At 72.1% G+C, this 115,343-nt stretch carries 95 protein-coding genes and 3 tRNA genes (2 of these 98 cut by a window edge); 70 read left to right on the forward strand and 28 right to left on the reverse strand.

The genetic code is table 11. The annotated features are described in order from the left end of the window. Positions 1–450, forward strand: the end of a protein-coding gene (ccsB, locus tag ACULK4_RS01645; RefSeq protein WP_445966884.1) for a c-type cytochrome biogenesis protein CcsB. Its footprint begins 582 nt before the window's first position; only the last 450 of its 1,032 coding nucleotides appear in the window; its start codon lies off the left edge, out of view; it ends in the stop codon at positions 448–450. A gap of 369 nt (positions 451–819) precedes the next feature. Then, positions 820–7,002 carry a pullulanase-type alpha-1,6-glucosidase gene (gene pulA, locus ACULK4_RS01650; protein ID WP_445966885.1) on the forward strand — a complete coding sequence of 2,061 codons (6,183 nt, stop codon included), beginning with the start codon at positions 820–822 and terminating at the stop codon, positions 7,000–7,002. A gap of 152 nt (positions 7,003–7,154) precedes the next feature. On the opposite strand, the gene ACULK4_RS01655 is transcribed toward pulA, so the two are convergent. Both ACULK4_RS01655 and ACULK4_RS01660 read right to left on the reverse strand, forming a co-directional pair. Next, the gene (locus ACULK4_RS01655) at positions 7,155–7,571 is read right to left on the reverse strand and encodes a hypothetical protein (protein ID WP_445966886.1); all 417 of its coding nucleotides are present in this window, start codon (positions 7,569–7,571) and stop codon (positions 7,155–7,157) included. Between the two features lie 101 nt (positions 7,572–7,672). After that, entirely contained in the window at positions 7,673–8,704 is a 1,032-nt protein-coding gene (locus tag ACULK4_RS01660; protein ID WP_445966887.1) for an o-succinylbenzoate synthase, read from the reverse strand. A gap of 156 nt (positions 8,705–8,860) precedes the next feature. On the opposite strand from ACULK4_RS01660, the gene ACULK4_RS01665 reads away from it, so the two are divergent. From ACULK4_RS01665 to ACULK4_RS01680, 4 genes are all read left to right on the forward strand, one after another. After that, positions 8,861–9,118, forward strand: a complete 258-nt coding sequence (locus ACULK4_RS01665) for a hypothetical protein (RefSeq protein WP_445966888.1) — start codon at positions 8,861–8,863, stop codon at positions 9,116–9,118. A gap of 16 nt (positions 9,119–9,134) precedes the next feature. Next, the gene (locus tag ACULK4_RS01670) at positions 9,135–10,133 is read left to right on the forward strand and encodes a 1,4-dihydroxy-2-naphthoyl-CoA synthase (RefSeq protein WP_445966889.1); all 999 of its coding nucleotides are present in this window, start codon (positions 9,135–9,137) and stop codon (positions 10,131–10,133) included. 19 nt (positions 10,134–10,152) lie between these two features. Continuing rightward, entirely contained in the window at positions 10,153–11,463 is a 1,311-nt protein-coding gene (locus ACULK4_RS01675; protein WP_445966890.1) for an AMP-binding protein, read from the forward strand. Between the two features lie 809 nt (positions 11,464–12,272). Further along, positions 12,273–13,304 (forward strand): 1,4-dihydroxy-2-naphthoate polyprenyltransferase, encoded by a 1,032-nt coding sequence (locus tag ACULK4_RS01680; RefSeq protein ID WP_445965187.1) that lies wholly within the window; start codon positions 12,273–12,275, stop codon positions 13,302–13,304. A gap of 388 nt (positions 13,305–13,692) precedes the next feature. Here ACULK4_RS01680 and ACULK4_RS01685 read toward each other — a convergent pair whose 3' ends face one another. Then, positions 13,693–14,052 (reverse strand): DUF4229 domain-containing protein, encoded by a 360-nt coding sequence (locus ACULK4_RS01685; protein WP_445964726.1) that lies wholly within the window; start codon positions 14,050–14,052, stop codon positions 13,693–13,695. A 74-nt stretch (positions 14,053–14,126) separates the two neighbouring features. On the opposite strand from ACULK4_RS01685, the gene ACULK4_RS01690 reads away from it, so the two are divergent. The 3 genes from ACULK4_RS01690 (at position 14,127) to ACULK4_RS01700 (ending at position 17,421) form a co-directional block, all read left to right on the forward strand. Further along, on the forward strand, positions 14,127–14,576 hold the full coding sequence (locus tag ACULK4_RS01690) for a PLDc N-terminal domain-containing protein (protein ID WP_445964727.1): 450 nt from the start codon (positions 14,127–14,129) through the stop codon (positions 14,574–14,576). After that, positions 14,569–16,341, forward strand: a complete 1,773-nt coding sequence (menD, locus tag ACULK4_RS01695; RefSeq protein WP_445964728.1) for a 2-succinyl-5-enolpyruvyl-6-hydroxy-3-cyclohexene-1-carboxylic-acid synthase — start codon at positions 14,569–14,571, stop codon at positions 16,339–16,341. The genes ACULK4_RS01690 and menD overlap by 8 nt, the downstream gene beginning before the upstream one ends. Positions 16,342–16,548: 207 nt before the next feature. Continuing rightward, positions 16,549–17,421: a PPK2 family polyphosphate kinase gene (locus tag ACULK4_RS01700; RefSeq protein ID WP_445964729.1), complete on the forward strand. Its 873-nt coding sequence runs from the start codon at positions 16,549–16,551 to the stop codon at positions 17,419–17,421. Positions 17,422–17,487: 66 nt separating this feature from the next. Here ACULK4_RS01700 and ACULK4_RS01705 read toward each other — a convergent pair whose 3' ends face one another. After that, a complete protein-coding gene (locus tag ACULK4_RS01705; protein WP_445964730.1) occupies positions 17,488–18,795 on the reverse strand; it encodes an isochorismate synthase in 1,308 nt (435 codons plus the stop codon). A 31-nt stretch (positions 18,796–18,826) separates the two neighbouring features. Beyond that, complete coding sequence (locus ACULK4_RS01710) at positions 18,827–19,111, reverse strand: DUF427 domain-containing protein (protein ID WP_445964731.1); 285 nt, start codon at positions 19,109–19,111, stop codon at positions 18,827–18,829. 267 nt (positions 19,112–19,378) lie between these two features. On the opposite strand from ACULK4_RS01710, the gene ACULK4_RS01715 reads away from it, so the two are divergent. The 3 genes from ACULK4_RS01715 to ACULK4_RS01725 all read left to right on the forward strand — a co-directional run bounded on the left by ACULK4_RS01715 (position 19,379) and on the right by ACULK4_RS01725 (position 22,695). Further along, on the forward strand, positions 19,379–20,098 hold the full coding sequence (locus tag ACULK4_RS01715) for a demethylmenaquinone methyltransferase (RefSeq protein ID WP_445964732.1): 720 nt from the start codon (positions 19,379–19,381) through the stop codon (positions 20,096–20,098). 61 nt (positions 20,099–20,159) lie between these two features. Beyond that, the gene (locus ACULK4_RS01720) at positions 20,160–21,284 is read left to right on the forward strand and encodes a polyprenyl synthetase family protein (RefSeq protein WP_445964733.1); all 1,125 of its coding nucleotides are present in this window, start codon (positions 20,160–20,162) and stop codon (positions 21,282–21,284) included. Between the two features lie 31 nt (positions 21,285–21,315). After that, complete coding sequence (locus tag ACULK4_RS01725; RefSeq protein WP_445964734.1) at positions 21,316–22,695, forward strand: FAD-dependent oxidoreductase; 1,380 nt, start codon at positions 21,316–21,318, stop codon at positions 22,693–22,695. A 10-nt stretch (positions 22,696–22,705) separates the two neighbouring features. On the opposite strand, the gene ACULK4_RS01730 is transcribed toward ACULK4_RS01725, so the two are convergent. Next, positions 22,706–23,026, reverse strand: a complete 321-nt coding sequence (locus ACULK4_RS01730) for a hypothetical protein (protein ID WP_445964735.1) — start codon at positions 23,024–23,026, stop codon at positions 22,706–22,708. Between the two features lie 126 nt (positions 23,027–23,152). Here ACULK4_RS01730 and ACULK4_RS01735 point away from each other — a divergent pair, with 126 nt between their 5' ends. The 9 genes from ACULK4_RS01735 to ACULK4_RS01775 all read left to right on the forward strand — a co-directional run bounded on the left by ACULK4_RS01735 (position 23,153) and on the right by ACULK4_RS01775 (position 31,171). Further along, entirely contained in the window at positions 23,153–23,818 is a 666-nt protein-coding gene (locus tag ACULK4_RS01735; RefSeq protein WP_445964736.1) for a prepilin peptidase, read from the forward strand. Positions 23,819–24,033: 215 nt separating this feature from the next. Beyond that, positions 24,034–24,216: a Flp family type IVb pilin gene (locus tag ACULK4_RS01740; RefSeq protein ID WP_445964737.1), complete on the forward strand. Its 183-nt coding sequence runs from the start codon at positions 24,034–24,036 to the stop codon at positions 24,214–24,216. A gap of 97 nt (positions 24,217–24,313) precedes the next feature. After that, positions 24,314–24,724: a TadE/TadG family type IV pilus assembly protein gene (locus ACULK4_RS01745; RefSeq protein WP_445964738.1), complete on the forward strand. Its 411-nt coding sequence runs from the start codon at positions 24,314–24,316 to the stop codon at positions 24,722–24,724. Then, positions 24,712–25,704, forward strand: a complete 993-nt coding sequence (locus ACULK4_RS01750; RefSeq protein WP_445964739.1) for a Tad domain-containing protein — start codon at positions 24,712–24,714, stop codon at positions 25,702–25,704. Before ACULK4_RS01745 ends, ACULK4_RS01750 begins: the two co-directional genes overlap by 13 nt. Before the next feature lie 43 nt (positions 25,705–25,747). Further along, positions 25,748–26,512 carry a Flp pilus assembly protein CpaB gene (gene cpaB / locus ACULK4_RS01755; RefSeq protein ID WP_445964740.1) on the forward strand — a complete coding sequence of 255 codons (765 nt, stop codon included), beginning with the start codon at positions 25,748–25,750 and terminating at the stop codon, positions 26,510–26,512. Continuing rightward, positions 26,509–27,897, forward strand: a complete 1,389-nt coding sequence (locus ACULK4_RS01760; protein WP_445964741.1) for a CpaE/TadZ family protein — start codon at positions 26,509–26,511, stop codon at positions 27,895–27,897. Before cpaB ends, ACULK4_RS01760 begins: the two co-directional genes overlap by 4 nt. After that, positions 27,894–29,354 carry a TadA family conjugal transfer-associated ATPase gene (locus tag ACULK4_RS01765; RefSeq protein ID WP_445964742.1) on the forward strand — a complete coding sequence of 487 codons (1,461 nt, stop codon included), beginning with the start codon at positions 27,894–27,896 and terminating at the stop codon, positions 29,352–29,354. The genes ACULK4_RS01760 and ACULK4_RS01765 overlap by 4 nt, the downstream gene beginning before the upstream one ends. Beyond that, positions 29,354–30,307 carry a type II secretion system F family protein gene (locus tag ACULK4_RS01770; protein ID WP_445964743.1) on the forward strand — a complete coding sequence of 318 codons (954 nt, stop codon included), beginning with the start codon at positions 29,354–29,356 and terminating at the stop codon, positions 30,305–30,307. Before ACULK4_RS01765 ends, ACULK4_RS01770 begins: the two co-directional genes overlap by 1 nt. Before the next feature lie 9 nt (positions 30,308–30,316). Next, on the forward strand, positions 30,317–31,171 hold the full coding sequence (locus ACULK4_RS01775) for a type II secretion system F family protein (protein WP_445964744.1): 855 nt from the start codon (positions 30,317–30,319) through the stop codon (positions 31,169–31,171). Positions 31,172–31,254: 83 nt separating this feature from the next. Here the strand turns inward: ACULK4_RS01775 and ACULK4_RS01780 are convergent, their stop codons facing one another. Beyond that, entirely contained in the window at positions 31,255–31,917 is a 663-nt protein-coding gene (locus ACULK4_RS01780) for a methyltransferase family protein (RefSeq protein ID WP_445964745.1), read from the reverse strand. Positions 31,918–32,084: 167 nt separating this feature from the next. Between ACULK4_RS01780 and ACULK4_RS01785 the strand changes: the two genes are divergently transcribed. Continuing rightward, on the forward strand, positions 32,085–33,155 hold the full coding sequence (locus tag ACULK4_RS01785; protein ID WP_445964746.1) for an alpha/beta hydrolase: 1,071 nt from the start codon (positions 32,085–32,087) through the stop codon (positions 33,153–33,155). 54 nt (positions 33,156–33,209) lie between these two features. On the opposite strand, the gene ACULK4_RS01790 is transcribed toward ACULK4_RS01785, so the two are convergent. Then, on the reverse strand, positions 33,210–33,698 hold the full coding sequence (locus ACULK4_RS01790) for a YajQ family cyclic di-GMP-binding protein (protein WP_445964747.1): 489 nt from the start codon (positions 33,696–33,698) through the stop codon (positions 33,210–33,212). 106 nt (positions 33,699–33,804) lie between these two features. Then, on the reverse strand, positions 33,805–34,827 hold the full coding sequence (locus ACULK4_RS01795) for a LacI family DNA-binding transcriptional regulator (RefSeq protein ID WP_445964748.1): 1,023 nt from the start codon (positions 34,825–34,827) through the stop codon (positions 33,805–33,807). 175 nt (positions 34,828–35,002) lie between these two features. Here ACULK4_RS01795 and ACULK4_RS01800 point away from each other — a divergent pair, with 175 nt between their 5' ends. From ACULK4_RS01800 to ACULK4_RS01815, 4 genes are all read left to right on the forward strand, one after another. After that, positions 35,003–35,170: a hypothetical protein gene (locus ACULK4_RS01800; protein WP_445964749.1), complete on the forward strand. Its 168-nt coding sequence runs from the start codon at positions 35,003–35,005 to the stop codon at positions 35,168–35,170. Positions 35,171–35,180: 10 nt separating this feature from the next. Then, the gene (locus tag ACULK4_RS01805; RefSeq protein ID WP_445964750.1) at positions 35,181–35,849 is read left to right on the forward strand and encodes a PH domain-containing protein; all 669 of its coding nucleotides are present in this window, start codon (positions 35,181–35,183) and stop codon (positions 35,847–35,849) included. 149 nt (positions 35,850–35,998) lie between these two features. Beyond that, positions 35,999–36,080, forward strand: a tRNA-Tyr gene (locus ACULK4_RS01810). 114 nt (positions 36,081–36,194) lie between these two features. Beyond that, on the forward strand, positions 36,195–37,025 hold the full coding sequence (locus ACULK4_RS01815; protein WP_445964751.1) for an inositol monophosphatase family protein: 831 nt from the start codon (positions 36,195–36,197) through the stop codon (positions 37,023–37,025). A 94-nt stretch (positions 37,026–37,119) separates the two neighbouring features. On the opposite strand, the gene ACULK4_RS01820 is transcribed toward ACULK4_RS01815, so the two are convergent. Further along, a complete protein-coding gene (locus ACULK4_RS01820; RefSeq protein WP_501043350.1) occupies positions 37,120–38,547 on the reverse strand; it encodes a hypothetical protein in 1,428 nt (475 codons plus the stop codon). Between the two features lie 57 nt (positions 38,548–38,604). On the opposite strand from ACULK4_RS01820, the gene ACULK4_RS01825 reads away from it, so the two are divergent. Both ACULK4_RS01825 and ACULK4_RS01830 read left to right on the forward strand, forming a co-directional pair. Further along, positions 38,605–39,696, forward strand: a complete 1,092-nt coding sequence (locus ACULK4_RS01825) for a M23 family metallopeptidase (RefSeq protein ID WP_445964752.1) — start codon at positions 38,605–38,607, stop codon at positions 39,694–39,696. A gap of 647 nt (positions 39,697–40,343) precedes the next feature. Further along, the gene (locus tag ACULK4_RS01830) at positions 40,344–41,309 is read left to right on the forward strand and encodes an endonuclease domain-containing protein (protein WP_445964753.1); all 966 of its coding nucleotides are present in this window, start codon (positions 40,344–40,346) and stop codon (positions 41,307–41,309) included. A gap of 575 nt (positions 41,310–41,884) precedes the next feature. Here ACULK4_RS01830 and ACULK4_RS01835 read toward each other — a convergent pair. Next, the gene (locus ACULK4_RS01835; protein ID WP_445964754.1) at positions 41,885–43,567 is read right to left on the reverse strand and encodes a glycoside hydrolase family 13 protein; all 1,683 of its coding nucleotides are present in this window, start codon (positions 43,565–43,567) and stop codon (positions 41,885–41,887) included. 241 nt (positions 43,568–43,808) lie between these two features. On the opposite strand from ACULK4_RS01835, the gene ACULK4_RS01840 reads away from it, so the two are divergent. The 3 genes from ACULK4_RS01840 to ACULK4_RS01850 all read left to right on the forward strand — a co-directional run bounded on the left by ACULK4_RS01840 (position 43,809) and on the right by ACULK4_RS01850 (position 47,736). Further along, complete coding sequence (locus tag ACULK4_RS01840) at positions 43,809–45,047, forward strand: sugar ABC transporter substrate-binding protein (RefSeq protein ID WP_445964755.1); 1,239 nt, start codon at positions 43,809–43,811, stop codon at positions 45,045–45,047. Positions 45,048–45,133: 86 nt separating this feature from the next. Continuing rightward, entirely contained in the window at positions 45,134–46,753 is a 1,620-nt protein-coding gene (locus tag ACULK4_RS01845) for an ABC transporter permease subunit (RefSeq protein WP_445964756.1), read from the forward strand. Further along, complete coding sequence (locus tag ACULK4_RS01850) at positions 46,753–47,736, forward strand: sugar ABC transporter permease (protein WP_445964757.1); 984 nt, start codon at positions 46,753–46,755, stop codon at positions 47,734–47,736. Before ACULK4_RS01845 ends, ACULK4_RS01850 begins: the two co-directional genes overlap by 1 nt. 63 nt (positions 47,737–47,799) lie before the next feature. On the opposite strand, the gene ACULK4_RS01855 is transcribed toward ACULK4_RS01850, so the two are convergent. Next, on the reverse strand, positions 47,800–50,067 hold the full coding sequence (locus ACULK4_RS01855; RefSeq protein ID WP_501043351.1) for a COG1470 family protein: 2,268 nt from the start codon (positions 50,065–50,067) through the stop codon (positions 47,800–47,802). A 91-nt stretch (positions 50,068–50,158) separates the two neighbouring features. On the opposite strand from ACULK4_RS01855, the gene ACULK4_RS01860 reads away from it, so the two are divergent. After that, entirely contained in the window at positions 50,159–52,189 is a 2,031-nt protein-coding gene (locus ACULK4_RS01860) for a COG1470 family protein (RefSeq protein WP_445964759.1), read from the forward strand. Positions 52,190–52,195: 6 nt separating this feature from the next. On the opposite strand, the gene ACULK4_RS01865 is transcribed toward ACULK4_RS01860, so the two are convergent. Next, positions 52,196–52,507, reverse strand: coding sequence for a PAAR domain-containing protein (locus tag ACULK4_RS01865; RefSeq protein ID WP_445964760.1), 312 nt, complete (start codon positions 52,505–52,507; stop codon positions 52,196–52,198). A gap of 220 nt (positions 52,508–52,727) precedes the next feature. On the opposite strand from ACULK4_RS01865, the gene ACULK4_RS01870 reads away from it, so the two are divergent. The 16 genes from ACULK4_RS01870 (at position 52,728) to ACULK4_RS01945 (ending at position 72,183) form a co-directional block, all read left to right on the forward strand. After that, on the forward strand, positions 52,728–53,351 hold the full coding sequence (locus ACULK4_RS01870; RefSeq protein ID WP_445964761.1) for a helix-turn-helix transcriptional regulator: 624 nt from the start codon (positions 52,728–52,730) through the stop codon (positions 53,349–53,351). Between the two features lie 177 nt (positions 53,352–53,528). Then, positions 53,529–54,149: a Pvc16 family protein gene (locus tag ACULK4_RS01875; RefSeq protein ID WP_445964762.1), complete on the forward strand. Its 621-nt coding sequence runs from the start codon at positions 53,529–53,531 to the stop codon at positions 54,147–54,149. A gap of 1 nt (position 54,150) precedes the next feature. Further along, on the forward strand, positions 54,151–56,202 hold the full coding sequence (locus ACULK4_RS01880; protein ID WP_445964763.1) for an ATP-binding protein: 2,052 nt from the start codon (positions 54,151–54,153) through the stop codon (positions 56,200–56,202). A gap of 178 nt (positions 56,203–56,380) precedes the next feature. Next, entirely contained in the window at positions 56,381–57,052 is a 672-nt protein-coding gene (locus tag ACULK4_RS01885; protein WP_445964764.1) for an eCIS core domain-containing protein, read from the forward strand. Between the two features lie 63 nt (positions 57,053–57,115). After that, positions 57,116–60,997: a phage tail protein gene (locus ACULK4_RS01890; RefSeq protein ID WP_445964765.1), complete on the forward strand. Its 3,882-nt coding sequence runs from the start codon at positions 57,116–57,118 to the stop codon at positions 60,995–60,997. A gap of 142 nt (positions 60,998–61,139) precedes the next feature. Next, positions 61,140–62,717, forward strand: coding sequence for a phage tail sheath family protein (locus tag ACULK4_RS01895; RefSeq protein ID WP_445964766.1), 1,578 nt, complete (start codon positions 61,140–61,142; stop codon positions 62,715–62,717). A gap of 26 nt (positions 62,718–62,743) precedes the next feature. After that, positions 62,744–63,190, forward strand: coding sequence for a phage tail protein (locus ACULK4_RS01900; protein WP_445964767.1), 447 nt, complete (start codon positions 62,744–62,746; stop codon positions 63,188–63,190). After that, a complete protein-coding gene (locus tag ACULK4_RS01905) occupies positions 63,190–63,627 on the forward strand; it encodes a hypothetical protein (RefSeq protein WP_445964768.1) in 438 nt (145 codons plus the stop codon). Before ACULK4_RS01900 ends, ACULK4_RS01905 begins: the two co-directional genes overlap by 1 nt. After that, the gene (locus ACULK4_RS01910) at positions 63,624–63,782 is read left to right on the forward strand and encodes a DUF6760 family protein (protein WP_445964769.1); all 159 of its coding nucleotides are present in this window, start codon (positions 63,624–63,626) and stop codon (positions 63,780–63,782) included. Before ACULK4_RS01905 ends, ACULK4_RS01910 begins: the two co-directional genes overlap by 4 nt. Continuing rightward, entirely contained in the window at positions 63,782–66,214 is a 2,433-nt protein-coding gene (locus ACULK4_RS01915) for a hypothetical protein (protein WP_445964770.1), read from the forward strand. The genes ACULK4_RS01910 and ACULK4_RS01915 overlap by 1 nt, the downstream gene beginning before the upstream one ends. A gap of 13 nt (positions 66,215–66,227) precedes the next feature. Next, positions 66,228–66,656, forward strand: coding sequence for a phage tail protein (locus ACULK4_RS01920; protein ID WP_445964771.1), 429 nt, complete (start codon positions 66,228–66,230; stop codon positions 66,654–66,656). 13 nt (positions 66,657–66,669) lie between these two features. Next, the gene (locus ACULK4_RS01925) at positions 66,670–67,434 is read left to right on the forward strand and encodes a CIS tube protein (protein WP_445964772.1); all 765 of its coding nucleotides are present in this window, start codon (positions 66,670–66,672) and stop codon (positions 67,432–67,434) included. Continuing rightward, entirely contained in the window at positions 67,421–69,256 is a 1,836-nt protein-coding gene (locus ACULK4_RS01930) for a VgrG-related protein (protein WP_445964773.1), read from the forward strand. Before ACULK4_RS01925 ends, ACULK4_RS01930 begins: the two co-directional genes overlap by 14 nt. Positions 69,257–69,267: 11 nt before the next feature. Then, the gene (locus ACULK4_RS01935; protein WP_445964774.1) at positions 69,268–69,678 is read left to right on the forward strand and encodes a GPW/gp25 family protein; all 411 of its coding nucleotides are present in this window, start codon (positions 69,268–69,270) and stop codon (positions 69,676–69,678) included. Continuing rightward, positions 69,675–71,627, forward strand: coding sequence for a putative baseplate assembly protein (locus ACULK4_RS01940; RefSeq protein WP_445964775.1), 1,953 nt, complete (start codon positions 69,675–69,677; stop codon positions 71,625–71,627). Before ACULK4_RS01935 ends, ACULK4_RS01940 begins: the two co-directional genes overlap by 4 nt. 1 nt (position 71,628) lies before the next feature. Beyond that, the gene (locus ACULK4_RS01945) at positions 71,629–72,183 is read left to right on the forward strand and encodes a phage tail protein (RefSeq protein ID WP_445964776.1); all 555 of its coding nucleotides are present in this window, start codon (positions 71,629–71,631) and stop codon (positions 72,181–72,183) included. Between the two features lie 55 nt (positions 72,184–72,238). Here the strand turns inward: ACULK4_RS01945 and ACULK4_RS01950 are convergent, their stop codons facing one another. Beyond that, positions 72,239–74,821, reverse strand: coding sequence for a BTAD domain-containing putative transcriptional regulator (locus ACULK4_RS01950; protein ID WP_445964777.1), 2,583 nt, complete (start codon positions 74,819–74,821; stop codon positions 72,239–72,241). 228 nt (positions 74,822–75,049) lie between these two features. On the opposite strand from ACULK4_RS01950, the gene ACULK4_RS01955 reads away from it, so the two are divergent. The 4 genes from ACULK4_RS01955 to ACULK4_RS01970 all read left to right on the forward strand — a co-directional run bounded on the left by ACULK4_RS01955 (position 75,050) and on the right by ACULK4_RS01970 (position 77,439). After that, positions 75,050–75,121, forward strand: a tRNA-Thr gene (locus ACULK4_RS01955). Between the two features lie 33 nt (positions 75,122–75,154). Then, positions 75,155–75,228, forward strand: a tRNA-Met gene (locus ACULK4_RS01960). Positions 75,229–75,379: 151 nt separating this feature from the next. Then, on the forward strand, positions 75,380–76,207 hold the full coding sequence (locus tag ACULK4_RS01965; RefSeq protein WP_445964778.1) for a hypothetical protein: 828 nt from the start codon (positions 75,380–75,382) through the stop codon (positions 76,205–76,207). Beyond that, on the forward strand, positions 76,192–77,439 hold the full coding sequence (locus tag ACULK4_RS01970; protein WP_445964779.1) for a cation:proton antiporter: 1,248 nt from the start codon (positions 76,192–76,194) through the stop codon (positions 77,437–77,439). Before ACULK4_RS01965 ends, ACULK4_RS01970 begins: the two co-directional genes overlap by 16 nt. An 82-nt stretch (positions 77,440–77,521) precedes the next feature. Here ACULK4_RS01970 and ACULK4_RS01975 read toward each other — a convergent pair whose 3' ends face one another. The 4 genes from ACULK4_RS01975 to ACULK4_RS01990 form a co-directional block, all read right to left on the reverse strand. After that, on the reverse strand, positions 77,522–79,318 hold the full coding sequence (locus tag ACULK4_RS01975; protein ID WP_445964780.1) for an acyl-CoA dehydrogenase family protein: 1,797 nt from the start codon (positions 79,316–79,318) through the stop codon (positions 77,522–77,524). 143 nt (positions 79,319–79,461) lie between these two features. After that, positions 79,462–80,238 carry a PspA/IM30 family protein gene (locus ACULK4_RS01980; RefSeq protein WP_445964781.1) on the reverse strand — a complete coding sequence of 259 codons (777 nt, stop codon included), beginning with the start codon at positions 80,236–80,238 and terminating at the stop codon, positions 79,462–79,464. Positions 80,239–80,250: 12 nt separating this feature from the next. Continuing rightward, positions 80,251–80,859 (reverse strand): hypothetical protein, encoded by a 609-nt coding sequence (locus tag ACULK4_RS01985; RefSeq protein ID WP_445964782.1) that lies wholly within the window; start codon positions 80,857–80,859, stop codon positions 80,251–80,253. 228 nt (positions 80,860–81,087) lie between these two features. Next, complete coding sequence (locus ACULK4_RS01990; protein ID WP_445964783.1) at positions 81,088–81,792, reverse strand: TetR/AcrR family transcriptional regulator; 705 nt, start codon at positions 81,790–81,792, stop codon at positions 81,088–81,090. Positions 81,793–81,987: 195 nt separating this feature from the next. Here ACULK4_RS01990 and ACULK4_RS01995 point away from each other — a divergent pair, with 195 nt between their 5' ends. Genes ACULK4_RS01995 through ACULK4_RS02020 form a run of 6 tightly spaced genes read left to right on the forward strand, consistent with a single transcriptional unit; the run spans position 81,988 to position 89,803 of the window. Then, a complete protein-coding gene (locus tag ACULK4_RS01995; RefSeq protein ID WP_445964784.1) occupies positions 81,988–83,664 on the forward strand; it encodes an amidohydrolase in 1,677 nt (558 codons plus the stop codon). Then, complete coding sequence (locus tag ACULK4_RS02000; protein ID WP_445964785.1) at positions 83,661–85,304, forward strand: ABC transporter substrate-binding protein; 1,644 nt, start codon at positions 83,661–83,663, stop codon at positions 85,302–85,304. The genes ACULK4_RS01995 and ACULK4_RS02000 overlap by 4 nt, the downstream gene beginning before the upstream one ends. A 49-nt stretch (positions 85,305–85,353) precedes the next feature. After that, the gene (locus ACULK4_RS02005; protein ID WP_445964786.1) at positions 85,354–86,310 is read left to right on the forward strand and encodes an ABC transporter permease; all 957 of its coding nucleotides are present in this window, start codon (positions 85,354–85,356) and stop codon (positions 86,308–86,310) included. Then, entirely contained in the window at positions 86,307–87,167 is an 861-nt protein-coding gene (locus ACULK4_RS02010; RefSeq protein WP_445964787.1) for an ABC transporter permease, read from the forward strand. Before ACULK4_RS02005 ends, ACULK4_RS02010 begins: the two co-directional genes overlap by 4 nt. Beyond that, positions 87,164–88,831, forward strand: a complete 1,668-nt coding sequence (locus tag ACULK4_RS02015) for a dipeptide ABC transporter ATP-binding protein (protein WP_445964788.1) — start codon at positions 87,164–87,166, stop codon at positions 88,829–88,831. The genes ACULK4_RS02010 and ACULK4_RS02015 overlap by 4 nt, the downstream gene beginning before the upstream one ends. Positions 88,832–88,858: 27 nt before the next feature. Then, on the forward strand, positions 88,859–89,803 hold the full coding sequence (locus ACULK4_RS02020; protein ID WP_445964789.1) for an aldo/keto reductase: 945 nt from the start codon (positions 88,859–88,861) through the stop codon (positions 89,801–89,803). Between the two features lie 146 nt (positions 89,804–89,949). Here the strand turns inward: ACULK4_RS02020 and ACULK4_RS02025 are convergent, their stop codons facing one another. After that, on the reverse strand, positions 89,950–90,237 hold the full coding sequence (locus ACULK4_RS02025; protein WP_445964790.1) for an iron-sulfur cluster assembly accessory protein: 288 nt from the start codon (positions 90,235–90,237) through the stop codon (positions 89,950–89,952). Positions 90,238–90,446: 209 nt separating this feature from the next. Here ACULK4_RS02025 and ACULK4_RS02030 point away from each other — a divergent pair, with 209 nt between their 5' ends. Next, positions 90,447–92,282 carry a DEAD/DEAH box helicase gene (locus ACULK4_RS02030; protein WP_445964791.1) on the forward strand — a complete coding sequence of 612 codons (1,836 nt, stop codon included), beginning with the start codon at positions 90,447–90,449 and terminating at the stop codon, positions 92,280–92,282. A 50-nt stretch (positions 92,283–92,332) separates the two neighbouring features. Here ACULK4_RS02030 and ACULK4_RS02035 read toward each other — a convergent pair whose 3' ends face one another. The 3 genes from ACULK4_RS02035 to ACULK4_RS02045 are packed head-to-tail and all read right to left on the reverse strand — an operon-like array spanning position 92,333 to position 95,264. Beyond that, positions 92,333–92,902: a GIY-YIG nuclease family protein gene (locus ACULK4_RS02035; RefSeq protein WP_445964792.1), complete on the reverse strand. Its 570-nt coding sequence runs from the start codon at positions 92,900–92,902 to the stop codon at positions 92,333–92,335. 35 nt (positions 92,903–92,937) lie between these two features. Beyond that, positions 92,938–93,576 (reverse strand): response regulator, encoded by a 639-nt coding sequence (locus ACULK4_RS02040; protein ID WP_445964793.1) that lies wholly within the window; start codon positions 93,574–93,576, stop codon positions 92,938–92,940. Between the two features lie 14 nt (positions 93,577–93,590). Continuing rightward, positions 93,591–95,264: a sensor histidine kinase gene (locus tag ACULK4_RS02045; RefSeq protein WP_445964794.1), complete on the reverse strand. Its 1,674-nt coding sequence runs from the start codon at positions 95,262–95,264 to the stop codon at positions 93,591–93,593. 158 nt (positions 95,265–95,422) lie between these two features. Here ACULK4_RS02045 and ACULK4_RS02050 point away from each other — a divergent pair, with 158 nt between their 5' ends. Further along, on the forward strand, positions 95,423–96,256 hold the full coding sequence (locus tag ACULK4_RS02050) for a universal stress protein (protein WP_445964795.1): 834 nt from the start codon (positions 95,423–95,425) through the stop codon (positions 96,254–96,256). A 35-nt stretch (positions 96,257–96,291) separates the two neighbouring features. Here the strand turns inward: ACULK4_RS02050 and ACULK4_RS02055 are convergent, their stop codons facing one another. Next, positions 96,292–97,989: an ABC transporter permease gene (locus tag ACULK4_RS02055; protein ID WP_445964796.1), complete on the reverse strand. Its 1,698-nt coding sequence runs from the start codon at positions 97,987–97,989 to the stop codon at positions 96,292–96,294. Next, positions 97,986–98,963, reverse strand: coding sequence for an ABC transporter ATP-binding protein (locus tag ACULK4_RS02060; protein ID WP_445964797.1), 978 nt, complete (start codon positions 98,961–98,963; stop codon positions 97,986–97,988). Before ACULK4_RS02060 ends, ACULK4_RS02055 begins: the two co-directional genes overlap by 4 nt. A 176-nt stretch (positions 98,964–99,139) precedes the next feature. Here ACULK4_RS02060 and ACULK4_RS02065 point away from each other — a divergent pair, with 176 nt between their 5' ends. Further along, positions 99,140–99,754: a hypothetical protein gene (locus ACULK4_RS02065; protein ID WP_445964798.1), complete on the forward strand. Its 615-nt coding sequence runs from the start codon at positions 99,140–99,142 to the stop codon at positions 99,752–99,754. Between the two features lie 270 nt (positions 99,755–100,024). Next, positions 100,025–100,969, forward strand: coding sequence for a phosphodiesterase (locus tag ACULK4_RS02070; RefSeq protein WP_445964799.1), 945 nt, complete (start codon positions 100,025–100,027; stop codon positions 100,967–100,969). A gap of 7 nt (positions 100,970–100,976) precedes the next feature. On the opposite strand, the gene ACULK4_RS02075 is transcribed toward ACULK4_RS02070, so the two are convergent. Next, the gene (locus tag ACULK4_RS02075; RefSeq protein ID WP_445965188.1) at positions 100,977–102,668 is read right to left on the reverse strand and encodes a stealth family protein; all 1,692 of its coding nucleotides are present in this window, start codon (positions 102,666–102,668) and stop codon (positions 100,977–100,979) included. 265 nt (positions 102,669–102,933) lie between these two features. Between ACULK4_RS02075 and ACULK4_RS02080 the strand changes: the two genes are divergently transcribed. After that, positions 102,934–104,229: an aminotransferase class V-fold PLP-dependent enzyme gene (locus ACULK4_RS02080; protein WP_445964800.1), complete on the forward strand. Its 1,296-nt coding sequence runs from the start codon at positions 102,934–102,936 to the stop codon at positions 104,227–104,229. Positions 104,230–104,308: 79 nt separating this feature from the next. Further along, positions 104,309–104,803, forward strand: a complete 495-nt coding sequence (locus ACULK4_RS02085; protein ID WP_445964801.1) for an FBP domain-containing protein — start codon at positions 104,309–104,311, stop codon at positions 104,801–104,803. 108 nt (positions 104,804–104,911) lie between these two features. Here the strand turns inward: ACULK4_RS02085 and ACULK4_RS02090 are convergent, their stop codons facing one another. The 3 genes from ACULK4_RS02090 to ACULK4_RS02100 form a co-directional block, all read right to left on the reverse strand. Then, positions 104,912–105,682, reverse strand: coding sequence for an SGNH/GDSL hydrolase family protein (locus tag ACULK4_RS02090; protein WP_445964802.1), 771 nt, complete (start codon positions 105,680–105,682; stop codon positions 104,912–104,914). Between the two features lie 92 nt (positions 105,683–105,774). Next, positions 105,775–105,975, reverse strand: a complete 201-nt coding sequence (locus ACULK4_RS02095) for a DUF1918 domain-containing protein (protein ID WP_445964803.1) — start codon at positions 105,973–105,975, stop codon at positions 105,775–105,777. 79 nt (positions 105,976–106,054) lie between these two features. Then, on the reverse strand, positions 106,055–107,608 hold the full coding sequence (locus ACULK4_RS02100) for a helix-turn-helix domain-containing protein (protein WP_445964804.1): 1,554 nt from the start codon (positions 107,606–107,608) through the stop codon (positions 106,055–106,057). Between the two features lie 130 nt (positions 107,609–107,738). On the opposite strand from ACULK4_RS02100, the gene gabT reads away from it, so the two are divergent. The 6 genes from gabT to ACULK4_RS02130 form a co-directional block, all read left to right on the forward strand. Next, a complete protein-coding gene (gabT, locus tag ACULK4_RS02105; protein WP_445964805.1) occupies positions 107,739–109,097 on the forward strand; it encodes a 4-aminobutyrate--2-oxoglutarate transaminase in 1,359 nt (452 codons plus the stop codon). After that, positions 109,094–110,383 carry a Glu/Leu/Phe/Val family dehydrogenase gene (locus ACULK4_RS02110; RefSeq protein ID WP_445964806.1) on the forward strand — a complete coding sequence of 430 codons (1,290 nt, stop codon included), beginning with the start codon at positions 109,094–109,096 and terminating at the stop codon, positions 110,381–110,383. The genes gabT and ACULK4_RS02110 overlap by 4 nt, the downstream gene beginning before the upstream one ends. Positions 110,384–110,423: 40 nt before the next feature. Beyond that, positions 110,424–111,893 carry an NAD-dependent succinate-semialdehyde dehydrogenase gene (locus ACULK4_RS02115; protein ID WP_445964807.1) on the forward strand — a complete coding sequence of 490 codons (1,470 nt, stop codon included), beginning with the start codon at positions 110,424–110,426 and terminating at the stop codon, positions 111,891–111,893. A gap of 254 nt (positions 111,894–112,147) precedes the next feature. Then, positions 112,148–113,521, forward strand: a complete 1,374-nt coding sequence (locus ACULK4_RS02120; protein WP_445964808.1) for a flavin monoamine oxidase family protein — start codon at positions 112,148–112,150, stop codon at positions 113,519–113,521. After that, complete coding sequence (locus ACULK4_RS02125; RefSeq protein WP_445964809.1) at positions 113,518–114,408, forward strand: universal stress protein; 891 nt, start codon at positions 113,518–113,520, stop codon at positions 114,406–114,408. Before ACULK4_RS02120 ends, ACULK4_RS02125 begins: the two co-directional genes overlap by 4 nt. Beyond that, a protein-coding gene (locus tag ACULK4_RS02130) for an APC family permease (protein WP_445964810.1) crosses the window boundary here: on the forward strand, positions 114,405–115,343 show its 5' portion. It continues 612 nt past the right edge of the window; the window shows 939 of its 1,551 coding nt (coding positions 1–939); the start codon lies at positions 114,405–114,407; its stop codon lies off the right edge, out of view. Before ACULK4_RS02125 ends, ACULK4_RS02130 begins: the two co-directional genes overlap by 4 nt.

Below are 115,343 nucleotides of genomic sequence, written 5' to 3' on the forward strand. Positions count from 1 at the left end.
GTGTTCGTGGCGACCACGGCGGTGGGCTTCTTCGCGCTCGGGTTCGCCCTCTCGGTCGTGCAGCTCATGCAGGCCCGTCGCGAGGCGATCGCCGCGACGGCGGATGCCGCGAAGAAGTCGTTCCTCGCGACGCTGCCGAGCGCCGCGTCGCTCGAGAACCTCGCGTACCGCATCAACATCATCGGCTTCATCCTCTGGACGTTCACGCTCATGGCCGGTGCGATCTGGGCCGAGAAGGCGTGGGGCCGCTACTGGGGCTGGGACACCAAGGAGGTGTGGACCTTCATCATCTGGGTGGTCTACGCCGGGTACATCCACGCCCGGGCGACGCGCGGCTGGCGCGGCACCCGCTCGGCGTGGCTCTCGATCATCGGCTTCTCGGCGGTGCTGTTCAACTTCACCGTGGTGAACCTGTTCTTCAAGGGGCTGCACGCCTACTCCGGGCTCTGATCGGCTGCGCGCCTCGGCGCGCGATCGCCCGGTCGACGATGCAGCTGCTCTCGAGTGATACCGCTTGCGTCGAGTGTTACCGATCGAGCAGCAACACTGGGCGCGAACAGCGACATTCGACGGGTGCTCGATCGCGAGTCGAAGACGGTGCGCCGCGTGCGCGAGCACGCCCCGCGGATGAGGGTCACGAATTGAGAACGTTTCCACGTTCGCAGCGGGCCGAACTGCCCGAAACGGCCGATTCCCGACGGGCGGCGACCCGTCCGGCCCTCCAATGTTGCAAACGCTTGCATTAACCGCATCCGGCGCGCTAACGTCGCACCCAATGTCGGTGGGCACGTCGTCGTGCTCGAGGATCGGGAGTCAAGGATGACGAATCGAGCGCGCGCTCGCAGCTGGTTTGCATCGGGGGTGACGGGCGCCGTCGTGGCATCCGTTCTCGCCGTCGTACCCCTCGGGGCGGCAGCCGAGGAGGGCGACACGTTCGCGCTCGTCGGCTCGCTGCAGAACGAGCTGGGCTGCTCGGAGGACTGGCAGCCGAGCTGCGACGCCACCGAGCTCCTGCCGACCGACACGGCCGGTGTCTACGCCGCCGAGTTCACGGTGCCGGCCGGTTCCTACGAGTACAAGGTCGCGGCGAACGACACGTGGGACGCGAGCTGGGGCCTGGACGGCGGCGGCGACAACATCCCGCTGACCGTCGCCGGCGACACTGACGTGCGCGTGGTCTTCGACGACACCCAGAAGCGCGTCGGCCTCGAGCTGCTGAGCGCCCGCGGCGCCTACGACGAGACGACGGATGCCGCGCTCGTCGCGCCGCCCGTGCGCCAGCCGGGCAGCGCCGAGAACTTCTACTTCGTCATGACCGACCGGTTCGCCAACGGCGACGAGTCGAACGACACCGCCGGCATCGCGGGCGACCGCCTCGACCACGGCTTCGACCCCACCGACAAGGGCTTCTACCACGGCGGCGACATCCAGGGCATCCGCGACAACCTCGACTACATCGCGGGCCTCGGCACGAGCGCGATCTGGTTCACGCCGAGCTTCAAGAACAAGCCCGTGCAGGGCGAGGGCGCGAACGCCAGCGCCGGCTACCACGGGTACTGGATCACCGACTTCACCCAGATCGACCCGCACCTCGGCACGAACGCCGAGCTCGAGGCCCTCATCGCCGAGGCGCACGACCGCGGTATCAAGGTCTACTTCGACATCATCACGAACCACACGGCCGACGTGATCTCGTACGAGGAGGGCCAGTACTCGTACATCGACAAGGCCACGAGCCCGTACACGGATGCGGCGGGCAACGAGTTCGACCCGAGCGCGATCGCCGGCAGCCCGGACTTCCCCGACCTCGACCCGGCGACGAGCTTCCCGTACACGCCGACCATCGCGCCCGAGGAGGCCGACGTCAAGGTGCCGGCGTGGCTCAACGACCCGACGGTCTACCACAACCGCGGCGACTCGACCTGGTCGGGCGAGTCGGTCACGTTCGGCGACTTCGTGGGCCTCGACGACCTCATGACCGAGGACCCGACCGTCGTCGACGGCTTCGTGCAGGTGTACCAGGACTGGGTCGACCTCGGCATCGACGGCTTCCGCATCGACACCGCCAAGCACGTCAACTTCGAGTTCTGGGAGACCTGGTCGACCGAAGTGCTCGACTACGCCCACGCCGCCGGCAAGCCCGACTTCTTCATGTTCGGCGAGGTCTACGACGCCGACCCGGTGAAGCTCTCGCCGTACGTGCGCAACTCCGACATGAACTCGGTGCTCGACTTCACCTTCCAGTCGCAGGCCGTGTCGTTCGCCGCCGGCAACTCGGCGAAGAACCTGCAGTCGCTGTTCGCGGGCGACGACTACTACACGACGCCCGACTCGTCGTCGACGGCGCTGCCGACCTTCCTCGGCAACCACGACATGGGCCGCATCGGTTACTTCCTCGCCAACTCGGGCGACACCGCGGTGCAGCGCAACGAGCTCGCGCACGAGCTCATGTACCTCACGCGCGGCCAGCCCGTCGTCTACTACGGCGACGAGCAGGGCTTCGCGGGCACCGGCGGCGACAAGGACGCCCGCCAGACGCTCTTCGCGAGCCAGGTCGACGAGTACGTGAACCAGCCGCTCGTCACGGGCGAGAACGCCGGCAGCGTCGACCGCTACGACACCGCCGCGCCGCTCTACACGCACATCGCCGCGCTCGCCGAGCTTCGCGAGGCGCACCCGGCCCTCGAGCAGGGCGCGCAGGTCGAGCGGTTCGTCGCCGACGGCGCGGGCGTGTACGCGTTCAGCCGCGTCGATCGCGACGAGAAGGTCGAGTACCTGGTCGCCGTCAACAACGCGACCTCGGAGCAGACGGTCGACGTGCCGACGCTGACGGCGGACGGCGCGTTCACGGTGCTCCACGGCGACGGCTCGGCGGTCACCGCGAACGCCGACGGCGTGGCATCCGTCACCGTGCCGGCGCTCGGCGCCGTCGTGTGGAAGGCCGACCGCCAGGTGACCGCCCCCGAGGCGGCATCCGCCATCGCCGTCGACGTGCCCGTCGCGGGCGCCGGCGTCACCGGCGTGACGCCCGTCTCGGCCGACGTCGCCGACTCGACCTGGCAGGAGACGAGCTTCGCGTGGCGCGTCGCCGGCTCCGCCGAGTGGACGCCGCTCGGCACCGCCGAGGACACCACGCCGCGGGTCTACCATGACACCGCTGGCCTGGCGAACGGCACCCTGGTCGAGTACCGGGCCGTGTCGACGGATGCCGCGGGCAACCGCGCCGCCGCCTCGACCTACGCCTCGGTCGGCAACGCCGTGAACCTCGTCGTCGAGGAGGAGCCCGAGACCGACATCGAGCTCGTGACCGTGCCCGGCAGCCACAATTCCGAGATGGGGTGCCCCGGCGACTGGCAGCCGGGTTGCGAGGCCGCGAAGCTGACCGAGCGCGCCGACGGCATCTACGCCGGCACGTTCGAGATCCCGGCCGGCACCTACGAGTACAAGGTCGCGATCAACGGCAGCTGGGCGCTGAACTACGGCGCGAACGGCGTGCAGGACGGCCCGAACGTCACGTACACGACCGAGGGCGGCCCCGTCACCTTCTACTGGGATCCGCGCACGAACATCGTGTCGTCCACCGCCGAGGGCCCGATCGTGACGCTGCCCGGCAGCCTGCAGTCGGAGCTCGGCTGCCCCGGCGACTGGCAGCCCGACTGCATGGTCACGTTCGCGCAGGACGGCGACAAGGACGGCGTGTACGAGTTCTCGACCGACGGCCTGCCCGCCGGTTCGTACGAGCTGAAGGTCGCGCACGGCCTGTCGTGGGATGAGAACTACGGCGCCGACGGCGTTCGCGACGGCGCGAACATCTCGTTCGTGGTCGGCGAGGACGGCGAGTTCGTCACCTTCCGCTACACGCTCGAGACCCACGTGCTCGAGGTCGTCGTGGCCGACCCGCCGCTCGCCGGCACCGGCCAGCAGCGCGCGTACTGGCTCGACGCCGAGACGCTCGCCTGGCCGGCGTCGCTGCTCGGCGGGGCGGACGCGGCCGACCTCGGGTACACGCTCGAGTACGCGGCCGAGGGCGGGATCGGCACCGCCGACGGCGTCGTGACCGGCGCCGACCAGTCGGTCGAGCTCGCGTTCGAGCCCGCCGGCATCGGCGAGGAGCTCACCGCGACGTTCCCGCACCTCGCGAGCTACGTGGCGCTGCGCCCGGTCGGCCTCGACCGCGACGCGATCGCCGAGCTCGTCACGGGTGAGTTGCAGGTCGCGCAGCGCCAGGGCGACGCCCTCACCGCGATGACAGGCGTGCAGCTGCCGGGCGTGCTCGACGACCTGTACGCCGAGGGCGTGGCATCCGCTGCGCTGGGCGCCTCGTTCGACGGCGGCGACCTGACCCTGTCGGTGTGGGCGCCCACGGCGCGCTCGGTCTCGGCGCAGGTGTGGCCGGCCGGTTCGACCGGCGACCCGCAGGTGCTGCCCGCGACGTTCGACGCGGGATCCGGTGCCTGGTCGGTGACCGACGGCGTCGACGCCGGCGACGAGTACCGCTGGCTCGTCGAGGTCTTCGCGCCCTCTACCGGGGAGGTCGAGCAGAACTCGGTGACCGACCCCTACTCGGTCGCGCTCACCGTCAACTCGGCCCGCACCGTCGTCGTCGACCTCGACGACCCGGCTTTCGCGCCCGAGCTGTGGGCCGAGACGCCCGCGCCGCTCGTCGAGCGTCAGGTCGACCGGTCGATCTACGAGCTGCACGTGCGCGACTTCTCGATCACCGACGAGACGGTGCCCGAGGACGAGCGCGGCACCTACCGCGCGTTCACGCGCAACAGCGCGGGCACCGAGCAGCTCCGCGAGCTCGCCGCAGCCGGCGTGAACACCGTGCACCTGCTGCCCACGTTCGACATCGCGACCATCGAGGAGCGCCGCGACCAGCAGGCGACCCCCGACTGCGACCTCGAGTCGTTCGGCCCGGCGTCGGAGGAGCAGCAGGCCTGCATCGAGGCGATCCGCGACCTCGACGGCTTCAACTGGGGCTACGACCCGTACCACTTCCAGACCCCGGAGGGCTCCTACGCGGTCGACCCCGAGGGCGGCGCTCGCGTCGCGGAGTTCCGCGAGATGGTCGGCGCCCTGCACGCCACGGGCCTGCAGGTCGTGCTCGACAAGGTGTACAACCACACCGCGCAGTCGGGTCAGGGCGAGAAGTCGGTGCTCGACAAGGTCGTGCCCGGCTACTACCACCGCCTCAACGCGACCGGCGGCGTCGAGACCTCGACGTGCTGCCAGAACGTCGCGACCGAGCACGAGGTCGCCGAGAAGCTGATGGTCGACTCCAGCGTCCTCTGGGCGAAGGAGTACAAGGTCGACGGGTTCCGCTTCGACCTGATGGGCCACCACTCGAAGGAGAACATGCTCGCCATCCGGGCCGCACTCGACGAGCTCACGCTCGAGGAGGACGGCGTCGACGGGTCGAAGGTGCTGCTCTACGGCGAGGGCTGGAACTTCGGCGAGGTCGCGAACAACGCCCGGTTCGAGCAGGCCACGCAGGGCCAGCTCGGCGGCACCGGCATCGCCACGTTCAACGACCGTCTCCGTGACGGCGTGCACGGCGGCAGCCCGGTCGCGGGCGACTCGAAGTACGAGCAGGGCTTCGGCACCGGCCTCGCGGGCGAGCCGAACGGCAAGCCCGTGCGCGACGGCATCCGCAACCTCGGCCAGCAGACCGACCTCGTGAAGATCGGCCTCGCAGGCAACCTGCGCGACTTCCAGTTCACCGGGCACGACGGCGTGCTGAAGTCCGGCGCCGAGGTCGACTACAACGGGTCGCCGGCGGGCTACGCCGACCACCCCGAGGAGGTCGTCAACTACGTCGACGCGCACGACAACGAGACGCTGTTCGACCTGGGCGTGCTGAAGCTCCCGCAGGAGACGTCGATGGCCGACCGCATCCGCATGAACACGCTGTCGCTCGCGACCGTGACGTTCTCGCAGAGCCCGTCGTTCTGGCACGCCGGCACCGAGCTGCTCCGTTCGAAGTCGCTCGATCGCAACAGCTACAACTCGGGCGACTGGTTCAACCGGATCGACTGGACGGGCCGGGAGTCGACCTTCGGGTCGGGCCTGCCGATGAAGTCGGACAACGAGGACCACTGGCCGACGATGGCGACGCTGCTGGCCGACCCGGCGCTGAAGCCGGCCGCCGAGGACATCGCCGCCGCCGAGGGCGCCGCGCTCGACCTGCTGCGCACGCGCTCCAGCGTCGACCTGCTGAAGCTGGGCTCGGCAGAGCTCATCGAGCAGAAGGTGTCGTTCCCGAACAGCGGGGCGGATGCCACGGACGGGCTCATCGTGATGCTCATCGACGACCTCGTGGGCGAGGACGTCGACCCCGAGCTCGAGGGCGCCCTGGTGGTGTTCAACGCCTCGCCCGAGGCGATCACCGAGGACATCGACGGGCTCACGGGCCGCGACTTCAAGCTCGCCAAGCCGTTGCGGACCGGTGTCGACGAGGTCGTCAAGGAGACGAAGTGGAAGGCGAAGACCGGGACGCTCACCATCCCGGCCCGCACGGCCGCGGTGCTCGTCGACGACCAGAAGGTCACCGGTCCCGCAGCCGGTGCCGGCAAGTCCACCGCGCCGTCGGCGACGGGTGAGGCGACGACGGATGCCGCGGCACCGCTGGTCCGCCTCGACGCGGCGGCCGTGCAGGCCGGCTCCACGCTCGCGGTCGCCGGCACCGGATTCGAGGCCGGCGAGCTCGTGCAGGTGTGGCTCGAGTCGACGCCGACCCTCATGGAGGCGCAGCCGGCCGGCGCGGACGGCACCGTCGAGTTCGAGATCGGCATCCCGGAGGGCACCGAGCTGGGCGACCACCACATTCGCCTGATCGGCGTCGCCTCGGGCAGCGAGGCGGTCGCGGAGCTCACTGCGGTGAACGCCCTCGGGCTCACGGGCCTGCAGGCCGGCCTCGCCGGGTTCCTCGCGGTCGCGTTGCTGGCGGCGTGCCTGATCCTCGCCGCCCCGCGCCTCCGGCGCGTGCGAAGCACGGCCTGACGCGGCCGGGCGGGCGGGTGTGCGCCGCTCCGCCCGGACCGCATGGTTCGGCGCCCGGGTCCCCCCGCCCGGGCGCCGAACCGTGCACGAGGCGATGCCCGGCGGTTCCCCCTACGCGCCGGGCATCGTCGTCTCGTTCCGGCGAGTGCCGGCTAGAACGGCAGGTCGGCGCCGCAGGCCTCGAAGCTGCCCATGATGTCGCCGCCGTGCGCGGCGAAGATCTGGTCGATGCCGGAGCCGTCGCCGGCCTTCTCCGGGTGCGGGTTGTTCGAGGCGATGGTGCCGCCGTTCCCGTTCGCGCCCTTCACCATGATGGTGAACGACGTGGGCGCCCCGGTGGTCGCGTACGCGTCGAGCACGCACTCCGCGTCCTCCTCCGACAGGCCCATCGTGAGCTCCTCGACGTACACCGTGAGCCAGACGTCGGAGTGGGAAGCGCCCGCGTTCCCCTTGTCGGAGCGGTTGGGGTTGAAACACTCGTGCGCGTAGGCGGCTGCGCCGGTGCCGAGCACCGCGGCGGCCGCGAGCGCGACACCCGCGCCGATGTTGGTCATGGTCCGTCTGAACATCTCAATCCTCCGTGTGATCAGCGATTCATGCGCCATGACGATCAGCGCACGACCCCCACGGTCGCGTCTCCGTCGGCGCGAGGCATCCGTGTAGTCCCTGATTACCGGAGATCGGCCCCCGCTCCTGAATGCCCAGAGCTGGGGCTTGACAGCAGCGAGTGGCAGCGTTCGAGGCGCGCGAGCCACCACGCGGTGCGGTCCGCGTCGGCGGCGTACCGGTCGAGCAGCGCCGGGTCGGGGACGACGCGACGCACCTCGATCGCGCCGTCGCGGGGGAGCAGCGGGTCGCGCGTGACATCCGCCGCCAGCAGCGAGGCGGTGCCGAGGCCGCAGTCGTACTCGAGCTCGGGAACGGATGCCGCGAGGTGGGCCCCCATCGCGAGCCCGATGCTCGTGTCGAGGGCGCTCGAGACCACGACCGGCAGCCCGGCCCGCGCGACGATCTCGAGGGCGCGACGGATGCCGCCGAGCGGGGCGGCCTTGATCACGAGCAGGTCGGCCGCGCCCGCGCCGGCGACGGCGAGCGGGTCGTCGGCGCGGCGCACGCTCTCGTCGGCCGCGATGGGGATGCCCATGTACTTCGTGCGCCCGCGGATCTCGGCGAGCTCGTCGACGGTCGGGCACGGCTGCTCGACGTACTCGAGGTCGTACGGCGCGAGTTCGTGGATCGCGTGCTCGGCCTCGTCGATGTTCCAGCCGCCGTTGGCGTCGACGCGGATGCGGCCCTCGGGGCCCATCGCCTCGCGCACGGCCCGCACGCGCGCGACATCCTGGGCCAGGGTCTGATCGGATGCCGCGACCTTCACCTTCGCGGTCCGGCAGCCGGGGAACCGCTCGAGCACCGACGGCACCGCGTCGGGGTCGACCGACGGAACGGTCGCGTTCACGGGGATGCGGTCGCGCAGCGCGGGCGGCGGTGCGTGCCAGCCGAAGTCGATCGCGGCGGCGAGCCAGGCGGATGCCTCGTCGTCGTCGTACTCGACGAACGGCGCGAACTCGGTCCACCCCTCGGGGCCCTCGAACAGCACGGCCTCGCGCACGTCGATGCCGCGGAACCGCGTGACGAGCGGCAGTGCGACGACGCGAGCGGTCGCGAGCAGGTCGGACAGGGGCGGCACGGCGACGTCGCTCATGCCCCGAGTCTGCCACCCGCATCCTCTTCTCAGGACGGCGCGCCGCGGGCGCGCGCACCGCCCGGCGTGTCGTCCTGAGCACGAGGCGATTCGGGCGGCGGCTCCTGAGAAGCGTGCGAGGACGTCGCCCGGGTTGGCGCACGTAGGCTGGACGGCATGGCGGACGAGGGCGCGGTGGCGGTTCAGTCGACGGACACGACGACGGATGGACTCGGCTCGCTCGGCGTGGAGGCCGTCGAGGTGCGCGACTCCGTCGGCCGCAACGTCGTGATCGCGGTCATCGGGCTCGTGCTCGTCATGGCCGCCCTGGTGCCGCTCCTGTACGGCGCCCTCTGGGTGGGGTCCATCGTCTACGCCGCCGTGGTCTCGTTCCTCACCGGCGGGCCGGCCGAGCCGCCAGGCGCCGCGGTCTGAACGTAGGCTGGACGGCATGGCAGACGTGGTGTCCGAGCTGTTCGATGCGAGCGAGTGGGTGGATGCCGCGGCATCCGTCACCGGCTCAGCAGGTTTCACCGACATCACCTACCACCACTCGACCGACGGCCGCATCGCACGCATCGCATTCGACCGCCCCGAGGTGCGCAACGCGTTCCGCCCGCACTCGGTCGACGAGCTGTACCGCGCCCTCGAGGACGCGCGCACGAACCCGCGCATCGGCGTCGTGCTGCTCACCGGCAACGGGCCGAGCCCGAAGGACGGCGGGTGGGCGTTCTGCTCGGGCGGCGACCAGCGCATCCGGGGGCGCGACGGGTACCAGTACGAGGACCCGAGCGGGTCGAGGAGCGACGGCGGAGCCGACGCGTCTCGAGACCCCCAACCCGGGACGGATCTCGACACGGGCGCTGTGCGTGCTCCTCGACCCGCGGCTGCGAGTCTCGGCCGCCTGCATATCCTCGAGGTGCAGCGCCTCATCCGGTTCATGCCGAAGGTCGTCATCGCGGTCGTGCCGGGGTGGGCGGCGGGCGGCGGACACTCGCTGCACGTCGTGTGCGACCTCACGATCGCGAGCCGCGAGCACGGCCGCTTCAAGCAGACGGATGCCGAGGTCGGCAGCTTCGACGCCGGCTACGGGTCGGCGTACTTCGCGCGCCAGATCGGGCAGAAGTTCGCGCGCGAGGTGTTCTTCCTCGCCGAGGAGTACTCGGCCGAGCGGGCGCATGAGATGGGCGCCGTGAACCGGGTCGTGCCGCACGCCGACCTCGAGCGCGAGGCGATCGCGATGGCGCGCACCATCCTGACGAAGTCGCCCACGGCGATCCGCATGCTGAAGTTCGCGTTCAACGCGGTCGACGACGGCATGGTCGGGCAGCAGGTGTTCGCGGGTGAGGCGACCCGCCTCGCGTACGGCACCGATGAGGCCGTCGAGGGCCGCGACGCGTTCCTCGAGAAGCGCGACCCCGACTGGGGGCCCTACCCCTGGCACTATTGAGCCGCCGACGGATGCCGCGATGAAGCCGCTGCTGCAGGTCCCGGTGACGGATGTCGCCGCGCTCCGCGCGCTGCTCGCCGACGCGCTCGACGGCGGGCCGGCCGTGTGGCCCGTGCCGGCGCCTGCGGGTCGAGGAGCGGCGGAGCCGCGTTTCGCGACCGCGTCCGCCGGATCCCGCCCAGTGATGCCGATCCCGCCGAGTGATGCGGCTGCAGCGGCATCACTCGGCGCGAACGGCAACACTCGCGACGGCGAGGTCGTCGGCGAGGTGGGCGACGGCGTCGCGGTGGTCGTCGAGACCTCCGGGTCGACGGCCGCCCCCAAGCGCGTGACGCTCTCCGCGCACGCACTACGGGCGAGCGCCGAGGCATCCGCTGCCGCACTGGGCGGTCACGGCCGATGGGTGCTCGCGCTGCCGGCGCACTACGTCGCGGGGGTGCAGGTGCTCGTGCGCGGCATCGTCGCCGGCACCCCGCCGGTCGCGATGGCGCCGGACGAGCCCTTCACAGCCGAGGGCTTCGCCGCCGCGACCATGCGCCTCATGCGCCTGCGCGACGCACTGCCGCGGTACACGTCGCTCGTGCCCGTGCAGCTCGCGCGCGTCGTCGAGGCGGCCGAGGCCGATCCGTCCGGGCACCTGGCGCGCAACCTCGCGTTCTACGCGGCGATCCTCGTCGGTGGCCAGCGCGTCGATCCGGGGCTCGTCGAGCGGGCGGCGGCATTCGGCGCACGCGTCGTGCGGACTTACGGCTCGAGCGAGACCGCGGGCGGCTGCGTCTACGACGGGCGGCCGCTGCCCGGAGTGCTCGCGCGCGCGGTCGACGGCGAGCTCGAACTCGGTGGTCCGACGCTCGCGGACGGCTACCTCGACGACCCCGAGCGCACCGCTGCGGCGTTCGAGACCGACGCGAGCGGCATCCGCTGGTACCGCACGGGCGACCTCGGATCGGTCGGCGACGACGGAGTGCTGCGCGTGACCGGGCGTGCCGACGACGTGATCACCTCCGGCGGGGTGAAGGTCGTGCTCGGCGAGGTCGAGCGGGCCGTGCAGGGCGTGCCCGGGTTCGGCGACGCGGTCGCGGTCGCGGTGCCCGACCCCGAGTGGGGGGAGCGGGTCGCGGTCGTCGTCGCCGCCTCGGCCGATGCCGGGCCGGGTGCGCTCGACGCGCTGCGAACGGCGACGGATGCCGCGGGCCTCCCGCCCGCCGCCCGTCCCGTGCGCGTGGTGCCCATGCCGGCGGGCGACCTGCCGAGGCTCGCGTCGGGCAAGCCCGACCGCGTCGCGGCATCCGCTCTCGCCCGCGCCGCCACCGAGCCCGACGCCGGTTAGCGTTCGGCGACCGACTCGCCGCGGTCGCGGAGCACGCCGCGCCCAGCGCCGGGGCGCGGCGGCGCGGCTGCGCGGGCCGTCGCCGACTGCAGGATGGGGCGCGTCATCCGTCGCGTATCGGGTCCTTCGGGTGGGTGGTCCTGTGGTTCGGGGTCGGGCTCGGTGGTGCGGCGGGGTGGGCAGGCACGTACTGCAGGATGGGGCGCGTCATCCGTCGCATATCGGGCCCTTCGGGCGGGTGGTCCTGCGGTTCGGGACCGGGCTCGGTGGTGCGGCGGGGTGGGCAGGCACGTACTGCAGGATGGGGCGCGTCATCCGTCGCATATCGGGCCCTTCGAGCGGCTGGTCCTGCGGTTCGGGGTAGGGCTCGGTGGTGCGGCGGGGTGGGCAGGCACGTACTGCAGGATGGGGCGCGTCATCCGTCGCGTATCGGGCCCTTCGGGTGGATGGTCCTGCGGTTCGGGGTCGGGCTCGGTGGTGCGGCGGGGTGGGCAGGCACTACTGCAGGATGAGGCGCGTCATCCGTCGCGTATCGGGCCCTTCGAGCGGCTGGTCCTGCGGTCCGGGGTGGGGCGCGGTGGTGCGGCGGGGTCGAGGCGGTGGCGTGGCCGGGCGGGCCGCACGTACTGCAGGGCGGGCCGGCACGTACTGCAGGACGGGGCGCGTCATCCGTGGTGTGACGGGTCTGTCGGGGTGGCTGGTCCTGCGGTTCGGGATCCGGAGCGGATGGCGGATCCATGGCTGCGTCCGAGGTGCGGGCAGGCCTCGCCGAATACGATGTCGGGGTGGCACGCCCGAAACCCCAGCGCATGAACCCGTCCGCGAAGATCGCCAAGTCGAAGTCGAAGTCGAAGTCGAAGTCGACGTCGAATTCGACGTCGCCGTCGAAGTCGCGGCCGCCGGCGCGGTCCGGCAACCCCGCCAAGGCCGCCGCCGCGCCCGCCGTGCAACGGGGCCCGATCACCTGGCGCGACTGGGTCGGCGGTGCACGGCTGCGAACCCTGCCCCTCGCGATCGCCCCGGTCGCGCTCGGCACCGGGGCGGGCGTGCTGAGCCTCGCGTTCACCGATGAGCCGTGGCATCCGTGGCGGTTCGTGCTCGCGCTCATCGTGGCGCTGGCGCTGCAGGTCGGCGTCAACTACGCCAACGACTACTCCGACGGTATCCGCGGCACCGACGCGCACCGGGTCGGCCCGGCCCGGCTGACCGGGTCTGGGCTCGTGCCGCCGAAGCGCGTGCTCGCGGTCGCGCTGACGTTCTTCGCGATCGCCGCGGTCGCGGGACTCGTGCTCGTCGTGCTCACCCAGCAGTGGTGGCTGCTCGCGGTCGGCGCGGCGGCGATCGTCGCGGCGTGGTTCTACACGGGCGGAACCAGACCGTATGGCTACCAGGGCCTCGGTGAGCTGTTCGTGTTCGTGTTCTTCGGGCTCGTCGCGACCGCCGGGTCGGCGTTCGTCCAGGCGCTCACCGTGAACCTCGAGGCGTGGACGGGCGGTGCCGGCGTCGGCCTCATCGCGTGCGCGGTGCTCATGGCGAACAACCTGCGCGACATCGACCAGGATCGCGAGGCGGGCAAGCGAACCCTGGCGGTGATCGTCGGGCCGCTGGTGTCGCGCATCCTGTTCGCGGTGTTCCTGCTGCTGCCGTTCGGCGTGGTCGTCTTCTGGTCGTTCGTCTACCCGACCGCGATGCTGGTGCTGTTCGCGCTGCTCGCGGCGATCCCAGCGGCGGTCATCGTCGGCTGGGGGCGCACACCGCGCGAGTTCATCGCGGCGCTGCAGCTCGCGAGCCTCACCGGACTCGCCTACGGCGTGGGGATGGGGCTGGTCTTCGCGCTGTAGCACTCGCCTCGCGGCGTGGGGGAGGCCGCCGCCCCCGGGCCGGCCGTAGGGCAGTCTTCTTCTCGCTCCTGTCGACGTGGCCTCACATGAGGCGCGATCGAGGCGTGTGTTGGCGTCGCGATCGCTCTTGTCGACGTGGCCTCATATGAGGCGCGGTGGGTGTGTGTTCGCGTCGCGATCGGTCATGTCGGCGTCGCCTCACATGAGGTGAGATTGGAGATGCGCGGTGGGTCGCGCCGCGTTGCGGCGCGGGCCTGTCGGAGTCGCCTCATGTGAGGCGGCGTCGACACGAGCCAGATGGAAACTCTCATCCGCGTGTCACGCGGCCGGGGTCCCCATAGGGCGTTGCCCGCGGTGCGGCCGGTGCTGCCGGTGCTGCCTGCCGCCGCTATTCGGCCGCGCGGCGGGCGTCGGCGTCTGCATCGGCCGCGCGCGCGGCGTCGGCGTCCGCATCGGGTGCGGGCGGAGCGTCGGCCGGCGGTGCGGCGGCGGCGTCGACCGCTGCATCCTCGACCTCGTCGTCATCGCGTGCAACGGGCGTCTCGCGGTGACGCGCGGCGTAGAGGTCCTCGGCAAGTTGCTCGCGCTGACGGCGCAGGAAGATGAGCGACGCGCTGAAGCCGAACAGCGCGGCGACGAGCACGGCGATCCACGGGGTCACCCCGGCGACGAGCAGCACGACGAGCGGTGCGGCGAACAGCAGCACTCGGAGCAGCGTGTATCGGAGCCAGACAGGGATCTCGTTCACCCGATCAGTGTAGAAGTCCGATTCTGGGTGCCCGCTCCCAGCCGCCCGTGATGCTGCGCGCCTAGAATCGGGGAATGGTCCGCTTCTGGGTGATCGCGATCGTGGCCGTGGTGGTCTTCACGATCTACGCGGTGGTGGACTGCGCGCTCTTCGACCGCTCCCGCATCCGCGGACTTCCGCGCGGCTGGTGGATCGTCGTGATCCTCATCGTCCCCATCATCGGCGGCCTGCTGTGGTTCCTCGTCGGTCGCGGTCGCCCGCTGCGCTTCGGTCGCGGCGGCGGCGGTCGGCGCACCAACGCACCCGACGACGACCCCGAGTTCCTCCGTCGCCTGCGCGACGACGCCGAGCACGAGGAGCGCATCCGCCGTCTCGAGCAGGAGCTCGCCGAGCTCGACTCCGACGCCCCCGAGGCGGGGCAGCGCGGCGACGACGCGCTCGGCACCGACCGGCGGCGGCCCGACGGCACCGAGAACCCCGGGAACCCCGGCGACCCAGGCGGGTCCGGCCGGCCGAATGCGTGAGGCGCGCGCCGTCGCCTCTCCCGCGACGGCGTCGGCGCTTGCGCTGCTGTCCGAGTTCGTCCGCCTCGGGGTGACCGACGTCATCGTCGCACCCGGTTCCCGCTCGCAGGCGCTCGCGCTCGCCGCGGCCGAGCTCGAACGGGTCGGCGCGATCCGCCTGCACGTCCGCATCGATGAGCGCGGCGCCGGATTCCTCGCGCTCGGGCTCGCGGTCGAGTCCGGGCGTCCCGCGGTGGTCGTCACCACGTCGGGCACCGCGGTCGCGAACCTGCACCCGGCCGTGCTCGAGGCGCACCACGCGGGCGTGCCCCTCATCGTCGCGACGGCCGATCGCCCGGCGGAACTGCGCGGCATCCGCTCGAACCAGACCACGATGCAGCCCGGCATCTTCGCCGGCGCGGTGCGGCTCGAACGCGACGTCGACGCACCCGACGGCCGACCCGGTGAAGCGGATGCCGCGGCCGCCCTCGCGCGCGAAGCGCTGCACGCCGCGCTCGGGGTCGACGCCGACGGCGTGCTCGTCCCACGCCCCGGCCCGGGTCCGGTGCACCTGAACCTCCAGCTGCGCGAGCCGCTGTCGACTCCCGTCGAGGTGGCCGAGGGCGACGTGCCGAGAGCGGATGCCGCGGCATCCGTCACCCGCACCCCGCCGGCGGCACGCTCGGGGGCGCACATCGCACGCCTCGAGCACGGACCCCGCACCGTCGTCATCGCGGGCGCCGGAGCCGGGCCCGAGGCCGAGGAGCTCGCCCGCGCCGGCGGCTGGCCGCTGATCGCCGAGGTCACGAGCGGCGCACGGTTCGGGCCGAACCTCGTCGTCGCATACCGCGAGCTGCTGCGCGAACCCGGCTTCGGCGACCGGGTCGAACGCGCGATCGTCTTCGGGCACCCGACGCTGTCGCGCGAGGTGCCCGCGCTGGTGCAGCGCGACGACGTCGAGTCGATCGCGGTCGCGCCGTGGGGCATCGAATGGTTCGACCCGGGGCACGCCGTCGACCGGTTCGAGCGGGCCGTCGCGGTCGCGCCGCACGAGCCGACCGCCGACGAGCGGGCGTGGACGGGCCGCTGGGTGCGCGCGAGCCGCATGCTGGTCGACGAGGCCAGCGCCGCGGCCGAGCACGGCGGGGTCCGCGACGGTGTCGACGAGACCGGCCACGTGACCGACTTCGCCGCCCAGCGCGAATACCTGCGCGACCAGCTCGCCCGCGTCCGGCAGCCCGTCGACCGGCGCATGCTCGTCGAAGCGCTCTGGGCGGCGACCTGGCCGCACGACCGACTCGTGTTCGGCGCCTCCCGGCTGATCCGCGACGCCGACCGGGTCGTCCCGGGCCGGCGCATCGTCGCGCACGCGAACCGCGGGCTCGCCGGCATCGACGGCACGGTCGCCACGTCGATCGGCATCGCGATCGCGAGCCAGTCGGGTGAGCACGCCCACGGCACCACCCGCGCGCTCATCGGCGACCTGACACTGCTGCACGACGTCGGCTCGCTGCTGCTCGGCGACGGCGAGCCGCGACCGCGCGTGCTCGTGATCGTCGGCAACGACGGCGGCGGCACCATCTTCGACGCGCTCGAGGTCGCGGCATCCGCCCCCGCCGAGGCGTTCGACCGGGTGCAGTTCACGCCGCAGCGGGTCGACCTGGCACGGCTCGCGGGCGCCTACGGCTGGGAGTACCGGCGCGCGACGACGCGCGGCGAGCTCGACGAGGCGCTCGGCACGGCCGTCACCGGTCCGACGCTCCTCGAGGTGCCGCTGCCGCGCTGAGCGAGACCCTTGCCGCGACGGACCCGCCCCACGCGCGCCGCGCGCGCTCAGCTCCGACGGAGATGCGATCCGCCACCCCGGACTCACGGCCCGGAGCCCGGCCTGCCCGATCGCATATCCGCGGGGACGGACGAGGTGAGGGCAGCAGGGCCCCTTGCCGTGGCATCCGTCACGCCCCGAAGATGGGGGAGCGGCGCTGCTGCCGCGATGAGAGGGGACCCGGTGGGCCTGGAGACGTACTGGAACGAAGACCCGTCGGACACGCTGCGGGTGCGGCAGGGATTCCGGCTCGACGAGGTGAGCACGAGCGCCACGCCGGGCTTCGACGGCGACAAGTCCGACGCGGCAGAGTCGCTCGCCGAAGGCTCCCTGATCCTCGCCGAGCTGCAGGAGAAGCTGTACGCGGGCGCGCAGATGGGCGGCGACCCGCGACGGGTGCTGCTCGTGCTGCAGGCCATGGACACGGCCGGCAAGGGCGGCATCGTCAAGCACGTGATGACCGCCGTCGACCCGCAGGGCGTGCAGGTCGCGTCGTTCAAGAAGCCCACCGAGGAGGAGCTCGCGCAGGACTTCCTCTGGCGCATCCGGAAGGAGCTGCCGGAAGCCGGCATGATCGGCGTGTTCGACCGCTCGCACTACGAGGACGTGCTCATCGCGAGGGTCCGCGAGCTCGCGGAGCCCGACGAGCTTGAGCGGCGGTACGAGGCCATCAACGAGTTCGAGGCCGAGCTCGCGGCATCCGGCACCACCATCATCAAGGTCATGCTGCACATCTCGACCGACGAGCAGCGAGACCGGCTGATGAAGCGGCTCGAGCGGCGCGACAAGCACTGGAAGTTCAATCCCGGCGACATCGACGAGCGGATGCTGGCGCCCATGTACCGCGAGGCCTACCAGGTCGCATTCGAGCGCACGACGATGCCGCACGCGCCGTGGTACGTGATCCCGGCCGACCGCAAGTGGTACGCGCGGCTCGCGGTGCAGCACCTGCTCATCGACGCGCTCGACGCGATGAAGCTCGACTGGCCCGTCGCCGACTACGACATCGAGGAGCAGAAGGCGCGGCTCGCGGTCAGCTGATCGCGTGCGAGGGTCGAGGCGTTCGAGACAGGCGCGGGCGCCCTCCTCGACCCGCAGATGCGCGCGCTACGGGACGGACGGCGAGGGCGGCGGCCCCCCGAACGCCTCGACGATGGGGCGGAACTTCATGTCGGTCTCGGCGAGCTCGTCGGCCGGCATCGAGTCGTGCACGATGCCGCAGCCCGCGTACGCGTGCACCGTGCCATCCGGCGACACCTGCGCGCAGCGCAGCGCGATCGCCCACTCGCCGTCGCCGTCGGCGTCGATCCAGCCGACCGGCCCGGCGTAGCGCCCGCGGTCGAAGCCCTCGAGCTCGGCGATCGCGGCGAGCGCGACCTCGCGCGGCGTGCCCGCGACCGCCGCGGTGGGGTGCACCGCGGCGACCAGGTCGAGCGAGCTCGAGCCGTCGCCGAGCGTGCCCTTGAGGTCGGTCGCGAGGTGCCACAGGTTCGGAAGCTGGAGCGTGAACGGCTCGGGGCTCGCGTCGAGCCGCGCCGTGTGCGGTGCGAGCGTGGCGACGGCGGACTCGACGGCGAGCGCGTGCTCGGCGAGGTCCTTGTGCGAGCCGGCGAGGCGCGCGGCCTGCTCGCGGTCGGATGCCGGGTCGCGACCGCGCGACGCAGTGCCGGCGAGCACGCGTGCCGAGACGGTGCCGTGGTCGACGCGCACGAGCGTCTCGGGGCTCGCGCCGATGAGCCCGTCGACGGCGAACACCCACGTGTCGGGGTAGTCGTCGGCGAGCTTGGCGAGCGCGGCGCGCAGGCCCGCGTCCTCGTGCAGTTCGCCGACGAGCTGGCGTGCGAGCACGACCTTCTCGAAGAGCCCGTCGTCGATGCGGCGGACGGCCTCGTCGACGGCGGACCGGTACGCCTCGGGTGGCATCGCCCCGGATTCGAACCGCACGCGCGGCACGTCGCGCTTCGGCGCCGGTTCGGGCAGTTCGACCGGCGGTGCCGGGGCGACGGATGCCGCGTCGAGCACCTCGATCCGCGTGACCCACGCGCGTCCGTCACGGCGACCGAGCACGATCTCGGGCACGACGAGCACGCTCGTCGCCGCGGAGTCGTCGGCGAACGCGATCGCGCCGAACGCGACGAGCCCGGAGCCGGGCAGGCCGACGCGGTCGTCGAGGTCGGCGGCGGCGGCGAGCCGCCGCCAGGCGCGAGCGGCGTCGGCGATCCGGTTCGCGCCGCGGGTCTCGATGCGCAGCACCTCGCCGAGTCCGATGATGCCCTCGCCACGGCGCATCCACAGCAGCGGATGCCGCGGGTCGAGCCGGGGCACGAGGGGCGCGGTCTCGTCGACCGCGACGGTGCGGACGCGCAACCTCGTGTCGGTGGCGGCGGGGCGCGCCGCGGCATCCGTTCGCGTCACCGGACCAGCCTACGCCGCGGCCCGGGCGGGACTACGCGGGGACGACGTCGACGCCGCGCCAGAACGCGACGTGGTCGCGGATCTCGGCGGCCGCGCTCGACGGCTCGGGGTAGTACCAGGCGGCGTTGGGGTTGCGCTGCCCGTCGACCTCGACGTGGAAGTACTTCGCGGTGCCCTTCCAGTGGCACACGCTGCGGTTCTCGCTGTCGGCGAAGAACTCGGGGCGGATCGCCTCGCGGGGGAAGTAGTGGTTGCCCTCGACCACGACCGTGTCGTCGGACTCTGCGATGACCGTGCCGTTCCAGATGGCCTTCATGGGTGTTCCTCCGTTTCGTGCGACGGCAGGGTGCGCCGCATCCGTCATCGACAGCCAACGCGACGCGCCTGCGGATTCATCCCATTGCATGGAAACGCTCAGGGTTCCCGGGTGAATTCGCAGGATGAGACGAGTCAGGGGCCTCACCTGAGGCGGATGGCGCGTCCGATCCTGCGGTTCGGGTTCGGGTTCGGGTTCGGGTTCGGGTTCGGTGGCCGCGGCATCCGCTCACCGCCGCCGCCCAGTGCCGAATCGTAGACTCGCAGCATGACGCGCGCTGACCTCGGCAAGGACCCCCGTGACGTCTCGGCGATGTTCGACCGGGTGGCCGCGCGGTACGACCGCACGAACACGGTGCTGTCCGTCGGCAACGCGGCGCTGTGGCGCGTCGCGACCACGAAGGCGGTCGCGCCGAAGCCGGGCGAGCGCATCCTCGACGTCGCCGCCGGCACGGGCACCTCGAGCGCGAGCCTCGCGAAGTCGGGCGCGAGCGTCGTCGCCGCCGACTTCTCGCCGGGCATGATCGAGGTCGGCCGCCGCCGCCAGGCGCACGTGCCGAACCTCGTGTTCGTCGAAGCGGACGCCATGCACCTCCCGTTCGACGACGATCAGTTCGACGCCGTCACGATCTCGTTCGGCCTCCGCAACGTGAAGGAGCCGAAGGTCGCGCTCGCCGAGTTCCTGCGCGTGACGAAGCCCGGCGGACGCCTCGTGGTGTGCGAGTTCTCGCACCCGCCGGTGGGCATCGTTCGCGCCGGGTACGACTTCTACCAGCGCGTGATCATGCCGCCTCTGGTGAAGCTGTCGAGCTCGAACGACGACGCCTACGAGTACCTGAACGAGTCGATCAACGCCTGGCCCGACCAGCATCGGCTGGCCGCGTGGATCCGCGAGGCCGGGTGGGCGGATGTCGCGTGGCGCAACCTCACGGCCGGCGTCGTCGCGCTGCACCGGGCGCGCAAGCCGCTCGACGTGGTGGACAGCTGAGGGTTCCGCGTTCGACGACCTCGCAGCATCCGCTCGGCTCGCTCTCGGTAGGCTGGGCGACGTGAATCCGAGCCATCCGGTCGTCCGCCGCGGGTCGAAGCTCGCGGCCAACCTCGGCCTCAGCGAGCGCGTGTTCGCGACCTCGGCCGACCGGGCCATGGCGCGGTCCATCGACGACGGCCTCGATCGCGTCGAGGCGGGGCTCGTCGAGCAGGTGCGCTTCGCCGACTCCCTCGCGGATGTCTCCAGCCGCTACCTGCTCGAGGCCGGCGGCAAGCGCGTTCGCCCGATGCTCACGCTCCTCGCCTCGCAGCTCGGCGACGGCGTCATCGACGACGTGGTCACCGCGGCGATGGCGATCGAGATCACGCACCTCGGCTCGCTGTACCACGACGACGTCATGGACGAGTCCGACCGGCGCCGCGGCGTGCCGACCGCGCAGAACGTCTGGGGCAACTCGGTCGCGATCCTGACCGGCGACCTGCTGTTCGCCCGGGCGAGCCAGCTCATGGCGAAGCTGGGCGAGCGCGCCATCCGCATGCAGGCCGACACGTTCGAGCGGCTCGTGCTGGGCCAGCTCAACGAGACCGTCGGTCCCGACGCCGACGAGGACCCGATCGAGCACTACATCCAGGTGCTGGCCGACAAGACCGGCTCGCTCATCGCCGCGGCCGCGCAGTCGGGCATCGTGTTCTCGAACGCCGACCCGGCCCTCGAGCCGCCCATCGTCGAGTTCGGCGAGAAGATCGGCGTCGCGTTCCAGCTCATCGACGACGTCATCGACCTGTCGCCGCAGCCGGAGGAGACCGGCAAGGTGCCCGGCACCGACCTGCGCGCAGGCGTCGTGACCCTGCCCCTGCTGCGTCTCGAAGACCTGGCGAAGACGGATGCCGCGGCGGCCGACCTGCTCGAACGGATCCGTCGCGACGTGCTGCCCCCCGACGCGGCATCCGGCAGCCCCGACCCGGTCGACACGAACACGGGCGCCTCGCGGATCGTGCCGTCGCGTGCGACGATCGACGCCCTCGTCGACGAGCTGCGCGAGCACGAGGCGACGCGCGCTACGCTCGCTGAGGCCCACCGCTGGGCGCGCGACGCGGTCGCGGCGCTCGCGCCCGTGCCCGAGGGCAGCGTGAAGAAGGCGCTCACCCGCTTCGCCGACACCATCGTGGAGCGCACGTCGTGACGCCCGCATCGACCACAGGAGGACTTCACCGGTGACCAGGAACAAGCTGCGTCTGGCCATCATCGGCGCAGGCCCCGCCGGCATCTACGCCGCCGACATCCTGCTCAAGGCCGAGCGGCACTTCGACGTCTCCATCGACCTGTTCGACCACCTGCCCGCCCCGTACGGGCTGGTGCGGTACGGCGTCGCGCCCGACCACCCGCGCATCAAGGGCATCATCACGGCGCTGCGCGAGGTGCTCGACCGCGGCGACATCCGCATCTTCGGCAACGTGCGCTTCGGCGAGGACATCACCCTCGACGACCTGAAGAAGCACTACAACGCGGTGATCTTCGCCACGGGCGCGGTGAAGGATGCGTCGCTGAACATCCCCGGCGTCGAGCTCGAGGGTTCGTACGGCGCGGCCGACTTCGTCAGCTGGTACGACGGCCACCCCGACTACCCGCGCGAGTGGCCGCTCGACGCGCGGTCGGTCGGCATTATCGGCAACGGCAACGTCGCGCTCGACGCGGCGCGCATGCTCGCGAAGCACCCGGAAGACCTGCTGCCGACCGAGATTCCCGCGAACGTGTACGAGGGGCTCTTGAAGTCGCCCGTCACCGACGTGCACGTCTTCGGCCGCCGCGGCCCGACCTCCGTCAAGTTCACCCCGCTCGAGCTGCGCGAACTCGGCGAGCTGCGCGACGTCGACATGATCGTCTACGACGAGGACTTCGACTACGACGACGCCGCGCGTGCCGCGGTCGCCGGCAACAAGCAGGTGTTCGTCATCGACAAGGTCCTGCAGCAGTGGCGCAAGCGCGAGGTCGGCCAGGCGTCGCGCCGCCTGCACCTGCACTTCTTCGCCAAGCCGCTCGAGATCGTCGACGACGGCACCAGTCGGGTGGGCGCCATCCGCTACGAGCGCACCGCGCCGGATGGCGAGGGCGGGGTCGTCGGCACCGGCGAGATCCGCGAGATCCCCATTCAGGCGCTGTACCGTGCGGTCGGCTACTTCGGGTCGCCGCTGCCGGGGATCCCGTTCGACAAGAAGTTCGGCGTCATCCCGAACCACGAGGGCCAGGTGCTGATCCGCGACAAGGAGAGCGGACAGTCGCGCCAGATGTACGGCGTGTACGCGACCGGCTGGATCAAGCGTGGACCCGTGGGCCTGATCGGGCACACCAAGTCCGACGCGATGGAGACGATCAAGCACCTCATCAACGACCTCGGCAACTGGTGGCGGCCCGAGTCGCCGTCGGAGGAGTCGGTGATCGAGCTGCTCGAGTCCCGCGGCATCCGCTGGACCGATCTCGACGGATGGCACCGCCTCGACGAGCACGAGCAGGCGCTCGGCGCCGCCGAGGAGCGCAAGCGCATCAAGGTCGTGCCCCGCGACGAGATGGTGGGGATCTCGCGCGGCGAGGTCTAGCTCCGACCTGCTACGACTGCCGCCCGACCGGCGGCTCACCCACGTATTCGTGCGCCTCGCGCGCAAGCTCCGACCAGAGCTCCCGGTCGGCGACCCGCACCCACGTGGGGCTGTCGCCGCCCTGCGTGGAGTGGAAGGGCACGGCGATGCCCCGGCGGCGCAGGTCGGCGGACCGCCGTTCGGGCAGGTCGACGACGAGTTCTCGGCCGTCGAGGAAGGCGAACAGATGGCCCTTCACGAGCAGTCCGTCGGGAGTGGCGTCGACGTCGTAGTCGGCATCCTTCAGCAGCTCGTCCACGATCGCGTCGTAGGTCGCCTTCACCTCGTCCATCCGCGTGGCCCCTCTCCGTGGCGCATGGGATCGTGAGCGTCACACTACGCCGTATCTGCATCCCCGGTCGTCGAGCAGCACCGAAGGCGCATATCGAGACCCGCCCCCTCCGCTACGCTGCCGAGCATGCCGTCCGATGCCGCCACGATCGCCCTGATCGCGGCGGCATCGCTCCTCGGAGCATTGCTCGGCTGGTGGCAGCTCGCCGTCTGGGCAGACCGGTCCATCCACCGGCCTTCTTCCGAGCGGATGCCGCTGCGCCGGCTCCGCGTCTGGTCGGCGCTCGCGACCGCCGTGTCGTTCGGCCTCCTCGCCTGGCGCTTCGGCCTCGACCCCGTGCTGCCGGCCCTGCTCGCCCTCGCCGCCACCGGAGTCGTGCTGTCGATCGTCGACCTCACCGAGCACCGCCTGCCGAACGCGGTCATGCTGCCGACGCTGGTGCTGCTCGCCGCCCTGCTCGTGCTCGCATCGGCGCTGTCGGGGGAGTGGATGTCGCTGCTCTGGGCGCTCGCGGGCGGAGCCGGCATGTTCGCGCTGTACCTCGTGCTCGCGCTCATCTCGCCGTCGGCGATGGGCATGGGCGACGTGAAATTCGCGGCGCCGCTCGGGTTGGTGCTCGGGTGGTTCGGGTGGTGGGTATGGGTGTGGGGCGTGTTCGCGGGATTCGCGGTCGGTGCCCTGGTGTCCTTGGCGGCCCTCGCGGTGCGGCGGGTGACGCTGAAAGGGTCGCTTCCGTTCGGCCCGTCGATGCTCGCGGGGGCACTCCTCGCGCTGCTTGTGCTCGGTGTCTGACCAGCCTTTCGGACCGGATTCTCCGCAACCGGCCGAAGAGATTAGCAGTGCTCCGGTAACGGCCCGATCACGAACGCACTGGCCCAGACCCCCAAAGAGGGGGTGCCCCGAAGTGGGGCATATACGGGGGGCTGCGGCCACCTATACCTTCGTCAAACCGCTTGCGTGCAAGCGGTCCCTCTATTTGTTTTGCTTCGACCCGAAGGGTGCCCCTCATGAACAAGCTCGTTGCCAAGGCCCAGGCCCGCATCGCCTCGATCCGCAGCCAGGAGGAGGGCGCGACCGCGGTCGAGTACGGCCTCATGGTCTCGCTCATCGCCGTCGTGATCATCACCGCGGTGACCCTCATCGGCACCAACCTCGACCTGATCTTCAACGCCGTCGCGGCCGCGCTCTAGTCCGCTGCCTCCAGGCCGACTTCGATCCTCCGTGCACTGGAGGTCGTCAGACGACGACCTCCAGTGCACGGACATGTCCTGAGGAGCGTCTGAACACGTGAGGATCTTGTCCCTACGCAAGGAGCGTGGTGCGGCCGCGGTCGAGTTCGCGCTCGTGCTGCCGATCCTGCTCGCCCTCATCCTCGGTATCTTCGAGTTCGGGCGGCTGTTCAACATTCAGATCCAGATCTCGAACGCCGCCCGCGAGGCGGCCCGCGTCATGGCCATCCGCGACAGCGTGGGCGAGGCGCAGGCCGCCGCGATCGCGACGGCGCCCGCCCTGAATCCTGACCTCACCGCCGACCAGGTCTCGCTGAGCGTCGGCACGTGCGAGGACGCCCCGGAGGGCACCCCCGTCCACGCGACGGTGACCTACACGGCCGACCTGATCGTCCCCGGATTCTGGGAGTGGGCGACGGGCAACGACTTCACCCTCCAGGCGGAAGGACAGATGGTATGCGGCGGCTGATCCGACGGTTTCGACGTGCCGAGCGCGGCGCGAGCGCCGTGCTCGTCGGCCTGCTGATCGTTCCCCTCATCGGTGCCGCGGCCATCGCCGTCGACGTCGGCGCGATGTACGCCGAGCGTGCCGCCCAGCAGAACGGCGCTGACGGTGCGGCACTCGCCATCGCGAGTGCATGTGCGAAGGACGAGGCCGGCTGCGGCGCGGGGGCTCAGGCCATGGCCAGCGAGTTCGTGCTGCAGAACGCGATGATCTCCGAGCCCAGCGCTCTGACGCCGCAGATCGACTTCGACGCCCACCTGGTGACGGTGGCCACCGAGAACACGGTCAGCCATCCGCTCGCCGCCGTGCTGACCGGCACCGCGTCGTCGACCGTGCAGGCCGTCAGCTCCGCCGAATGGGGCAGCCCGAACGCGGGCATCGTGCTCCCGCTCGCGCTCTCCCTTTGCGAGTTCCAGGACCCCGACAGCGGCGTCCGAGTCCTCATCGAGTACCACCAGACCAGCGAGAACGACTGTACCCGCGACGACGGCCAGCCCATCGAGGGCGGATTTGGCTGGCTCGATCTCGAGGGCGGAGCCTGCGAGACGTACATCGACCTCGATTCCGGCTACGTCGGCAGCGATCCGGGCATCGACCCTGCGAACGAGTGCACCGCGCTCTTCAGCGACCTCGAGGGCCAGACGGTGCTGGTCCCCGTCTACGACGGCGGGAACGACATCAATGGCGCCAACGGCGAGTTCCACATCTACGCCTTCGCGGCCTTCGTCGTGACCGGCTGGAAGCTGACCGGTGGCGGCCCCGGCGTCTTCAACAACCCGGACCCGCTCGCGCCGGCCTGCGTCGGTGCGTGCCGCGGCCTCCAGGGCTACTTCACGGAATGGGTCGACCTCGGAGCCGACTGGGAGGTCGGCGGTCCGGACCTCGGCGTCGACGTCGTCCGTCTGAAGATCACCGACAGCCAGCTCGCCGACCTCCTCAACTGATCTCCTCCCTGCGCGTCCCCGCCGTTCGACCCGAAAGCCACACATGAAGACACGCATCATCGGCGCGATCGTCGCGCTCGTCCTCGCCATCGTCGGTACCGTCGTCCTCGTGGGCTACGTGCGCGGCGCCGACCAGCGGGCGGCCGAGGGTGCGGAATTCGTGGACGTGTACGTCGTCGACGAAAACATCCCCGAGGGCACCCCCGCGGAGGAGATCGAAGAGCTCATCTCGCGTACCGAGCTGCCCGCGATCTCGGTCGCCGAGGACCGCGTCACGGACCTGGCTGATCTCGTCGGGCTGGTCACGGCCGCCGAGCTCCTGCCGGGCGACCAACTGCGGGAGGACCGATTCATCGATCCGGCCGTGCTCGCGGCACAGGGTGACGTGCCCGTTCCCGAGGGCATGCAGGAGGTCACCGTCGCGCTTGAGGTGCAGCGCGTCGTGGGCGGCGCCATCCAGCCGGGGAGCAGGATCGGCATCGTGGTCACCAACAAGCTCCAGCCGGGGCCGCCCACGCAGGAGGGGGCGGCGACGACGATCCCCGGCACCAGGTTCATCGACAACCAGGTGCTCGTCACGCGGGTGAAGGCCGGCTCGACCTACACGCCCGAGGAGGGCGAGGAGACCACGAGCGCGGTGCAGAACATCATGGTGACCGTCGCGATGACGGCCCCGCAGATCGAGAAGCTCGTCTGGGCGCGGGAGATGCAGGAAGACGACCTCGCAGGTGTCTGGCTCACGCTGCAGAACGAGGGCACCAGCGTCGACGGCTCTCAGCTCATCGGACCGGCGAACATCCTCCCGTGACGCGCTATCTGCTCATCAGCCGCAGTGTCGAGTACGAGGTCCGCCTCGGCTCGATGCTCGGCAGCGAGCTTGCCAGCGTCGCCGGCGAATACCTGAGCTTCGGCGTTGAGCAGGTGCTGTCGCAGATCCCGGATCAGACACCGCACATTGCGCTGCTGGGGCCAGTCCTCAACTACGAGGAGACACGGCAACTCGTCGAGTCACTCACCGAGCGCTTTCCACAAGTCGGCATCATCGTCGTCCGGGAGCAGCGGGCCGACCTCGAGGACTGGGTCGACGGGATGCGGCTCCACGCCGTGCTCGCCCCTGATGCGAGCGAGCCGGTCACGCGCGCCCTGTTCGATCGCCTCAAGGGCTGGCTTGCACAGGTGCATGACATCGACGCGGCGTCCGGCGACTGGGGCGATCGGGCCTATGTCTCAGTCGAGGAACCGCGCCAGGAAGACGACTCCGCCGCGAGCGACTCGGAGGCGCCCGCCGAGACGGCATCGCTCGAGCCGACAGCCGAACCGACCGGTCTCGCCGCCCTCCTCGAGGCGGCGCCGCAACCGCCCGCGCCCGAAGAGCACGCGGAGCCGGAATGGCTCTTCCCTGCCGAACTGCCCGAGGGGGCTCGCTCCGACGTCATCGCCGTAGTGGCACCGAAGGGCGGGCAGGGCAAGACCACCGTGTCGGTGAACCTCGCCGCGGGACTGGCGTCCGCCGCGCCCAACTCGGTCGTGCTCGTCGACGCCGACGTGCAGTTCGGCGACATCGCGGCCGCGCTCGACCTCGATCCGACGCACACGCTGGTCGACGCCGTCCAGGTCGCCGCCGCCGGCGATGAGCTCGCCCTGAAGACGTTCCTCTCCCGTCACGCGGCGGGCTTCTACATCATCCCGGGAGCGGCGAGCCCCGAGACGGGCGACGAGGTCTCACCGCAGCAGCTCGGCGTGCTGCTCCGCCAGCTCACCCAGATCTTCCGATACGTCATCGTCGACACGACGCCCGGTCTCGACGAGCACACGCTCGCCGTCATCGAGAGCTCGACCGACGCGGTCTTCGTTACGAACATGGGCGTCCCCAGCCTTCGCGCGATGCGCAAGGAGCTCGAGCTCCTCCAGCAGATCGCCCTGCTCCCGCCGAACCGCCACATGGTGCTCAACTTCACCGAGAAGCACAGCGGACTGACCGTCCGCGACGCCGAGCGCATCGCGGGCGCGCAGATGAACGTCGTGATGCCGAGATCCACGGCGGTACTCCTTGCGAGCAATCGTGGCGTCCCGCTGCTGCTCGATGACCCGAAGGATCACGCCGCCGTCGCGCTCCGCGACCTGGTCCTCCGGATCGACCCCTCAGCTCATGCCCGACGCCGACGCACCAACAGAAAGGCGGCCGCAGAATGAGGTTGAACGAACGACTCGACGCCGCTCGCGGTATCCGTCGCACACCGGAGCCCCCGGTCGCACCGGAACCCATGACCGAGGACCGCGGGAACGTCGGCCTGCAGGTCGACGAGGAGACGCTGCCGCCGGAGGCGGTGATCCTCGCACCCGCCGTGATCGAGCACCACGAGGATCCCTTGGCCGCCTTCAAAGAGTCTGCGGCCCAGGAGCTGTTCGCGCGCATCGGCTCGCGCCTGAACGATTCGACGATGACGGAGGAGAAGCTGCACGCGCTCGCGCGTTCGGAGCTCGGCCAGATCGTCGCCGCCGAGCAGACCGCGCTCACCGCGGCGGAACGGTATCGGCTCATCGACGACATCGCGGCCGATGTCCTCGGGTACGGCCCTCTCGAGACCCTGCTCGAGGACCCGACCATCACCGAGGTGATGGTCAACCGCCATGACCAGGTGTACGTGGAGCGCGAGGGCCGGCTGAGCGAATCGGCATTGCGGTTCACGAGCGAGGCCCAGCTGCGTCGCGTGATCGACCGGATCGTCTCCCGGGTCGGCCGCCGCATCGACGAATCCTCGCCGCTCGTGGACGCCCGCCTCGAGGACGGCTCGCGCGTCAACGCGATCATCCCGCCCCTCGCGGTCAACGGGCCCTCGCTCACGATCCGCAAGTTCGCGCGCACGCCGTACACGGTCGAGGACCTGGTGACGTTCGGCACGATGACCCGCGAGATGGCGACGGTCATGGATGCCGCCGTCCGGGGCCGCCTGAACATCCTCGTCTCCGGCGGCACCGGCACCGGCAAGACGACGCTGCTCAACGTCCTCTCCGCGTTCATTCCGTCCACCGAGCGCATCATCACGATCGAGGACGCCGTCGAACTCCAGCTCCAGCAGGACCACGTAGTGCGCCTGGAGTCGCGCCCCGCGAACATCGAGGGTCGTGGTGAGGTCACCATCCGCGAACTCGTCCGCAACTCGCTGCGCATGCGGCCCGACCGCATCGTCATCGGCGAGGTCCGCGGCGGTGAGAGCCTCGACATGCTCCAGGCGATGAACACGGGTCACGAGGGATCGATCTCGACCATCCACGCGAACTCTCCGCGCGACGCGATCTCCCGCATGGAGACGCTCGTGCTCATGGCGGGCATGGATCTCCCGCTTCGGGCCATCCGCGAGCAGATCGCGTCGGCGATCGACATCATCATCCAGATCGGCCGCCTCAAGGACGGCACTCGTCGCATCACGCACGTCACCGAGGTGCAGGGCATGGAGGGCGACATCGTCACGCTCCAGGACGCGTTCGCCTTCGACTACTCGGCGGGCATCGACGAGCACGGCCGTTTCCGCGGGCACGCGGCGGCGACCGGGGTGCGGCCCCGGTTCGCCGAGCGGCTCGCGGACGAGGGGATCGCGCTGCCCATGTCGGTCTTCCAGCCCGAGGTCCGACTGTCGCGGGAGTTCTGATGAGTCCGCTTCTCCTCATCTTCGGAGTCGCGATCACGCTGCTCGCCCTGCTCGTGCTCGTCTTGTTCGTGTTCTTCCCCGCCGCTCCGCGCGTCAGCAAGAGCCGGCGTATTGCGCCGGGCGACGAGCCCGACTCTGCACTGACCCGCCTCGCAGATCGCACGGTGTCCGCCGTCGAGTCGGCGACACGCGGACGCGACGACAGCATGCGCCGCTACCGCCTCGAGCAGGCGGGCATCAAGCTGGAACCAGCCGGATACACCGTCGTCACCATTGCGGCCGCCGCCGTACTCGGCATGATCGGCTTCGTGCTCGGCTGGGGCACCTTCTGGTCGGTACCCCTGGCCCTGGTGTTCGGCGCGGTCGCATTCGTCGTGGCCCAGATCGTCGTGTCCGTACGGACACGTCAGCGCCGAGCGAAGTTCGGATTCCAACTCGACGACACGCTGCAGCTCCTCTCCGGCGGTCTGCGGGCGGGGCACAGCCTGCTCCGCGCCATCGACTCCGTGTCACGAGAAGCGGACGCGCCGACGTCCGAGGAGTTCACTCGCGTGGTCAACGAGACCAGGCTCGGCCGCGACCTGGGCGAGGCGCTCGCGGTCACCGCGGAGCGCATGCAGAGCGACGACTTCTCCTGGGTCGCACAAGCCATCGCGATCAATCGCGAGGCGGGCGGCAACCTGGCCGAGGTCCTCGACCAGGCGGCGAACACCATCCGCGAGCGCAACCAGATACGCCGGCAGGTGAGCGCCCTGAGCGCGGAAGGTCGGCTCTCGGGGATCATCCTCGTCGTGCTGCCGATCGCCGTGTTCCTGTTCCTCCTCTGGGTTCAGCCCGCCTACTTCGCGCCGATGTTCACCAGCCTGATCGGATGGATCGCCCTCTTCCTCGCGTTCGTCCTGCTGGTCGTCGGCACCATCTGGATGTTCGCCACCGTCCGCGTGAAGTTCTAGGAGCCCGCAATGCAGTACATCGGCTTGATCGCGGCGCTCACTGTCGGCGTTTCCATCGGCCTCGTCGCCTGGTTCCTCATCGGCGCCGGCAGGGTCAAGACGGTCGAGGCGGCAGGCGCCGAGACCACTGAGCCGGTTCAGCGCGCCTCCTTCTCCGAAAGTCTCGTGAGCGCGGCCCCGAAGGGCTACATCGGCTGGCTGGAGCGCCAGATCATCTACGCGGGCCGCCCCGAGAGCTGGTCCGTCACGAAGATCTTCGTCTGGAAGATCATCCTCGTGATCACCGTCCTGGTGCTCGGCTGGCTGTTCATCTCCTCGGGCCCCGCGCCGATCCGGTTCCTGCTCGCCTTCGCGGCCCTGATCCTCAGCTTCTTCATCCCAGACGTGCTCATCAACAGCCGCGCGCACGACCGCCAGAAGGCGATCCAGCTGGCGCTGCCCGACACGCTGGACCAGATGACGATCGCCGTCGAGGCTGGCCTCGGCTTCGATGCCGCCATGGCGAAGGCGGGCCGCAACGGGCGTGGCCCGATGGCCGAGGAACTCATCCGCACGCTGCAGGACATGAGCATCGGGCGCACGCGCCGTGACGCGTACGCGGCCCTCGAGCAGCGGACGAACAGCGAGGACCTCCGCCGGTTCGTCCGGGCGGTGCAGCAGGCCGACGCGTACGGCGTGGCGATCGCCGACGTGCTCCGCGTGCAGGCCGGTGAGATGCGCATCAAGCGGCGTCAGCGCGCCGAGGAGCAGGCGATGAAGATCCCGGTGAAGATCGTCTTCCCGCTCGTCTTCTGCATCCTGCCCGTGCTCTTCATCGTGATCCTCACGCCCGCCGTGATCGGCTGGATGGCAGCGTTCAACTGACTGCACCACACGGCCGTCGAACGGGCCGTCGAGCGGCCCATTCTCGTGTAGCCGGGAGTCGGCGTTCGACCGGAGATTCAGGCTCAGAACAGGCCGGGCACGAAGCGCTTCGTCCGAAGCTTGTACGCCGCATACTCCGGGACGTGCGCCTCGAGCAGCCGCTCCTCCTGGATCGCGCGGTACACCTGGATGACGCCGACGAGCACGAGGATCCCGACCTTCGCCCAGCTCGGCGAGAAGCACACGGCGCCGGCGAGCACGATGATCTCGCCGACGTACAGCGGGTTCCGGATGACGCCGTAGGGGCCGTGCTGCACGAGCGTCCGCACCTTCGCCTCCACACCGAAGCTCCGGCCCAGCACGGCGAGGGAATAGACGGTGAACGCCATTCCCAGCGTCATGAGCGCGACCGCGAAGATGGCCACGCCATCCGGGACCTCGGAGCCGCCCACGAATGCGAGGGCCATGGGAAGGAACGTCCCCAGATAGGCCGCGGCCCGCGGGGCGAATCCAGTGCTCTCGGCCTTGGCCGGGGTCCTGATGATCAGGAGGAGCACCGCGATGACGTAGAAGGCGATCAGGAGGGCCAGGTAAATCAAGTAGAGAGCGCCCGCGAGGCCAGAAGCCGCGTGACGATCTGCATTCGAGACCAGCGAGAAGATCGTCAGGCACAGCAGGAACACCAAGACGGGGACGAGGACCACGCGCTCGACGTCGATAGATCGCAGTTGTTCACGCAGCCGCATGGGGGGTCCTCCGGTGGTTCGGGGAAAACGTTTCGGGGGGTCTTGCCGATGGACATCCGGCCGCTGGATCGGGCCCCCGGGCTAGATCATAACCGCCACGCCGCCGCGCTCGACGCGGAGCTGGGCAGAAGCGGGTGTCACTGACATTCGTTGCCTAGGCTGGCGGCATGGACGGGGACGGAACCGCGACCGCCGAGCCGACGCCGGGGACGGCCGAGGCGGCGAGGTGGGAACCCGACATCCTCGGGCCCGACTTCGAGCAGCTCACGCTGCCGCTCGGCGAGGACGACGAGGGCGAGGTCGTCGCGACGCTCGTCCGGTACGTGCCAGAGCCGCGTATGGCGAGGCGCGAGCGCCGGTGGCCCTGGCCGTGGGAACCCGCACCCGAGCCGGAAGCCCCGCCCGCGGCATCCGGTGCCGACGTGCTGTACGTGCACGGGTGGAGCGACTACTTCTTCAACCCCGAGATCGCCCGGTTCTGGGCCGACGCGGGAGCACGCTTCTTCGCGCTCGACCTGCGCAAGTACGGGCGCAGCCTGCGGGAGGGGCAGACGCCCGCGTACGTCACCGACTTGGCCGCGTACGACGCCGACCTCGAGGCCGCGCTCGCCGCAATGGACTCCGGCGGGCGGCCGCTGATCCTCATGGGGCACTCGACCGGCGGGCTCATCCTCAGCCTGTGGGCGGCCCGCAACACCGGGCGCGCCGCCGCGCTCGTGCTCAACAGCCCGTGGCTCGAGTTCCAGCTGAGGGGGATCGGACGGCAGGCGATCTCGCCGGTCATCGAGTTCGGGGCCCGCGTCAACCCCACGCGCCCGCTGCCCAACATCGACCGCGGCTTCTATGCCCGCTCGATCGCGCGCGAGTTCGACGGAGAGTGGGAGTACGACCACCGCCTGCGGCCCGATCGGGGGTTCCCGATCCATCCGGCCTGGCTCACGGCGATCCTCGCCGGACATGCCGCGATCGATGCCGGAATCGATGTGGGCGTGCCGGTGCTGACGCTGCTGTCGGCTCGTTCCACGTTCCAGCCGCGGTGGGATGACGCGATGCTGACCACCGACACGGTGCTCGTCGTCGACGACATCGCCAGGCATGCGATCGACCTCGGCACCGAGGTCACGATCGTGCGGATCGATGGCGCGCTGCACGACGTGTTCCTCTCGCGCGAGCCGGCCCGCACCGCCGCCTACGTCGCGATCACGCGCTGGCTGCGCGGCTACGCGCCGCAGGGCTGAGGGGAGCGGGATGCCCGGCGCCGCGGCATCCGCTCGCCGCCGACGCGACCGCGACTAGCGGAAGTTGACGAACTGCAGGTCGACGTCGAGGTCGGCGGCCTTGAGGATGCGGATGGTCTCCTGCAGGTCGTCGCGGCTCTTCGACTGCACGCGCAGCTCGTCGCCCTGGATCTGCGACTTCACCGACTTGGGTGCCTCGTCGCGGATGATCTTGCCGATCTTCTTCGCGTTCTCCTGCGATATGCCGTTCTTCAGGGCGATCTCGATGCGGAACTCCTTGCCCGACGCGTACGGCTCGCCCGAGTCGAGCGACTTCAGCGAGATGCCGCGCTTGATGAACTTCGACTGCACCACGTCGAGCACGGCCTTGACGCGCTCCTCGGAGCTCGCCTTCAGCAGGATCTTCTCGCCCGACCACTCGACCGACGCGCCCACGCCCTTGAAGTCGTAGCGCTGATCGATCTCCTTGCGGGCCTGGTTGACCGCGTTCTCGGCCTCCATCTTGTCGACCTTGCTCACGATGTCGAACGTCGAATCTGCCATGCGCGCCAGTCTAGCGAGGGGGTGAACGGATGCCACGGGGCCGGAGCAGCGTCTCGGGACGCGCTGCGCGCTCCTCGACCCGCACAGGGCGCCGGTGGGCCGGGCGTCAGCCCTCGGGCGGCGTCGCCGTCGACGAGCGCACGCGCAGCTCGAACGGCAGCTGCGTCATCGACGCTCCGGGCGCGGCATCCGGACCCGGCTCGAGGTGCTCCATCAGGATCTCGACCGCCTTCTCGCCCTGGCCGCGCGGGAACTGCGCCACCGTCGAGAGCCCGAAGAAGTCGGAGAGGTCGTAGTCGTCGATGCCGATGATCGACACGTCGCGCGGCACGACCAGGCCGAGGTCGCGCGCCGCGAGGATCGACCCGATCGCCATCTCGTCGGACGCCGCGAAGATCGCCGTCGGACGGTCGTGCGGGCGGCCCAGCAGCTGCTTCGCCGCGTGGTACCCGCCGCGGATCGTGAAGTCGGCCGGCGCGAACAGCGAGGGATCGGGCTCGACGCCGACGTCGCGCAGGGCGCCCTCGTAGCCGATGCGGCGGTTCGTGGGCAGGTGGAAGTCGAGGTCGAACTCGAGGTCGCCGCCGATGTGCGCGATGCGCCGGTGCCCGAGCCCGATGAGATGCTCGGTCGCGAGCCGCGCCACCGCCACGTCGTCGATCGTGAGCGTGCGCACCCCCGGGATGGGCCCGCCGACACCGACCAGCGGCTTGCCGAGGTCGTGCAGGCGCTGCACCTCGTCCTCGGTCAGCTCGAGCGACACTGCGATCACCGCGTCGACGCGCTGCCGAAGCAGGAAGTGCTCGAACACGCTCGACCGCTCGCGCCCGTCGCCCGACAGGTTGTACAGCGTCAGGTCGTACCCGCGGCGCAGCAGCGCCTGCTGGGCGCCCTCGAGCACCGACGAGAAGAACCACCGGTTGAGGAACGGGATGACCACGCCGATGTTGCGCGTGCGACCCGACGCGAGGCTCGACGCGTTCGACGACACGACGTAGCCGAGCAGGGCCGCGGCCTCTTCCACCTTCGCCTTCGATGCCGGCGAGACGTGTCCGCGGCCGCTCAGGGCACGCGAGACCGTCGCGGTGGAGACCCCCGCGAGCTTCGCCACTTCCTCGATGCCGGCCATCGCTCCTCGCCCGCCGCGGGTTGCCCGGGATGCAGCCCGGCGGCATCCGATCCTATCGCCGCGCGGAGTGGCGCATTGCCGTGCCCCGCGTTCTGGGGTAGTAAGGCAGGGTTCAGGGCTCGTCCATTCGGGGGGACAGGCTTGCCCACCGCACCGTTACGGAAGGGAATTCCACGTGAAGTGGGTCAAGCGCATCGCCGTGGGTCTCGTCGTCGTCTTCGCCCTGTTCTACATGGTCACCCGCCCGGAGGACGCCGCGGGCGCCGTGCAGGGCGCGGCCGCAGCCGTCTGGGGCGGAGTCGAGGCGGTGGGTCGGTTCTTCACCTCGCTGGCGGCGGGATAGCGGCGAACGGATGCCGCAGGTGATGCCGAAGGCGCGGACCCTGTTCGACCCCCGGGTCGAACGGTTCCTCATCGCCGACGAAGGCGAGGTGATCGTCGACGAGGTCGCCAAGCACTGGGCCGCGATCGTGAAGCCCGTGATGCTGCTCGTCGCGTCGCTGCCGCTGCTCATCATCGCGTTCTGGGTTCCGCCGCAGGCGTGGTGGGTGCCGGCGCTCGGCGCGGTCTCGCTCGCGGTCTGGGGCATGTGGCGCATCCTCCAGGCCCAGATGGACCGCTTCGTCATCACCAACATGCGCGTGTTCCGGGTCCACGGCATCCTCACGCAGAACATCGCGACGATGCCCCTCGCGCGAATCCTCGACATCTCCGTGCACCGGCCGGTGGTCGGCCGCATGTTCGGGTTCGGCCACTTCGTGTTCGAGTCGGCCGCGCAGACGCAGGGCCTCAAGGAGATCCGTTACGTGGGCGCGCCCAACGAGCGCGACCTCACCATCCAGCGGGTCATCGCCCGCGCCGGCCTCCGCGGCCCGGTGCGCAACGGCACGCAGCCGCTGCCGGGCATGCCGCCGGTGATCCAGCACCACCGGGCGCACGACCCCGAAGACGGCCCCGACGAGTACCGCGACGGCCGACGCGACGAGCTCGGCCCGAACGACACGATGCCCATCCACCTGTGAACGGATGCCGCACGCGGGCACCCGCGATGCGGCATCAGCTGGGCCCGGCGCGGGCCCCGCGGCATCCGCCCGCCCCGATTTCTCGACACGCCGCCGCATGGGTATCCTTGTGTGGCCCCCGGTCGTGTGAACAACGTGGCCGGGTGTACGGCGAGTTACCCAAGCGGCCAAAGGGATCTGACTGTAAATCAGCTGGCATAGCCTTCGGGGGTTCGAATCCCTCACTCGCCACCGCCGCAAAGCCCCGGTTCACCGGGGCTTTCGTCGTTTGTGGCCTCGGCGGCCGGCTCGTCGCCGGGCGCAACGGGGCGAAGCGGATGTCGCGGCGGGCGTAGCGTTGAGCCCATGACGCCTGACGCCGGCCACGCGGCATCCGCAGACCTGCTCGCCATCGCCCGACGCATCGCGCTGACCGTCGCGGAGACCGCCCTCGAGGAGCGCCGCCGCGGCATCGCCGTCGAGGCCACCAAGTCGACCCCGACCGACATCGTCACCGCCGTCGACCGCGACACCGAGGCCCGGATCCGGTCGATGATCCTCGACGCGCGGCCCGACGACGGCATCTTCGGCGAGGAGGACGACACCCACGTCGGCACGAGTGGGCTGAACTGGGTCGTCGACCCGATCGACGGCACCGTGAACCTGCTGTACGACATCCCGGCGTGGTCGGTGAGCATCGGCGTCGTCGACGGGCCGCCCGACCCGGAGCACTGGAACGCGCTCGCGGGCGTGGTCGTGAACCCCGTGTCGGCTGAGGTGTTCTCGGCGGCGACCGGCGGGGGAGCGCACCTCGGCGACCGCGAACTGCGCGTGAACGACGACGTGTCGCTCGCCCAGGCGCTCGTCGGCACCGGCTTCGGGTACTCCGTCGACCGGCGTCGCACCCAGGCCGAGGCGCTGCTGCACGTGCTGCCGCGGATCCGCGACATCCGCCGGATCGGGTCGGCGGCGCTCGACCTCGGCGCCGTCGCCGCCGGACGCCTCGACGCCTTCTACGAGCAGGGGCTGAACCCCTGGGACCACGCCGCGGGTGCGCTCATCGTGCGCGAGGCCGGCGGGCGGGTCGGCGGACCGGACGGGGGACCGGAGAGCGACCGGCTGCTGCTCGCGGCGGCGGCGTCGGTGTACGACGAACTCGCCGCGCTGCTGCGCGAGGCGGGGGTGCCGGCGGACTGAACTCCGCCCGTGGCGCGTCGGCGCGCTTCCTCCACAGCCTTGCGGCGGATGACACGGGGGACTTCGTCCACATGGCGATCCGGCGACCGAACGGTTACGCTTTATCGATCCGTGACCTCGGCCGATGGTCGAACCCCACGGCGAAGCATCCCCCGATACCGAGCCGAAAGCCCCCCACGTGCCCGAGTCCCCCCTCGTGCCCGACGGTTTCACGCCAGGCACCCAGGCCCATTCGCGGCCTTCGCGAGCCCTGACGCGTCGCGAGTTGCGGGATCGCTCCACCCCTCCGGCCGAGCCGGTCGGCCCTCGGGCCGGCACGGACTCGGCCTTCGGCGTCTCCGGGGCCAGGTCGTTCGAATCGCTGCTGCCGCCGCGCGGCGCTGGGGCGAGTGCGTCGACTCCAGGGGCGCGTGCCGTGCCATCGGCGGCTGCGGTGCGCGCGTCCGGGTCCGGGTCCCGGTCCGGGTCCGGTAGAGCGGATGCCACGGGCCCGCTGCGCCCCCGCGATCGCCGCGAGCCGGTCGCGCCCCCTGCTGCGCCCGCTTCCCGGCCGGCGCCGTCGGCGAACCCGGCGCCGTCCGCGGGTTCCGCGCCGTCTGCGCGCCCCGAGCCGACCACGACCGGGGACTTCGTCCCGCGCCGCCTCCGGCGCGACCCGGCCACGACCAGCGGCGAGCTCGCCCACGGCACGCCTGCGGCGGCGCAGGTTTCGCGGCCGATCCCGCACGAGACCCGCGCGCCCGCGCAGCCGCATGGCGTCGCCGAGGCGCGTCACGATGCGCCGTCGTCGCGCACCGGCCGACGCGCCGCATCCGCGCCGTCCGACCACGGCCCGGAGCAGGCTCCGCAGCGCCCGCCGGCGCGCGAGCCGCGCCCGGTGCCCCCGCCTCGCGCCGAGCGAGCCGCTACTGGCGATCGTCCTGCGGCCGAGCGGACGATGGGCGAGCGTCCCGCCGGCGAGCGCCCCTACTCCGAGCGATCCGACTCCCGACTGCAGCGCCCTGTCGCCGGTCGCCCGGTCGGTGACCGTCCCGCGGGGCCGCGTCCGGTCGGTGACCGCCCCGTCGATGAGCGTCCCGCGCAGGCGCGTCCGGTGGGTGAGCGGCCGGGGCCGCAGCATCCGGGCGGCGAACGCGCGGTGGGTGAGCGTGCGGTGCAGCAACGTCCGGTGGGTGAGCGCCCGGACCTGCAGCGTCCGGCGGGTGAGCGTCCTGCACGGCAGCGTCCGGTCGGTGAGCGTCCCGCGCAGCAGCTTCCGGTAGATGAGCGTTCGGCGCCGCAGCGTCCGGTGGGTGAACGTCCTGCACAGCAGCGACCGCTCGGTGAGCGCCCCGCGCAGCAGCTTCCGGTGGATGAGCGATCGGCGCCGCAGCGTCCGGTGGGTGAACGTCCTGCACGGCAGCGACCGATCGGTGAGCGCCCGGTCGGCGAGCGTCCCGCGCAGCAGCGTCCGGTCGGCGAGCGCCCAGTCGGCGAGCGCCCAGTCGGCGAGCGTCCGGTCGGCGAGCGTCCTGCCCAGCACGACTCGATCGCCGCGCGTCCCGAGTCGATGCGGACGTTGCGGCCCGAGGCGCCGCGCGTGATCCCCGCAGACCGGCGCCCACTCGCCGAAGGCTCCCGGCTCGATGATCGGCCGGCGCCGCGCCGCGACGGGCCGCGCGACCTCCGAGCCGACTCGACCGACGACCTGTCTGCAGTGCTCTCGGCTGCCGCGAACACCGGCCGCGCCCCCGCGGGGCTCGAGTTCCGCGAGTTCGACGTCGAGCCGCCGCGGGAACGCCGTCGTCCGCCGGTCGAGGAGCCGCGGGCGGCCGCCCCGGATGCGGCCGCAGCCTCGCCCGGCGGCCGCAACGCCGGACGACCGTTCGCGCCGTCTCCGGCCCCGCATGCCCGGCGCACGGGACCCGCGACTCGTCCCGACTCGACCGCCGCATCCCGCCCGACGCGAAGCCGCTCGCTTCGCCGCGCGATCACCACGCGGGTTGCGAGCACCGTGGCGATGGGCTTCGTCGCACTGCTTGCGATCGCGACATCCGTGCCCTCGCTCTCGCTGCTCTCGCCCGCCGACGTGCAGGCCATGGCGCTCAGCGAGACCACGATCGTCACGATCGACGGCCAGCGCGTCGACATCACCGGCGACGCGGCCCCCGCCGCGATCGGGCGCGAGGACTACCAGGCGCAGACCATCGAGGAGTACGCGCGTGCGGCGGGCATCCGCCCCGAGGCGACCTTCACGAACAACCCGCTCGGCACCATCCAGTGGCCGTTCGCGGTCGGCGTGCACATCGGCGACCGGTTCGGCTACCGCAACTGCGCCGGCTGCTCGACCAACCACCGCGGGCAGGACTTCAACCCGGGCGACGGTGCCGAGATCCAGTCGATCGCCGACGGCGTCGTGTCCGTCTCGACCGACGCGGGAGGGTCGCTCGGCGCGGTCACCATGATCGACCACGTCATCGACGGCCAGACCGTCACGAGCGTCTACGCCCACATGCAGTACGGCACGCGCCGCTTCGAGGTCGGCGACGTCGTCGGAGTCGGCGACGTCGTGGGCAACACGGGCAACACCGGAATGTCGACCGGCCCCCACCTTCACTTCGAGATCCGCATCGGCGGCGTCGGCGGCACGCACGTCGACCCGCTCGAGTGGCTCTGGGCGAACACGAACTAGACGGATGCCGCGGCCCCACGCCCGCCGCCGCGCCCCGCCGCCCGCCTCTTCAACCGCACGCGCGCCCGTCCGCGCCACCCGCGACCGCGCGACCAGCCGGGCCGTGGCACTCGGATCCGCCCCATCCTCCGGCCTCGGATGCGTCCACAGGCCCGCGTACCGCAGGATGCGGCGGCTCGTGCGGCCGGTGGGGCGCGGATGCCGCGTCTGGTCCTGTGGTGCGGGCGGTCGGTGGGTGCCGTCTCGCTCGGTACCGCAGGATGCGGCGGTTCATGCGGCCGGTGGGGCGCGGATGCCGCGTCTGGTCCTGTGGTGCGGGCGGTCGGTGGGTGCCGTCTCGCTCGGTACCGCAGGATGCGGCGGTTCATGCGGCCGGTGGGGCGCGGATGCCGCGTCTGGTCCTGTGGTGCGGGCGGTCGGCGGGTGCCGTCTCCCGCGGTACCGCAGGATGCGGCGGCTCGTGCGGCCCGTGGGGCGCGGATGCCGCGTCTGGTCCTGCCGTAGGGACGGCGAAGCACGGTCGAGCGGCCGGCACCCGGGCGTGCGGCCGGCACCCGGGCGTGCGGCCGGCGTCGAGCATCGGTCGGATCGCGCAGGTTCTCCACAGGCCCACCCGGAGCGGCGGGACGAGGCGTCACACTCGGCTGGTGGGTGCGAAGAATCCTGATGAGTCCGTGGCCGGCGCCATCCGAGCACGCGGCGGTGCACTGCCGTTCCGGCAGCTCGACGCTCTCGAGTTCACGCGGGAGCAGGTGCGGGCCGCGCGCGAGGCGGGCGAGATCCTGCAGGTGCGTCCCTGGTGGTTCGCGACCCCGGACGCGCCCGCCGACGTGGTGCGGGCCGTACGGGTCGGTGGGAGTCTCACCGCGTCATCCGTCGCTCGACTCGAGGGGCTCTGGGGCCGCCCCGACCCGCTGCTGCACGTCCGCGTGCCCAAGACCGCCGGACGGCTCTGGTCGCCCCTTCCGCCCGACGAGACCGGAGGAAGGAGAGTCGCACTGGACAGGGCGGCGCACGGAGTGTGCGTGCATTACCGAGCCGAGTCCGGCGTGGTCGGAGCGCGAGATCCGTTGCTGATCGCACTCGCCGAACTCGCGAGGTGCGCTCCTCGCCTGGACGCGCACATCGCCGTCGATTCGGCGCTCAACCTCGGTCGGATCGACGACGACGCGCTCGCCGAACTCCGAAGGAGGCTGGGGTCCACGCGGCACGCCATCGTCGATGGAGCGGACCGCGGATGCCAGTCCGGGATCGAGACGATCGTCCGGTTGCTGCTGCGCGGTCTCCGGGTGCGGCACCGCACGCAGGTGAGCATCCCTGGAGTCGGACGCGTCGACGTGCTCGTCGGAGACCGGCTGGTCATCGAGGTCGACGGCGAGGGATTCCACACCGGGTACGAGTTCGAAGCGGATCGCCGCCGCGATTTCGAGCTCGTGATGCGCGGCTACCTCGTCCTCCGGCTGAGCTACAAGATGATCACCGGCGATTGGGACCAGGTGCGGGCCGGCATCGTCGCGCTCGTCGAGCGTGACGAGCACCGCTGGGGACGGCGGGCACGCCGACATGAGCGATCGGCCGGGGAGTCGCTGGCCAAGCGGCATCCGGTCGCGTGAGCGGCTGCTCGACAGGACCCGCGCCGAAACCGCCTGCTGGGTTCAGCCGGTGCGGACTGCAGGATGGGGCGGGTCATGCGGGCGCTGGGGGTGGGATGTCGCGTGTGATCCTGCGGTACGGGGACGGCCCGGAGGGGCGTGCGGGTCGGGTGGGTGCGGACTGCAGGATGGGGCGGGTCAGGCGGCCGCTGGGGGTGGGATGTCGCGTGTGATCCTGCGGTACGGGGACAGCCCGGAGGGGCGTGCGGGTCGGGTGGGTGCGGACTGCAGGATGGGGCGGGTCAGGCGGGCGCTGGGGGTGGGATGTCGCGTGTGATCCTGCGGTACGGGGACGGCCCGGTGGTGTGCGCGGGGCTGTGGGCTCGGGCTGCAGGATGGGACGGGTCATGCGGCCGCAGGGGAGGGGATGGGGCGTCTCGTCCTGCGGTGCGCGACCGCCGGGCGGGCGGCGGCGAGCGGCAGACGCAGCCGGCAGACGCAGCCGGCAGTCAGCTGCCGGAGGCCGGAGGTCGGGCGGCGGGATCACGAGGGGGCGGACGCCGCGGCATCCGCCCGCTCGTGTGCGTCGACGAGCGTTAGGCGCGCAGCCAGACCGTCGTGTCGGCCGGCAGCTCGCCGCCCGAGACGTCGGCGCTCGCGAGCAGCACCTCGCCCGCCGGGAGCGCGACCGGCGAGGAGCCGGTGTTGCCGATCACGACGACCGAGCCGTTGCGGAACGCGAGCACGTCGTCGGCGTAGCCGTCGAGCCACTCGACGGCGCCGGTCGCCAGCGACTCCGACCGGCGCAGGCGCAGCGCGGTGCGGTACAGCTCGAGCGTCGACCCGGGCACGCCGCGCTGGCGGTCGCGCGCGAGCGACGCCCACTCGGCGGGCTGGGGCAGCCACGCGGCATCCGTCGGCCCGAAGCCGTACGAGGGGGCGTCGGCCTCCCACGGGATGGGCACGCGGCATCCGTCGCGGCCGTAGCGCTCGCCGTCGGTGCGGAACCAGGTCGGGTCCTGGCGCGCCTCGTCGGGGAGGTGGATCGCCTCGGGCAGGCCGAGCTCCTCGCCCTGGTAGACGTAGGCCGAGCCCGGCAGCGCGAGCATCACGGATGTCGCGGCGCGGGCGCGACGCAGGCCGACCTCGGCGTCGGGCAGCCCGGCGCTCTTCGGGCCGATGCCGTGGCCCTGCAGGCTGTCGGCCTCGAGGGCGAGGCGCGAGGCGTGGCGGATCACGTCGTGGTTGGAGAGCACCCAGGTCGACGGGGCACCGACCGCGCCGAACGTCTCGATCGAGTGGTCGATGACCGAGCGGAGGGCGGGTGCGCTCCACGGCGTCTCGAGGTACGCGAAGTTGAAGGCCTGGTGCATCTCGTCGGGACGCACCCACTTGGCGACGCGGGTGAGCGGGTCGACCCACGCCTCGGCGGCGAGGATGCGCTCGCCGTCGTAGGAGTCGAGCAGCGTGCGCCAGTCGCGGTAGACCTCGTGCACCTCCTCCTGGCCCCAGTAGGGGGCGCCGTCGCCCTCGTCGTGGATCTCGGGCTCGAGCGGCACGCCGCCCTCGAGGCCGTGGGCGTTGCCGCCCATCGACCCGGCATCGGCCGGCGGGGTGTAGTCGGGGAGCCCGTCGGCCTTGATGAGGCCGTGCGCCACGTCGACCCGGAACCCGTCGACGCCCCGGTCGAGCCAGAAGCGCAGGATGCGGCGGAACTCCTCGCGCACCTCCTCGTCGGTCCAGTCGAAGTCGGGCTGCGAGCTGTCGAAGATGTGCAGGTACCACTGGCCGGGCGTGCCGTCGGCCTCGGTCACGCGGGTCCACATGGGGCCGCCGAACACGGACTGCCAGTTGTTGGGCGGCAGCTCGCCGTGCTCGCCCGTGCCCTCGCGGAAGATGTAGCGGGCGCGCTCGGGGCTGCCGGGCGCGGCGGCGAGCGCCTGCTGGAACCACGGGTGCTGGTCGGAGGAGTGGTTCGGCACGAGGTCGACGATGACCCTGAGTCCCAACCGGTGGGCCTCGGCGAGCATGTCGTCGAAGTCGGCGAGCGTGCCGAAGAGCGGGTCGACATCGCAGTAGTCGGCGACGTCGTACCCGGCGTCCTTCTGCGGCGACGGGTAGAAGGGGGAGAGCCAGATGGCGTCGACCCCGAGGTCGGCCAGCTCGGGCAGGCGAGAGCGGATGCCGGCGAGGTCGCCCATGCCGTCGCCGTTCGCGTCGGCGAACGACCGGGGGTAGATCTGGTAGATCGCGGCGGTGCGCCACCATTCGGAAGTCATGAAGGGGATCCTAGGTCAATCTGAAAGCGTTTGCAGATGGGGGCCGGTCGCACTTTCCTGAGTAAGCGGTATCGATCAGATAACGCGGAGTTGTCAATGCGACCTTGACAGGGTATACCTGAAACCGCTTGCATTCACGACTGCGAGCGACATCCAAACGGAAGAACGGCCTTTCGAGCACGGTGCACAGGTCACCAGGCGAAGGCGCCGATCTCACGCACACTGAGAAGGGCACACACCAATGCGGGTGAACAAGAAGCTGTTCGCGGCCGGCGCCGTCGCCGTCGTCGCGACCCTGGGCCTCGCGAGCTGCGCGAGCGGCGATGCCGACAACGGCGAGAACGGCGCCTCGGGCGAGGGCGGCACGCTGACCGTCTGGGTCGACGCCGAGCGCGTCGACGCGGTGCAGGGCGCGGCCGACGCGTACGCCGAGGAGACCGGCGTCGAGGTCGAGATCGTCGGCAAGGACAACGCCACCATCAAGGACGACTTCATCCAGCAGGTCCCGACCGGCGAGGGCCCCGACATCACGATGGGCGCGCACGACTGGCTCGGCGAGCTGTCGACGAACGGCGTCGTCGCGCCGCTCGAGCTCGGCGACTCGGCCGGCGACTACCTCGACGTGGCGATCAACGCCGCCACCTACGAGGGCACCGTCTACATGCTCCCCTACGCGGTCGAGAACATCGCCGTGCTGCGCAACGCCGACCTCGTCCCCGAGGCCGCGACCAGCTGGGACGACATGATCAAGAAGGGCAACGACGCCGGCCTCGACCAGCCGTTCGTCGTCGAGCAGGGCGCCGAGGGCAACCCCTACCACCTCTACCCGTTCCAGACGGCGTTCGGCGCTCCGGTCTTCGGCACCAACGACGAAGGCTACGACCCGACCGACCTGCAGCTCGGCAACGAAGGCGGCATCGAGTTCGCCAAGTGGCTGGGTGCGCACGGCAAGACCGGAACCGGACATTTCAACACCGACGTCGACGCCGACATCGCCAAGCAGGCGTTCCTCGACGGTACGGCGGCCTTCTGGCTGACCGGCCCGTGGAACGTGGGCGCCGCGGTCGACGGCGGCGTGAACGTCGCGATCGACAAGGTTCCCAGCCCGACCGGGGACCCCGCCTCGCCGTTCGCCGGCGTCAAGGGCTTCTTCGTCTCCTCGGAGTCGGAGAACAAGGTCGCCGCGAACGACTTCCTGGTGAACTACATCGGCACCGAAGAGGTGCAGCTCGAGCTGTTCGAGGCCGGAAACATCCTGCCCGCGCTCTCGTCGGCTGCCGAGACCGCGTCGAGCGACCCGATCATCGAGGGCTTCGCGGCCGTCGGTGAGGAGGCCGTGCCGATGCCCGCCATCCCCGCCATGGGTTCGGTGTGGCAGTACTGGGGCATCGCCGAGGCCTCGATCATCAACGGCGAGGACCCGGTTGCGACCTGGGAGAAGCTCGCCGCCGACGTCCAGGCTGCGATCGACGCCAAGTAACGGCTGAGCACTCCGGGTCGGATGCCGCGCAGGCGTCCGGCCCGGAGCGCTCCCGTTCGACGAGAAGAGCGAGCAATATGGGCAGCATGATCGACGAGGACGTCACGGCCGACGCCGAGTCAGTGAAGAAGCCGACGAAACGTCAGCGCCAGGCGGCCTCGATCGCCGACGCGGCATCCGGCAACATGAAGTCGTTCATCATCAAGCTCGTGCTGATGGGCCTCGTGGACGCGATCGCGGTCTACGCGATCTTCATCCTCGCGGTGCAGCGCGAGTGGCTCGTGCTCGGCGTCATCGTCGCCGTGACGGCCTTCGTCAACTGGATCTACTTCTCCCGCCGGCGGCTCCCGGCCAAGTACCTCACCCCGGGCGTGATCTTCCTCGCGCTCTTCCAGGTGTTCGTGCTCCTCTACACGGGGTACGTCGCCTTCACGAACTACGGCACCGGGCACAACGGCTCGAAGGAGCAGGCGGTGAGCTCGCTCATGGCGGCCTCGCTCGAGCGCGTGCCCGATTCGCCGACCTTCCAGGTCACCGTCGTCGACCAGCTCGGCACGCTCGGCCTCCTCGTCACCGACCCCGACGGCGACGTGCAGCTCGGCACCATGGAGCAGCCCCTCGCCGAGGTCGACAACGCCGAACTCGAGAACGGCAAGGCCGTCGCCGTCGACGGCTGGACGACCCTCTCGTTCAGCGAGGTCATCGCCCGCACCGACGAGATCACCGAGCTCGCGGTCCCCGCCTCCGACGACCCGAACGACGGCGCGCTCCGCACACCCGACGGCTCGAACGGCTACCTCTACACGTCGAACCTCGAGTACGACGAGGCCGCGGGCACGATGACGAACACCGACACCGGCGTCGTCTACAGCGACGAGGGGACCGGCGCGTTCGTCGCCGAGAACGGCGACGAGCTTCGGCCGGGCTGGCAGATCGTCGTCGGGTTCGACAACTTCATCCGCGCCGTCACCGACCCGCGCCTGGCCGGTCCGCTCGTCTACGTGACGCTCTGGACCTTCGCCTTCGCGCTCATCTCGGTCGCGTCGACGTTCTTCCTCGGACTCTTCCTCGCGATCACGTTCAACGACATGCGCATGCGCGGTCGCAAGGCCTACCGCATCGCGATGATCCTCCCGTACGCGATCCCGTCGTTCCTGTCGGCCCTCGTGTGGGCGGGCATGATGAACGAGAGCTTCGGCTTCATCAACCAAGTGCTCCTCGGCGGGGCATCCGTGCCCTGGCTCACCGACCCGTTCGTCGCGAAGATATCCGTGCTGCTCGTGAACCTCTGGCTCGGCTTCCCGTACATGTTCCTCGTCTGCCTGGGTGCACTGCAGTCGATCCCCGACGACGTGCAGGAGGCCGCGAAGGTCGACGGCGCGAGCTCGTGGAACGTGTTCCGCCTGATCAAGCTGCCGCTGCTGCTCGTGAGCGTCGCACCGCTGCTCATCGCGTCGTTCGCGTTCAACTTCAACAACTTCAACGTGATCTACATGTTGACCAACGGAGGGCCGCGAGACACGGCCGCGCCGATACCCGTCGGCTTCACCGACATCCTGATCTCGATGGTCTACAAGGTGGCGTTCACCGGCCAGACCCGTGACTACGGGCTCGCGTCGGCGTACTCGATCATCATCTTCATCGTGGTCGCGGTGATCTCGATCATCGCCTTCCGCCGCACCAAGTCGCTCGAGGAGATCAACTGATGGCCGACCCGCGTCCCGTGTCCGGCACCGAGGCCGGCCTCCTCCAAGGCGAGATCGACGAGGAGCGCGCCGCCGTGCAGGCGGGCGGCGACCCCGAGCTGACGCGCGGAGTCCAGCAGAAGCGCCCGTTCAGCTTCGGCCGCTGGTTCAAGGCGACCGGATGGCGCCACCTCGTCGGCATCGTCATGGTCGCGTTCGCGCTGTTCCCGATCGTGTTCGTCATCTCGTCGTCGCTCAACCCGGACGGCACGCTGACCGGGTCGAACGCGCTGTTCTCCGAGATCGGCTTCGACGCGTACGCGCGGATCCTCACGAACCCGCAGGTGCCGTTCACCGCGTGGTTCGGCAACACGATCCTCATCGCGGGTGTCACCGCGCTGCTCACGGTGTTCCTCGGCGCGCTCGCGGCGTACTCGTTCTCGCGCATGCGGTTCACGGGCCGCCGTTTCGGGCTCATCTCGATCGTCGTCATCCAGATGTTCCCGCAGATGCTCGCCGTGGTCGCGATCTTCCTCGTGATGACCGCCATCAGCGATTGGTTCCCCGCGATCGGCCTGAACACGCACATCGGTCTGATCATGGTCTACCTCGGCGGCGCGCTCGGCGTGAACACGTACCTCATGTACGGCTTCTTCAACACGATCCCGTCGTCGATCGACGAGGCCGCGAAGATCGACGGAGCCGGTCACGCGCGCATCTTCTTCACGATCATCCTCCGGCTCGTCGCGCCGATCCTCGCGGTCGTCGCGCTGCTCTCGTTCATCTTCTCGGTGAACGACTACGTGGTCGCCTCGGTCATCCTCATCGACACCGACAAGCAGACGCTCGCCGTCGGCCTCACCAAGCTCGTGTCGAACCCGCGCTACGCCGACTGGGCGGCCTTCTCGGCGGGCGCCGTGATCGCGGCGCTGCCGGTCGTGCTGCTGTTCCTGTACCTGCAGAAGTACATCGTCGGCGGGCTCACGGCCGGTTCCGTGAAGTAGCCGACACCACGACGGCGAACGGATGCCGCGCGCGGGCCACCCGCGTCGCGGCATCCGTTCCGCTCACTCGAACTCGAGCGGTTGGACCTCCGTCGCTTCCCAGCGGATCGGCCATCCGCCCGGCACCGCGGCGCCCCCTGCGAGGTCCCGCTCGTCCTGGGGCGGGTAGGTGACCACGCTCGCCTTCGACCACAGGTGGGCGTCGAACGTTCCATCGAACCATGCGTCCTCGGCGACGGTGAACGTCAGCTGGATGGGGGCGATCTCGCCGGTCGCAGTCGCGTCGAGCGTGCACACGCGCTCGCGCCCGTCATAGCTCGCACACCCGATCGGGTCAGCGGTCGGATCGAGGTCGGCCGGCCAGTCGAAGTGCACCCGGATCAGCCGGGAGCCGTCCTCCGCTGCGGTTCGGTCGTCGAAGATCGCGGGAGTGAGCCTCACGGTCGCCTGCACCTCGGCGCCGGGTGCGGCGGCGGGGGGATCGAACTGCGCGTCGACCGGGAACACCTCGGCGCCCAGCACGACCGGCCCGGAGACCGGGGGGACCAGCTCGGCGACCTCGACCTCGCCCAGCGTCCGGTCGCCCTGCGTGAGCCCCACCGGCTCGAACGAGACGAGTCCTGACGCCGACCCGTCGGTCGGCACCTGGAGCGACATGAAGATGTACTGCGTCTCGAGCGCGCCGCCGACCCACCTGCCGCTTCCCTGATCGAACGGGGCGACATCGGCCGGGAAGTCCACGACGCAGACATCCGCCTCGGGGACGAGGATGCAGGCGGGCGCGCCGTACTGGAGCGAGGCGCCGTAGAGATTCGGCGGGTCGGCGAACCCGGGTGCCGAGATGCGGAACGAGAACTCCGCATCCTCGGTGCTCGCGTCGACGGTGCGGTGCACGGCGAGGACGAACAGGCGTGTGCTCGATTCGGGGTCGGGCCGGTACGCCTCGACCGCCATCCAGAACGGCGGTGGCTCGGTCGCGATCTCGAGCTGCGCAGTGTCGCTCGGACGGATCCCGGGATCGACCTCGGTGATCCTGCCGTCGTCCAAGCTCACGAGTTCGCGCGGCCGTGCGGTGATCGTGCCCGTGAACCCCTCGGGTGGAGCGGTGAACGCGAGGTCGGCCTGGGCGCGGAACGCCGCCGGATCGATCAGGCATCGATCCCCGGGCCGCACCAGCCCGGGTGCATCCGAGTCCCTGAGGTCGCCGGATGCCGAGTCGGCCCATCCGAGGCACGTATCCCCGGCGAGGGCGAGTTCGTCCGGCCACGACACCGCGACGGCGACGAGAGCATCCTCCGGAGCCTCCTCGGCGTCGACCGCGATGGCGAGCTCGATGCCATCGACGGGATCGGGGTCCGACGGCGAATCCAGCTCCGTGACGACGGTCACCGGCTCGAGCACCGGCGTGTCGGTGGGCGTCTCCGTCTGCGCCTCGTTGATCGCCGCCGACTCCGCGATGCCGGTGAGGCCGTTCCACGCGAGCACGCCGAGGCCGACGAGCGCGGCCAGCCCGATCGCGCACGCTGCGATGATCGCTCCGATGAAGGTCCGGCCGGGCAGGAGGGGCAGCTGGCGGAACGTCCCCTCGAGCGTTTTCGCCGGCTGACCATTCGGCGCCACCGTGACGGCGAAGTCGTGGTGCACCGGATCGCCCCGCCACAGCAGGCCTCGGGCCTTCACGTTGAGCCCGACGCCGTCGCTCGACCGGGGAGCGAGCGCCACGCTCTGGCGGTCGGTGGTGAACTCCAGGTTGGCGGCGGAGACCGCGACGTCGGCGTCGACCTGGGCGTTCCCGGTGTTGGCGACCTCGATGAGGGTGGCTGCGCTGCGGCGCCCCTCGATCGTGGGCGGTGACAGCACGGCGTCGACGTCGCCGCCGACGCCGCCCGACGACTGGATCCTCGCGATCGCGCCGAGCACGAGGACGTCGTCGGGTCGGTCGGTCGAGACGACCTGGAAGCGGACGGCCAGCTCGCCGGCCGTCGGGTCCCCCGTGGCTTCGAGGTGCAACGTCGCGGTCGCGGTGGCCGTCTCTCCCGGTTGGACGAGCAGGCTGTCCGGTTCGATGTCGACATGCTCCGCGGCGTCGCCGACCGCCGAGAGGAGGTACGTCTCGGCGTCCTCGCCCTCGTTGCGGATCGTCAGCGTGAACCGCTCCGCCGTCCCGGGGGTGATCGTCAGCGAGGCAGGCTCGATGTCGGCGACCATGGCCATGTACCCGACGCTACGAACGAACGGAGTCGTGCGCGGCGGCCCTCCGAGCCGCCTTCCGGGCACGAGCCGTGCCCCTTCGGCCATCATGAACGTCGTCGTATCGCCGAGCGCGCACACGTCGTGCCCCTATGGGCATGATGCTGCAGACTGGGGCCTTCGGGCCATACGATCGCGGTAGCGGATCCGAGTGCGAACCGAGGAGTCGGCGATGGCCGTGCGGATATGCGACACCTGCGGCGCGGAGAACGACGCGTCGGAGCGGTTCTGCACGACCTGCCACGCCTACCTCTGGTGGGACGCTCCCGAGGAGGCCACCGCCGACAGCGTGGGCGGCACGACGCACGCGGACGCACCGCCGGCCGCGGCCGACGCGTCCTCCGCCGCCGGCGCGGCCGCGGATCCGGGTGCGGCGACCGCGGCGCACCCGCAGGCGACGTCGCCCGAGCCGCCGCTCGCGCCCGGCACGGACGGCGGCGGAACCCCGGCGACGCGCGAGAAGCACGCTGCGCCGCCGAAGGTGGTCGTGCAGACCCCGGAGGTGACGCTCGGACCGGATGCCGCGGCCTCGGTGGTGCTCGAGATCGCCAACCCGTCCGAGATCGTCGACGGCTACGACGTGGTGCCCGTCGACCCGCCGGAGTGGCTCGTCGTCACCACCGAGGACGCGCACCTGATGCCCGGGGAGACCCGCCAGGTCGGCATCCGGCTGGCCACCGAGAGCGACCAGATGGTGCTCGCGCAGCGGGTGACGATGCGCCTCGACGTGGTCTCCCAGGCCGACGCGGCCTGTCGGGCCGAGGCATCCCTCGACATCTCGGTACCGCCCACCGGCCCGCGGATCGCGATCTCGGCGCGCCCCGCACTGCTGCGCCTGCAGGATGCCGCGGCGGGCGAGTTCACGCTCATGCTCGACAACCACGCCTCCAACCATCCGCAGACGCTCCAGCTCTCGGCGAGCGATCCCGAGAGCGCCGTGCGGTTCGCATTCGATCGGACGCGACTGACGGTGCGGCCGGGTGCCGTCGAGGAGCTCACGGTGGCGTTCTCGTCGCCGCTCCCGGACCCGGGCGCGGAGGTCACGCGTCAGCTCACCGTGACGGGCCAGCACGAGGAGGGACCGGTCACGGCGACGCTCACCCTCGTGCAGCGCACCCGCCCGGCACCGGTGGACGCGCCGCTGCGGGTCCAGCTCTCACCCGCCCACCTCTCGAGCGTGAACGGTGCGGACGCGGACTTCGACGTCGTGCTCGACAACCGCGGCGGTCACAGCGCCCGGACGGTCGTGCTCTCGGCGCGCGACCCGGAAAATCGGCTCGGCTTCGCGTTCACCCCGAGGGAACTGACGATCCCGCCGGAGGGCGCCGTGACGGCCAGGGCACGGGTCCGCGCCGCCCCGCCCGCGGCCGGATCGACCGAGATGCGCCCGTTCACGGTGATCGCCTCGGACGGCAAGGCCGACGCCGAGGCCGAGGGGATGCTCGAGGCATCCGCGACGCCGGACCCCATGACGACCGCCGCACTCTTCGTCCAGCCGCAGCACCTCAACCTGGGCGCCGCGAGGCGCGGCGACCTGCGCGTCGACGTCGACAACCGGCGCGGACTCGAGCCGTTGCACGTGCGGCTCAGCGGCAGCTCCGACGACGGTGCGGCGACCCTGCGGTTCCACCCGGAGGAGGTGGTCGTGGCGCCCCGCGCGACCGCGGCCGTGCAGCTCGCGGTCGAGGCTCCGCGCCCGCCCGCGCGCCAGTCGATCACGCGCGAACTGAAGGTGCAGGCCAGCGACGGCCGGCAGGCGATCGCGGCGGACGCCTCGGTCACGCAGGCGACGCCGGATTCACGCCCCGCGTGGAGCCGGGTGCTGGTGATCTTCGGCGTGTTCTTCGTCGTCGTCGGATCGTTCCTGGAGTGGTTCGGCGGTGCCGGCGTGAACCTGCCCTCCATCGGGCGGATCATGGGCGTGATCCAGTTCCAGACGTTCGAGGGGGACTGGCCGTACCTCGTCGAGGCCGGGGCGCGCGTGCTCGTGCTCGTGCTCGCGGTGATGATGGCGTTCGGCATGACGGGCCAGTCCGGCGGGCTCACCCGGAAGTCGGCGGTGCTCATCGTCCTGCTCACCGTGGGCCTCGTGATCGCGGGCGCGGTGGCGGGGATGATCTCCGGCCCGGGGCTGGGCCTGCTCGCCGTCTGGTTCGGCGCCGTCCTCGGGTACATCGGCGGCGTGCTCGCCAAGCCGCGCTGAGTCGCGTCACCCGCCGATGATCACGGTGGGCGCGCCGGGGCCCGGCGCGATCGGGAGCCCGTGCAGGGTCAGGTCGCCGAGGCGCGCGGCCGGGAATCCGCCGATCAGCACCGTCAGGCTGCCCTGCGCGATGCCGTTCGGCGCGGGGGACACGCACACGATGCCGCCGGGCACCGCGTTGGCGACGGCCGCGGGCATCCCGCCGATGAGGACCGTCGGCACGGCCGCCGCGGGCGTGATCGGCCCGCCCACGTGCGGCTTGACGCCGTCGACGAGGGCGCAGAGGGCCGTGTCGCCCACCCGGAGCGCGGGACCCATGGGTGCCATCAGCGGCCGGCCTCGATCGCGGTCATGCCTCGAGGCTAGGCGTGCTCCGCGCCATCCGGCCCGCCCTCGCGGTCCGGCGCTCGTGCATCCCGACTGCCCGTTGAGCGGGTGTTGAGTGCGCGAAGAGGATGCCCGAGCACACTGGTCCCGAGTGCCTCCGGGGCAGCTTCGCCCGTGACGAAGAGGAGACCAGGGAGAGGGAGCAGGACCGATGACCAGGACGACCGTGCGCGTCTACGCGCGCGACCCGATCTCGGAGGCGGGCGTCGCGAGCTCGCTGCGGCCGCGGCCGGAGGTGCGCGTCGTCGGCGCGGCCGAGGACGTCGCGCCGGAGGTAGTGCTCGTCGTCGCCGACGAGGTCGACGAGGAGACGCTCAACACGCTCCGCTTCCTGCGCCGCAACGGCGCCTCCCGCGTGGTGCTCATCGCGGCGCACCTCGACGACCAGGCGCTCGTGCGCGCCGTCGAGTCCGGCGTGGTCGGGCTGGTGCGACGCTCCGAGGCGACGACGGACCGCCTGCTGGCCGTCGTCGCGAGCGCGGCCGCAGGCGACGGCGCCGTGCCGCCGGATCTCCTCGGCCGGCTCCTCGAACAGGTCGGCCGCCTGCAGCGCACGGTCCTCGACCCACGCGGAATCACGTTCGCCGGGCTCGCGGCCCGCGAGGTCGACGTGCTGCGGCTGGTGGCTGAGGGCTACGACACTGCGCAGATCGCCGCGAAGCTGTCGTACTCGGAACGAACGGTGAAGAACGTCCTGCACGACGTGACCACGCGCCTGCAGCTTCGGAACCGGTCGCATGCCGTGGCGTACGCGGTGCGCGAAGGCCTGATCTGAGGGCAGTCGGGCCTGCCCGTCCGGGCGGATGTCGCTGCCCGAACGGCTGCACCGGACCACGGGTCGCCGCTTCCCGGCCGCCGCACAGTGGAGGGGTCGGAGGCGGCCCCGGAAGGTCCGACGGCGAGCGCCCTGCACTGCGCCGCGCGCCGCCGCCGCATGCGATCGGGAGGGGCGATGATCGGCGAGATCGACGATGCGCTGAAGGCGTTGGTGAAGGCCTCCGAGGGGATCGCCGCCGACATCGACATCGCGTTCGATGCGCCAACGACGGAGTGGGCGGCCCGCCGGAACGCGCCCACCGTCGACCTCTTCCTCTACGACATCCGGGAGGACGTGCGCCGTCGCGAGTACGGGTGGTCGGAGCAGCGGGACGAGCGCGGCGTGGTCACCGCCCGCGCCCCTGCGCCGCGGTACTTCAAGCTCTCCTATCTCGTCACCGCGTGGACGCAGCGTCCCGACGACGAGCACCGGCTGCTCGACGCCCTGCTGCGCTGCTTCCTGCGCTACGACGCGATCCCGGGCACGTTCGTGGTCGAGATTCTCGCCGAGACCGGGCTGCCGTGCTCGCTCACCATCGCGCAGCCGCCGCCCGAGGACCGCGCGTTCGCCGACGTGTGGTCGTCGCTCGGCGGCGAGCTGAAGCCGTCGCTGGACGTGGTGATCACCGCGCCGGTCAGCCGCGACGTGACCTACGCGGTCGGGCCGCCCGTCACCGACGGCGTCGCCGCGACCTTCGAGGACATGGGGACCGGAAGTGCGGACTCGCGGCACCGCCCCGCTCCGAGGGGGCGCTGACGTGGTGGACGATCCCAGCACCGCGCACCTGCTGGGTCGGCTCGGGGCGATCGAGGACCGGATCCGCCGTCTGGTCGCGTTCCGGCGCTCGAGCGATCCCAACCCCGACGACCCATTCCGCGGCCTGTACCTGAGCGACGAGATGGTGGACCGGCTGCTCGGCGGGGTGCCGGGCGTGCCCGACTGGTCGGACGCCTCGGCCCGCCTCGCCGAGTGCGAGCAGGCGGCCGACCTCGCCGCAGCGGCCGGCCGCGACATCCGACTCCGCATCCTCGCGGACGCCTTCGGGTTGGGCGCCATCGACGTGGACCTGCTCGTGATCGCGCTCGCCGCCGACCTCGACCCGCGGTTCGAGCGGTTCTTCGGGTACCTCAACGACGACGTCGGACGGCACCGGCCGTCGGTCGCGGTCGCCCTCGAGCTCTGCGGAGTGCCGCTCACGAGCGCGTCCGACCGGGCGCGGCTCATCTCCGGACCGCTCGTCGCCGGCGGCCTCGTGCACGTCGAGGACGACGATCGGCCGCTGCCGGGGCGGGCCGTGCGCGTGCCCGACCGCGTCGTGGGGCACCTCCTCGGCGACGACACCGCCGATCGCGCGCTCGACGGCGTGCTGCGCGAACCGCCCGATCTCGAATGGGGCGACGATCGCCGCGTCCGCCGTGCGCTCGGCACCGGCATCCGGCTGCTCTACCTGCGCGAGCCGGCGACCGGGTCCGGCGAGGCGGTCGCGATGCGCGCCATCCGCTCGCTCGGCCTCGATCCCGTCGCGGTCGACCTCGCCCGACTCGCGCGGGAACCCGACGGGATCACGCTCGCGCGCCTGGCGGTGCGCGAGGCACGGCTGCGTCGAGGCGTGCTGCTGGCGGCCCCGGTGACCGTGGAGACGCCGCCGGCGCTCATCGAGACGCTCGCCGCCTCGCCGCAGCCGACGGTGTTCGTCGGCGAGCCCACCTGGGATCCCGCCTGGTTCCGCGACCTGCCGGCCATCGCCGACGTCGAGCCCACCACGACCGAGGAGCGGTCGGCGCTCTGGCTGCGGTCGCTCGGGCCCGTCGCGGACGGGATCGACGTGGTCGCGGCGACGGCGCAGTTCCGGCTGAGGCCCGAGCAGGTGCGTCGCGCGGCGATCACGGCGCGCACGCAGGCGGGGCTGTCGTCGAGCGGGGTCATCACCGCTGACGACCTCGCCGCGGGGGCGCGTGCCGAGAACGCGTCGGCGCTGGATCGGCTGGCCAGACGGGTCACCCCGCGCGTCGGCTGGGACGACCTGGTGCTGCCGAGCGCGCCCATGAACGCCCTCCGCGAGATCGAGCTGCGCGCCCGGCATCGCGAGCAGGTCCTCGGCGACTGGGGCATGCGGCCCGGCGGCGGGCGCGGCCACGGCGTCGTCGCGCTCTTCGCCGGCGACTCGGGCACGGGCAAGACGATGTCGGCCGAGGTCGTCGCCGGCGGGCTCGGCCTGGACCTGTACGTGATCGACCTGTCGACCGTCGTCGACAAGTACATCGGCGAGACCGAGAAGAACCTGGAGCGCATCTTCCGGGCCGCCGCCGGCACGAACGCGGTCCTCCTGTTCGACGAGGCCGACGCGGTGTTCGGCAAGCGCAGCGAGGTCAAGGACGCCCACGATCGCTACGCCAACGTCGAGAGCGCCTACCTGCTGCAGCGGATGGAGACCTTCGACGGGCTCGCGATCCTCGCCACGAACCTCCGCGCCAACATCGACGAGGCGTTCACGCGACGGATCGACGTGATCGTCGACTTCCCGATGCCGGATGCCGCACACCGGGCGCGGCTCTGGGACCTCAGCCTGGGCGCACGCGTCGGCCGCGGCGACGACATCGACCTCGACTTCCTCGGCGAGGCGTTCGAGCTCGCAGGCGGCGCCATCCGCTCGGCCGCCGTCACCGCGGCCTACCTCGCGGCCGCCGAGCAGGCCGACGTGCGCATGAAGCACCTGATCATCGCGGTCCACCGCGAGTACCGCAAGCTCGGACGACTGCTCCTCGAGAGCGAGTTCGGGCGCTACTGGGTCGAGGTGGACACCGGATGACACGGCGTGCCGTCGACGCGGGCGCACGCGCTCCGTGTTCACGCGATACGTGGGGTGCTGCCGTGACCGTGCCCGGGACGTGGCCGTTCGGGTGGATCCGGCTGCCCGAACGGGCAGACCCCGTGCGGCGCGCGCGGCACGGCGGTCCAATGGAATCGGGCGATCGTGGAGGTGGACCATGCACGCACACGAGTGGGACGGCATCGACCCGGCCGTGAGCCGACGAGCGACCGAGGCCGCGCGCGAGGCGTCGGGCGCCGCATCAGCGGCAGGACTCGCCGCACGACGCGCCGACGTGATCGGGACCGCCGGGATGCTGCGGCTGCAGCGGGATGCGGGCAACGGCGCGGTGAGCGACCTCGTCGAGGAGCAGCGCTCGCCGGTGCACGACGTGGTCTCGTCCGGCGGGGAGCCGCTCGAGCCGTCGGTGCGCACGGACATGGAGGCGCGAATGGGCCACGACTTCGGCGACGTCCGGGTCCACACGGATGCCGCGGCGAGCGCCTCCGCGAAGTCGGTCGGGGCGCACGCCTACACCGTCGGCCGCGACGTGGTCTTCCAGCGCGACGCGTACGACCCGTCGTCGCAGGCGGGACGCACGACCCTCGCGCACGAGCTGACACACGTCGTGCAGCAGCGTTCCGGTCCGGTGGACGGCACGCCGGCGGGCGGCGGCGTGAGCGTGAGCGATCCCGGAGACCGCTTCGAGCGGGCCGCATCCGACAACGCCGCACGCGTGATGGGCGAGCCCGCCCAAGTGCAGCGACAGGAGGAGGAAGAGGAGGAGCAGGTGCAGGGCCTGTTCGTGCAGCGCGAGGAAGCGCCCGAGGAGGAGGAAGCGGCCGGCTGAGCCGCGCGGGGCCATGGCGCCGTACCCGGGCCCGCCGCGTCCGATCGTGACGGTCGGGCGCCGATGACCATCGCGCCGTCGTCGAACCACGCTCGCCGCTCGGCGAGCGACGCGCGGGGTGCGATGGTCGACGCGCTCGCCGTCGGGCGGCGACGCGCCGGGGGCAGCCGGGGTGGCGAGCGGGGCCCGGGCGCTGCGATGCTCGCCCTGCAGCGGGCGGCCGGCAACTCGGCCGTCAGTGCACTGCTCGCGGCGCGGATGCGCGGGCCGGGCGATGCGGCGATCGTCGAGATCGACGGCGCCCTCGTCGAGCTGCGTCGCGGCGAGCCCGACGTCGAGCGGGTCGAGCGCGGGCTCGAGCGAGCGAAGGCCGCCGGCATCCCCGTCGATCTCGAGGGGACGAAGCCGCCCGCGTCCGAGCTCGCGGTCAGGTTGACGGGCTTCGGTCCGAGCGCCGTCGCGGCGAAGAAGCCCGTCCCCCCACCGAAACCGGTGCCGCCGATCTCACCGCTCGGAAAGGCCGCCGCCGCGAAGCGCAAGGCGGCGGGGGGCCGAGCACGGGGGCGGACGCCACGCGTCCCCGCTGCGGGCGCAGGCGGCCCGGCCGCGACACGGGCGCCGGTGAACCTGGCCGGCGACATGCTGCTGCGTCCGCCGGTGCCGCCACCGGGCGTGAAGCCCGCGGAGGACCCCGCGTTCACGCGCGTCAGGGGGAACGTGAAGGGCTTCGCCTCGGCGAAGCGTTCGCATCCCTCCGCCGCCTCGAAGGCCGACGAGGCGCAGGCGGCCGCCGTCGCGCCGAGCGATGACCTCGCGGGCCAGGCGAAGGCCGCCAAGGCCGACACGATGGATGCGCAGCGACCCGGCACGTTCGACAGGAAGGCGTTCATCGCGGCCGTGAAGACCGCGATCGAGGCCAAGTCGCCGAAGACCCTCAAGGAGGCCGACGACTACGCGAAGTCCGGCAAGGCGGGCGAGGTGAAGGGCGAGGTCAAGGGGCTCGTCACACAGGGCAAGGACGCGTCCGTCCATGACATCGAGGCGGCGACGGAGGCGCCCCCGGACTCGTCGAAGGCCGTGGCGAAGCCGGTCGCGCCGATGGCCGCGGAGCACCCGGGCCAGGTCGTGCCGATTCCGGCGGCGGGCGCCGTGCCGAAGCCGGCGCCACCCGAGCAGCTGAATCTCGAAGCGGGCAAGCGGGAGGTCGATCGGGAGATGACCGACGCCGGCGTGACCGACGCGCAACTCGCGAAGTCCGGGGAGCCGGACTTCGAGGGCGCGCTCGCCGAGAAGCGCACGGCTGCCGCGCACGCCGACTCGGCGCCCGCCGAGTATCGCGCAGGCGAGCAGGCGACCCTCTCCCAGGGCCGGGCGCAGGCGACCGCCGTGACCGCCACCGGGGTGCAGGGCATGCAGGGCTCCAAGGGTGCCGCGATCGCCGGGCTGGTCGCCGACAAGGGCAGGGCGAAGTCCGAGGACGAGCGGAAGCGCGCCGAGGTCACCACGAGGATCCAGGGCATCTTCACCGCCACCGAGACGGACGTGAGGAAGATCCTCGACGGGATCGACCCGAAGGTCGAGAAGGCCTTCGAGCAGGGCGAGGCCAGGGCGAGGGCCTCGTTCGAGTCGTACGTCGCGGCGAAGATGTCGGCGTACAAGCGGGACCGGTACGGGGGATGGCTCGGCGGTCTGCGATGGGCGAAGGACAAGCTCGTCGGCATGCCGGCCAAGGTCGACGAGTTCTACGAGGCCGGCCGGGAGCTCTACCTCACGCAGATGGACGGCGTGATCTCCCGTGTCGCGGACATCGTCGGGGGCGACCTGATCGCCGCGAAGCAGCGGATCGCCAAGGGTCGGGCGGAGATCGCCTCGTACGTCACGTCGCTCCCGCGCGACCTCCGGAAGGTCGGATCCGACGCGGCCGCCGAGATCGGCGACCGGTTCGACCAGCTCGAGAGCGAGGTGAAGGACAAGGAGAACGCCGTCGTCGACGCGCTCGCGACGAAGTACGTCGAGGCGCGCAAGGGACTCGACGAGCGGATCGAAGCCCTCCAGGCGGAGAACCGCGGCCTCGTCGACAAGGCGATCGGCGCCATCAAGGCCGTGGTCAACACGATCCGCCAGCTCGCCGCCATGCTCAGGAACGCGCTCGCGCGTGCGGCATCCGTCGTCGGCGACATCATCGGGGACCCGGTCGGATTCCTCGGCAACCTCATCAGCGGCATCAAGGGCGGCATCGACCGGTTCTTCTCCAACATCGCCACGCACCTCAGGAAGGGCCTGATGGGCTGGCTGTTCGGTCAGCTCGGCGACGCCGGCATCGAACTTCCGGACACCTTCGACCTGAAGGGCGTCGTGAAGCTGCTCGCGTCGGTCTTCGGCCTCACGTGGATGAACATCCGCAGCCGCCTCGTCAGGCAGATCGGCGAGAAGGCGATGGCGGCGGTCGAGAAGGGCGTGGAGATCTTCCAGGTGATCCGCGAGCAGGGCGTCGCGGGCCTCTGGGACAAGCTGGTCGAGAAGATCGGCGACGTCAAGGCGATGATTATGGATCAGCTCCAGGACTTCGTCATCACCCGGATCATCACGGCGGGCATCACGTGGCTGATCAGCCTGCTGAATCCCGCCGCCGCATTCATCAAGGCGTGCAAGCTCATCTACGACGTCGTCATGTTCTTCGTGAACAACGCGGCGAGGATCGCGCAGTTCGTGAACACCGTCATCGACGGGGTGGTGGACATCGCGAAGGGCAACGTCTCGGCCGTCGTCGCGAAGATCGAGAACGCGCTCGGACAGATGGTGCCGATCCTCATCGGCTTCATCGCGAGCGTCCTCGGCATCGGCGGCATCGGCGAGAAGATCCGCTCGATCATGAAGTCGATCCAGAAGCCGGTCAACCAGGCGCTCGACGCCGTCATCAAGACCGGACTCAAGCTCGCGGCCCCCATCATCCGCGGCCTGAAGGGCATCTCGACCCGGGTCAAGGCGAAGGTCGCGGCGGGCAAGGCGTGGGTGAAGGGGAAGGCGGAGTCGGCGAGGGACAGGCTCAGCGGCAGGCGAACCGGCGCAGAGGCGGACCATTCGGGTCGGCTCTCGCCCCCGGCCGTCAAGGCCAAGGCGCGGGAGATGCTGGGCGGTCGCCGGTTCACCGATGCGGATCAAGCTCGCGCCGCACTTCACGCCGTATGGACGGAACTTCATCCGTTGGGACTGAAGGGACTCCTCCTCGATCCCGGTTCTCCGTCTCGCGCACCGGCCGTTCTGGCGAGTGCGAGCGTGGCCGAGCGAATCGCCCTGTCGACGAGCGCCGCGGAGGTCCTCTCGATCGCGCTCAAGATGCGGATGCTGTTCGGAACGACGACGGCATTCGTCACGTATGGAGGCGCGACCCGTTTCGGACCTGCCGGTGGATTCACGAACCGCGGCGGCCATGCCGAACTGAAGATCGAAGAGCGCGCCCCTGCGTTGTTGAGGCGGATCGAACGAGAACGCCGCCGTGGCATCTTCGCCGCGGGTGCCCCAGTCCCCATTGTGATCGACATGAACCGAGCACCGTGCGACCATTGCGTTCCCAGGATGAAACGCGCCTTCGACGACGCAATCGAACGAGGCGATGTGAGCGTCAGGATCAACGCCGCCTCCATCTGGAAGGACAAGTACAACGGCATCGACCTGACGAGTGACGAATCGCTCCGCGCGTTGATGAGCAAGGGCATCGAGGTGGCGCCGTTGCACGTGTGGCCGCTCATCGTCCGGAAGTTGCGCGAGCTCGGCGATCCCGAAGTGCAAGTCGGTGGGCGCGTGTATGCGATCGAGGAATGGCTCAATCTCAATGCGGGGTCGAACGGTGTGGGCGCATTCGACGTCACCGAGAAGCTCGCGCGGGTGAATGCGAAACCGCCGGTGCTCCCCGCGATCAAGGTGGGAGCCGGATCGGGCTCCTGACGCGGGCGGTCGCCGCGAACGTGCCCGATCGCGCAGCCACGGCTACCCAGCCGCACGCACCGGAAGACTGCCCGCAATGGCATCCGCTCGCCGACGCTGGAAGCACGCATGCACGCGACGCACTCCAGCGAAGGAGCATCCGATGCCCACATACCTGTCTCCAGGTGTCTACGTCGAGGAGATCGAGGCCGGAACGCGGCCGATCGAGGGCGTCGGCACCGCGGTCGCGGCGTTCATCGGCATGGCCCCGAAGGGCCCCGAGAACACGCCCACCCTGGTGTCGAACTGGACCCAGTTCGTCGACACCTTCGGCGGCCTGTATCCGGGCGCCTACCTCGCGTACTCGGTGTACGGCTACTTCCTGAACGGCGGGGGCAACTGCTACGTCGTTCGCATCGGCACGGCGTCGGACGGGTCCGGCAAGGGCGGTCGGGGAGGCAAGCGGAGCGAGCCCAAGCAGCTCGCCGCGGGCCCGCAGACCGCGACGATCGGCAACTACGTCTTCACGGCGAAGAACGCCTCGCCGAACGCCAAGCCGATCTCTGTCGAGATCGCGGAGCCCGAGGGCGAGTCGCCCGAGGAGGGGTCGTTCAAGGTCGTCGTCACCGCCGAGGGCCGCAGCCCCGAGGTGTACGAGCAGGTCTCGCCCAAGCCGAGCAGCCCGGCGTACGTCGTGACGAAGATCGCGGCGGAATCCAAGCTCGTCACCGTGGAGGAGGTGGACGCGGCGTCGGCCGGCGTCTCGCCGCGGACGGGCACGTTCGACCTCGCGGTGCCCGAGCCGGAGGAGCAGCCGATCGTGCTCGAGGGGCTCAACGCGGGCAACTACATCGGCGATGCCGCCGACCGCACGGGGTTCAGCGGACTCGAGGAGGTCGAGGAGGTCACCATGGTGGCCGTGCCCGACCTCATGGCGGCGTACGAGCAGCGCGCGATCGACCTCGAGACGGTGAAGGCGGTGCAGCTGGCCGTCATCGCGCACTGCGAGCTCATGGGCGATCGCATGGCGATCCTCGACCCGCCGCCGGACCTCTCCGCCCAGGAGGTGCGCGAGTGGCGCCGCACGGGGGCCGGCTACGACTCCAAGTTCGCCGCGCTCTACTACCCGTGGTTCAAGGTGCTCGACCCGGTGACCGGAACCAACCGGTTCGTGCCGCCGTCGGGGCACATCGCCGGCATCTGGGCGCGCAACGACAACGAGCGCGGCGTGCACAAGGCCCCGGCGAACGAGGTGATCCGCGGCGCCGTGGAGGTGCAGACGCAGCTGACCCGCACCGAGCAGGAGCTGCTGAACCCGATCGGCGTGAACGCCATCCGCGCGTTCGCGGGCCGCGGCATCCGGGTGTGGGGGGCACGGACGCTCTCGAGCGACCCGGCCTGGCGGTACGTCAACATCCGGCGCCTGTTCAACTTCATCGAGAAGTCGATCCTGAACGCGACCCAGTTCGCGGTGTTCGAGCCGAACGACGAGGCGCTGTGGGGCAAGCTCCGCCGGTCGATCTCGGCGTTCCTCGTGAACCAGTGGCGTGCCGGCGCGCTCTTCGGCAGCACCCCCGACCAGGCGTTCTTCGTCAAGTGCGACGAGGAGACCAACCCGGCCGAGGTCATCGACGCCGGACAGGTGCGCTGCGCGATCGGCGTCGCGCCCGTGAAGCCGGCCGAGTTCGTGGTGTTCGAGCTCTCGCAGTTCTCGGGCGGCACGAGCGTCGTGACGGAATGACCACCGACCACAGCTAGGAGACAGCCATGGCACTCGCGGATTCCTTCGACTCCTCACCGGCCTACGCCTTCAAGGTCACGATCGACGGCATCGAGCTGCCGAAGGTGACCGAGGTGTCGGGCCTGAAGAACGAGGTTGACAAGATCGAGCTCAAGCAGCAGCTCGCCGACGGCAAGTACGTCGCACGCCAGCTGATCGGCCGCGCCAAGACGGGCGAGTTCACGGTCACGCGCGGCCTCACCGACTCGAAGACGGTGAGCGACTGGCTGAACGTCGTCATGAAGGGCGACGTGAAGGGCGCCCGCAAGACCGCGTCGGTCGAGCTCCTCGACTACGAGGGCAGCGTCATCAAGAAGTACGAGTTCCGCAACTGCTGGGTGCGGTCGGTCGAGATCAACTCGCTGAAGGCGGGCGCGACCGAGCAGGCGACCGAGAAGTTCACGGTCTGCTTCGACGAGTCCGAGGTGCAGTGATGCAGCGGGTCATCGCGACGCGACCCGGCGAGGCGACGGATGCCGCCGGCGAGGCCGACGACGGGCTCATGCGCACGGAGTTCACCTTCGAACTCCCGCGCGGCTACGTCGGCCCCGACGGGACGGTGCACCGGCGCGGCGTGATGCGCCTCGCGACGGCCCGGGACGAACTGCTTCCCCTGTACGACGCCCGCGTGCAGGAGAACCCGGCATACACGACCGTCGTGCTGCTCGGTCGGGTGATCACGTCCCTGGGCACGCTCAGCACGGTCGACTCGTCGGTGGTCGAGAACATGTTCGCCTCCGACGTGGCGTTCCTGCAGGACTTCTACCGCCGCGTCAACGCCGAGGGGCACACGCGCATCGCGGTGACCTGTCCGGAGTGCTCGCATCGGTTCACGGCCGACCTGGCGGGTGGCCGCCTGGGGGAATCGTGACGTACGCGGCCGACCGGATCCATGAGGAGGTCGCGTACGTCGCCTACCACTTCCACTGGCCGCTGGACGACATCCTCGACCTCGAGCACGCGGAGCGCCTGCGCTACGTGCAGCAGATCGCCGCGATCAACACGAGGATCAGCGGGGAGCGCTGATGCGCTGGCCGTGGCAGCGCTCGGCGTCGGCGCCGTCGCCGGCGCCGGCCTCGCCGCGCCCGTCGCCGGCGGGATGGGCGTTCCTGCCGCCCTTGCAGCGGCAGCTGTCCGACACGCCCCCGTCGACCCTCTCGGCGGGCTTCGTCTCGTCGCTGCCCACGCGCCTGGTGCCGGCGCGCATGGGCTCGCTCGGCCATCTCGTCGATCCGGGTGCGCCGGCGGGCACGGTCGCGGGCGGTGTCGCGGAACTCGGCGCCCCGGTGCAGCGGGCGGTGATCGCCGACCTGACGCTGCGGCCCCCGGCGTGGGGTTCGTCGCGTGCCTCGGCCGGGCGGTCGGCGGCGACGGATGCCGCGTCGCCGGCGCCGCGCGTGGTCCCGCCGCAGGCCGACGCGGCCGCTGCGTCGCCACCGCTGCCCGATCCGTCGCCCGGCCGCGAGGAGCCGCAGCCCGGGGCGCCCGACCTGCCGGTCCGGACGGACGGCCGGACCGCGACTGGAGACCGTGCGGCGGCGTCGACGCCGCCCGCGTCGTCCCTTCCGCTCGCGGAGGAGCAGACGGCACACGCCGACGAGCGGGCCGACCCCGAGGTCGACCTGCCGGATGCCGCGGAGACGCCGGATCCTCCGGAGCCGCCGCATTCCCCGGGCGAGCACCCGGGGACGCTCGAAGCATCCTCGGCCGTCCTCGCCGATCGCCCGCTGCCGGCGGGCGGCGGCGTTCCGCTGCAGCCCTCGGTGCAGCGTGAGACGACGGATGCCGCACGCCGCAGCGCGGCACCGCCGTCGATCAGGGCGCCGAGCACGCCGGTCGTCCGTCGGCTCGGTCTCGGCGCTCCGCTCCCGACATCGAACGCCGGGCCGTCGCCTGCGCCGGGACCGCCACCGGTCTCCGGACCGGCGCCGGCAGTGCAGCGCATCGATGCCGCGTCCGCCGGAGCGGCACCGACCGCGTCGTCGGTCGTCGGAGCCGGTCAGGGTCGGCCGGGGGCGTCGGTCCCGGACACGCCTGCCGACGGCGACACGGGCCCGGTCGACGCCGGCGGTGCACCGTCGCCGGGCGCGTCGACCGCGTCGGAGCCGGCGGACGGCGAGGGCCGGGTCGCGCCCGACGACGGGGGTGCGACCGGCGAGCGGGCCCTCCTTGGCTCGGTGCCGCACTCGAGCGCGCTCGCGCCCATGGCAGCGGCAGGCGAACCGGACCGGACGGCCTCCGCGATCGACGAGTTCCCGCTCGCGAACCGCTCGTCGACGGGTGTCGCGGCGTCAGCCGACGACCCGAGCTCCGTCACGCCGGTCGGTGACTCGCTCACGCCGAGCACGCCGTCAGGCCCGGAGGGCGGCGAGCCCGAACCCGAAACCGAGACGATCCTCCCGCTCATCGCGCAGCGCACGCTCACGCCGCTGCTCACCGCGCCCACCGGATCCGCGCCGGCGGGGAGACGGCACCCGCGTGCCGTCGCCGTCGTCCCGCAGCCGCCCTCGATCCAGCGGGCGGACTCGGCGTCCGATCTCGCGCAGGGCGGTGGGGCCGCGAGCTCGCCGGGCGGGCGCGCGTCCGCCTCCGCGGTCGGCAGCGAGCCGGCGCGCGGTGGGCGCACGACTCCGCCGAGCGGGGCCGCCCCGGTGGACCCCGACGAGCCCGCCCGCGGTGGCGTGCTGGGCTGGCTCCAGCGGCTCGTCGCCCCCGGCCCGCAGCCCGCGTCCCCGTCCGCGCGCGCGCCGGGCGCGGAGAGCCCGCCGACCCCGCCGGCCCCGCCGGCCGCCGCCCCGGTCGCCGAACACGCGCACGGCCGACGAGCGGGCGTGGACCCGCGCTCGCACTCGCCGGAGGTGCACGCGCTCGGCGGGCAGTCCGTGGTTCCCGGCCCGGACGACGGCGCCGGCCGGTCGGGACCGGTCCGCGATGTGCTGCAACGATCGGCCGCCGTGACGCCGCAGCCCGCCACCATCCCGGAGCCGGCCGCCGCGCCGTCGATTCTCGCCGCCGCCCCCGGCACGGCCACCCCGTTCGCCACGGTTCACGGCGCCCGGTCCGGCCCGGCCCCCGTGGACAGCCCTCCGATCGCGCCGCCCCCGCCGCCCCGCCGCGCCCCGCTGCCCGTGGCGGCGAGCGCCGCCGAGCCGAGCGTGCAACGCGAAGCCGAGTCAGCCGCCGAGCCGCCCGCGCCGTCGGAGCCGCCCGGCCCGCCGCCGGAGACGCCGAGCACGTCGAGCGACGGGTCGACGTCGTCGCCCGACGCAGCGGCATCCGCCACCGCGACCGGGGCCGCCGCAGCCGCGACGGCCGCACTCGGCGCCGACGCCGCCGCGACCTCGCCCGCCGCGATCGAGACGCTCGCCGGACAGCTCTACGGCCCGCTCGTGCGACGCCTCAAGGCCGAGCTGCTGCTCGATCGGGAACGTCGCGGCGTGCGGATCGACGGAATCTAGACGAGGGGGAACCATGATCGAGGACACGCGGATCGCGGTCGGCGTCAGCTATCACGTGAAGATCGACGGGCAGTCGCTCGGCGAGTTCTCGACGTGCGACGGCCTCGGGGTCGAGGTCGTGATCGAGTCCCGCGAGGAGGGCGGCAACAACAGCTTCGTCTGGCAGTTCCCCGCGCGGCTGAAGTTCCCCAACGTCAAGCTCACGCGCCCCGTCGGCGAGGGCACGTCGGGGCCGATCCTGGCGTGGATCGCGAAGGCGCCGCAGGTGGCCCCGACCGACGCTCGCATCGAGGTCGAGAACGGCTACGGCGACACGATCGCGGGATGGACGCTCAAGCAGGTGCTTCCGGTCCGCTGGACCGGCCCGGGCCTGAACCCCGACCAGCCGAAGGTGCTCACCGAGACGCTCGAGCTCGCGCACCACGGCATCGAGGCCGACTGAGAGGGGCGCGCGCATGCCGGTCACGAAGACGGACACCTCGAGCGAGAGCCTCTCGCACGCCGAGCTCGAGCTGCTGCAACCCGGCAAGACGCCCGGAGTGCCCGGTGCGCCGATCGGCTCCATCGCGTTCCAGCTGAACCCCAAGGAGCTGACGATGACGAAGTCGGCCAGCTGGAAGGCCGAGAAGCAGAAGAAGGCGTCGTCGGCGCCGCCCGCGACCTACCAGGGGCCCGAGGCGCAGAAGCTCAGCGTCGAGATGTTCTTCGACGACACCCGCGGCGGGGGCGGCGAGTCCGTCGTCGCGCGCGTCGAGAAGCTGTTCTCCGCGTGCGTTCCCACCGAGGAGTCCCGCCAGGGCGAACGGCCGTCGGCGCCGTGGGTGCGGTTCAAATGGGGCGTGCTCGCGGGCTTCGTGGGCTACGTGAAGTCGGTCTCGGCGAAGTACACGCTGTTCTCGCCCACCGGCACACCGCTGCGCGCGGTCTGCACGGTCGCGCTCGAGGAGATCGCCGAGGAGCCGGGCAAGCAGAACCCGACGTCGGGCGGGCTGCGCCCCCGTCGCATGCACACGATCCGCGAGGGCGACTCGCTCGCCGCGATCGCGTACCGCGAGTACGGCAATCCGGCGCTCTGGCGACAGGTCGCCGAGGTGAACGGGATCGACGACCCGATGCGGCTTGCGCCCGGAAGCCCGGTGTTCCTGCCGGCCGCGGAGGAACTCGCCGGGCGTCCGGCGCGCGACGTGGTGCGGGCGGAGGTGGCCCGTGTCATCCGTTGACACCTACACCAGCCTGCTGCTCGTCGCGGTCGACGGCACCCCGCTGCCGGCGTCGGCGTCGGCCCTGCTGGTGACCGGCCGGGTGACGGATGCCGCCAACCTGCCCGACGCGTTCGAACTCGAGTTCACCGATTCCGCGGGCACCGTCCTCGCCGACGGCGGCTTCCGCATCGGCGTGCCCGTGGTGCTCACGGTGTCGGAGAACGGCCCCCAGGGGCCCGTCAGGCTGCTCGACGGCGAGGTCACGGCGATCGACCGCGAGGACATCGCGGGCGTGCTCCGCACCCGCGTGCGCGGCCTCGACCGGTCGCACCGGCTGTTCCGCGGGCGACGCGTCGCAGCCTACGTCGACCGCACCCCGGCCGACATCGTGCGCGAGGTCGCCCAGCGGGCCGACGTCCCGGTCAAGGAGGTCGGCGTCACCGGCAGCGTCCTGAACCACGTCACGCAGGACAACGTGAGCGACTGGGTGTTCCTGAAGCGGCTCGCGGATGCCACGGGCTCGACCTTCTCGGTCGTCGAGGGCGGGCTCGTGTTCGGGCCGCCGACCGAGGCGGGCGAGGCGCCCGGCGGCGCCCAGTCCGCACGCGACGACCCCGTGGTGATCGAGCACGGCATGAACACGCTCGCGCTGCACGCGACGGTCACGTCGGCGAGCCAGGTGCCGGAGGTCGAGGTGCGCGGCTGGGATCCCGACCGCAAGGAGGCGATCGTGTCGACCGCGCCGCCGAAGACCCGAGTCGTCGAGCTGCCCACGGTCGACCCGGAGCAGGTCGCCGAGGCGTTCGCGAGTCCGAAGCACGTCGCACCCGACGGCGACGGCCGGCCGGCCGAGCAGGACCGGCTCGCGGCATCCGTCGCCGACCGCATCGCCGGCGGCTTCGCGGAGGTCGAGGCACGGATCCGCGGCAACTCCGGCATCCGGTCCGGCACCGCCGTGACGCTGCGCGGATTCGGCGCCCCCTTCGACGGGCGGTACACCGTCACCGAGAGCGTGCACGAGTTCGCCGCAGGCGACGGCTACATGACGACCGTCGTCGTGAGCAACGCCTCCGACCGCTCCCTGCTCGGCGTGGCGACGGGTGCCGTCGGCGGGGCCGGGGCGGGCGCTCCGGCCGGCGGGCGCATGCCGGGCGTCGTCTCCGCGGTCGTCAGCGACATCGACGACCCGCAGCAGCAGGGGCGCGTGCGGCTGGCGTTCCCGTACCTCTCGGAGGACTACGTGAGCGGGTGGGCGCGGACGGTGCACGCCGGCGCGGGCGCGAAGCGCGGCGCCGTAGTGCTGCCCGAGGTCGGCGACGAGGTGCTCGTCGCGTTCGAGGCCGGCCGGTTCGACCGGCCGTACGTCCTCGGCGGCCTCTACAACGGCGTCGACGAACCCGCCGGCGGCTGGGGGAGCGTGCAGCAGGGCGGCGAGGTCGTGCGCCGGTCGTTCACCTCGCGCACCGGCATGAACCTCGTCTTCACCGAGGAGCCCGGCACCGAGACGGTCGAGATCACGACGTCGGACGGCGCACAGCGCGTGACGCTCACCCAGACGGCGCAGAAGGGGATCGAGATCGTCTCCGAGGGGCCGGTCGCGGTCACCGCGAAGACGGATGCCACGGTCACGGCCGACCAGGGCAAGGTCGCCGTCTCCGCGGCATCCATCGAGCTGAAGGCGACCGGTGCGGTGAAGATCGAGGGCGCGACCGTGTCGGTGAAGGGCTCCGGGTCGGCCGAGGTCGAGGGCGGGATGCTCGCACTCAAGGGCCAGGGCACGGCGGAGCTGTCGGCCGGCGGTGCGACGACGGTGCGCGGCGCCGTCGTGAAGATCAACTGAGGGGGCGGCGGATGTCACGCGAGTTCGTGGGACGGGGGTGGGCGTTCCCCGTGCATGCCGACGCGACCGGGCGCATCGCGCTCTCGTCGGACGAGCGCGAGATCGAGGAGAGCATCCGGCTGATCCTCGCCACGGCGCCCGGCGAACGCCCCATGCGGCCGGAGTTCGGGTGCGCCGTGCACGACTACGTGTTCGCACCGGCCGACGCGTCGACGGCGGGGGCGATCGGTGCGGCGGTGCGTGCCGCGCTGCGGTTCTGGGAGCCCCGGATCCGGGTCGGCGAGGTCGTCGTGTCGCTCCAACGGGCCGACGAGGGCGTGCTCGCCATCGACGTGGGGTACACGATCCTCGGCACAAACGACCCGCGCAACCTCGTCTTCCCGTTCTACGTCATCCCGCAGGAGATCGGAGGTGCGCCGTGACGCTCCCGGCCCCGAACCTCGACGACCGTCGGTTCCAGGACCTCGTCGACGACGCGAAGCGGCTCATCGCCCTGCGCTGTCCCGAGTGGTCCGACCACAACGTCTCCGACCCGGGCGTGACGCTCATCGAGGCGTTCGCCTTCATGACCGACGAGCTGCTCTACCGGCTGAACCGCGTGCCCGACCGGCTCCACCTGTCGTTCCTCGACCTGCTGGGCGTCTCCCTGTTCCCGCCCACGAGCGCCGTGGCCGACATCGTCTTCTGGCTCTCGGCGCCGCGTGCGGAGGCCGTCGTGGTGCCCGCCCGCACCGAGGTCGGAACCCCCCGAACCGAGCTCGCCGAGCCCATCGTGTTCGCGACGGTCGAGGAGCTCGCCATCCCGCCCCGGACGCTGCACCGGCTCGGCGGCACGCCGCACGACGGCGACCCGTGGGCACGGGACGCGCACCTCGGCTCGGCGGCGATCGACGCGTTCGCGACCAAGCCGGCACCCGGCGACGCGCTGTTGTTCGGCCTCGACAAGCCCGCGGGCGGCCTCGCGATCTCGCTGCGACTCGACTGCGCCGTGCGCGGCGTGGGCGTCGACCCCAAGGACCCGCCGCTCGTATGGGAGGCCTGGACCGGCCGCGACTGGAGCGCGTGCGACGTCGTCTCCGACGGCACGGGCGGACTCAACCGGGCGGGCGACGTCGTGCTCATCGTGCCGCGCGACCACGTGGCATCCGTCATCGCGGGCGAGCGTGCGGGCTGGCTGCGCACCCGGCTCGTGGAGCGTCCCCCTGAGGTGCCGACCTACACGGCGTCGCCCGTGCTGCACTCGGCCGGCGCCCGCACCGTCGGGGGCGTGACCGCCGCCATCCACGCCCGGACCGTGGACGACGAGGTCCTCGGCCTCTCCGAGGGCGTGCCCGGGCAGCAGTTCTCGCTCGCGGTGCGACCGGTGGTCGACGACGGCGACCGCTTCGAGGTCGAGGTCGGCACGGGCGCCGGATGGGAGACGTGGACCGAGGTGCGCGGCGGGTTCGCCGACCAGGGACCCGATGCGAAGGTCGTCCAGGTCGAGCGGACCGGCGGCACCGTGCGATTCCCGCCCGCGGTGCGGGAGCCCGACGGGTCGCTCCGGCGGTACGGGGCCGTGCCGCCGAAGGGCGCACCCCTGCGCGTGCGCCGGTACCGCGTCGGCGGCGGCGCGCGCGGGAACGTCGCCCGAGGGGCGCTGTCGATGCTGCGCACGACCGTGCCGTTCGTGAAGGGCGTCGTGAACCGCTCCGCCGCGCGGGGCGGCGTGGACGGGGAGACCGTCGACGAGGCCAGGCAGCGCGGGCCGCTGACCCTTCGCAGCCTCGAACGCGCCGTCACCCTCGACGACTACGAGCAGCTCGCCAAGCGCGCGGCGCCGAGCGTGGCGCGCGTCCGCGCGGTGCCCGCCATCGGCGACGGCGCCGGGCACGGGGTCCGCCTGCTCGTGGTGCCCTCGGCCGCGGCCGGCACAGACGGGCGCGTCGCATTCGACGACCTCCGCCCGACCGACGACCTGCTCCGACTCATCGCCGACGACCTCGAGCCGCGCCGCATGGTCGGGGCCCGGCTCTCGGTCGAGATGCCCCGATACCAGGGCGTCACCATCGTCGCCAAGCTCGTCGCCCGGCCCCGGACGGCCGTCGAGCCGCTCCGGGAGCAGGCGCTCGCCGCGCTCTACCGCTGGTTCGACGCCGCGCACGGCGGTGCGGACGGCACCGGCTGGCCGTTCGGCCGCCCGGTGCTCGCGGGCGAGGTGTACTCCGTGCTGCAGGCGCTGCCCGGAACCGAGATCGTCGATGACGTGCTGCTGTTCGCCGCCGACCCCGCGACCGGCAAGCGAGGGGATGCGCTGCAGCGCATCGACCTGGAGCCCGACGCACTCGTGTTCGGATTCGAGCACAGCGTGCGCGTGGTGGCGGGGGTGTGAGATGCGCGGGCTCGTGACCGGACTGGGAACTCCGGCGCCGCTGCGCGACCGGCTCCCCGGGATCCTGCAGGAGGACGAGTTCCTCGGGCGGTGGCTCGTCGGCTTCGACGACTCGCTCGCCCCGGTGTTCGCCGTGCTCGACAACCTCGACGCCTACGTGCGACCGGGAACCGCCCCGCCGGACTTCCTCGCCTGGCTCGCCGGCTGGGTCGACGTGCGGCTCGACGAGGCCTGGCCGCTCGATCAGGCGAGGCGCGTGGTCGCGGAGGCCGCAGTCCTCCACCGCCGTGCCGGGACGGCCGGCGGCATCCGCGCGGCGATGCTGGTTGCGGCCGGACCCGACGCTCGCGTCGAGGTCACCGAGTCGGGCGGCACGGCGTGGTCGGCCGACCCCCACGGCCCGCTGCCCGGGACCGCTGAGGCGGAGGTGCGCATCGACGTCGTGGTGCCGGCGGGTGAGGCGACGGAGCTGCATCGTCGCCTGGACCGCACCGCGCGCCGCGTCGTGCCGGCGCACGTGCGCTGCGTGATCGACGTGTCGGTCGGCGAGTCGTGAGCCGTCGCGCGGCGCCCGTGCCGCGGCGCGGGTGCGCGGGACCCGCGCGCGGCCGTCAGTCGACGCCGAGCGCGTGGCGCATGCTGCGGTAGCCGTCCTCCGCGCGGCGACCGGCGATCGCGTCGCCGGCGCGGCGGTGCATCGCGATGAGGGTTCGCCACGACTCGTCGATCCACGGATCGATCTCGACCGCCCGGCGCGCGGCGGCGACCGCGGGCCGCAGGTCGCCCAGCCGCGCGTGCACGTGCGCGAGCGAATTCGCGGCCTCCGCTGCGCGCAGGCGGTAGCGATCCCGCGCGCCCACCGCCCACTCGGCAGGGCCGTCCTCGGGCAGCACGTCGCCGACGTACAGGTCGAGCGCGCCGACGAGACCGTCACGGGCCCGCGCCGCGTCTCCGTGGAGCTTCGCCTCCGCGGCCTCGGCGAGCCGGTCGTCGAACGACGCGAGGTCGCAGTCGCGGCGGTCGGCGATGCCGAGGCGATACGCCTCGCCGACCCGCTCGACGATGCCGCCGCCGTCGGCCTCGGCGGGCAGCATCCGTCGCAGGCTCGACACGCTGACATGCAGGGCGTGCACCGCGGAGTCGGTGGCGAGCTCGCCCCAGAGCAGGCTCGCGATGAGGTCGCGGTGGAGCGGGGCGCCGGCGTTCAGGGCGAGCATCCGCAGCACCGCCCGCGCCTGGGGCCGGATGCCGTGGAGGTCGGCCTCCGATCCGTCGAGCCGCATCCGGAAGCCTCCGAAGCAGGCCACCTCCAGCCGCGGGCCGCGCTCCGTCAGCGTGAGCGTCGGGCGGCGTCCGTCCCCGAGCGCCACGCGAGGCAGCGGGATGCGCGGCAATCCCGTGCCGAGCGCGAGTCGCTGCGCCCCGGCGAGCCGGCGTTCACGGTCCGGCGAGGGCGACTCGAGTGCCGCGGCCGCCTCGAGCACGGCACGCGGCCCGGGGAGCCCCGTCGCGATCGCGGACGCCCGCGCCGCGGAGGCCAGCCCGGCACTCGCGGGCGTCGCCGATGCGGCGCCCGCGAGCGCGGCGGCCGCACGCGCCCAGGCGCCGAGCTCGGCGAAGGCGAGCCGGTCGGCCCGGCGGGCGACGGCGAGCGCCGATTCGGGGTCCGAGTCGCCGCTGCGGACCCGGGCGAGCAGCTCGAGGGCGGCGACGAGGAGCGCGCCGTCGACGTCGCCGCGCGACTCGAGCTGTTCGATCACCCCGCGTGCCGACGAGCGATCCTGGTCGGGGCAGGTCGTGGCGATGGCGCCGCGGGCGACCCGGGCGATGCCGGCGAGGCCGTCGCTGCGCGCGTCCCGCTCGACCGCGGCGAGCGCTTCGGCGGTCGACGCCCCGGGGGCGAGCGGTGCCCGGATCACGGCGAGGGCCAGCCGGGCGAGGAGCTCGATGCGGTGCGAGGTCGGCGCCAGCAACGACCGGCGGAACCAGGGCACCGACCCGACCGCGTCACCGCGGACGAGATGCCGGACCGCGGTCGCGAATGCGTCCCGGGCGGCATCCGGCGTGCGCCGGCGGACCGGCGCGGCGGCCGTCGCGAGGTGCACGGACTCGCGATCCTCACGACGTCCGCGCTCGGCCGCGAGCGCGATCGCAGGACCGCGCCGGATGACATGCTCGGGCACGCCGCCGATCCAACGCGATGCACCCCGCGACGCTTCGGGCTCGGCATCGAGGAGTCGGGCGAGGTCGGACCAGCACGCCCCGGCAGCGAGCGCGTCGGCCGCCCCGGCGGGATCGCCGGCGTCGCGCAGGATGCGGGCGGCATCCGCGGCGGCGGTGCGACGGTCCGGTTGCGGCATCCCGTCGAGCAGGTGGCGCCGGAGCATCGGCGGCAGCGCCCGCCGTCCTGCCGCGCCGCGCACGTTCATGACGACGCCCGAGTCGAGGGCGGCGATGAGCGCCGCCCCCTCGGCGGGCCCGAGCAGGCGCGTGGCGCGAGCGAGGTCGATGCCGGGGAGTGCCGCCGCCCGCGTGAGGGCGGCCACGAGCCGATCCGGCAGCGGATGCAGCGACTCCTCGAGCCACGCCGCGGCGAAGTCGCCTTCGAGTTCCTGCTCGAGCGCCAACGGGAAGGACTCGTCGGCGGGACCCCGTGCGACCGCGAGGCGGCGCACCAGCTCGGGCCAGCCGGCCGTCTCCTGGGCGACGTGCGCGGCGGCCTCGAAGTCGATCCGACGGTCGCCGCGGTCACGGAACATCGCCACGATGTCGGTGAGTTCGAGGACGAGTTCGGAGACCGTGACCAGGGCGTCGGCTCGCAGTTCGAATGTCGGCGGGATCCGCGAGACGACGAGCAGGCGCTCCACCGGCGGCGAGGAGGCGATCGACTCGAGCGCGACCTCCGCGTCCGTGCCGACGAGGCGGTGGGCGTCGTCGACGACGATCAGGGGCGGATGACCACGCACGGCGGCGGAGAGGTGCCGCCGCGCCCGGTCGGCTGTGGACCATTCGGCGGAGGCGTGCAGGACGCGCCCGCCCGCGGCCGCGGCCCAGCGCCGGGCGAGCGTGGACTTGCCGCCGCCGGTCGCGCCGATCACGAAGACCGTGCTCGCCCCGGCCGGCCACGGGATCCGGGCGCGCTCGGCCGCGGGAGCGTGCGGACCCCCAGGCCCGGGTCGTGTTCGTCTCTCCATCCGTCATTCCCCCCATGACGGCACCGGTCGACGGTGACAGGGCACAGGGTACGCCGTCGTCGCCGGGGCCGCACGAGGGGTTTCCCGGAGCCCCCGCTCCGTGCCCGCATGGGGTGGTCCGCGACCGTCGCGGCAGCGCCCTCTGGAAGCCCCGACGGTCTCCGACGGCTGATTTAATGCACACGCTGCGAGGTGATATCCTCGTGTGGTTGCCGTGAGAGCGGCAGTGCCCCGATAGCTCAGTGGTAGAGCACTTCCATGGTAAGGAAGGGGTCGTCAGTTCAATCCTGACTCGGGGCTCGGGTTCCTCCGGTTCGTTCGGAGCAACCTTGCGGCGGGGTAGCTCAGGTGGTTAGAGCACACGGCTCATAATCGTGGTGTCGCGGGTTCGAGTCCCGCCCTCGCTACCGTCAACGGTCCGGATCCTCGTGATTCCGGGCCGTTCTCGTTTCTCCGGCTCTCCCGCACGCGTCGGACCGTTGTCATCCCGTTAGCGGATGGATCGGCTCACGTCGACCGCTGTATCGTGCGCTCGCGCCGACCTAGCGTGGTGGGGAGGTGAGTGCAGTGGACGTGGAGAAGGACCTCGACCGACCCCGGGTGCCGGAGGACGAGACGGCCCCCGACTCGCCGCGGGACCGACGGCGTGGGCGTCGTGCGGCTCGGACCGACGACCGGCCCGAGGCGGAGCGGATGAACGCCGCCGAGCGTCTCGCGAAGCGCCTCGACCGACCGATGGGGATCCTCGGCGTGGTGTTCCTGTTCGTGGTGCTCGGGCAGGTGCTGGCCCGGGATCCGACCCTGGTGACCGTCTTCTCCGTGATCGGCTGGATCTTCTGGGGGATCTTCGTCGCGGAGTTCGTGCTGCGCGCCGTCGTGGCGCGGTCGGCCGCGTTCTGGCGGCGCAACTGGTGGCAGGTGCTGTTCCTGGCGGTGCCGTTCCTCCGGTTCTTCCGCGCGCTCACGTTCTTCCGCGTCGCACCGGTCGCGCGGCTCGGCGGGATCCTCACGGCAGGAGTCCGCGGATCGCGGTCGGCCGGCCGCCTGCTCTCCGACCGGATCGCGTGGCTCGGCGCCGTCACGGCGGTGGTCATCCTCGCCGCCAGCCAGCTGCACTACCTCACCGCCGACGGCATCAGCTACGGCGAGGCGCTGTACCAGTCCGCGCTCGCGACGGTCACCGGCGCCCCCCTCGAGGGGGAGTCACTGCTGACGCGGATCCTGCACGTCGCGCTCTCGGTGTACTCGGTCGTCGTGTTCGCGACGCTCGCCGGCTCGCTCGGCGCGTACTTCCTCGAGAAGCCCGTGCAGCGGCGGCGGGAGGACCGCGCGGCGGCAGGCGCCGATGAGCCGTCGTCGAAGGGAGGCACGTGGAGACGAACCTGATCCTGGCCCTCTTCGGCGGGGTGGTCCTCGTCCTCTCCCTCTTCTCGTCGGCGCTGCAACGGATGAGCCTCCCGGGACCGGTGCTGGCGCTCGCGTTCGGCGTGCTGATCGGTCCGTACGTCCTCGATCTGCTGCGGATCGAGGACTTCGCCGAGGATCCGGGCGGGCTGCTGGAGGAAGCCGCTCGCCTCACCCTCGCCGTCGGCCTCGCGGGTGTGGCGCTCCGACTCCCGCACGGATACTGGCGCCGGAACGTGCGCTGGATGCTGGTGATCATCGGCCTGGGCATGCCCCTCATGCTCGTCGTGGCCACCGGGATACTGTCCGCGACCCTGGGCGTCCCCTTCCTCCTCGCCGTGCTGCTCGGGGCGATCCTCACGCCGACGGACCCGGTAGTCAGCACGCCGATCGTCACGGGGTCGCTGGCGGAGCGACGAGTGCCCGAGAGCGTGCGCTTCGACATCTCGGCCGAGAGCGGAGTGAACGACGGGCTCGGCTACCTCTTCGTGATGCTTCCCGTGCTGCTGCTGACGGCTCCGGAGGTCGCCTGGCGCGACTTCTTCGGAACGGTGCTCCTGCGCGAGGTGCTGGGCGCCGCCCTGTTCGGCGCGGTCGCGGGATATCTGCTCGGACGGCTCTTCACGGCGGCTCGTCGACGGAATCTCATGGAGGAGAGCTCGTACCTGGGGTTCCTCCTGCCGTTCGCCCTGGCGGTGCTCGGGGCGGCCAAGCTGCTGGGGACCGACGCCATCCTGGCGGTGTTCGTCGCAGCGGCGGTGTTCGGGCAGGTGATCCCGCAACGGGACGAAGCGCAGCAGGACAAGGTCGAGGATGCCGTGAACCGGTTGTTCCTCCTGCCGATCTTCGTGCTCCTGGGGCTCGCGCTCCCGATCGCGGAGTGGATCGCCCTGGCCTGGATCCCGCCCGTCGCCCTGATCTCCGCGGTGCTGGTTCGGCGGCTGGTGACGCTCTGGGCCCTCAGGCCGCTCATCCGCGGGCTCCACGACCGCCGCGAGACGTTCTTCCTGAGCTGGTTCGGCCCGATCGGCGTGTCGGCCCTGTTCTACGCCACGATGGCGGAGCGACTGACCGGCGACGACCGGATCTTCGTGTACACCAGCCTCGCCATCACCCTGTCGGTGGTCGTGCACGGGCTGACCACGGCCCCGATCAGCGGATGGCTCGGCCGGCACGAGGTCGGCGCGAGTCGATCGGATGGCGCTCGCTCCTGACTTCAGGACCCGGCCGGCCGTGTCCGATTGCCGAGTCGCGGCCGCGCGCGCCTGCATCTGCGCGACCCGGGGCGGCGATGGGTCACACGCGGGCGGTGCGCCGTACGACGTCGCCGAGCGCGTCGGCGTCGAGCGCGAACAGGTCGCGCGATCCGGCCGTGGCGGCTCCGACGAGCCCGGATGCCGCCGGCAGCAGCTGCTCGGCGTAGAACCGGGCCAGCGGCAACTGCGCCGCCGCGACGGTGTCGCCGTTGAGCTCGCGAGCGGCGAGCGCGGACTTCGCGAGCAGCCAGCCGCCGACGACGAGTCCCCAGATGCGCAGGTACGGGCTGGAGCCCGCGAGCACCGAGTTCGGGTCGGAGGCACCCGTGCGGAGCATCCACCCGGTCGTCTGCTCGAGCACGTCGAGACCCGCGGTCAGCTGTGCGCGGATGGACGCGAACTCGTCGCCCGCGGCCGCCAGCTCGCCGTCGACCTCGCGCATGGTCGCGATGAACTCGAGGAACGAGGCACCGTTGCGCACGCCGAGCTTGCGCCCCACGAGGTCGGCGGCCTGGATGCCGTTCGTGCCCTCGTAGATCGCGGCGATGCGCACGTCGCGGTAGTGCTGGGCGGCGCCGGTCTCCTCGATGAAGCCCATGCCGCCGTGGATCTGCAGCGCGAGCGACGTGAGCTCGTTGCCGAGGTCGGTGCCGAACGCCTTGCAGATGGGGGTGAGCAGGCCCACGATCTCGTCGGCGCGGGCGCGGGTCGCGGCATCCGGGTGGTGGGTCGAGATGTCGACGTACACGGCGTTGAGGAGCATCATGCGGCGGAGTGCCGCGATGTACGACTTCTGCGTCATGAGCATGCGGCGCACATCGGGGAAGTCGATGATGGGGGAGTCCTGCGTCGCACCGATCGCGCGGCCCTGGATGCGCTCCTTCGCGAAGTCGAGCGACTGCTGGTACGCGCGCTCGGCGACGGCGAGGCCCTGCATGCCCACCGACAGGCGCGCGCTGTTCATCATGACGAACATGATGCGCATGCCGAGGTTCTCCTCGCCGATGAGGTAGCCGGTGGCGTCCTCGTACGACAGCACGCACGTGGGCGACCCGTGGATGCCCATCTTGTGCTCGACACCCACGGTGTGCACGCCGTTGCGCTCGCCGAGGGAGCCGTCGTCGTTCACGAGGAACTTCGGCACGATGAAGATCGAGATGCCCTTCGTTCCGGGGGGCGCGTCGGGCGTGCGGGCGAGCACGAGGTGCACGATCTGCTCGCTGAGGTCGTGGTCGCCGAACGTGATGAAGATCTTCTGGCCGGTGATGCCGTAGGTGCCGTCGGCGCGCTTCACGGCCTTCGCGGTGAGCGCCCCCACGTCGGAGCCGGCGTGCGGCTCGGTGAGGTTCATGGTGCCGGCCCACTCGCCGCTGACCATCTTCGGCAGCCAGGCCCGCTTCTGCTCGTCGCTTCCGTAGTGGAGGAGCGCCTCGATGGCTCCCTGGGTGAGCAGCGGTGCGAGCGCGAATGCCATGTTCGCGGTGGTGGTCAGCTCCTGGATGGCGAGGCCGATCGTCCGGGGGAACCCGCCGCCGCCGAACTCCTCGGGCAGGGGCACCGAACCCCAGCCCGCGTCGACGTAGGCGGAGTAGGCCTCTCTGAACCCCGTGGGCGTGGTCACCGTGCCATCGGCGTTGAGGCGGGCGCCCTCGGTGTCGCCGGCGCGGTTGGTGGGAGCGACGACCTCGGCCATGAAGCCGCCGACCTCCTGGAGGATCTCGGTGACGGTGTCGAAGTCGGCGTGCTCGAAGCCCGGAAGCTCGGCGACCTGGTCGTAGCCCACGACGTGCTTGAGCGCGTACGCGAGGTCGGCGACGGGCGGACGGAAATCAGTCATGTTCGGACTGTAGACCCGGCATGCGGGCGCGCGCCGACATCTGTCGCGATCGACGACGCGGGTGGGATGAAGCAGCACCGAGCTTGTGGCATCCGGCAACCGCATCAGCCCCGGCGCTCGTCCGAGCCCCGGAACTCCGCCGCTCACGACCCGGTCGGGCCCTGCCCGATGCTGAGCCATTCGCCCGCGTCGTCGGCACCGCCGGAGCGGCCGCGGCCGTTGGATGCGTCGGCGCCCTTCATAGCCTCGATCTGGCGGTCGATCTCCGACTGCGCGCTCATGGCGGCGAGCTGCCGCTCGATGTCGGCGTCGGGTGCGGCGGTCAGGTCGGTCAGGGCGCCACTGGCGAGCAGCTCGTCGGTCGCGGCCGCGCGCGCCTGCATCTGCGCGACCCGGTCGCGGGCGCGGTCGAGGCTCGTCCCGACATCGTTCATCGACGCGCCGATGCCGGCCACGGCCTCGTTGGCGCGCACCTGCGCCTCCGACGCGGTGTAGGTCGCCTTGATGGTCTCCTTCTCGATACGGAAGGCGGCGATCTGCTCGGAGAGGTGCCGCTCGCGATCCTGCAGCTGGTCGGTCTGCTTCTGCATCCCCGCGTACTGCTGCTGCAGGCCGGCGACCTGGCGCTCGATGAGCGAGCGCCGCTCGAGCGCAGCCCTGGCGAGGTCCTCGCGGCCGCTGCGCAGCGCCTCCTGCGCCTGCCCGGCGAGCTTCTGGTAGCGCGCTCCCAGCTCCTGGCCCTGCAGGTCGATCCGCTTCTTCGCGGTGGCGACCTCGGCGAGTGCCTGCCGCACCTGCTGCAGCAGCTTGACCTGCTGGTCGTAGCTGTCGTCGAGCATCTCGCGGGGGTCCTCGACACGGTCGAGGGCTCGGGAGGTCTTGCTCCGGAAGATGTCTCGCATGCGCGACGAGTTGCTCATGGTCGTGTTCCCCTATCTCGAGCGGTTCAGGCGCCGGGTCGACGGGTCCGACGCCGGTTCGGCGATGCCGTCGCGTGCGTTGAGGATGCGGAGCTCCTGCACGCCGGCGTGCAGCGCGGCGACCTCGCGGTCGACGTCGGCGCGGAGGGCGGCGAGCGCGCCGTCGGTGAGTCCGTCGAGCTGTGCGCCCACGGCCGACCGCACGCGCCGCACGAGGGCGACGACCTGGTCGACGCGGTCCTCGGCGATCGGGAGGTCGCGGGCGAGCGCTGTCGGGTCGGTCTCGCTCTCCATGAAGCGCAGTTGCCGGTCGAGCGACTCGCCCTCCCGTCGGATGCGCTCGTGGAGGCGGTCGAGTTCGCCGCGCGGGCCCTCGCCCCCGCCGGCGAGGTCGACGGCGGCCTGACCGCTCGACAGCGCGTCCGCGAGGCGGACGCGCAGCCGGATCACCCGGCCTCGGGGCCCGGTTGTGAACCGTGCGCGCGTGCGCAGCGCGCGTCCGGCGAGCGCGCGGCTCCGGCGGATGCGACGGACCAGCCATCGCACCAGGAGCACCGCGATCACGACCGAGGTCACGACCATCGCCAGGAAGGCGAGGAATATCCAGAGGAGGACCTCCACGCGACCACCTCCATTGCTCGGGTCCCTCGCGAGGCGCAGCCGCGGCACCTGACGCCGTCGGTCCGAACTCGCGATATAACGCAATGTACGCCGGTTCGGCCGCATGCGTCAGGGTTCCCGCGAAACTCACATGATCCGGCTCGGCGCCGGCAGCACCTCGCGCACCGTCACCACGACGACCACGTCGAGAACGGATGCCGCGGCTCGGCGTTCGGGTGGCCGCCCGGCTCAGCCGCGCGCTGCGTGTTCGGCCGAGCGGATGACGGCGTCGACGCCGAGCATGAAGAGGTCGCGGTCCTCCAGTTCGACGAGGCGCGTGCTCACGGAGGCGATGCGGGGGTACCTGCGCGGGTCGGCGAGCAACGGGCCCTCGAACCAGGGGCTCGGGTCGTCGTCGGCGCGGGTTCCGCCGCGTTCGCCGCGGGCGCGGGCGATGCCCGCAGCGCTCGAGAGCACGTGGGAGGCGAGCAGGGCGTAGTGCCGCACGAGGTCGTCGCCCTCGAGTCCGGCGCGGGAGAACGCGTCGAGCATGACCTCGACGGCGTCGAGTTCGCCGGGGCCGTGCGTCGTGAGCACGGTGGCCTCGACGCCGACTGCGGGGTAGTGCACGAACAGGCGCAGGGTGGCGCGGGCGAGCTGGCGGATGCGCTCGCGCCAGTCCGCGGGGTCCGCGGTCACCTCGGCGACACTCCGGCCGATCAGTTCGTCGAGGAGCGCCTGCATGAGGTGCTCCTTGCTGCGGAAGTGCCGGTAGATCGCCGTCGGATCGGCACCCAGCCTTTCGCCCAGGTCGCGCACCGAGATCGACGTGGTGCCCGGCGTGGCGGCCAGTGCGAGGCCCGCCGCGATGATCCGCTCGCGATCGAGTCGCGGTCGCGCTTCGGAGGTGCGCTCGCCGCCGCCGCGCCGCCCTGGACTCGCAGCTGTGCTCATGGTCCTCGCTCCGGTCGGATCACGGTGGATGGCGCCACGCCCGCGACCCCTGCGGGCCGGAGCTCGCACCGCGGGCGTGGCCCTCCGATCGTACCAAGTCGCACAACGAGACTGTCAACGATGTTGACAACGCAGCGGACGTCGAGCTAGCCTCGCCGGAATCCCACCCCCGACGACGAGGAAGCGAGGTCACCGTTGCCTGCAGCCGACGTACTGTTCACCGGCGGAGCCGTGTTCACCGGCTCCGGCGAGCCGCTTCGAGGCCACGCGGTCGCCGTGGTGGGCGACCGCATCGCGGCCGTGCTCCCCGAGCAGGAGGCCGCGGCGCTCATCGACCAGCGCACCCGGGTCGTCGACCTGGGCGGCGGCCTGCTCAGTCCCGGTTTCCAGGACGCGCACGTCCACCCGACCAGCGCCGGCGTCGAACTGCTCATGTGCGACCTCAGCGGGTCGACCGATGCCGCCGACGCGGTCGCCACCGTCGCGACGTACGCCGGCGCGCACCCCGACGAGGCGTGGATCATCGGCGGCGGCTGGTCGATGGACCACTTCCCCGGCGGCGCCCCGGCGCGTGGGCTCCTCGACGGGGTCGTCCCCGACCGCCCGGTGCTCCTGATGAGCCGCGACCACCACAGCACGTGGGCGAACACGGCGGCGATCCGGGCGGCCGGTCTCGATGCCTCGACCGCCGACCCGCGCGACGGCCGCATCGAGCGCGAACCCGATGGCGCACCGGCCGGCACGTTCCACGAGGGAGCGGGCGACCTGTTCGACCACGTGCGCCCGCCGATCGAGGCGGATGTCGCGTACGCGGGGCTGCTCCGCGCTCAGGACGAGCTCATCGCCCTCGGCATCACCGGATGGCAGGACGCCTGGATCGGCAGCGGACTCGGCGGCGTGCAGGACGTGGCATCCGTCTACCGCCGGGCGCTCGCCGACGGGACGCTGCGTGCGCACGTCGTCGGCGCCCAGTGGTGGGAGCGGTCCGGCGGGATCGAGCAGGTCGCCGGGATGGTCGCACGCCGGGACGAGGCCGCCCGACTCGGAGACAGCAGGTTCTCGCTCGGCTCGGTCAAGATCATGGTCGACGGCGTCGCCGAGAACCAGACCGCCGCGATGCTCACCCCCTATCGCGACGCCCACGGCCACGACACCGCCAATCTCGGTCTCTCCTTCATCGAACCGGGCGAACTGCGTGCGATCGTCACGGCCCTCGACGCCGAGGGCTTCCAGGTGCACTTCCACGCGCTGGGCGATCGCGCCGTCCGCGAGGCGCTCGACGCGGTCGAGGCGGCCCGCGCCGCCAACGGCCCCGGGAACGGTCGCCACCACCTCGCACACCTCCAGGTGGTGGCCGAGGCGGAGGCGGCCCGCTTCGCCGAGCTCGACGCCATCGCGAACATCCAGGCGCTCTGGGCCACGCACGAGGACCAGATCGACGAGCTCACCCTGCCCTTCATGCAGGACGGCGCCGAGGTCCGCCACTACCCGTTCGGCGACCTCGTCCGCCGGGGCGCGCGCCTGGCTGCGGGCAGCGACTGGCCGGTGTCGACCGCCGATCCCGTGGCCGCGATCCACATCGCGGTCAACCGGGTCGCTCCCGGCCTCGACGCCGAACCGCTCGGCGGTGCGCACCAGCGCCTCGACCTCGCGACGGCGATGGCCGCCTACACCTCCGGCTCCGCCTACGTGAACCACCGCGACCATGACACAGGATGGATCCGCGAGGGGCACCTCGCGAACCTCATGGTGCTCGATCCCGACCCATTCGGCCTCCCCGCGCACGAGATCCACCGGTCACGAGCGGTCTCGACCTGGATCGAGGGCGAGTGCCTCCATTCCCTCACCTCCGAAATCCGAGGAGCATCATGAACACCCCACGCACCCTCAGGCGGCGCAGCGTCGCGCTCGCCGCAGGCGCCCTGGCAACCGCCCTCGCGGTCACCGGCTGCACAACGCCCGAATCCGTCGCCGTCGCCGACGTCGACTGGGAACCGACCACGCAGACTCCCGCGCCGTCGGGCGACCTCGACGCGTTCTCGTGGGCGACCTACGCCGAGCCCTACTCACTCGACTACGCATACGCATTCGACTACGCCGACAACCAGGTGCTCGCCAACGTCTGCGAGTCCCTGCTGCGGCTGAACCCCGACTACACGCTGACGCCCGGGCTGGCGGAATCGTTCGAGCACCCGACCCCGACCACCTGGGTCTACGCGATCCGCGAGGGCGTGACGTTCCACGACGGCGCGCCGCTCACGGCGGCGGACGTCGTGGCCTCGATGCGCCGGCACCTCGACCCCGCGGTGGGCTCCTCGTGGTACTCCGTGTACCAGAACGTCGTCGCCATCGAGCAGACCGGCGAGCGCGAGGTCACCGTCACCCACTCCGTGCCCGACTCGCAGTTCAACCTGGCGATGGGCGGGTCGGCCGGCGTCATCGAGTCCGCGGCGACGCTGGCCGAGACCGGCGCCGACTACGGCAACTCGACCGGCGGGGTGAACTGCACCGGACCGTTCCGCCTCGGCGCCTGGAAGCCCGGCGAGTCGATCACGCTCGAGCGCTACGACGGCTACTGGGACGACTCGCTTCGCGCGAAGTCGGGCGAGGTCGAGTTCGTCTTCATGAACGACGCCACCGCTCGGGTGAACGCCCTGAAGGCCGGCGAGGTCGACGGAGGCTGGATGATCCCCATGGACGCCATCGAGCAGCTGGCATCGTCGGGGACCGGGGACGTGCACTTCGGCATGAACACGGCGGTCTCGAGCCTCATCGTCTCGAACCTCGACGGTCCGCTCGGCGACCTGCGCGTGCGGCGGGCACTGCTGATGGCACTCGACCGCCAGGGCATCGTGGATGCCGCACTCAAGGGCTACGGCGAGGTGACGAACGCCCTCACCACGGAGTCGGTGTGGGTGGGCGCGAGCGACGCCGCGCTCGAGTCGGCGTTCGACGGACTCGAGGACTACCCGTACGACCTCGAGGCGGCGACCAGGCTCGTCGAGGAGGCGGGTGCGTCGGGCGAGGAGATCGTGTTCGCGACCGCGCCCATCGCGAGCGAATTCAACGTCATCGCACAGGCGACCGCCGCCGCGGCCGAGTCGATCGGGCTGACGGCGACGATCCAGACGGTCACGCCGAACGCCTACACCGCACTGTTCTCGGATCCGAGCGCGCGCGAGGGGATCGACCTCTTCTTCACGGGCTGGTACCTGTCGAGCCCCGACCCCCTCGAGATGTACGGCGTGCTCCGCACCGGTGAGTTCAGCAACTACGGCGAGTGGAGCGATCCCGAGTTCGACGCGGTGGTGAACGAGGCCGTCGCGATCGACGACCCTGCGGTGCGGTCCGAGACGACCGCCGAGGCCCAGCGGATCGCGAGCGAGCAACTGCCGTGGCTGCCGCTGTTCACCGCGCCGATGCCGCTGTTCCTCGGGGAGCGCATCACCGGCGTCGCGCCCTCGATCGCGTTCCTCTCGTACCCATGGGCGGCGACCATTGGTGCTCGCTAGTCCGCAGACGGCGTCGAGCCCGACGGTCCGGCGGGGCGGAGGTCGATGGATGGCCGTGCTCCGCCGGGTGGCGGGCAAGCTCGGGGCCCTGCTCCTCACGCTCTTCCTGGCCTCCCTGCTCGTGTTCTTCTCACGGTTCCTCGTTCCGGGCGACCCGGTGCGGTTCCTCCTGCGCGGCCGGACGCCGAGCCCCGAGGCCGTGGCGCAGGTCACCGAGCAGTACGGCCTCGACCTGCCGCCGTGGCAGCAGTACCTGGACTGGGTCGCCGGCGTCCTCCAGGGCGACTTCGGCCGGTCGCTGCAGTACCGCCAGGAGGTCTCCGTGGTGATCGGCGAGCGACTGCCGGTGACGCTGGGGCTCGTCCTGATGGCAGGCGCCATGATCGCGATCGTCGGACTGATCGCGGGCGTGGTCGCGGCGCTCAACCGCGGGCGGCCGACGGACCGGGTGGTCCTGATCGGCCTGACCACGCTCGGCGCCATCCCCTCGTTCGTCGGCTCGATCGTGCTCATCGCGGTCTTCGCCGTGCAGCTCGGCTGGTTCCCCACGTTCGGGTCCGGTGACGGCGGCCTCGATACGGTGCACCACCTCGTGCTCCCGTCGCTCGCGCTCGCGCTGGCGTTCGTGGTGCTCGTGGGCAAGATCACGCGATCGTCGATGGTCGACCAGCTCGGCCGCGAGCACGTCGAGGTGGCCGCGAGCCGCGGCCTCGGCCGCGGCAGCGTGGTCCGACGCCACGTGTTCCGCAACGCGATCGGACCGATCCTCACCGTGAGCGGCCTGCTCGTCGCCGGCCTGCTCGTCGCGAGCTCCATCGTCGAGGCCGCCTTCGGCCTCGCCGGGATCGGCTCCCTCCTCGTGCAGTCGGTCGACCGGCTCGACTTCCCGGTCGTGCAGGCGATCGTCCTCCTCGTCGTCACCGCGTTCGTCGTCGTGAACGCCGTCATCGACCTCCTCGAACCCTGGATCGATCCCCGGTCCGCAGCCGGAGCCGGTGCGAGATGACCACACCCACCCTCGCGATCCAGGTGCTCCGCGCCCCGCGCATCCGCCGGGCGAACGTCGTCCTCCTCATCGCCTCGGCCCTCGTCGCGACGATCACGCTCGCCGCCGTCTTCGCCCCGTTCGTCGCACCGTACGACCCCGATCTGGTCGACCTGTCCGCGGTGCATGCCGGCCCGAGCGCGGCGCACTGGCTGGGCACGGACGCGCTTGGGCGCGACCTGCTGAGCCGCCTCGTCTTCGGCGCGCGCACCGCACTCCTGGGCCCACTCCTGGTGGTGGTGTCGTCCACGGTGCTCGGCATCCTCCTCGGCCTCGTGGCCGGATGGCGCGGCGGATGGCTCGACTCGGTGCTCGGCCGGATCTTCGACGTCGTGTTCGCCTTCCCGTCGTTGCTCATCGCGATCATGGCCGTCGCGCTGTTCGGCAAGGGCCTCGTCGCGCCCGTGATCGCGATGAGCATCGCGTACGCGCCGTTCGTGGCGCGCCTGACCCGCTCACTCGTCGCCGCCGAGCGCACGCGGCCCTACGTCGCCGCCTACCGGGTGCAGGGATTCGGCGGGGCGTGGATCGCCCTCCGGCGCGTCCTGCCCAACGTCATGCCGATCGTCGGGGCGCAGTCGACGCTCAACTTCGGCTACGTGCTCGCCGAGCTCGCGGCCCTCTCGTTCCTGGGGCTCGGCGTTCAGGCGCCGACCGCCGACTGGGGCGCGATGATCAACGAGGCGCAGGCCGGCCTCATCGGCGGACACTTCCTGCCAGCGATCCTGCCGGCGGTGGCCGTGGTGCTCGTGGTCGTCGCGGTGAACGTGATCGGCGAAGAGCTCTCTGACCGCATCGGAGGCGAGAACCCCGCATGACGCTCCTCGACATCGACGGGCTCACCCTCGACCTCCCCGACGGCACCCGACTCCTCGACGGGATCACGCTCGGCGTCGCCGCAGGCGAGACCGTCGGGCTGGTCGGCGAATCCGGCTCGGGCAAGTCGCTCACGGCGCGCTCGGTCCTCGGCCTGCTCCCGTCAGGCGCCTCGGTCGGCGGATCGGTGCGCCTCGACGGCACGGAGGTGCTCGGGGCTCCCGACCGACGGCTCCTCGAACTCCGGCGCAGGAGCGCTGCGATGGTGTTCCAGGACCCGCGTGCCGGCATCAATCCGATGCGCACCATCGGCGACCACCTCACCGAGGCCGTGCGCCTCGGCGGCCGGACGTCGGCTGCGGAGGCGCGGCGACGCGCCGTCGAGATGCTCGGCGCGGTGCGGATGCCCCGGCCCGACGAGCACCTCCGCCAGTACCCCCACGAGCTGTCGGGAGGGATGCTGCAGCGGGTGATGATCGCGGGTGCCCTCATGGGCTCGCCGCGCCTGCTCATCTGCGACGAGTCCACCACTGCGCTCGACGTCACGACGCAGGCCGAGATCATCGCCGTCCTCGCCGAGCTGCGAGCCGACCGCGGCATGGGCATGCTGTTCATCACGCACGACCTCAACCTGGCAGGGTCGCTCTGCGACCGGATCGTCGTCATGCACCGGGGGCGCATCGAGGAGCGCGGCGACGCGCAGCGCGTGCTGGGCGCCCCGCAGGCCGAGTACACGAGGCGGCTCGTGGCGGCGACGCCCACGATCGAGTTCGCCGAGCGTCCGGATGCCGCGATGGTGCCGAATGCCGCCGGCATCCCGTCCGCCGGTTCCGGTGCCGGCGTCGGGTCGGCGCCATCCGGCGGGCCCGAGCCGATGCTTCACGTCACCGCGTTGTCGAAGGCCTACCACCCTCGCAGGGGCGAGCCCGTGCGCGCCGTGGTCGACGCGTCGATCGCGATCCCGCGCGGCGGGGCGCTCGGCGTGGTCGGCGAGTCGGGGTCGGGGAAGTCCACGCTCGCGCGCATGATCGTCGGACTCGAGCAGGCGGACTCGGGAGAGATCCGGATCGCCGGGCAGGAGCGCACCGCCGCACCGCGAACGTCGGCCGGCCGGCTGGGGCACGCGCGTTCGGTGCAGATGGTCTTCCAGGACCCGTATCTGTCACTCGACCCGCGCATGACCGCGGGGCGCGCGATCGAGGATGCGCTCAGACTGCATGCCCGGCACGGCATGCGGGACCCGCGCGAGCGAGTGCTGGCCCTCCTCGACCAGGTCGGGCTCGACGAGCGCCACGCGCAGGCGCGGCCGCGCACGCTCTCCGGCGGGCAGCGTCAGCGGGTCGCGATCGCACGCGCGCTCGCGATCGAGCCGGACGTGCTCGTCATGGATGAGGCCACCAGTGCGCTCGACGTCTCCGTGCAGGCCCAGGTGCTCGACGTCGTCGCGCGCATCCGCCGGGAACGGGGCCTGACCGTCCTCTTCATCAGCCACGACCTCGCCGTCGTGCGGCGCGTGTGCGATGAGACCGTCGTGATGCGGCGCGGGGAGATCGTGGAGCGCGGCCGGACCGTGGAGATGCTGCGGGCGCCCGCGCACGAGTACACCCGACTGCTGCTCGACTCGGTGCCGCGGCCACGATGGGCCCTGGCGGCGGCGGTCGGCTGACCGGGCCACCGGACTAGGCTCGCGAGCGTGACGGATGGCATGGCCCTCGCCCCGCTCGGACTCGGCCTGGCCGCGCTCGGCCGCCCCGCGTACATCACCGCGGGACGGGGCGACGACCTCGGCCGCGAACGCAGCGTCGAGGCGCTGCGCGAGCGCGCGCACGCCATGCTCGACGCGGCGTGGGCCCGCGGCATCCGCTTCATCGATGCGGCGCGATCGTACGGCCGCGCCGAGGAGTTCCTCGGGTCCTGGCTCGCCGCCCACCCCGAGCGTCGGGCCGAGCTCACGATCGAGTCGAAGTGGGGCTACGAGTACGTGGGCGGATGGCGCATGAACGCGGAGGTCCACGAGCGCAAGGAGCACTCGCTCGCGATGCTCGAGCGCCAGTGGCCCGAGACCCTCGCCGCGCTCGGCGGCGCGCCGGACCTGTACCTCGTGCACTCGCTGACGCCCGACAGTCCGGCCCTCGGCGACCACGCGCTGCTCGGGCGGCTTCGCGGGCTCGCCGCCTCCGGCGTCCGCGTGGGCGTCTCGACGAGCGGACCGCGGCAGGGGGAGGCGCTGGGCGCGGCGCGCGAGCTGCCCGGCTCGCCGTTCACCGTCGTGCAGGCCACGTGGAACCTGCTCGAGCCGTCAGCGGGCCCGGCGCTCGCGCGTGCCCACGACGCCGGGTGGATCGTCGTCGTGAAGGAGGCCGTCGCGAACGGGCGGCTCACCCCGGCCGGCAACGACGGAGCCGCCGAGGCGCTCGCCGTGCGGCTGGGCGAGCCGCTCGACGCCCTCGCCCTCGGCGCCGCCCGTGCGCAACCGTGGGCCGACGTCGTGCTGTCGGGCGCGGTCACCGCCGACCAGCTCGACGCGAACCTCGCGTCGACGAGGTCGTCGCCGCCGACGGATGCCGCGGCGTTCGCCGCGCTCGCCGAGGAAGCGGCGACCTACTGGGCAGCGCGCCGTTCGCGCCCCTGGACCTGACACGCGCTGCGCGCGGGCCCAGCCGGCATCCCGGCACGACGCCACCGGCACGACGAACGCCCCGGGCCGTAGCCCGGGGCGCTCGTCGCTTCGATCCGGCACCCGACGCCCCGGGATGGGACACCGGCACGCCGTCCGAGGCCGGATCAGGCCTGCTGGGGGAGGATGTCGAACGCCACGCGCCCGTCCTCGCCCACATGGGCGTCCAGGGTCTTGTCGTCGAGCGCCTTCGCGGCGTTCTCGGCGAGGTAGACGCGTGCGCCCGCCTGCTCGACCACCGCGTCGCGCTCCTCCGGCGCCGGCGCGATCGCGACGCCGAACTCGGTTCCCGTCGCGTCCTCGCTGTCGATGCGAAGGCCGGCCCCGTCAGGGGCACCGCTGCGGTCGACGATCTCCTTCACGACGGTGCTCGCCGTATCGGTGAGAGTCAGCATGTCGTTCCTCCTTCACTCGTCAGAAGCCTCCCACCCTTCCGTGCCCGGCCCTCCGCTGCGACCCCCTTGCGGTATGGCGACGGATGCCCCACACTGGGCGCCCCTCGCCCGCCCGGGACGCCCCCTCGCCCGCCCGGGACGCTGGGACGCTCGGCACACCGGGAGCACGGCACCCGGGCGCCGTTCAGGCGCACGGACTACCCTGAAGCGTGACTTCCGTGGATTCCCCCGTCGAGGCCGCGGCTCCCGAGGAGCCCGCCGCGATCACCTTCTCAGACCTCGGGCTCGACGGCGCAGTGCTCAAGGCGCTCGACGACGTGGGCTACGAGACGCCGTCGGCGATCCAGGCGGCGACCATCCCGACCCTGCTCGCCGGCCGCGACGTCGTCGGCCTCGCCCAGACCGGCACCGGCAAGACCGCCGCGTTCGCGCTGCCGATCCTCGCGCGCCTCGACGTGTCGCAGAAGACGCCCCAGGCGCTCGTGCTGGCCCCGACCCGTGAGCTCGCCCTGCAGGTCTGCGAGGCGTTCGAGCGGTACGCGGCGCACCTCAGGAACGTGCACATCCTTCCCGTCTACGGCGGGCAGGGCTACGGCGTGCAGCTCTCGGCGCTGCGCCGCGGCGTGCACATCATCGTCGGCACGCCCGGTCGCATCATGGACCACCTCGACAAGGGCACGCTCGACCTCTCCGAGCTCAAGTACCTCGTGCTCGACGAGGCCGACGAGATGCTGAAGATGGGCTTCGCGGAGGACGTCGAGACGATCCTCGCCGACACCCCCGACGACAAGCAGGTCGCGCTGTTCTCCGCGACCATGCCGGCGACGATCCGGCGGATGTCGCAGCAGTACCTGCACGACCCCGAAGAGATCACGGTCAAGACCAAGACCCAGACCTCGGCCAACATCGCGCAGCGCTACCTCGTCGTCTCGTACGCGCAGAAGGTCGACGCCCTGACCCGCATCCTCGAGGTCGAGAACTTCGAGGGCATGATCGTCTTCGTCCGCACGAAGAACGAGACCGAGACCCTCGCCGAGAAGCTCCGCGCGCGCGGCTACGAGGCCGCGGCGATCAACGGCGACATCGCGCAGGCGCAGCGCGAGCGCACGGTGAACCAGCTGAAGTCGGGCAAGCTCGACATCCTGGTGGCGACGGATGTCGCGGCGCGCGGCCTCGACGTCGAGCGCATCAGCCACGTCGTGAACTTCGACATCCCCACCGACAGCGAGCCGTACGTGCACCGCATCGGCCGCACCGGCCGCGCCGGACGCACGGGCGACGCGATCAGCTTCGTCACGCCCCGCGAGCGCGGCCTCCTCGCCCGCATCGAGAAGGCGACGAAGCAGCCGATCACGCAGATGCAGCTGCCGAGCGTCGACGAGGTCAACGAGACCCGCCTCGCACGGTTCGACGACCGCATCACGGCGGCGCTCGGGCAGGCCGAGCGCATGGACGGGTTCCGCGACATCATCGCCCACTACGTGCGCAACCACGACGTGCCCGAGGCGGATGTCGCGGCCGCCCTCGCCGTCGTCGCCCAGGGCGACGCGCCGCTGCTGCTCGAGCCCGAGCCCGAACGACCGCAGCGCGAGCGGTTCGACCGCGACCGCGGTGGCCGGGACCGCTTCGACCGAGACGACCGCCGCGAGCGGGGCGACCGGCCCGAGCGCCGCCAGCGCCCGGGCGGGAAGCCGATGACCACGTACCGCATCGCCGTCGGCAAGCGGCAGCGCGTCGAGCCGCGCCAGATCGTGGGCGCGCTCGCGAACGAGGGCGGGCTGCAGCGCGACGACTTCGGCGCGATCCAGATCCGCCCCGACTTCTCGCTCGTCGAGCTGCCGGCCGACCTGCCCGCCGACGTGTTCGACCGGCTGTCGGGCACGCGCATCTCGGGGCGGCTCATCGAGCTGCGCCCCGACACCGGACCGAAGCGCCGCCCGCGCGACGGCGACCGTCCGTACCGGCGGCCGCGTGACGACGAGCGCGGGGATCGCGAACCGCAGGACGACAAGCCGTTCCGCAAGCCGCGGCACAAGAACAGCTGACGGCCGCGCCGCCGACCCCGGACGGCGGACGCGCGCGCATCCGGCCATGGTCACGCGCGAGGGGCGAGTTCCTCGCTGCGCCAGCGCTCGAAGCGCTCCCACGGATCCTCCGCTCCCGCGGCGACCTCGGCGATGTGCCGCACGAGCGCGTCGTCGAGGCGGAACCACTCCGTGCCCGGCCACCGGGAGCCGGCGAACTCGGCGTGCCGACGCTGCTCGAGCGTGCGCCCGCCGCGCTCGAACGCGAGCACCTCGTCGTGGGGGATCACCGCGAGGCGCTGCCGCGGGTTCGACGACGTGCCGATCTTGACCCGCTCGCGCCACCGCACGTAGTAGACGACGTCGACCCGCGGAGGCAGCACGTCGACGTCGGGCACGTCGCCGAGCCGCCACTCGCACACCGCACACACCCAGCCCGACGGGTATCGGACGCCGACGCGCGAGCCGCACACGAGGCAGGCGCCGGGCAGCACGTCGGTCACGCCCTCGTCACGTGCGACCCAGTCGTGCGCGGCCAGCAGGTGCGTGATGCACAGCGACAGCGGCGCGCCCGGCTCGGCGGGAGCCGTGCACGCGCCGACGTCGTCGACCGCGGTGCAGGCCGTGGCATCCGTCACCATGCGGGCACGCTACCGCCGCCCACCGACGCGGGCGATCACGCCTCGTGCGTGCGGCGCTCCATCTGGTAGATCGCGGCCTGGGTGCGGCGCTCGAAGCCGAGCTTCGACAGCAGCCCCGAGACGTAGTTCTTCACGGTCTTCTCGGCGAGCCCGAGCTGCTCGCCGATCTGCCGGTTCGTCAGGCCGTCGGCGATGAGCGCGAGCACCTGGCGCTCCCGCAGGTTGAGGGCCGCGAACCGCGGGTCGTCGTGGTCCTCGCGCTGCGCCTGCTGCGACACGCGGGCCGTGAGCTTCGCGTCGATGAGCGACCTCCCCGCGGCGACCGCGCGCACGTCATCGACGATCGTCGACCCGCGCACGTTCTTCAGTACGTACCCGGCGGCGCCCGCGAGCACGGCCGACATCGCCGCCGCATCGTCGTCGTAGGCGGTGAGGATGAGGCACGCGATCTCGGGATGCCGCGAGCGGATCTCACGGCACAGGTCGATGCCGTCACCGTCGGGCAGCCGCATGTCGAGCAGCGCGACGTCGGGCGAGGTCGCCGCGATACGGGGGAGCGCGTGCGCGACGGTGTCGGCCTCGCCGACGACCACCAGGTCGGGTTCGCGCTCGAGCAGTTCGGCGACGCCGCGGCGCACGATCTCGTGGTCGTCGACGAGGAAGACACGGGTCACTTCGGTTCCACTCCCTAGCGGCTCGAGCCCACGCGCTCGGCGGGCACGGTCCACCGTGCTCGCGTGCCGCGCGGGCTGCTGTCGATCTCGAATGCGCCGCCGAGCCGTTCGGCGCGCGTGCGCAGGTTCTCGAGGCCGCTGCGCCGCACCGGACTGCCGATGCCCCGGCCGTCGTCGACGACCTCGGCCGCGAGCATGCCGTCGGATGCCGCGATGGTCAGGCCGACGGCGTGCGCGTCGGCGTGCTTCACCGCGTTCGAGAGCAGCTCGCGCACCGACGCCGTGAGCTCGTCGGCCAGGCGTCCCTCGGAGATCATGTCGACCGGTCCGCTGAACGACACCGACACGGGCTGCCGCAGGTGGCGCGACGCGGCGCCCGCGAGGTCGAGCACGCGGTGCCGCAGCGTCGGCGCACCGTCCGCACGGGGCGTGAGCGCGAACACGATCGTGCGGATCTGGGCGATCGACTCGTCGAGCGTCGCCACGGCCGACTCGATGCGCTCCGCCGTGGCGCTCGGGCTCAGCGAGGCGACCGCCTGCAGGTCGAGCCCCGCGCCGTACAGCTGTTGCACGACGTGGTCGTGCAGGTCGCGGGCGATGCGGGCGCGGTCCTCGAGCAGCAGCGAGCGCTGCTGCGCCTCGCGCGCCTCGGCGAGTTCGTGCGCGAGCGAGACGCGCTCCGCGAGGTCCTCCGCGATCCGCATCTCGGCGGGCGTGAAGTGCGCCGAACCGGGCTTGCGACCGGCGGCGATGACCGCGGCGGGAGAGCCGGCCCTCCGCAGCGCGACGAACAGGACGGGCCCGGCATGGTCCTCCGAGTGGAGCGCGAGCGCCTCGTCGGACTGGTCGGTCCGGAGGCCGGGCGTCGCCCGCGTCTCACCGCCCTCGAGGGTGGCGGCGGCGAGCGTGCGGCCCGCCTCGAGCTCGGTGCCGGAGAGGTCGTCGCAGTCGACGCCGCGCGCCTCGAGCACGCGCACCGAGCCGGGTTCAGCTCCGGGCACGACGATCGCGACGCGGTCGGCGGCGCCGCGCGAGGCGAGCTCGTCGGCGATGAGGGCCGCGGCGTCGTCGCTCGACGAGGTGAGCAGCGCAGCGGTGACCTGGGCGGATGCCGCCGCCCACGCCTCGCGCATCCGCGCCTCGGCGAAGCGGCGTGCGTTGTCGATCGCGACGCCCGCGGCGGCCGCGAGCGCGGAGATCAGCTCGACGTCCTCCTCGGAGAAGTCGCCGTCGGCGCGATTGGTGAGGTACAGGTTGCCGAAGACCTCGTTGCGCACGCGGACGGGCACGCCGAGGAAGCTGTGCATGGGCGGGTGGTCGGCTGGAAAACCCACGGACCGGGCGTCCTCGCCGATGTCGTGCAGGCGGATCGGATCGGGGTGGTCGATCAGCGCCCCGAGGAGGCCGCGACCGTCGGGGAGGTGGCCGATCCGGTGCACGGCGTCGTCGGGCATGCCGACGTGGATGAACTCCTCGAGGCCGCCCTGCGGGGCGAGCACGCCGAGCGCCCCGTACTGGGCGTCGACGAGCTGGACCGCGGCCTCGACGATGCGGCGCAGCACCTCGGAGAGCTCGATCTGCTCGACGACCGCCTGCGTGGCCGTGAGCAGCGCCCGGAGGCGGCCCTGCGTGCGCATGACCTCGTCGGCGCGCTCGACAAGGTCCCTGAGCGCCCGGTCGAGCTCCACTCGCGGACCTTCAGGAAACGACAGCGGCGATGACTCCGACGTTCCCACCCCCATCCCGGCGGTTTGGCGCCACTGTAGCACCCGCTTTCCCGCGTTCCGGCGGCGTTGCGGGACCAAAGGCCCCGGTCGCCCAGGGAGCGATGCCGGATGCTGGTCGCATGACGATCGTGGTCGGGGCCGATGGAAGCGTGGCGAGTCGAGCGGCCCTCACTTGGGCGATCGATCGTGCGCGCAGCACCGGCGACGACCTCGTGCTCGCGACGGTCGTCGACGACGGGTGGGGTTCGGTGGGCGGGTCCGCGCTGGCCGAGTTGAAGGGCGCCGCTGAGCGCGGCGCGGAGCGCGAGATGGAGTTCGTGCGCGGTCTCGTGCCGACTGTGCGCGCATCCTCGACCGTCGTCGTCGGCAGCCCCATGCTCGCCCTCGCGGAGGCGGCGCGCGGCGCCGGCCTGGTCGCCGTAGGCACCCACAAGGTGGGCTACTTCCACGGACACGCGCTCGGCTCGCGGAGCCTGCAGCTCGCCGCCGTGTCGGCGACGCCGACCGTGGTCGTTCCCGTGACCTCGTGGCGCGGGCGCTCCGGCGTGGCCGTCGGGGCCGCGGAGGGCACCGACAGCGACGACGCCGTCCGGTTCGCGGCTCGCGAGGCCAAGCGCCTCGGCGAGACCCTCGTGATCGTGCACGCGGACGGCGACGACGAGCGCCCCGCGCCGGCCGAGCGGGCCGCGTCGCTCGCCGCGGCCGTGCACCCCGACCTCCCCATCGAGGTGCGCAGCACCGCCGACCCCCCGTCGGGCGCGCTCATCGGCGTCTCGCGGAGGGCGGTGCTGACCGTCACCGGCCGCCGCGGAGCCCAGCGGGGGTTCCTGCCGCTCGGCCGCACGAACTCCGACCTGCTCATGAACCTCGCCGGCCCGGTGCTCGTGGTCCCCGCGACCGCGGATTTGGTCGCAGCCGGATCGGCTGCGTCGTCGACCTCGTCGGTCGCCTGAGCCGCGGGATCCCGCCGGAGCCCGCGATCGACCCGTCAGCGACCCGAGTCGCTGCGCGCGCGCGAGCGCACGAGCAGCCATACGGCGACCGATGCGCCCACGGCCCACAGCGCGAGCACCCCGATCGATGTCCACGCCACGAGCGGCCCGTCAGGCCGCCACGCCTCGAGCAGCGCGATGCGCAGGTGCGACAGCGGGAACGCCGCGCCGATCCGGCTCATCCAGTCCGGACCTCCCACGAGGAACACGTCGGAGAGGAACGCGACCACGAAGAGCATCATGAGCGCGGCAGCGCCCGCGGCGCGGTTGTCGGGCAGCGCCGTCGCGAGCAGCAGGCCGCACGCGGCGAGCGACACCACGGCGAGCACGAGCACGACCGCGCCGAGCGCCAGGCCCCCGGCGGTGGTGCGCAGCCCGAACGCGAGCAGGCCGAGCAGCAGCAGTGCTGTGGCGATCGCCCAGCTCACCAGCACGGTCGCGACCCCGCGACCCGCGCCGAGCTCGCCGGTCGACAGCGGCGTGCCGCGCAGGCGCTTGAGCTGACCGCGCTCGGCAGCGCGCGATACCCAGTCGGCCGTGTTCATGAACGCGACGACCGCGACGCCCCATGCGCACATCGCCGCGGCCGTCGACGTGACGATCGGGATGCCGTCGCGCTCCCCGTTCTCCTGCAGGGTCACGAGCAGCCACATGAGCCCGACGGGGATCGCGACGGCGAAGAACAGGTCCCCAGGCCGGCGGACGGTCGAGCGCAGGGCTGCGGCGACCTGGCCGAGCACGCGCGATGCGACCGTGCTGGGGCGCGCCTCGACGCGGGTGACGGGTGCCGCGGGCGGCGCCCCCGCCGCGGCATCCGCTCGCACCGGCCGGTCGACCCGACCGCGACCGCCGTGCGGCCCGCGACCGAACCGCGGTTCCCACCGGAACGCGACCGCCGCGACGATCGCGCCGCCGACGCCCCACGCCGCGACGATCGCGAGGTTGCGGAGATTCCACGGCGGCAGGTCGTCGTACGGGTCGAACAGCTCCTGCAGGCTCACGACGAACGGCTTCAGCGGCCCGAACCACGCGATCGTGTCGATCCACGCGGGCAGGGTGCCGATCACGAAGATGCCCGAGACGAACGCGAGCACCACGGCCGCGCCGATCGTGACGGACTCCGTCGCGCGCGCGGACGGCAGCAGCGACGCGATCGCGATGCCGAGCGCGCTGAACGAGGCGAGCGCGATGAGGATCGTGACGACGAGCGGCAGCGCCGCCCCGTCGGGGATCACCACGTCGTACGCGATCATCGCGACGCCGAGCACGACGGCGACGGCGGCGGCTCCGAGCAGGGTGACGGCGAGCACCTGGGCGGTGACGTAGGCCCAGCCGGGCAGCGGGGTGCCGCGCAGCCGCTTCAGCACGAGCTTCTCGCGATCCTCGGCGACGCCGATCGCGATCGAGGGCAGCGTCGCGAACAGGCAGCCCATCGCGATCGCCGTCGGAGCGGCGAACTGCATGACCCGCAGCCCGGTCGTCGGGTCGACGACCTCGTTGCCGGCGACGATGCCGATGAGCACCAGCCACACCAGCGGCAGGCCGAACGTGAAGACGAACGCGATGCGCGCCCGCCACAGCGAGCGCAGCACGTGCACGGTGCGGCGCGCGAGCATGCCGGCCGCGGCCGGCCGGCCGGCGTCGACCGCTCCTGGCGGGGCGGGGGCGACGGATGCCGCAGCCGGGCCGCTCACGCCGTCACCGCCTCATCGGCCCCCGCGTGCACGGCGCGCTCGCCGACCAGCTCGAGGTAGGCGTCCTCGAGCGTCGGGCGGCGCACCTCGAGCGCGTCGAGCTCGACGTGCCGTTCGAGCGACCAGGTCGTGAGCGAGTGCAGCGTCGCCGTGGCGTCGTCGGTGGCGACGCGCCATCCGGTGCCGTCGGGTTCGAGCCGGGCGGATGCGCCGAGCGCGGCGGTGAGGCCGGGAGGCGCGCCGTCGGGTGTCGCGGCGGACGCGGGCACCGCGGCATCCGTCGCCCCCAGCCGGAATGCGACGACGGTCGACCGCCCACGCGAGGCGAGCTCGGCGGGCGTACCCAACGCGACGAGGCGGCCCGCGACGACGACGGCGACCCGGTCGGCGAGGTGCTGCGCCTCGTCGAGGTAGTGCGTGGTGAGCAGCACGGTCGTGCCGGCGTCGCGCAGGTCGCGCACGATCGACCACGCCCGGCGCCTGGCCTCGGGGTCGAAGCCGACCGTCGGCTCGTCGAGGAACAGCACCTCGGGTGCGCCGACGAGCCCGAGCGCGAGGTCGAGGCGCCGCCGCTGCCCGCCGGAGAGCGTGCGCACGCGCGCCGAGCGCTTCTCGGCGAGCCCGACGAGGTCGATCACGGCGTCCGCCTCGAGCCGTCGCGGGTAGAGCCCGCGGTGCAGGCGCACGAGCTCGGCGACCGTGGCGTCCTCGTCGAAGCCCGCCTCCTGCAGCACGATGCCGATGCGCTCGCGGAGCGCGCGTTCGCGCCGTGCCGGATCGTGCCCGAGCACGCGCACGGTGCCGGAGTCGGCCGAGCGATGGCCCTCGATGATCTCGACGACGGTCGTCTTCCCGGCCCCGTTCGGGCCGAGCAGGGCGAACACCTCGCCGCGCTCGATGCCGAACGAGACGCCGTCCACGGCCTGCACGTCGCCGTACGCCTTCCGCAGGTCCTCCACCTCGATCGGACGCATGCCGCCACCTCCCCGGGTCTTCTCGACGCTACGGGCGAGCGGATGCCGCAGCCCGGGCCGAAGGGCCCGCCGCAAGTCAAGCCCCGACCGGTGTCCCCCGTTGGGCGGCGTGTTCAGGTCCCGACGGGTAGGCTGCACTCCGGCAATCGCAGGTGAGAGACATGTTGGACGACGGAATGGAACGGCCCCGGGGATCGGCGGGTGCGCGGCGCGGCCGCCACGCGGCGCCCCCTGAGGGACCCCGCGGACCCGTCGAGCGTGTCGCCGCCGTCGCCCTCGCCGTGCTCGCCCTGGGTCGTGAGCGCGTGTGGGCTCCGCTCACGGCACGGGTCGCGCCCGCGCGCGATCGGGCCGGCACGGCGCTCGCCGCGTTCAGGGCCGGCCCCGTGGTGCCGTGGCTGTCGGCGCACCGAATGCCGGTGCTCATCGGCGGGGCGCTGCTCGTGTCGGCGATCGCGCTGGGCGGCGCCGCCGCGATGATCGCGTCGTCCACGTCCGTCGCCGGCGTCGACGACGAGGCCGCCGAGGTCGGCGACCGCCCCGGTCCCGGCTCCGGGTACACGATGCCGACGCCCGCTCCGTCCTCGCCCGTCCCGACGCCGACCTCGACACCGACCCCGACCCCCACGCCGACGCCGGCGCCCGTGGCGCCGGGCGCGACCGACCCGTCGATCGACCCGGAGCCGACCACGGTCCCCGCCGAGCCGACCACGGAGCCCGAGGACGATGCGCCCGGCAACTCCGGCGACTCGCCCGGCGCGGCCAACCGGCCGGACAAGGACAAGGACTGATCCCTCGCGAGGAGTGCGGCAGGCCGGCGGCGCGAGCTCCCGGGGGACGGGAACGGTCTTCGGCGCGCCGCCGGGCCTGCCGGAGGTGACGACACCTCGCCTCGAGTGTGCGCCCGGTCACGCCGGCTCGTCAGGCCCTTGACATCCGCTCGACGTCGTGCGCGGGCCGGTGTTCAGGTTCGTCACACTCCGCATTCACTGATCGTTCGGCTCGACGTGCTGCGCTAGCTTCGAACCGACCCGGACGATCGGCGACGAGACGGAGTCAACGTGAGCACCCGCAGGGCCGAGTACCCGCGCCCGTCCCACTTCCTCCTGCACATCAGCGACACGCACCTGCTGGGCGGAGGGCGGCGGCTCTACGACCGGGTCGACGCCGACCGCCACCTGCGCGAGCTGTTCGAGCAGTTCGAGGCGTCCGGCGGCAGGCCCGACGCGATCGTCTTCACCGGGGACCTCGCCGACCGCGGCGAATCGGAGGCGTACGACCTGCTGCGGCGCATCGTCGAGCCCGCCGCGGCCCGGATCGGAGCGCGGGTCATCTGGGTCATGGGCAACCACGACGACCGCGACGCGTTCCGGCGCGGACTCCTCGGCGACGTCGCCGGCGGCCAGCGTCCCGTCGACCGGGTCGACGACGTGAACGGGCTCCGGGTGATCACGCTCGACACGACCGTGCCCGGCCGCCACCACGGCGAGCTCTCGGGCGACCAGCTCGACTGGCTCGCCGAGGAGCTCTCGATTCCCGCGCCCGACGGCACGATCCTCGCGATGCACCACCCGCCCGTCCCGAGCGTGCTCGATCTCGCCGTCTCGGTCGAGCTGCGCGAGCAGGGGGCGCTCGCCGAGGTCGTCGCAGGCAGCGACATCCGCTCGATCATCGGCGGGCACCTGCACTACTCGTCGACCGCCACGTTCGCAGGCGTGCCCGTGTCGGTCGCGTCGGCCAGCTGCTACACGCAGGACCTCAACGTGCCCGTCGGCGGTACGCGCGGCCGCGACGGCGCCCGCGCCTTCAACCTCGTGCACGTGTATCCGGGCACGGTGCTCCACTCGGTCGTGCCGCTCGGCGAGACACCCGCGCTCGACTGGATCGACGCCGACGAGACCCGCCGCCGCCTCGCCACGGCCGGCGTCGAGATCGCGGATGCCGCGGCGCCGGCGCCCGTGCCGGCCGAGCCGCCGCACGCCGAGACGTTCACGGTGCTCGCGTAGCGCGGAGTCAGGCGGCCGGGTCGTCGGCCTGGGCTGCGCGCGGCGAGCCGTCGGCCGCGAAGACCGCGCCCGCGGCATCCGTCGCGCCCTTCTCCCACGGTGCGGGGAACGGGAAGTACCGCTCGAGGAAGTCGATGACCGCCTCGGTGCGCTCCTCGACCGAGATCTCGGGGAAGCTGCCGTCGTTGAGGCAGAACATGTCGACGTCGCGGCGCTTCAGCAGGCGCCTCATCGCGGGCAGCGCGCGCCTCAGCGTGGTCTCGACGTACTTCACGTTCGCGTCGGTCTGCACGACCGCGCGCCCGGTGAGCAGCGCGTAGTAGTGGTACAGCGAGTTGGTCACCGAGATGTCGGTCGCCGAACGGAACCGGCTCGCCGCCGTGCGGCGGAACTCCTCCGGGAACTCCCGCTCGAGCTCGGCCATGACGGATCGACGCAGCGGGGCGGCGCAGTGCTCGAGATGGCGCGTGGTGACCTTGCCGTAGCGGTCGTGCAGCAGGCGACGGTTCACGCGCGCGGCGTTCTCGAAGCCCGAGCGGCTCGGGTCGGACTCGCCCAGGCCGATGCGGGTGCCCGCCTCGACGAACTTCGTGATGCCGCCCGGCGAGAAGAACAGGTCGGGCGAGAGCGGCCGCCCGAAGAACATGTCGTCGTTCGAGTAGAGGAAGTGCTCGGCGATGCCCGGGATGCGGTGCAGTTGGCTCTCGACCGCGTGCGAATTGTAGGTGGGCAGCACCGACGTGTCGGCGAACATCTCCTCGGCGCGCACGATGGTCACCTTCGGATGCTTCGCGAGCCACGCCGGCGGGCGCGAATCGGTGCAGACGAAGATCCGGCGCACCCACGGGGCGAACAGGTACACCGAGCGCAGCGCGTACTTCAGCTCGTCGATCTGCCGGTAGCGCGCCTCGGAGTCGTCGCCCTCGCCGACCACGTACGTCTGCATGCGACGTGCTCGCTCGCGCAGGAACTCGACATCGGAGCCGTCGACCCACGAGAACACCATGTCGATCTCGAAGTCGATGTCGCTCGCGAGCGGCGACCACATGTGCTCGAGCGTGCGCCAGTCGCGGCCGTGCAGGTGCACCGTCTCCTCGACGGCCTCGGCGCGGGGGAGCGTGCGGCGCATGAGGGCGTTCTCCCGCGGCGCCTCGATGACGTCCTCGCCGAACCGCCAGAACTCGAGCTGCACCGCGGACTCGGCGCCGTAACGCAGCCGGCCCACGGGCTCGACGCGCGGCCGGTACAGCCGCACCGCCTTCGGCTTGCGATGCGTCGACAGCGCGCCGTCGGCGACGAGCACGTGCCGGTCGCCCGCCACCCGCTCGGGCACGAGCGTCGCCGAATAGAACGGCTCGTCGGCGAACGCGGCGACGAGGGCACGCACGACCGCCTTGCGCTCGGCCCGGTCGACCGCGATCACCGCGCGGCCGCCGTCGCGGCGCACCAGCAGGTAGTCGATGCCCACGTCGTCGAGCGCGGATGCCACGGCGCAGAGGTCCTCGACCATCGACTCCTGCGGGGTGACGTGCCCGTTCCGGAGCGCATACTGCCCCTTGCGCACCACGATGTCGTCGCGATCGAACCGCGAGTGCGTCGCGTCGGGGGAGACGAGGACGAGCTCGGGCACGTCGCTCAGCCGCAGCCCGGGGTCCGGGTCGGGACGACGGCGGCGGAAGGCGTCGCCGGTCTTCGGCATGCGGTCGCGGCGGGTCTCGGCGGGCTCGGTCGTCGTCACGTCGTGAGGTGCTCCTCGGTCGGGGTCGCGCGCCGATCGGCGCGGTGGTGCTCTCATGGTACGTCCGCCGCGGGCCCCCGCGATGAGGCTTGCGCCCGGTCGACCCCGGCCGCCGCGTGTTGCGCCGCATGTCGTGCGGTGTCGCGACGTGACGGCACGTGCTTGAGGGCCGGCCGGCGGCATCCGTAGCCTCGGGCGCACCGTCGGCGCACCGGAGGGAGCTGGCATGTCGATCACCCGCACGGACGCACCGCACTCGGTGCTCGCGCCGCTCGCCGACGCCGGCCTCGAGGTGCCGGTCCTGGGCGGCGGCAGGGTACGCCACGTGAACCTCGACATCGCGGCATCCGCCCCCGCGCTCGCGGTCGTCGCCGTGCACGTCGAACGCGTGCTGCCGTACTACGCGAGCGTGCACCGGGGCACCGGGTACCTCTCGCAGGCGTCGACCGCGCTCGTCGAGGACGCGCGCGTCGCCGTCGCCCGCCACGTCGGCGCCCGGATCGACGATCACGTCGTGTTCACGCGCAACACGACCGACGCGCTCAATCTGCTCGCCTCCGCCGTGCCCGGCGACACCGTGGTGCTCGACATCGAGCACCACGCCAACCTGCTCCCGTGGGAACGGCGCGGGCGCCGCGTCGTCCTCGCGCAGCCCACCCTCTCGGCGACGATCGATTCGCTCGCCGCCGAGCTGCGCCCACGCCCCGCCGCGCTGCTCTCGGTCACGGGCGCGTCCAACCTCACGGGCGAGGTGCTGCCGATCGACGTGCTCGCATCGCTCGCGCACGAGCACGGCGCCCGGCTGGCGGTGGATGCCGCGCAGCTGCTGCCGCACCGGCGCGTCGACCTCGCGGCCTCCGGCATCGACTACGTCGCGTTCTCGGGGCACAAGGCGTACGCCCCCTTCGGGGCGGGTGCGCTCGTCGGACGCGCCGACTGGCTCGACGCCGCGCCCGCGCACCTCGCGGGCGGCGGCGCCGTCGAGTCCGTCGGGCTGGCAGCGTCCGTGTGGAGGACCGGCCCGGAGCGGCACGAGGCGGGGACCCCGAACGTGATCGGCATCTCGGCGATCGCGAGCGCGCTCGGCGAACTCGAGCGGCTCGGTGACGACGCGCGCCGGTCGCACGAGACGGCGCTCACCGAGCGGCTCCACGCGGGGCTCGCCGGCATCCCCGGCGTCCGCGTGCTCCGCGGGTTCGCCGACGTCGACGACCGGCTCGGCATCGCGACGATCGAGCTCGAGCGAGGTTCGGTCGGCCTCGTCGCCGCGGCGCTCGCCGCCGAGCACGGCATCTCCGTCAGGGCCGGGCGCTTCTGCGCGCACCCCTTCTTCGACCGCCTGGCCGCGCGCGCGAACGGCCTGCGGGCGAGCGTCGGCGCGGGCTCGTCGGCCGACGACGTCGACCGGTTCGTGGACGCGCTCGCCCGGCTGGTCGCCGACGGGCCCGCGCACGCGTACGACCGGACCCCGGCCGGCTGGTGCCCGCGCCACGACGACCGCCCGCGGCCGGAGCTGGGCTGAGGGCGGGCCGACGGCGCCGTCGCGCGGCAGGCGACATCCGGAGACCCGCCTACACTGGTTCGGGTCGAAGGGGGTCGGAATGCGTCCGCTCAGCGAGGACGAGCTCCGGTCGTCGTTCGTGAACGCGACCGATCGAGAGCTCGAGGAGCTCGAACTGCCGCTCGAGTACCTGCTGGTCGACTGGGAGCACGTCGACGCGCTCGCATGGCGCGACCGGAGGGCGAGCCGCCGCGGCTACCTCGTCACGATCATCGACGACGAGCCCGTCGGGATCGTGCTGCGCGCAGCCGACCCGCCCTCGTCGCGGTTCCGCGCCGGCATGTGCAACCTGTGCCACACCCAGCAGCCCGCCAACCAGGTCACGATGTTCTCCGCGCGCCGCGCCGGCGAGGCCGGACGCAACGGCAACACGGTCGGGACCTACCTCTGCAGCGACCTGTCGTGCCAGGAGAACGTGCGCCTGCACGCCCCGCTCGCCCCCGCCGAGGTGCGCACGGGCTCGCACGTGTGGGCGCGCATCGACGGGCTCGCCCGCCGCACGCGTGCGTTCGTCGAGGGCGTGCGCGCCGGCTGAGCCGCCCTCTGCTGGTCGAGGCTGGTCGAGTAGGACGCGTCGCGCCGTATCGAGACCCCGCCGCCGGGTCGCGATACGCGGCTTCGCCGCTGCTCGACCGCCGGGTGCCTACGCGTCGAGCGCGACCGGCTCGAGGACGGCGCGCTTCGCCGCGCGTCCGTCGCCCGACGAGCGGCCGGTGAGGCGGCGGCCGATCCACGGCAGCACGTACTCGCGGTAGTACACCGCGGTGTTGCGGCTGCGCGGGCCGGGGGGTGCGGCGGCGACCTCGGCGACGCCCCACTCCTCGGGCACGGGCACGCCGAGCGCGGTGAGCACGTTCGAAGCGACCCGCGCGTGCCCGAGCGAATTGAGGTGCAGCTTGTCGGACGACCAGTAGCGGATGTCGCGGAGCCCCCGGTCGGCGAAGTTGTCGACGAACGTCACGCCGTCGAGCGACGCGAGGTCGTAGAGCGCCGTCGTCAGGCGCGCGCCGCGCGCGTCGAACACGCGCCCGAGGGGGAGATGGTCGGTCGGATTCGCGCCGCTCAGCATGAGCACGTGGATGCCCTCATCGCGGATGCGGTGCACCGCCTGCCGGAACCGCTGCGCCACGAGCTCCTCGGGCATGCGGGGGCGGAGCATGTCGTTGCCGCCGCCGTTGAAGCTGATCACCTCGGGCTTCAGCGCGATGGCCGCCTCGAGCTGCTCGTCGACGATGGGGCCCAGCTTGCGGCCGCGGATCGCGAGGTTCGCGTACCGCACCGGCTGGGGCGCGGCCTCCTTCGCCATCCCGAGCGCGACGAAGTCGGCCCAGCCCCGCACCGAGCCGTCGGGCAGCACATCGCCCACGCCCTCGGTGAAGCTGTCGCCGATCGCCACGTACGAGTGGAAGAGCATGCGTTCCACGCTAGCGTGCGGCTCCGTCACCCTCGCCGGATTGCGCTACGGGCGTCACGGAGCCGCGGCGTGTCTGCCACGGCGGCCGCCGTTCAGTGCGCGGCGTGCCGGTGCGCGTGCTCGATCTCGCAGTCGCTGCCGGGGTAGAGGAGCGCCTCGTGGCCGTCGTCGAAGCGCACCATGTACGGCGGGCCGCCGTCGGCGCCGCGCACCTCGAGCACCTCGCCGTGCCGTTCGGCGCTGCCGACCTGCTTGCCGTGGATGACCAGTCGATCTCCGACCGTCGCCTGCATCGGGAACCCTCCCTCTGTCGCGAGAACCGTCCTCGTTCCACCGTACGCCGACGTCCGGAGGCCCGGAAGGGGGCGCGGGTCAGTCGGTCGCGAGCAGGGCCGCCCAGAGGTCGGCGCGTGCGTGGAAGCCCGACAGGTCGCGACCGAGCAGTTTCTCGGCGAGCGCGATGCGACTGCGCACGGTGTGACGGTGCACGCCCAGCTCCTGCGCGGTCGCGTCGAACTGGCCGCCGTTCGACAGCCAGGCGCGCGTGGTCTCGAGCAGCGCCGTACCGCTCTCCGCGTCGTGCTCGATGAGCGGGGCGAGCGTGGCCCGGGCGACGGCGCGCGCGTCGGTCCGGGCGAGGAAGGCGAGCACGCCCTGACGGCTGATGTCGTCGAACATCGTGACGCCCGGCCCGGTCTCACGTGCCCGTTCGAGCGCGCGCAGCGCCTGCTCGTGCAGCTCGGCGAGTCGGGCGACGGATGCCGCGTCGGAGACCCCGACGGGCACGTCGAACTCGACCGCGAGCTCGTCGGCCACGCCGCTGTCGGAGTCCTGCATGACGAGCGTCATGGATTCGCCGTCGCGGCCGAAGAACAGCCGCCCGCCGCGCTCGTCGACGCGCAGCTCGAGGAACTCGGCGACGCGGTCGATGTGCTCGGTGGGCAGGTCGGCGACCGCGACCCGGACGGGGTCGGCCGGCAGCGGGCCCCACATCTCGGCGGAGACTTCGCTCGCGAGGTGCACGTCTCCGGCGAGCATCGAACGCAGGAGCCCCGAGCGCAGGTGCCCACGGGCGCGGTCGAGGTCGCGGTTCTGCTCGAGCGCGAGTCCGGCGAGCGCGATCACCGAGGTGACGACCTCGCGACCGGCCTGGTCGAGCTCGGGGGACTCGCCGATCGCGAGCACGCCGCGCAGGGCGCCGCCCGCGCCGAGGGTCTGCAGCGTCATCCGCTGCGGCCGCCCCACCGACGCGCCAGCCTCCAGCGTGCGGCCGGCGCGCTGCCCGCGGCGCAGCATGGAACGCGCCTCGCCGACGACCTCGCCGAGCGCCGGCTGGCCGAGACCGCCCTCGGGGGCCTCGCGGTCGAGCGCGCCCGCAGCGTCCACGAGTCCGACCCAGGTGCCCAGGCGGTTGCTCAGCTCGGTGAGCGTCGCGCCGAGCCCGTCGGGGCGGAGCGCGGCGAGCGAGATCGCCCGCTGCGCCTGCAGGGCCCACGCCTGCCGGGCGTTCGAGTCGGCGGCGTTGAGGTCGGCGATCGTGCGGGCGATGCGGATGAACGGCACGCGGTACGGCACCTCGAACAGCGGCACGCCGTGGCGCCCGCAGGCCTCGACGAGTAGGTCCGGCGTGCCGGCGCGGACCACCTCGGTGCCGAAGCCGAGCGCGGCGAGACCGGCGCCGGCGAGCCGGGCGACGTACGCGTCGAAGACCGCCGGGTCGTCGTGCCCGGTGTCGGCGCCGAACTGGGTGCCGGTCGTGAGCAGCACCTGCCCCGGCTCGAGGAAGGGGGCGGGGTCATCGAGGTCGGAGCTGTGCACCCACGGCACCGGGGCGTCGAGCGCGCCATCGGGCAGGTGCGACTCGCCGACGAGCGCGGTGAGCGCGAGGTCGCTGCGTTCCAGCAGGGTGCGCACGGTCGGCTTCACGGGATCACCTCGATATACGTCACGTCGAGAACACTGGTGTCGAGTGTACATCGGGGAGAGGGTGGCATCCGTTTCGGCCTGCCTACCATGGCCCGACACCGCCACCGTCGTCACCGCATCGGAGCATCCCATGACCCTCGTCGAACCCACGGCCACCGCCGTCGGCGGTCCCGCCCTCCCGCAGGAGCGCCGCCTCGTCACCAGCATCCCCGGCCCGCGCTCGCAGGAGCTCATGGACCGGAAGGCCCACGCCGTCGCCAAGGGCGTCGGCACCACCATCCCCGTCTCGGTCGTCGCGGCCGGCGGCGGCGTCGTCGTCGACGCCGACGGCAACTCGATCATCGACCTCGGCTCGGGCATCGCCGTCACCGGCGTCGGCAACGCCAACCCGCGCGTCGTCGAGGCGGTCACCGCCCAGCTGAACGCCTTCACCCACACGTGCTTCACGGTCGCGCCCTACGACAGCTACGTCGCCGTCGCCGAGAAGCTCAACGAGCTCACGCCCGGCGACCACGAGAAGCGCTCGGCCCTGTTCAACTCGGGCGCCGAGGCCGTCGAGAACGCGATCAAGATCGCCCGCCACCACACGAAGAAGATGGCCGTCGTCGCGTTCGACCACGCCTACCACGGCCGCACGAACCTCACGATGGGCCTCACGGCGAAGAACATCCCCTACAAGGACGGCTTCGGCCCGTTCGCGCCCGAGGTGTACCGCGCGCCGCTCAGCTACCCCTACCGCGACAACGGCCTCTCGGGCGCCGAGGCCGCGGCCCGCGCGATCACGCAGATCGAGAAGCAGATCGGCGCGAACAACCTCGCCGCGATCATCATCGAGCCCATTCAGGGCGAGGGCGGCTTCATCGTGCCCGCACCCGGCTTCCTCCCCGCGCTCGTCACGTGGGCGAACGAGAACGACGTCGTGTTCATCGCCGACGAGGTGCAGACCGGCTTCGGCCGCACGGGCGCCTGGTTCGCGAGCGAGCACGACGGCATCGTGCCCGACCTCGTCGTCACCGCGAAGGGCATCGCCGGCGGACTGCCGCTCTCGGCGGTCACCGGCCGCGCCGACATCATGGACTCCGCCCACGTCGGCGGCCTCGGCGGCACCTACGGCGGCAACCCCCTCGCGTGCGCCGCCGCGCTCGCCGCGATCGAGTCGTACGAGCAGGACGGCCTCATCGAGCGTGCCCGCCAGATCGGCGCCGTGCTCATCGGCCGCCTCAACGCGCTCCGCACCGCCGACGCCCGCATCGGCGACGTCCGGGGCCGCGGCGCGATGGTCGCGATCGAGCTCGTCGACCCGACGACCGGGGCGCCCGACGCCGCGCTCACCGGCCGGCTCGCCGCGTACGCCCACGCCAACGGCGTGCTCGTGCTCACGTGCGGCACGTACGGCAACGTCATCCGCTTCCTCCCGCCGCTCACGATCAGCGACGAGCTGCTCGTCGAGGGCCTCGACGTCATCGCCGAGGGGCTGAAGCAGGCATGAACCCCGTGACGGCGCCGACGGATGCCGCGGCATCCGTCACGCTCGAAGCCACCCCGCTCGCCGACGCGCGCTCGCAGCTCGCCGAGGCCGTCGACCTGCTCGGCTACGGCGACGGCCTCCACCAGATGCTCGCGACCCCGCGCCGCGAGCTCAGCGTGGCCGTGCCGCTGCGCATGGACTCGGGCGAGAGCCGCCTGTACCTCGGCTACCGCGTGCAGCACAACTTCTCGCGCGGCCCCGCCAAGGGCGGCCTCCGCTACGCGCCGAACGTGAACCTCGACGAGGTCCGCGCGCTCGCGATGTGGATGACCTGGAAGTGCGCCCTGCTCGACGTGCCGTACGGCGGTGCGAAGGGCGGGCTCGCGATCGACCCGCGCGAGCACTCGATGGCCGAGCTCGAGCGCGTCACGCGCCGCTACACGAGCGAGATCCTGCCGATCATCGGCCCGGAGCGCGACATCCCCGCACCCGACATCGGCACCGACGAGCAGACCATGGCCTGGATCATGGACACCTACTCGGTGAACTCCGGCTACACGGTGCCCGGCATCGTCACCGGCAAGCCGATCTCGCTCGGCGGCTCGCTCGGCCGGGCGTCGGCCACGAGCCGCGGCGTCACGCACATCGCGCTCGCCGCGCTCCGCCACGCCGGGTTCGAGCCGTCACGCTCGACCGCGGCCGTGCAGGGCTTCGGCAAGGTCGGTGCGGATGCCGCGCGGTTCCTCGCCGAGGCCGGCGTGCGCGTCACCGCGGTGAGCGACCAATACGGCGCCGTGCGCGACGACCGCGGCCTCGACATCGAGGCGCTCAGCGACCACGTGCGCGCCACCGGCTCGGTCATCGGCTTCGCCGAAGCGGACGAGCTCGGCCGCGATGACCTGCTCACCCAGGACGTCGACCTGCTCGTGCCCGCCGCGGTCGAGGGCGTGCTCAACGAGTCCAACGCGCGCGACGTGCTCGCCCGCGTGATCGTGGAGGGCGCCAACGGCCCCACGACCCCCGCCGCCGACGCGATCCTGCGCGAGCGCGGCGTGCTCGTCGTCCCCGACATCCTCGCCAACGCGGGCGGTGTCATCGTCTCGTACTTCGAGTGGGTGCAGGCCAACCAGGCGTACTGGTGGCGTGCCGACGAGGTCGAGAGCAGACTTGAGGAGCGGATGCTGAACGCCTGGCGTCACGTCCTCGGCTACGCCGAGGCCCGCGACCTCTCGCTCCGCACCGCCGCCACGGCGCTCGCCGTCGAGCGCGTCGCCGAGGCGCACCGCATCCGCGGCCTCTACCCGTGATCGCGCGAGACCCGCGCACGACTGGAACGGACACCAACGCATGACCAGCACTGCAACGCAGGAATCCGCCCTCCTCGACCGCGTCGCCGACGGCCTCTTCATCGGCGGCGAGTGGGTCGCCGCCGAGGGCGGGAAGACCTTCGAGGTCCGCGACCCGGCCACGGGCGAGGTCATCAAGACCATCGCCGATGCGTCGCCCGCCGACGGCCTCCGCGCCCTCGACGCTGCCGTCGCCGCGCAGGACGCGTGGGCCGCGACCGCACCGCGCGAGCGCGGCGAGATCCTCCGCCGCGCCTTCGACCGGCTGATGGAGCGCCGCGAGGACTTCGCCCTCCTCATGACGCTCGAGATGGGCAAGCCGCTCGCCGAGGCGCGCGGCGAGGTGAACTACGGCGGCGAGTTCCTCCGCTGGTTCAGCGAGGAGGCCGTGCGCATCACCGGCCGCTACGGCTGGAATCCCGAGGGCACGGGCCGCATCGTGGTCGCGCAGCGCCCCGTCGGTCCGTCGTACTTCATCACGCCGTGGAACTTCCCGCTCGCGATGGCGACCCGCAAGATCGCGCCGGCGCTCGCCGCAGGCTGCACCGTCGTCGTGAAGCCCGCCGCACTCACCCCGCTCACGACCATCGCGTTCGTGCAGCTGCTGGAAGAGGTCGGCCTGCCGAAGGGCGTCGTCAACGTCGTCACGACCACGAGCTCGTCGAAGGTCTCGGGTCCGATCATCGCCGACCCGCGCCTGCGCAAGCTCTCGTTCACGGGTTCGACCGAGGTCGGCCGCAAGCTCATCGAGCAGTCGGCGCAGGGCATCCTCCGCACGTCGATGGAGCTCGGCGGCAACGCGCCGTTCGTCGTGTTCGAGGACGCCGACCTCGACAAGGCGGTCGAGGGCGCGATGGTCGCGAAGTTCCGCAACATCGGCCAGGCATGCACGGCGGCAAACCGGTTCATCGTGCACGAGGCGGTCGCCGCCGAGTTCGCCAAGCGCGTCAGCGAGCGCGTCTCGGCGATGCGCGTCGGCCGCGGCACCGAGGACGGCGTGAACATCGGCCCGCTCATCGACGACGACGCCGTGGCCTCGACCCACGAGCTCGTCGAGGACGCCGTCGCCAAGGGCGCGAAGGTCCTCGCGGGCGGCTCGCCGATCGACGGCACCGGCTCGTTCTACGCCCCGACCGTGCTCGGCGACGTCGGCTCCGACGCGCGCCTGCTCCGCGAGGAGATCTTCGGGCCGGTGCTCGGCATCACCACGTTCGCCGACGAGGACGACGCGGTGCGCCTCGCGAACTCCACCGAGTACGGCCTCATCTCCTACGTGTTCACGCAGGACCTCGCGCGCGGTCACCGCATGATCGACCGCCTCGACACCGGCATGATGGGCCTCAACACCGGCCTCGTCTCGAACGCGGCCGCCCCCTTCGGCGGCGTCAAGCAGTCGGGCATCGGCCGCGAGGGCGGCTTCGAGGGCATCCACGAGTTCCTCGACACGAAGTACACCCTGATCCCGGCCTGACCGGGCGAGCGGATGTCGCGACGCGCCTGGCACGTGCGTGCTCGCGTCGCGACATCCGCCCCCTTCGCACAATTCAGGAACTGCTCACGCGTACGCATCAAACGCAGTTCCAGAATTCAGGAGCGGTGGTCGTGACTGGGCACCCGCGCGAGTGAATGTGCGCGACGACCGGGCGGCGCGACCGCCGCGCTCCTGGATTCTGCAACCGGCGCGGACGCGCCGTTCCTGAATTCTGAACAGAAAGAACCAGAACCATGCAACGGATCGACACCGACGTCGTCATCGTCGGCGCGGGCGCCGCGGGCCTCACGGCCGCGACCGAGCTCGTCAGGGCCGGGCGCGACGTCGTCGTGCTCGAGGCGCGCGACCGCGTCGGCGGCCGCCTGCACACCGACGTCATCGACGGCGCCATGCTCGAGGTCGGCGGCCAGTGGGTCTCGCCCGACCAGGACGCCCTCATCGAGACGCTCGACGAGCTGGGCCTCGAGACCTATCCGCGCTTCCGCGAGGGCGTCAACGTCTACATCGGGCCCGACGGCGAGGTCAAGAAGTTCGAGGGCGACATCTTCCCGGTGCCGCCGGCGACCGAGCAGGAGATCCTGACGCTCATCGAGAAGCTCGACGCGCTCGTCGCCGAGATCGACCCCGAGCAGCCGTGGGCGCACCCGCGCGCGAAGGAACTCGACGAGATCTCGTTCGCGCACTGGCTCGAGACCCAGACCGACGACGAGGAGGCGCGCGAGAACATCGGCATGTTCATCGCCGGCGCCATGCTCACCAAGCCCGCGCACGCGTTCTCGGCGCTGCAGGCCCTGCTCATGGCGGCATCCGCGGGCTCGTTCTCGAACCTCGTCGACGCCGACTTCATCCTCGACCGCCGCGTCGTCGGCGGCCTCCAGCTCGTGCCGATCGGGCTCGCGGAGCGGCTCGGCGAGCGCGTTCGCCTGAACCAGCCGGTCCGCACCATCCGGTGGCAGGCGGATGCCGCGCCCGGGCGGGCCGCGGTCGTCGCCGTGACCGACGAGCTCGAGGTGCACGGCCGCGAGATCGTGCTGGCAGTGCCGCCGATCCTCGTGAACCGCATCTCGTACGAGCCGCCGCTGCCGCGCCGCCAGCACCAGCTGCACCAGCACCTCTCGATGGGCTTCGTCATCAAGGTGCACGCCGTCTACGAGACGCCGTTCTGGCGCGAGCAGGGCCTGTCGGGCACCGCGTTCAGCCCGTGGGAGCTCGTGCACGAGGCGTACGACAACTCCAACCACGGCGACCCGCGCGGCACGCTCGTCGCGTTCGTCGCCGACGAGGCCGCAGATGGCGTGTTCCAGCTCTCGGCCGAGGAGCGCAGGGCGCGCATCCTCGAGTCGATGTCGCACTACTACGGTGAGCAGGCCAAGCACCCGGTCGTGTACTACGAGAGCGACTGGGGTTCGGAGGAGTGGACGCGCGGCGCGTACGCCGCGAGCTTCGACATGGGCGGCCTCGCGCGCTACGGCGCCGACCTCCGCGCGCCCGTCGGGCCGATCCGCTTCGCCTGCTCCGACATGGCAGGCAAGGGCTACCAGCACGTCGACGGCGCCATCCGCATGGGCCGCCTCGTCGCCTCGCAGATCCTGGAGGAGCTCGCGTGAGCGACCTGAAGATCGTCGTCGGCTACACCGCGAACGAGGCCGGCGCCGACGCGCTGGCGCTCGCGAACCGCATCGCGACCGCGGCCGAGGCGCTGCTCGAGGTCGTGATGATCCTGCCCTCCGAGGCGCGCAACAGCCTCGTGCCCGCCGACGCGGGATACGAGCGGTACCTGCGCGAGCAGTCGCGCGAATGGCTCGCCGAGGCGTCGAAGCACCTGGGGGCGGATGTCGCGTCGAAGCTGCACCTCCGCTACGCCGAGTCGTACGCCGAGGGCCTCGTCGCGGCCGCCCACGAGTTCGGCGCCTCGCTCATCGTCGTCGGCGCCGCCGGCGGCGGACTGCTCGGCCGGTCCCGCATCGGGTCGGTCGCGAACGAGCTGCTGCATTCGTCCGACGTGCCCGTCGTGATCGCTCCCGCGGGCTCGCGCGAGGTGCCGGCCGGCCGGGGCGTCACGCGGATCACCGCGTGCGTCGGCACCCGGCCCGGCGCCGACGCGCTGCTGGATGCCGGCGTCGAGCTCGCCCGGGCGGCGAATGCGCCGCTGCGCCTGGTCTCGCTCGTGCCCATCGACCTGCCGCACGGGCTCGACCCCGAGCTCGTGAAGCTCACCAGCACCGTGCACGCCGAGGAGGTGCTCGACGAGGCCCGCCGAGCGCTGCCCGACGGGATCGACGCGACCGTCGAGACCGCGACCGGCGCCTCCATCGAGGACGCCGTCCGCGCCCTCGACTGGCATCAGGGCGAGCTCGTGCTCGTCGGCTCGAGCCGCCTCGCGGCGCCGCGCCACCTCTTCCTGGGCTCCACCGCGGCGAAGATGCTGCGCGAACTCCCGGTGCCCATGATCGTGGTGCCGCGCACCACCGACTCCGGAAAGACAGTGCAATGACGCAACCACCCCCCGCCCAGGCCCCGCTCACCGAGGCGACTCGAGCGGTCGCCTCGTCGGATCACGGCATCAGCAAGAAGGGCCTGTCCGCCGGATCGGTCGGCCTCATCGGCGCGGTCGTGATCGCCATCTCGTGCATCGCCCCCGCCTACACGCTCACGGCCGCCCTCGGCCCGACGGTGTCGGAGGTCGGCACGCAGGTGCCGGCGATCATCCTGCTCGGCTTCGTCCCGATGCTCCTCGTGGCATTCGGCTACCGCGAGCTCAACCGCCGCATGCCCGACTCGGGCACCTCGTTCACGTGGGCGACGCGTGCGTTCGGCCCCTGGATCGGCTGGATGGCCGGATGGGGCCTGGTCGCCGCGACGATCCTCGTGCTGTCGAACCTCGCCGGCGTCGCGGTCGACTTCCTGTTCCTCGCGATCTCGCAGATCGTGGGCGACCCCGGGATCGCGGGCATCGCCGCGAACCCGTTCGTGAACGTGGTCGTCTGCCTGCTGTTCATGCTCGGCGCGACGATGATCTCGTACCGCGACATGCAGACCACGCAGAAGCTGCAGTACTGGCTCGTCGGGTTCCAGGTGCTCGTGCTCGTGATCTTCTCGGGCGCCGCGCTCATCGGCGTCGCCAACGGCTCCGCGTTCGACGCCACGCCGATCGAGCTCAGCTGGTTCAACCCGTTCGCCGTCAGCGACTTCAGCGCGCTCGCAGCCGGACTGTCGCTGTCGATCTTCATCTTCTGGGGCTGGGACGTCGCGCTCACCATGAACGAGGAGACGAAGGGCGCGGAGAAGACCCCGGGGCGCGCGGCGACTCTGTCGGTGCTCATCATCGTGGCGCTCTACCTGCTCATCTCGGTGTCGCTCATCGCGTTCGCCGGTGTCGGCGAGGGCGAGTTCGGCCTCGGCAACCCCGACATCCAGGACAACGTGTTC

It is taken from the genome of Agromyces selenitireducens, from assembly GCF_052748465.2.

What these genes read in the sequence shown, in the direction of transcription:
- pulA (WP_445966885.1), top strand. Translation starts at nt 820, where the DNA reads ATGACGAATCGAGCGCGCGCTCGCAGCTGGTTTGCATCGGGGGTGACG.
- ACULK4_RS01655 (WP_445966886.1), bottom strand. Translation starts at nt 7,571, where the DNA reads ATGTTCAGACGGACCATGACCAACATCGGCGCGGGTGTCGCGCTCGCG.
- ACULK4_RS01660 (WP_445966887.1), bottom strand. Translation starts at nt 8,704, where the DNA reads ATGAGCGACGTCGCCGTGCCGCCCCTGTCCGACCTGCTCGCGACCGCT.
- ACULK4_RS01665 (WP_445966888.1), top strand. Translation starts at nt 8,861, where the DNA reads ATGGCGGACGAGGGCGCGGTGGCGGTTCAGTCGACGGACACGACGACG.
- ACULK4_RS01670 (WP_445966889.1), top strand. Translation starts at nt 9,135, where the DNA reads ATGGCAGACGTGGTGTCCGAGCTGTTCGATGCGAGCGAGTGGGTGGAT.
- ACULK4_RS01675 (WP_445966890.1), top strand. Translation starts at nt 10,153, where the DNA reads ATGAAGCCGCTGCTGCAGGTCCCGGTGACGGATGTCGCCGCGCTCCGC.
- ACULK4_RS01680 (WP_445965187.1), top strand. Translation starts at nt 12,273, where the DNA reads ATGAACCCGTCCGCGAAGATCGCCAAGTCGAAGTCGAAGTCGAAGTCG.
- ACULK4_RS01690 (WP_445964727.1), top strand. Translation starts at nt 14,127, where the DNA reads ATGGTCCGCTTCTGGGTGATCGCGATCGTGGCCGTGGTGGTCTTCACG.
- menD (WP_445964728.1), top strand. Translation starts at nt 14,569, where the DNA reads ATGCGTGAGGCGCGCGCCGTCGCCTCTCCCGCGACGGCGTCGGCGCTT.
- ACULK4_RS01700 (WP_445964729.1), top strand. Translation starts at nt 16,549, where the DNA reads ATGAGAGGGGACCCGGTGGGCCTGGAGACGTACTGGAACGAAGACCCG.
- ACULK4_RS01710 (WP_445964731.1), bottom strand. Translation starts at nt 19,111, where the DNA reads ATGAAGGCCATCTGGAACGGCACGGTCATCGCAGAGTCCGACGACACG.
- ACULK4_RS01715 (WP_445964732.1), top strand. Translation starts at nt 19,379, where the DNA reads ATGACGCGCGCTGACCTCGGCAAGGACCCCCGTGACGTCTCGGCGATG.
- ACULK4_RS01730 (WP_445964735.1), bottom strand. Translation starts at nt 23,026, where the DNA reads ATGGACGAGGTGAAGGCGACCTACGACGCGATCGTGGACGAGCTGCTG.
- ACULK4_RS01735 (WP_445964736.1), top strand. Translation starts at nt 23,153, where the DNA reads ATGCCGTCCGATGCCGCCACGATCGCCCTGATCGCGGCGGCATCGCTC.
- ACULK4_RS01740 (WP_445964737.1), top strand. Translation starts at nt 24,034, where the DNA reads ATGAACAAGCTCGTTGCCAAGGCCCAGGCCCGCATCGCCTCGATCCGC.
- ACULK4_RS01750 (WP_445964739.1), top strand. Translation starts at nt 24,712, where the DNA reads ATGCGGCGGCTGATCCGACGGTTTCGACGTGCCGAGCGCGGCGCGAGC.
- cpaB (WP_445964740.1), top strand. Translation starts at nt 25,748, where the DNA reads ATGAAGACACGCATCATCGGCGCGATCGTCGCGCTCGTCCTCGCCATC.
- ACULK4_RS01765 (WP_445964742.1), top strand. Translation starts at nt 27,894, where the DNA reads ATGAGGTTGAACGAACGACTCGACGCCGCTCGCGGTATCCGTCGCACA.
- ACULK4_RS01770 (WP_445964743.1), top strand. Translation starts at nt 29,354, where the DNA reads ATGAGTCCGCTTCTCCTCATCTTCGGAGTCGCGATCACGCTGCTCGCC.
- ACULK4_RS01775 (WP_445964744.1), top strand. Translation starts at nt 30,317, where the DNA reads ATGCAGTACATCGGCTTGATCGCGGCGCTCACTGTCGGCGTTTCCATC.
- ACULK4_RS01780 (WP_445964745.1), bottom strand. Translation starts at nt 31,917, where the DNA reads ATGCGGCTGCGTGAACAACTGCGATCTATCGACGTCGAGCGCGTGGTC.
- ACULK4_RS01785 (WP_445964746.1), top strand. Translation starts at nt 32,085, where the DNA reads ATGGACGGGGACGGAACCGCGACCGCCGAGCCGACGCCGGGGACGGCC.
- ACULK4_RS01790 (WP_445964747.1), bottom strand. Translation starts at nt 33,698, where the DNA reads ATGGCAGATTCGACGTTCGACATCGTGAGCAAGGTCGACAAGATGGAG.
- ACULK4_RS01795 (WP_445964748.1), bottom strand. Translation starts at nt 34,827, where the DNA reads ATGGCCGGCATCGAGGAAGTGGCGAAGCTCGCGGGGGTCTCCACCGCG.
- ACULK4_RS01805 (WP_445964750.1), top strand. Translation starts at nt 35,181, where the DNA reads ATGCCGCAGGTGATGCCGAAGGCGCGGACCCTGTTCGACCCCCGGGTC.
- ACULK4_RS01815 (WP_445964751.1), top strand. Translation starts at nt 36,195, where the DNA reads ATGACGCCTGACGCCGGCCACGCGGCATCCGCAGACCTGCTCGCCATC.
- ACULK4_RS01835 (WP_445964754.1), bottom strand. Translation starts at nt 43,567, where the DNA reads ATGACTTCCGAATGGTGGCGCACCGCCGCGATCTACCAGATCTACCCC.
- ACULK4_RS01840 (WP_445964755.1), top strand. Translation starts at nt 43,809, where the DNA reads ATGCGGGTGAACAAGAAGCTGTTCGCGGCCGGCGCCGTCGCCGTCGTC.
- ACULK4_RS01845 (WP_445964756.1), top strand. Translation starts at nt 45,134, where the DNA reads ATGATCGACGAGGACGTCACGGCCGACGCCGAGTCAGTGAAGAAGCCG.
- ACULK4_RS01850 (WP_445964757.1), top strand. Translation starts at nt 46,753, where the DNA reads ATGGCCGACCCGCGTCCCGTGTCCGGCACCGAGGCCGGCCTCCTCCAA.
- ACULK4_RS01860 (WP_445964759.1), top strand. Translation starts at nt 50,159, where the DNA reads ATGGCCGTGCGGATATGCGACACCTGCGGCGCGGAGAACGACGCGTCG.
- ACULK4_RS01865 (WP_445964760.1), bottom strand. Translation starts at nt 52,507, where the DNA reads ATGGGTCCCGCGCTCCGGGTGGGCGACACGGCCCTCTGCGCCCTCGTC.
- ACULK4_RS01870 (WP_445964761.1), top strand. Translation starts at nt 52,728, where the DNA reads ATGACCAGGACGACCGTGCGCGTCTACGCGCGCGACCCGATCTCGGAG.
- ACULK4_RS01875 (WP_445964762.1), top strand. Translation starts at nt 53,529, where the DNA reads ATGATCGGCGAGATCGACGATGCGCTGAAGGCGTTGGTGAAGGCCTCC.
- ACULK4_RS01885 (WP_445964764.1), top strand. Translation starts at nt 56,381, where the DNA reads ATGCACGCACACGAGTGGGACGGCATCGACCCGGCCGTGAGCCGACGA.
- ACULK4_RS01890 (WP_445964765.1), top strand. Translation starts at nt 57,116, where the DNA reads ATGACCATCGCGCCGTCGTCGAACCACGCTCGCCGCTCGGCGAGCGAC.
- ACULK4_RS01895 (WP_445964766.1), top strand. Translation starts at nt 61,140, where the DNA reads ATGCCCACATACCTGTCTCCAGGTGTCTACGTCGAGGAGATCGAGGCC.
- ACULK4_RS01900 (WP_445964767.1), top strand. Translation starts at nt 62,744, where the DNA reads ATGGCACTCGCGGATTCCTTCGACTCCTCACCGGCCTACGCCTTCAAG.
- ACULK4_RS01905 (WP_445964768.1), top strand. Translation starts at nt 63,190, where the DNA reads ATGCAGCGGGTCATCGCGACGCGACCCGGCGAGGCGACGGATGCCGCC.
- ACULK4_RS01915 (WP_445964770.1), top strand. Translation starts at nt 63,782, where the DNA reads ATGCGCTGGCCGTGGCAGCGCTCGGCGTCGGCGCCGTCGCCGGCGCCG.
- ACULK4_RS01920 (WP_445964771.1), top strand. Translation starts at nt 66,228, where the DNA reads ATGATCGAGGACACGCGGATCGCGGTCGGCGTCAGCTATCACGTGAAG.
- ACULK4_RS01925 (WP_445964772.1), top strand. Translation starts at nt 66,670, where the DNA reads ATGCCGGTCACGAAGACGGACACCTCGAGCGAGAGCCTCTCGCACGCC.
- ACULK4_RS01935 (WP_445964774.1), top strand. Translation starts at nt 69,268, where the DNA reads ATGTCACGCGAGTTCGTGGGACGGGGGTGGGCGTTCCCCGTGCATGCC.
- ACULK4_RS01945 (WP_445964776.1), top strand. Translation starts at nt 71,629, where the DNA reads ATGCGCGGGCTCGTGACCGGACTGGGAACTCCGGCGCCGCTGCGCGAC.
- ACULK4_RS01950 (WP_445964777.1), bottom strand. Translation starts at nt 74,821, where the DNA reads ATGGAGAGACGAACACGACCCGGGCCTGGGGGTCCGCACGCTCCCGCG.
- ACULK4_RS01975 (WP_445964780.1), bottom strand. Translation starts at nt 79,318, where the DNA reads ATGACTGATTTCCGTCCGCCCGTCGCCGACCTCGCGTACGCGCTCAAG.
- ACULK4_RS01980 (WP_445964781.1), bottom strand. Translation starts at nt 80,238, where the DNA reads ATGAGCAACTCGTCGCGCATGCGAGACATCTTCCGGAGCAAGACCTCC.
- ACULK4_RS01990 (WP_445964783.1), bottom strand. Translation starts at nt 81,792, where the DNA reads ATGAGCACAGCTGCGAGTCCAGGGCGGCGCGGCGGCGGCGAGCGCACC.
- ACULK4_RS02000 (WP_445964785.1), top strand. Translation starts at nt 83,661, where the DNA reads ATGAACACCCCACGCACCCTCAGGCGGCGCAGCGTCGCGCTCGCCGCA.
- ACULK4_RS02005 (WP_445964786.1), top strand. Translation starts at nt 85,354, where the DNA reads ATGGCCGTGCTCCGCCGGGTGGCGGGCAAGCTCGGGGCCCTGCTCCTC.
- ACULK4_RS02010 (WP_445964787.1), top strand. Translation starts at nt 86,307, where the DNA reads ATGACCACACCCACCCTCGCGATCCAGGTGCTCCGCGCCCCGCGCATC.
- ACULK4_RS02015 (WP_445964788.1), top strand. Translation starts at nt 87,164, where the DNA reads ATGACGCTCCTCGACATCGACGGGCTCACCCTCGACCTCCCCGACGGC.
- ACULK4_RS02025 (WP_445964790.1), bottom strand. Translation starts at nt 90,237, where the DNA reads ATGCTGACTCTCACCGATACGGCGAGCACCGTCGTGAAGGAGATCGTC.
- ACULK4_RS02035 (WP_445964792.1), bottom strand. Translation starts at nt 92,902, where the DNA reads ATGGTGACGGATGCCACGGCCTGCACCGCGGTCGACGACGTCGGCGCG.
- ACULK4_RS02050 (WP_445964795.1), top strand. Translation starts at nt 95,423, where the DNA reads ATGACGATCGTGGTCGGGGCCGATGGAAGCGTGGCGAGTCGAGCGGCC.
- ACULK4_RS02060 (WP_445964797.1), bottom strand. Translation starts at nt 98,963, where the DNA reads ATGCGTCCGATCGAGGTGGAGGACCTGCGGAAGGCGTACGGCGACGTG.
- ACULK4_RS02065 (WP_445964798.1), top strand. Translation starts at nt 99,140, where the DNA reads ATGGAACGGCCCCGGGGATCGGCGGGTGCGCGGCGCGGCCGCCACGCG.
- ACULK4_RS02075 (WP_445965188.1), bottom strand. Translation starts at nt 102,668, where the DNA reads ATGCCGAAGACCGGCGACGCCTTCCGCCGCCGTCGTCCCGACCCGGAC.
- ACULK4_RS02080 (WP_445964800.1), top strand. Translation starts at nt 102,934, where the DNA reads ATGTCGATCACCCGCACGGACGCACCGCACTCGGTGCTCGCGCCGCTC.
- ACULK4_RS02085 (WP_445964801.1), top strand. Translation starts at nt 104,309, where the DNA reads ATGCGTCCGCTCAGCGAGGACGAGCTCCGGTCGTCGTTCGTGAACGCG.
- ACULK4_RS02090 (WP_445964802.1), bottom strand. Translation starts at nt 105,682, where the DNA reads ATGCTCTTCCACTCGTACGTGGCGATCGGCGACAGCTTCACCGAGGGC.
- ACULK4_RS02095 (WP_445964803.1), bottom strand. Translation starts at nt 105,975, where the DNA reads ATGCAGGCGACGGTCGGAGATCGACTGGTCATCCACGGCAAGCAGGTC.
- gabT (WP_445964805.1), top strand. Translation starts at nt 107,739, where the DNA reads ATGACCCTCGTCGAACCCACGGCCACCGCCGTCGGCGGTCCCGCCCTC.
- ACULK4_RS02110 (WP_445964806.1), top strand. Translation starts at nt 109,094, where the DNA reads ATGAACCCCGTGACGGCGCCGACGGATGCCGCGGCATCCGTCACGCTC.
- ACULK4_RS02115 (WP_445964807.1), top strand. Translation starts at nt 110,424, where the DNA reads ATGACCAGCACTGCAACGCAGGAATCCGCCCTCCTCGACCGCGTCGCC.
- ACULK4_RS02120 (WP_445964808.1), top strand. Translation starts at nt 112,148, where the DNA reads ATGCAACGGATCGACACCGACGTCGTCATCGTCGGCGCGGGCGCCGCG.